Source organism: Bradyrhizobium uaiense, from assembly GCF_010811875.1.
Lineage (GTDB): Bacteria > Pseudomonadota > Alphaproteobacteria > Rhizobiales > Xanthobacteraceae > Bradyrhizobium > Bradyrhizobium uaiense.
Window position 1 is genome coordinate 57,672 of sequence record NZ_VKHP01000001.1, and the last position, 100,848, is coordinate 158,519.

The following is a 100,848-nucleotide window of genomic DNA, read 5'->3' on the forward strand; positions in this document are numbered from 1 at the left end:
TACCTTGAAACGGGCGAGCTGCGACCGGACATGCGTCATCAGCGCTTCTGCTTCGATCCGGGCGCCCGGTCGCCTGACTACATAGGCGACCGGTACTTCTTCCCAGCGCGGATGCGGTCGACCGATGACGGCGCAATCTGCAACATCCGGATGACCAACAAGCACACGTTCAACTTCGGCCGGATAGATGTTCTCTCCACCGGAAATGATCAGGTTCTTCTTGCGGTCATGCACCCAAAAATGCCCGTCGGCGTCGCGACGACCGATGTCGCCGGTGCGATACCAGCCACCGTCCAGAGCCTTGCGGGTTGTCTCTTGATCCTCCCAGTATCCGCAGAAGACGTTGGGCCCGCGTACTGCGATCTCGCCTGCGCCACCGGCCGGCAGCGTGTGCCCAGCATCATCTATGATCGCAGCTTCGCAACACAGACCTGCGAGGCCGCTCGATCCCTCGGGCACGAGACCCCCGCCGAGCTTAGTATACACTGCGATCGGGCAGGTCTCCGTCGAACCGTAAACCTGCAGGACCGGCACGCCGCGCGCGACAAAGAGCTCGACAAGATCGTGGGGCACCATAGTAGACCCGGTACAGATTGCCCTGAGCGCGGAGAGGTCGGTGCTATCCCATCGGGCATTCTCGGTCAGGGCTCGCATCATGGCTGGCACCAAAACTGCCAGAGTGGGTCGATCGCGCTCGAACGCGTCGAGAGTGGTCTCCGGTGTAAAGCGGCTGTGAATAGTAACCGTCGCGCCGTGATGCAAACTGGGGGTCGTCTGGATGTTTAGTCCACCGACGTGGAACAGTGGCAGGACAGTCAAGGCGTGATCGGCCGAGGTGAGGTCATGCATGTGCTGACTCATGACGCCGTTCCAGAGCAGCGCTTCCTGACGCAGTACGGCACCTTTCGGTCGTCCTGTCGTGCCCGAAGTGTAGACGATCAAAAGCGGGCAAGACAGGTCCGCGCCCGGATTGCGTCCGTCACCACAGTCTGCGTCCAGAAGATCGTCCAGTTTGTTTCCGCCGATAGGTGCGAAGTCTAGCCCGACAACAGAAACAGAAGGCAGTTGCGTCGCGACAATAGGCAAGACTGCGTCGAAGGACCGCTCAACTAGCAACACGTTTGCTCCTGAGTCGGACAGAATAAACAGCTGCTCGGCGGGCGCGAGGCGCCAATTTAAAGGTACGAGAATTGCGCCGAGCCGCGCGCACGCATACAGCAGCACGAGATAGTCTGGTCGGTTCAGGCTGAGGATCGCGATCCGGTCTCCTCGCTCTACCCCGAACTGGCTCTTGAGGGCGCAAGCCGCCCTCCCTATCAGGCGATCGAGGCTCGTGTAGCTTAGAGTCTGCCCCTCGAAACGGATGGCGGCTTTATCAGGAGCATACGCCGCGTTGCGTTCAACTAATGTGCAGAGGTCCAACTAAATCTCCATATGATCCAGCTCCGCGCAACGGTTCAGACAGGCCTCGCAACGCGCTCGCGAGGCCCACCACATGGTTCGGTGCCCGTTGCACAAGCGACAATCACACCCTTCGGCAGGACAAGCAGCTATTGATTGTTGTCACTGTTGCGATCAACGGATATTGCCTGGCGAATCGCTGGCGACTGATTACTCATTCTGTTCGGCTCGGCGGCGGTCGTGTGCATCTGCCGGTAGTGGTAGGCGCACCATGACGACTGTTTCTTGCCCGGTCTTTGACAGACAGGCTCGCCGCACATATAGGCAGCTCTGGTATCTCCATCCTTGAAGCCGATGACAGCCCGGCATTGGCCTTCAATATGGTCGATCAACAAGACCTTGTTGACGCCGTCAGGCTCTTTCAACTTGCTGCTCCAGGATACCGGGCAATCTCTTCGGTGCCGTTTCGGTCACGCCGAGTGACACTTGCAGCTGGGGTCCTTCGAAAGCCTCTGGAGGCTCACGGCCTGTCGCACATCTGCGCGACGAGAATGCGCCGGCAGGCCGGCATGAGCGGAGCGAAGAGCCGGTTCGGCGGACTGCTTCTGGGGCTGTGTCCCGCCAGAAGAGGGGGGCGGGTTCAATATCGGGAAGCGGCCGCGCCCTGCAGTGGCGCTGCACCGAACCCTGCATTGATCTTGTCCGACGTCACCTGCTCGCTGCAGGCCCGGCTTGCGGCAGCCACAGTGTTGCGGTTCTGCAATGCCCAACCATTTGCAACTAGCCGCGAGCCGTAAGGCTGCGGTCAAGACGCGCTGCGTCACTGTTTCGACCGAAAGGCCGTCACGGATGAAGATCATGACCAACCAGTGCGGGGTTGTTCTGACCAGCTCAGACATTCGTCAATCCTTCCAGTCGCGGCGGCGGATGAAGATGCGTGCCAACCGTAAGATCGTACAACTTAACGTTACGTCCGATTCAAGCCCTTTCTGACAACCTCGCATGAACATGCCAAAGGTATGTCGGGACGGACCTCCGGGACGGGTAGAGAGCTTCTAGCGCGCGATCTGCGTCAGAAAGTTGCGCTCCCATAAGAATGGTTCTGCGGCTGGCAGGGCCCTTGTCGAAAAGGCTCGCACGTCCAGCGATCGAGTGCTCGCTACCAGGAGCCGATTGCGCGACACCCTCCGCTTAAGTGCGCTCGCCTACCGATGCGTGGATTATCGCAGTGTCTGATACAGCCGATACAGCAGCCGCGCGCGAGGCTCGATCGATGAGATATAGAGTTGCTCATAATGCGTGTGCGCGCCCTTGCCGTCTACGCCGAGGCCATCGAGAGTTGCGGTATGCGCCGCAGTGAAATTGGCGTCGGAGCCGCCGCCGCTGAACGCGTCGAGCAGCTCGAAACCAATCTCAGCGGCAAGTTGCCTGGCGTGTTCGTAGAGCGTAGCGCCGGCCTTGCTCTTCTCATAGGGAGGACGGTTCAAGCCGCCCGATACTTTCAGGCGAACGCCATCGGTGCGCGAGGTGATTCGGAGAATTCTCGGCACCAACTCGTCTGCATGTGCCATAGTCGGCACGCGCAGGTCGACTTCCGCATGGGCCTGTTCGGCAATTACGTTCGGCTTGGTGCCGCCGCGGACGACGCCAACGTTGATGGTGATGCCGCGCGAAAGATCGTTCATCGCCTCGAGCGTCTGGATCACATTGGCTAGCTCCCGGATCGCGCTACGGCCGTCTTCGGGGCGTTCGCCGGCGTGCGCCGGCGCGCCCTTGATGAACACATCGAAGCGGCCAACACCCTTCCGCCCGGTGACGATCTTGCCGCCGTCGCGCGCTGGTTCGGTAACCAGCACATATTTTGCCTTGCGGCCCTCGGCCTCGATCAGCGCCCGCGAGGTCGGACTGCCGATCTCCTCATCCGACACGTAGAGGTGGGTGATGCCGAGCGGCGGGCGCGCGTCGTCGGCGCAGATCTGCCGAAATGCGTGATAGGCTAGATAGGCGCCGCCCTTCATGTCGTAGGTACCCGGGCCGAACGCGCTGTCACCGTTGATCTTGAACGGTAGTCGTCTTATGAATCCCATCGGATGAACCGTGTCGAGATGGCTCAACACCAGAATGCCCGGCACGCCCTGTCCCCAGGACGAGCGCGTGATCAGGTGATCGCCGCAACCTTCACGTCCCGCAATGCGCTCGATGGTAGCCGGCAGGTCGCGATAGCCGGCCGCGACGACGTCAGCCAGCTTGTTGAGCTGATCCGGCCGTTCCGTCGGGGACTCGATCTCGACCCAGCGACGGATGCCATCGAGGATCGCGGAAATTTCAAACGGGTAACTGGACATAGTTGTCGGATGCCCCTCGAATCTCGACTTTCATCACTCGCGCAAGCCCATGGTACGACCCGCTTGCTCGCTTCAGGATCGAGCATGAAGATTGTGACGCAGTGTGCCTCTAAACCATGATCCTGGCGCGACACTGATGCTACGTGCCTGCCGAGGAGAACTGAGCTACCAAAGCTGGTAGTTTACGTCGGTGCTATGCCGGTCCAGCGTGCGGTCGGATGGTTTAATCAGTCGCGAGGTACGCGCGCTTTTCAACGCGAGGTGAGGCCGTAAGAACCAAACTCGTCCACGAGTTGCCCGGATGACTGTTCGATAAGGATCGCTCCAGAACCGGTCGTCCGAGCAACGCGTATTCCAAACTAGCGGCATTCTGCGCAGAACTTGGCCAGGGGCAAGGTTCGAAGCGCGCCCTGGAAGTTGATCAATGGATTGCCATGGCCAGCCCGAGCTGCGACAATTCGTCCGATAAAGATCCTATGTGTGCCAATGATCTTGTGATCATACAAAACGCATTCGAGCGCGCAAAGTGCGTTGGACAATAGCGGCACGTCGACCACGCCCTGAGTCCAGGAAGCAGTGCCGAAGCGGTGAACACCCTTCGCTCCCTCCTGACCGCCAAAACGCCGGGCGAGGTCCTCCTGGTCACTGTGGAGAAGATTGATTGCAAAACTGCCGCTAGCGAGGATCGCGTCATGCGCTTCAGATTGGGCGTTGATGCCAACGAGCAAGCATGGCGGTTCCATGCAGATGGACGTCACAGAACTCGCCGTCAGTCCACGTCGTCCGCCGGCCGTTCCGGTCGTCACGATGGCGACACCGCTTGCCAGATATCGCATAGCCTGACGGAAATCTGCCGGCTGGATAGACGGCATGTTCCCAACCACGGGGGATGACCAGTGCGTCACGATCTGCCTTTAAAGTTATACCCCACTCTGATGCTCCGTTAGCTTGGGCAGGCTCGGATTCATCTCGCGGCCGCAATTGGGCGCGCAGTCTCGGAAAACCGCGTGTCTAGAGGGCAATGATGAGACCGAACATGACATTGATGTCCTCCGCGCGCCGACCAGAGTGCCGCCCAAGGTTAGCGCTCAATGTACGCGTAAGAGAACACGCTTTTTTGCATCTAGAAGATGCACATCGAGCGTCGCGTGCAGCGAACCCCGCAGTTCGGGCGGAATCGAGCAATCCGTGTCGATCAATTCACGAAACTTTCGAATGATGTGTTCTATCATTGCGATGGATCCGAGTGCTTCCAACTTCTGTGATGACATCATCTGACTATCTCCTTTGGAACGCAGCGCATGCCGCGGGTCTGTATCTCGGCAAAAGGGGCTGGAGCAGACTCTCGCCGATGAACAGGGATGGCTCTCGTACCGCGTCCTTAACGCGGATTGCTTTGAACGGCGCGCGCAGGCGGCACATGCTCATCGAGAGTTCGAAGGAATAGGCGCACAGTCGCAGCTGCTATTGCATAGCCGCTTGTCAGAATCGGCTCCGTCGGGACCATGTTCCAACCCCTGTTACGTGTTGGATACTGCAATCAAGCGTTTCAGTCGAACGGCTGCGCTGCCACCGTCAAGCGCATGTTGTGCAAGTGCGACGCCCTCCTGCAGCGTCTCGACGCGGCCGGCCACGATCAATGCCGCCGCCGCATTCAAAAGTGCAGCGTCGCGAAATCGACCCGGAACGCCGTCGAGCACGTTTTGCAAGGCGACGGCATTGGCCTTCGCTTCGCCGCTCTCCAGCGTCTCCTTGTCGCAGCGGGCAAGCCCGGCTTGTTCCGGCGTCACTTCGAAGGTGCGCACTGTGCCGGCCTCAAGTGCGGCAACAAAGGTCGGCCCGGTGAGGGTAACCTCGCCCAGCCCGTTAGAGCCATGAACCACCCATGCCGATTCGGCGCCGAGGTTCTTCAGCACGTAAGCCAGAGGCTGAACCCATTCGCGAGCGAATATCCCAACGATCTGCCGCTTGACCCTGGTCGGATTGGACAGGGGCCCGATGAGGTTAAGGATGGTGTGGGTCCCAAGTGCGGTGCGGATCTGGCCGACGCGCTGCATCGCCGGATAATGGGCTGACGCAAATGAGAAGCCGATTCCGGCTTCGTGCACACAGCGCGCAACGGCCTCAGGCTTGAGGTCGACGTTGACACCGAGATGCGCCAATAGGTCCGCGGTGCTAGGACCCGAAGATGTATCGCTGTTGGCATGCCTGGCAACAGGAACGTCGGCTCCGGCGACGATAAATGAGGCGCACGTCATCACGTTGGCCGAATACGCGACGGTATCGCTCGTACTAGCGATATTGATGGGATCGCATGCGACCTCGACCCGCGGCATTCTCTCGCGTACCGCGGAGGCCGCTCCGGTGACTTCTTCGATCGTTTCGCCCCTGACTCGCAAACCCATCAACAAGCCGCCGATCTGCGACGGAGTCGCATGACCCGACATCAGGCCGTCGAATGCTGACGCAGTTTCCTCGCGCGTCAGAGTGGCGCCGGTGGCAACTTTACCGATAATTGATTTCAGCGCTTCCATCGACTTTACACGTTCATTTGTCCGAATCTGAAGCGTCCCGCTTCAACGGAGGCTTTTGTTGAAGAGACGTGGCACCGGCTGTCTTGATGAAGCTGTCCAGCCCATCGGCGGCACGGCCGAACGTCGACGTTTGAGTGATCGGTTGGGTTGGGCACCGCCATTTCGGCAAGGCTACAACCTGACGCTACGTGAGGGTCAAGCTCTCCATGTCGTGATGCCGTCAAGAGATCGCCGGCCGATGAGAGCAGTGCAGTTGCTGCGCCAGCAAAGATGGCGAGGTCTACTGCCGCGCATGTGCCTTAGCGGCGGCTTCTTGATCACGAGGATTCAGCCGAAGCGCCCGGAAACTTGGAAAATCTTGCGGCTTGTCGGCACCGCTGTCCTGTCGGTTGAAGTCGCTTCTCACGTGCTTTGGGCGGAGCAGTGCTGATCTGCCTCAACAAACCACCCCGCCAGACTGCAAATCAAGGTGCATACGGCGAAACCGGAAGCATCCTACCGCAACGGAGAGCTCCCGGTCCGGCTTGCGTCAACGCCTAAGTGCTCGGTCCTGCCTTACAGTCGGAACACGCCGTACTGCGGCGCGTCGATCGGTGCGTTGAGTGAAGCACTCAACGCGATTGCAAGGGCGGTCCTGGTATCGATAGGATCAAGAATGCCATCGTCCCAGAGTTCGGACGTTGCATAATAGGCGCTTGATCGCTCGCGATATTCTTCAAGAACCGGTTCGCGAATGCCTGCCAGTTCCTGCTCAGAGAGCCGCCCTCCGGTGCGGGCCAATTGTCTCGCCTTGACGTGGGTGAGAACGCCGGCGGCCTGCTCGGCGCCCATCGCGGAAATCTGAGAGTTCGGCCAGCTGAACACAAACCGAGGATCAAACGCGCGTCCCGACATGGCGTAAGTGCCTGCGCCATGAGAGCTGTTGCAAATGATCGTAAACTTCGGGACAGACGCGCCGGACACAGTCATGATCAGCTTTGCGCCGTCCTTGGTAATCCCACGGCGCTCATATTCGCGGCCAACCATAAAGCCTGTGACGTTCTGCAGGAAGAGCAGGGGCGTTCGGTTCTTGTCGCATATTTGAATGAAATGAGCACCCTTTAGCGCACTGTCGCCGAACAAAACGCCGTTATTGGCAACGATCCCGACTTGATATCCATAGAGCCGGGCAAAGCCGCACACGAGTGATGTCGCATAACGCGGCTGGTACTCATCAAATCGACTGCCATCGACGAGACGAGCGATGATCTCCCGCATGTCGAACTGCGCTCGCGCGTCCTTTGGAATGATGCCGTAGAGTTCGGATGCATCATAGGCGGGCGGCTCGGGCGCTACGCGATCGATGCAGGTTTTCGCCGGTTGGTGGAAGCGCGCGACAACGTTGCGCGCAATCGCGATTGCGTGGAGCTCGGAAGTTGCGAAATAGTCACTGGTGCCCGACACGCTCGTGTGCATGAGGGCACCGCCGAGCTCTTGGGCGGAGACTTGTTCGCCAGTGGCAGCCTTCACGACCGGAGGGCCGCCAAGAAAAATTGCTCCCGTGCCTTCGACCACAATGTTGTATTCGCTAAGCGCCGGGACATAGGCCCCCGCCGCGGTGCAGTGGCCCATGACGATGGCGACCTGCGGTACTCCCACCTTCGAGAGTATCGACTGATTGCGCAAAATTCGACCCGCATGGTATCGATCAGCAAAGAACTCCGCCTGCAAAGGCAGAAAACCGCCGGCGCAGTCGCATAGATGAACCACCGGCAGACGGTTTTCGATGGCTATGTCCAAGGCCCGCACGATCTTCTTGACCGAGAGTGGATACCATGCGCCGCTCTTCACGCTGGAATCGTCAGCGTGAACAATCACTTCTCGACCCGCAACGATGCCGATGCCGACCACCTGCGCGGCGCCCGGAACCTCTCCGTTGTAGGCCTTGTTGGCGGCCAGGGTGGAAAGCTCCAGGAAAGGAGTTTCCGGATCCAGCAAGGCTGCGATGCGGTTGCGAACAAACAGCTTGTCCTGCCGACGCAGCCGCTCGAAGTCTTTCTCAGGTCTGTCGAACCGGGCCAAGCGTTGGCGCTCCTTCAATTCGGCAGCCAGTTGTCTGTTGTGGAGGTCGTTGCGACGAAACTCCTGCGAATCGACATCCGCCGCAGAACCGATCCGCTGCATTTCAGAACCCTTCTTTAGACAGCGTTACGAGTACGGCGTCGTGCTCGAAGCTCTCGTTCTCCTTGACGTGAATCCGCTCGACGATGCCGTCCTGGGGTGATCGTATGATCGTTTCCAGCTTCATGCTTTCAATCATCATTAGCGCCGTCCCCGCCGAGACTGAGTCACCAGGCGAAACTGTAATCGCGACAACCATCCCAGGCATTGGCGCTCGGGCTACGAGGGGACAAGTCCCGCTATTCCCAGCAGCGTGGGTCCGTAGCGGATCGATGTAGCGCAAAGTACGCGTTCTGCCGCGGATATGGAGGTGAATGAGCTCCCCGTCGATCACGAACCTGACGGGTTCGCTCTGCCCGGCAATGGTCAGGATACCGCTGCTGTCGCTGCGCTGGGTGAATGCGACGGGGGCAATTACCTCGTCTCGCAAATGAAGGCGGTAGCCATGCCGGCTGGCCGAAAGCCACAATGTATAATCTACGCCGTCAACCTCGAACGAGTGATACACTTCAGTTTCTCCAATTGCCGAGCGCTGAATGAAGCTCTGGCACGGCATCTGCCGAGTCGCGGACCGGCCTCGTCAGGAGAGCGGCGGATGCGAGGAACGCAGACATTCCGGCAGCAAAAATGCCCGATGCGAGATGCGGGTTTTGTTCAAGGTATCCGACATGGAAGTGACCGCCGAGAAATGCCTCGTCGGAAACGATCCGGGCGAGCAAGTTCGCATTGGTCTCGCATCCCAGTAAAACCAATTCGCGAACTGCACGATGGGCTTTCAGAGCAGATTCCATGCGGCTTGGTGAATGCACGATGATCTTGGCGAGCATCGGATCGAACGCCGGCGTGATGTGCTGGCCTTGAATGATGCCGCTGTCGATCCGTACGTCATTGGGATACTCGAGAAGAAGTACTTTTCCGGTGGTCGGAGCGTATCCGCATTCAGGAGCCTCCGCGTACAGCCGGAGCTCGATTGCATGGCCGTTCGAAACGATATCGGACTGGGAGAATGCAAGTTCGCGGCCCGCTGCCGCATAGATCTGTTCCGCCACCAGATCGACGCCAGTAATCATCTCGGTGACCGGATGCTCGACCTGAAGTCGTGTATTCATTTCAAGGAAGTAGAAATCGTCTCCGCTGAGGAGGAATTCGACCGTTCCTGCATTCCGGTAGTTCGCTGCACGAGCGATGCGAACCGCTGTATCGCAAATTCGAGCCCGCGATTCTTGGGATAGCGCAGGCGAGGGCGTTTCCTCGATAATCTTCTGGAAACGGCGCTGCACGGAACACTCGCGCTCGAACAGATGCACGAGGTTTCCTAAGCAATCACCGAGCACCTGTACTTCGATGTGTCGCGGGTATTCGAGATGTCGTTCGGCATAGAGTCGGGCATCTCCAAAGTAACGGCCCGCTTCACTGCGCGCCTGCTCGATGGCTGCCTCCAAGGTATTAAGGTCGCGTACAATCCGCATGCCCTTACCGCCGCCACCAGCCGATGGCTTCACGAGCAGAGGAGCTCCCATGGCCTGCGCTCTGGAGGCAAATGTCGCCGGATCATCTTCTTCGATGACGCAGGGGGCGACCGGAAAACCGTTGGACTGAACGAAATTGCGTGCGCGGATCTTGTCCCCCATCAGTTCGATAGTGTCAGGAAGAGGACCGATGAACGCAATGCCGGCGTCTGTCACGGCTCTGGCGAACTCCGCATTTTCGGAAAGCAGCCCATAACCGGGATGCAGCGCGCCGGCGCGCGCCTGGTCGGCGGCCGCGATGATCTGCCTAGTATCGAGATAACTTGCGATCGGCGTGCTGCCGCTGATCTGAATGGCCAGGTCGGCCATGGAGACGGCGGGTGTTCTCGCGTCTATTTCGTGGTAGGCAATTGCAGAACGGAGTCCAAGTTTACGTAACGTTTTGACGATGCGGGCGGCTATCTCGCCCCTGTTGGCGATCAGTACGGTATCGAAGGGCAATTGTGGCATTTGCCTATCCAAATAAGCATGAAGGGACCAAACCGTCGTGAGTGGCCGGGCTTGTTGCCTCCAGCCGACGTCGCGTGAACGTCCTGCGTGCTAGGTGGGCTATCTCGGAACGTGAGGCGGGCGAACAGGCCACCCGACCCTCTACTTCGAGATGCCGCCGTTCTTGCCCGTATCTCGCGAGGAGATCACGTAACGGCATTGCTGGCTGAGGCTGGCGTGCTTGGATCTGAGGCAAGCAAGGATAGCGACGTGGCTCGGTATGTGATTGCTGCAAAGGCGGAACACGTCCTCCATACACGCCTGTCTCTCCTCGGGAGTCGGAGCTTGATCTCGCGCGTTGACCTGCCACGGGATTACAGCAGTCACTGCGGCAGCTAGAGCGATGGCGCGGCAGGATTTGAGGAGCGAAGCCAAACCGGCCCCTTGGTCTTGAGTCATGTCATTCCTTAAGGGTGGTAGGTCTGCGATGTCTTGAGCGAAGCGCAAAATGGTCTGTCCGTCGGCCAATAGACGTGTAGCGCCAGGTGCAATGCCTGCGAGTTCCGTTTCGCCGACTCTGGTATGCCTGGATGTCCTGAAGTATTCGGCGTGGCACGTTGAGGTGTTTGAGCACAGCCCACCTCACGGCCAATAGTTGCTGCCACGGTCGGCGCGATACGGGATCGAACAAGACCTGCGGCCTGGTGCCGGCCTTATCGAGGCAGAGAGATGAGAAAAAGCCAGGTGCGCTCAAACCATAGCTGATGACGCAATTGATCCTGCGTAACGAACCCTGATGAGACGCCTCCAGGTCATCTTTAGTGTAGTCGGCCTGCGCTCCACATTAATGTGGAGACGGCGATCGGGATGAGAGCGCCTTCTGTAGAAATATCGAAGGGCTCGATCTCTTCCGCTGCTGGCCGAGGTAGCCTCGGATAACGTGTGAACAGGTACGTATCTGCAGAAGCGTATGATCCCGAGCGACTCTCGCCAGCTGAGTTTAGATGTTTGACACATTCGCTATTCTCATTGCCTGCAGGAAACGTCTGGATTGTCGGAGGCGGTCCCGACCTGTCCAGGATCGTACAATCTGACGCTGCGTGCGATTCAAGTCCCTTCTTGGATCAAATCGACCGAGTATCCTCTTACGGTGGCAAATGGCGCTTTGGTGGCCGCCAGCCCTTAGGTGATTATACGGAGCGCCGGTGTCGCATTTCTTTGATGTCCAAATTGCATGCTCACGGCATGAATCCGAAAAGTAAACTCTACCAGCCCGACCACTGGCGAAGCCGCGCGGAAGCAACGCGAAAAAAGGCGGAAGGACTCGCTTATGGTAAACCCAGAGACAGGCTTCTTAACGTTGCGATCGAGTACGATAAGCTGGCTCGGCGCGCCCAAGAGTGGCAGACGCGCAGAAGTGAGGACGAAACATGGTCAGAGCGAGAGCTGTAGGGCTTTGCCGGGCCTCGATAAGCCGCGCCTCAGCTGGACGGCCCCAGCGCCGATCGCGGAGCAAATGTCACCCGGCAATCGGCGCATCCAAGCAAGTAGCGCTGGATTTGGCGTTTTGGTCCACGATAGGCCTTGCGGCTTCGAGGCACATTGAGTGGCCTCGAAGCTGGTTCGGCATGGTATGCTGGAGGCGACTTGCTGTCTCAGTTGCGAATTCATATCCTGCTAGCCACGCGGGGGCCAAGCTTGCCTGTGAAGAAGCCACCGCTTCCAGCCGATCGTGGGCATATTCCCGCCCTACGATCGGATCGTCGAGGTCGGGAGGTGCGAGCCGCCCGACGCAGCTTTTCTTGTGATTTGTCAATTCCGCAAGCTTCTTTGTGCTCATAAGAAGACGGCTGCGACGATCCAGTAGATGCCGGCCCAGAGCAGCGCACCCAGGAGGAGTGCGGCCAGCGGCCATAGATTCCATCGCCGTTGCGCCCGCAAACAACGGCAATCGGCGTCGTAAGGCCTGACAGTCGGGTGCTTTGGTGCGCGCCAGTGAGTCATTGACCACGTGCCGCACTGGTCCGAGGAGAACGGCTGGTTTCTGGATGCGTCGTATCATTCATAAGTTTGCAGTCGTCCTTCAAGGCTCGAGTTGTCGGATTCTTGTTTGGGGCGCGAGGTGCATCCAGGTGATGGCATCTCATGCAGTGGCGGTCAGGGGAGGCGCTGCCAGAGCTGAGGGGCGCTGGCAGCGCATCACTCAGAACTAAACAAATAGCCAATGAGTGACGCCTGAACTCACTGCAGCAATCAGCATGCCACGAGCGGACAAGCGCCGGCGAAGCCTTGATGCGTGCAGCCCGCTCGGTTTGGCGACAAGAGCTCGCCGCCCCTGGTCGCAGTTGCGACCTTGGTGTCCGGAATGCGACATCGGCGTCGAAAGAAGGTCAGAGCTCGCTAGCGACATTCCGCAAACAGGGGATGGGAGTTTTGTTGTAGGGACGCGGCAAAGGGCGGCCAACGGCGGCGCGGCTGGAGTCCCTCAAGATAGGTAATGAGCTTCTCTGACTACAAGCTTACGAGTTCTCATCGACCTCTGGATGTTATCAGTGTAGGGACACGTTATGCTAACCTTCGCGGCGTGAGGCGTGCCAGTTTCGATTTTGCCCCCGCGCGAATCAATCACGGTCACATAGATGACGCATTGGCGCTGTTTCAGAGTCGGCGAGCAGAATGCTGCGAATGACCGCAGGATGCTTGGTGAGGCAGCAATATCGCCCTTGCGAAGCATCGAGCGAGGATAGGCGAAACGTGCTGTGGTATGGCGAGCGATGATGGAATGTAGATTTCGAAGGCTATTTCGGAGTGCAAGCCGGGCATCGCGATCGATCCGGCGGCGATGAGGTCGGGGCCCGCGATGACTCCGTAGAATCAAGCGCATCTCCGCGAGACGTCGACCCAACGCACGCAATGAAAATATTGTGCGTCAACTCCGAAAGCTCAACGACACATCGTGTGCTGAAGCGCGCATCGTTCGGCAATGTACGCCGGTGTCAATGAGCAAGGTGCTCCGCATGGAGCTCGCGCGGTCCTCGCGCCCGCCGAGCCTACCAGAGTGGCAATTCTAACCTATGAGCCGGGTCATTAGCGAGTGGACCTTGCACGGTTTGCATTCGGGCAATCAGGGCCCCGCAAGAATTCGCAAGCGTCCTAGCTAGGGCGTCAGCGTCTCAAAAACGACAGGAGAACAAGTGATGGACATCTGCGGCTTTCTCAGCGGGTGGTTCGCTGAAGAATGGTATTGGAGCGCCGCCCCAAGGAGGACGGAGGACGCGCCAAGTTATGATTTGCAAAACAACAACGTCATCTACGTCGACTTCAAGGCGGTCCACGAGGCAAAGGAAGAGGCGTGCGGGCGCAAATAATAGAGAAGCTGGAGGCGGGCCGTGTACAACATGGCCAGTTTGCCAGCCTTCCAGGATCAGGTCCTTGCGGCATGTTCGTTGTACAGGGGCCTTGCGGCTGTGAACTGAGGATCAGCGGATTAATTCGCCCTGGCTGGGAGCATGTCGCTGTCTCAACGCCGCGACGTTGTCCGAATTGGGAAGAGATGTGCTTCGTCAAAGACCTGTTCTGGGACGAAGAGGAATGCGTGATGCAACTTCATCCCCCACATTCGCAATATGTAAATAACAGTCGGTATTGCCTGCATCTGTGGAGGCCAATTCATCGGGACATCCCAATGCCGCCGCCGGGCTTCGTGGGCATCGTTGGGCTCGGCCCATCGGAGGCGGCAATGTGGTTAGCGCGCGTGAGTGCGACGGCATGATGCGGTAGGCTAAAGATTGTGTGCGCGTGGAGGATCAGAAGGCAGGGCTTGGGCGCTGTTGGCAGCAGCCCACACCGCAACAGAGATGCCGGTTCTTCCGCTTGCCTAACGCGCGGCCTGTCAGCTCAGCGAAGCACGAGGTGATGATAGCGCATGAGCCCGGCGAGGTCTCGTACCGAACAGTTGGCGGGACGACAAAATCGAAATCGAACCCTGGCCGCGTCAAACCTGCGTGCAGAGCTGCGCCAAACTCGGGCTCGGGGACAACAATTGCATCCCGCCGATGATGGTGCCCGACCGCGCCGTATTCCTTAAGTCATCGACCACGGCGCCGGTATTTCGATCGAGATTGGGGGAGCAAAAAAGGTGGCCATCCAGGGGGTCCATGCGACGGCTTCTCTAACTCGTTCTTGCTCGTCAGCTCGTCGTCAGCTAGCCGCAATATGATTCGCAAGCTGGGCTTGCCCACTCCGACGCGGTCCAGGCAAGCATACATTATAGAGGCAGGCGAACCGTCATGTATAATCCAGTAACTGGCCAGGCCACCAGCGCCAATCAAGCTGATGAGCTCAGTCAGTACGCGGACAACAGCAACTTCGAGCAGGCGTTTACGGATCTCGCGCACGGAGAGAGCCTTCCTGCGGAAGAGCTATCGGATAAAATGGGGCTCTGTTGCAGCAGGCCGCATACCTCGGATGCGAACGTTCACACCCCGGTCTCGTCGGACCTCGCCACCTCTTCTCTGTCTTCCGACTCAAATCCAGCGTCTCCAGCCGAGCCGAACCGGCCCTTGTTCCAATATAGGACCACTGAATTGCCTGGCGCCAATGTCGGTGGCATCTGCGTCGGCTTGGCGGCGGAGTGGCTCCTCAATCTCGGCAGCAGCCCTTCGTCCCGAATGAGCGCGCTGGTACCGGGCGCTCAAAACCATGCTTCGGCGGTAGTGCGGCAGCAACGGTATGAAGATCTCAAGGCGTTGTTACGAAGTGACAGGGCGGGAGGTTCTCACAACCTTCAGGCAAAAACCACAATGTTGCGTGAGGCGGGATTAGAACCTGCGGACGCGCAGACTCGATATAAGTTTGGGACGTCCTCCCGAATTGGCCGGATAGTGAATGAAGTCACGCACGATCCATCGGTCTATCTGATCGGTCTGCGTTTTGCCGCGGGTGGCGCACATACAATAGCTAGCTCGACATCGAATGGAATGACGACCCTCTTTGATCCAAATTATGGAGAATTTACCGTTCGGTCAGGTCAGATGGGCGGGTTGTTCAAAAGCCTCGGCGACCGTTACAGTAACGTAAACGGGCTTGATATATCGATGGTCGTCACGCAAAGAATAACGTGAGCATGTCGATGCTTCGCAGGTTGGCCCGATGTCCAGTCGCGATTTCTTTTGCTTGACAGTGGCGATCGAGATCGGAAGCCGCATTGGTTTGAGGTGCAACACTGAAGCCATCGAAGGTCAAATTTGATGCTCTCGAGCGCGCAGATTCGTGTCGGTGCTGCCCTGAAGGTGTCGCAGCTTGGGGCAGACCGGCCAGTTCTGCGGAGAAAGTGCTGTACGTTCGCGAGATGGCCTTGCTTGCTTGTGAAAAAGCGACCGCTCACGCTCGACGGAGGGCCCCCGCCTGGAAGTTCAATACCTGAATCGTCCTGCGCCCGGATTGCGCGGCTCGGGAAGGCACAATAACGGTGTCTGTTGAACGGCCTCGGTTGTATTGAGGCGACCACTCGAGTCCTTGAGGGGCGAGGCTGAAGCCGGCTAAAGTTTCCAGAAACAGGGGTTAAGCTCCTGATGTTGGCTGCACTGGCCGCGTCGACCGTGGGTGGGGCGGAATGTTCTCAGCGACGCGCGGAACTACCTACTCCGAAACGCAATCGACTGGTCGGTAAGGTGTGCTTTTCGCAGCAAGCCATTGGATCCTCTCCAATGAGAGCTCGTGCATTTGTTTCGTGCGGGGCTACTGATCGCTGCGCGCTCGTCCGCATGGGCGGTATCATCTGCAAGCTTGCGAGGCCCGGAATGGTCGCCTGGGGTTGATCGTGAGCACGCCGGCGCCCTGGCCGGGGCCGCTCATCCCACGAGTCACCGTTGCTCGTGAGGAGTGAACTAAAGAGCACCTGTGGGGACCCGTGCCGGCCCTGCCGAGCTGCCTGTCAGGTTCGTGACCAGATGTCGGTAGTCGGCCTAAATGCAGGCCGCGGCAAGAGCAAAATCAACGATTTTGAATTGGCGCGCCGCTTGCTTCTTCACGGCGTCGACTTGACCGCTCCCGGGGCGATCATTTCGATTGATCAAGCAAAGGTGGAGAGGGCCTGCGAGCTGAGGTGAACCGATACGTGAAGCGTCTAGCAGGAGACGGTCTAGAAGTGGTCAAAGAGTGTGTGACACGCTTTGAACAGCCTAGCTCGAAATCCGCAATCCGATTGGATCCATAACTTGTTGAGCCGCATGCGTATTCCCGTTGTCGTGGCGCATTGTCTGGATCACTATTCGGATGTTTCCAGGATCTGTTTCTGGATGTCATTTGTGCAGATATGAGAAGAAGCCCAATCATCGCTCCGCTAAGCGTAGCGAACACGCATCCCGCCGACATATATATCTCGCCCGTCAACTTGACGGCTAATGGCAGGGCACATCTTGGCCACGCGGCCGGGCCATTTCTCAGAATGGATGTTGTACAAAGGCACCTGAAGAGGGCAGGGCATCACGTTCGCTCAGGTCTGACGACCGACGGTTTCGAGAACCATGTTCTGGTCCGAGCGGCGCGCGAGAACATCGACCCGTCAGACTTGGCTCATGGCTTCCATGTCGGTATTGCCCATGATCTCGCTTCACTGGGGATCGTTTTCGATCATTTCGATGATCCAGCCCATGGCAAAAATCTTCAACGGTTTTCCAATGTCAGCAACGCGCTCATGGATGCGTTATGTGCAACTGGATCGCTGGAGTTTCGTGCAGCGCGGTTACCCGTCGACGATGCGGGCTCTGCTCTGACGCCAACGGAAGAGCGTTTCTGCATTGGAGGCTGGTTTGGTGCAACCTGCCCTGTATGCGAAGCATCCGCAGGGAGCTTCTTCTGCGAACAGTGTGGACATCATTTCGAACCCGATGAAGCACGAAATCCAGTGTCGAGGCGGGGGCGGATCGTAGAATGGACAGATAACATTTCTGCCTTCCTCTCAATTACTCGAAACGAGCAACTCGTCCGCGCGTGGGACGATGCGGCTATCGAACCTGGTTTTGTGGAGATCGGGAAGCGGTATGTCGCACGCAAAGGGCAGCAAATGCGGTTGACCGTTCCTGGCCTGCATGGATTGTCATGGAATTCGCAGCGGTTCAACACACGTCAGATCTTGTTTAGCTACTCCTCGTTGCTCTACGCTCATTCCCTTTATTGCGGGCATAAAGATGCGGAGGTATCCGGCACGCCAAGCGTCTTTGCACGCAATTCCGATACTTTCCTGATCGGCGCGACCGGCATCGACAATACAATCCCGATGCTCGTCGGAGTTACCGGATGCGCGTTAGGCCAGGAGTCATTTCGTCAATTTGATCGAATTTTCTTCAATCATTTCCTTCGGTTGAACGGATCGAAGTTTTCTACCAGTCGCGGCCACGTGATTTGGGCGGGTGAAATCGCTCAAGTGCCGGATATATCTATCGATATTCTCAGAGTATGTCTGTCGGAAATCTGCCCCGAAGAAGCGGAAACCGATCTGATCCCAAAACAATTGATTGGCCGCTACAATGTAATTCTCGACAAGAGCGCTGGCGTCATCAACCGTTGTACGGACATCATCAGCGCGATGCCGGCCATCGCCGCGTGTCACGTAGATGATGCAATGATGATCACGCTGGACCGGCTGTACGACCAGCAGTGCTCCGCTCTCTCGCTAGATCATCTGCGCGTATCGCACGCGTCCAGATCGGTGACCGATTGGCTCGATTGTCTTGATTCCAATCCGAACCATCAGATCGCTTACACATGGCTGATGGGCTTCAGCGTACTGGGTTGGCCGCTGATGCCCAGGATAACGGAAGCTCTGTGGCACTGGCTCGGCCATGAAGGACATCCCCTCGCAGCCCGCGCGGCGAGACCCTCATCCGAACGAAGCGGAAGCGTACCAAGAATCGATCGGCGCAGCTTGACGGCCGCAGACATAGATCGGTGCCTTCCGGGAAAAGTTGCACAATGAGCGCCGCAGCCAACATTATCGCCGCCGAGAAATTGCCCGATGAAGTGCCGCTCGAGATCTCGATTCCATTCATGCTTGGTAGCATCAACGTGGCCGCGTCGTATGGGGCGAGCTTCTTTCTCGTGGATGCTCTGCGGTCGGCTCCACAGAGCGCATCCATAGCAGGAACAGTTATTTCGACCGGTACGGTCGCGACAATACTATGTTCGCTTGTAGCTGGCCGGATCGCCGATCTGTTTGGGGTGATGCGAACGATCACCCTTGCTGCCGCGGTGATGGCAATTGCAATGATCTGCTTTGCAGCGGCGCCGGCTTTTATGTTCCTCGCTTATCTCGGCGGGCTCTCACTCGGCATTGGATGGTCAATCTTCTATATGCTGGCGCCGCTTCAAATCCTGGAACGCGTGCGGCCTGCGGCTCGTGTCAAGTATCTTACCTTGCTTTCCGGATCCCAGATGCTGGGGATCGGACTTGCTGTTCCCCTGGCGCGCACGGTCGTGGAGATTTTCGGATCATATATCGCAGCGTACTCTCTATTCGCGGCTGCATGTCTCGTTGGCGCCATGCTGCTGGAGTTGGCCGGCAGGGCACTGGCGCAGGCTCCTCAGATCAAAATGGCGGCTGTTCGACTCACGTTTGAGGGCGTGCGAGAGGCCTTCAAGTCGAATACGCGTTATCCGATCGTCATGATCGGCATCGGCGCATGCGTGTTTTCCGGTCTGTCCACGTTCCAAACGCTTTACGCTTCATCGCGGGGGCAATCCGCCGATACATTCTTTCTAGTTTTCACGTTGACAGCCGTGTTCTTGCGCTTCGCGGTGGCGCCGGTCATCGGAAAGGTCCGGCTTGAGTGGGTCGCGGCGTTCCTCGTCGTGTGCACCATGGCGGGACTATTCTTGCTTCTGATGAATGCAAGGAGTGTGGAGATCTACATCCTCGGTACGGCGATATTCGCCCTTGGATACGGACTTAGCTATTCGACTCTGAACGGTATGGTTGTCCTCATTGCAGGTATGGACGGGACATCATTGGCAGTTGCGTCTCAGGTCTTCACGCTTTCCTACTTCGTTGGCCTATTCGGATTTCCGTATATTGGCGGGCAGATCGTGAGCGCCCACAGCATCGATGATCTACTGACAAGCATGATGATGCTTGTCGGCAGCAATGGCATCGTTCTCGCAATTCAAGTGCTTTCGACCAGGCGGGAGCGTTAAGTGGCTGATCTTGCGGATAGTGTGATGTCAAAACTAGGGCGGCGGCCATCAGGTAACGGCAATCGGCGCAGGCCCAGCGAATCTGAGCCTGGCAGCGCTCGCGGCCCCGATTCCGGAAATTTCCTTACACATCCTGGAAAGATCGGAGGCGCCGAGTTGGCATCCAGGGTTGCTTCTAGATGGGGCTCTTATGCAAACCAGCCCCTTAAAGGACCTGGTAACACCAGCAGATCCGACCAGTGCATATAGCTTTCTCGCCTACCTGCACGAGAAAAGACGGCTTTATCAAGCCATTGTTCGAGGAATCGCATCGGTTGGCCGGAGCGAATTTGAAGATTATTTGAAATGGGCAACAGAAAAGCTAGCGAACGTTCAATTCGGCGAACAGGTTATTGCAGTCGAACTACGCGGTGATGCGTTCAGTATCGCTACCAATCGCCGCAATTATCAGACCCGTACGACAGTGGTCGGCGTAGGCCGGGTGCCCTCTGTTCCTGACTGGAGCAGAAATGCACCGGAGAATCAGGTGTTTCACGCGAGTACTTTTCTCCTGCGACGCCGCGAGTTCCCCAACAAGCGTGTTGTTGTGGTAGGTGGGGGGCAAAGCGGAGCAGAAATATTTCTTCATCTGCTAACCGGTGCATGCGGCGCGCTGGGAGCCTTGGCCTGGGTCACGCGCCGCGCAAGCATATTTGCCCTCGAAGATAGTCCCTTCGTCAATGAGTGGTTCTTTCCACAGTTTGGCGCATGGTTCCTTGAGCAAAGCGACGCCGCCAGAAAGCAAACCCTTGAACGGCAGGTTTTGGCGAGTGATGGCGTCAACCCAGCGACACTACGCGCGATCTACAACGCACTTTACGACCGCGAAGTTCGTCGAGGTTCGTATCCCGCTCAGGTGGAAATACGCGTCGACACAATGGCTGAGGAGCTGCGTGCCACATCTCCATTTCGCCTGGGGGTGCGTCAGCAGGCCACCGGCGTTCGCGCAGAACATGTCGCCGACATTATCGTGCTGGCCACGGGCTACCGGACCGAAATCCCTCCCTTTCTAGAGCCGGTCGCAAACCGGCTTTCGATTGTGAGTGCGCCTGGTGGCTCTCGGGAGATCGTGGTCGGCAAGGAGTTCCGGGCGCGGTTTGATGGCCCCGAAAGCTGCCGCTTATACGTCCAGAATGGCGCACGATTTCAACATGGCATCGCGGACACAAATCTGAGTTTGGTTCCTTGGCGCGCCTCAACGGTGCTCAATTCGATCATTGGTCGGGTAGCTTACGATTGCGGGCCTGCAACAGGAGCTCTCAAGTGGCATGGTGCGGTGCCTGAGAGCGCCCGCTGAGGATCGGCAATGGGCAGCATGTCGCGATCGAGCTGCATGATTGGAGATACACCGTGAAGAATGCTCAGCTGATGACTTTAGGGGACGTAACGGTCTATAGCCCCGGCGTACTGATACAGGACGTCAAAGGGATAGATGATCCGGAGATCACCGTTCCGGTCGAATTCATCGAATTCCGCCTCGATCCACTCGCGGTGTCGGCGCCTCATTCTCATCCATCCACCGAGATCTGGCGGATCACGAGCGGGCGCGGTCAGGTAGTGACCGACGATGGTGAGTTGGCCGTGAAGGCCGGCGATCTGGTGTTTCTGCGACCAAATCAGACCCATCATTTGCGGAATAGTGGCAGCGAAGTGCTGAGCGCCTTCTCCATCTCCTGGAAACAAACTCAATGACTGACAAGATCTATGACCTCGCAGTCATCGGGGCTGGCATTATGGGCCTCAGTGCTGCCTTCATCGCAGCGAGCGATGGCCCGGAAAAAAGAATAGTCATCGCCGAACGAGATATCGTCGGATCTGGTACGAGCGGGTTTGCGCCTGGGATCCAGATCAACATCTGTCGTAACCAGAAGGAAAGGAGCCTCATCGACTGTGGTTCGAAATTCTGGCGCGGGATCTATCCCGACGGACAATGGCCCAAGGGACGAGACTGTGATGTGTTTTGGTTGACGCGCAATCCCAGCGAACTCGCGAAACAGAGCAGCGCGGGCCACCTGACCCCATCAACATCCTTCGCTCTGGCCGAGAGGCTATTATCGCTGCAGCAGTTCGTGGTTCCCGGCGATGTGTCCGTCGTGTTAGATCGGGGTTCGTACTGTCAAGTCGATTCCATCATTCAGGATCTGGCTCAAAGGCTCAAGATCAAGGGGGTTTCGATAAGCGAGCGTACATCGATTACAAGAATACGGAAGGGGCCGCGCAATATTCTTCTCCAGACCTCTGATAACAGCGAACTCGCGACGAAGCGGGCCATTCTTGCAATCGGGCCCTGGTTACCAGGGTCACCGTTGCGCCGGCATCTAACAGACGAATCGGGATTGCGCGTTAAGAAGGTAGTCGCGCTCCATTTGGCCGCACGGCCCACGCCGAACTGTCCAATGATCGGGCTCTTCGATGACTACGCGTTCCTCATTCCCATGATCGAGCAAGGATACTGGCTGTTCAGCTTTACCTCGCAGGAATGGGATGTGAAGCCGGTCTCCGATGAACTGCGGCTCAGTTCGGATGATCTCGCGCGTGCCACCGCAATTCTGGCCAAGTGGTTTTCCGCCGAAGTGCCAGCAGTGGCGTCAGCACGTGTGTTCTGCGACTGCTATTCGGCGGATGGTGTCCCGTTCTCCCGTCCTGCGAAAGATATCGCAGGTTTGCATGTGATCGGCGGTGGTTCGGGTAATGGGTTTCGCTTTGGGCCAGCATGTGCGCAAGAGGCGGTACGATCCCTATACTTCTGCGGATAGACACGCCATTACGGCGACATGAGGGAAGGCATATGCCGGATGTGATTGGTCTCAATTCCAATCTCTCTGATAATCCGTCAGATGCCGGCTATGCCAACACATCGAGATCGACCATGGTTGTTGATCTCGGCGCGATAGAATCTAACTACCGGAAGTTTCGGATGCTGGCGCCCCAAAGCGCTTGCGGCGCAGTTCTCAAGGCAGACGCCTACGGCCTTGGCGCGCTGCGCATAGCGCCGTTTCTTGCGCGGCTTGGCTGCGGGCATTTCTTCGTGGCCGATGTGGAAGAAGGCGCCGCCTTGCGCAAGGTGCTGCCACTATCTGCGAAGATCTACCTGCTTCACGGAGCTATGCCCGGTTTGGAGGCGGCTATTGAGCACCATGATTTGTTGCCGATCCTGAACAGCAGGGAACAGCTGGATGCATGGCTTCGGCATTGCCGCCTTCGCAACCGGCTGTTACCCGCAGGTGTCCATGTCGATACGGGCTTGTCTCGACTGGGGTTTCCCATCGATGAGCTGCAAAAAGCCGCCGAGAATGAAAGGGTGCTGTCGGATCTGCCTGTCGTCCTGTTCATGAGCCAACTCGCCTGCGCGGAGTGGCGCGACGAAATCAGTCGGCAACAATTGGATCAGTTCCGTAAACTCACCTATCTGTTTCCCAAAGCCATCCTTTCGCTGTCGAACTCCGCGGGACTATTTGCCGGATGTGAATTTCATTTCGATCTCATACGGTCGGGTGGAGGAATCCTCGGCCTTTCCATATCCGGTGATCCCGACTTCAGGCCATCGCAAGTCGTCCGCCTGCGAACGCGAATCATTCAATGTCGCAGGGTAAAGGTCGGGGAAGCGATCGGATACCACAGGTCATACCCAGTGAAGAGACAGATGCGTGTCGCGACCGCCTCTATTGGTTATGCAGATGGGTTCCCGCGTAGCCTCGGCAATCGAGGTCATGTCTTCGTATATGGTGCTCGCGCGCCAATCGTCGGCTTCGTTTCGATGGATCTCATCAGCATCGATGTGACGGATCTGCCCGAGAGCTGGACTGTGCCGGGTACAATGGTCGACCTGATCTGCCCCGAGCAGACCGTCGCAGATGTGGCTTTAGCTGCGAATATGCTGAGCGATGAATTGACCACGGCGATCGGACGCCGATGTCGCAGACTTTATGTTTCGGCCAAACGGGATGAGATGAGGCGCCATTGAACTCCTCTGCGTTGCGATCTCGTCAAGTGAATCGAGCGATCTATCTGGGCGACGAAGGTATGCGTCTCATGCGTCCAGGCTACTTCACCGCTCGGGTGCGTCAGTTCCATGAATTTGAGCTAGCCTTCTATCTTGAACTCCTGCGTTCGACCACATACCGGTTAATTATTGAGGTAGGTTGCAGTTGCTACCGCCTTATCGGTATCAAGAACGATGACAGTGATTACCTTGGTATCGATATCAATCCACCTCATGCACGAAGATTGAAGGAGGACAACGGGGCTGTTGTCCGCTGCGAGGCCAACAAATTCTTTAAAAGGAGGCGTCTGGTCGGTGAGATCATGCGGCGATATGACGGAAGAGTGCTTTGCATTCTGCCGTTCAATTTTCTTGGCACCATGGATCGTCCAATGGAATTTCTCACGCTAATGTGCCAGACGCCCTTTGATCTCGCGTTGTCGCTCTTTTCAACCAGCGAGACAGCGACCACGGCGCGGCTAGAATATTATGATCTTTGCGGGATAAACGTTCAGGCTGTCGTGCGGACAGATGACTACGTCCGATTAGATTGCTCGAACGGCTTCCAGGCTTTTGCTTTCGATCCATCTGTTCTGACGAGCCGAATATCGGCATTTGGATTCCGCTTGAATCAGGCAAAGTACTTTGACGTCTGTAACTTCCTTCATTTCAGTAACGAGCGGGTGTGAAGGTTATTCGCGTTCGTCTTACGAGACATGCAGAAGGGGCAGCAGGGGAGCGACGCTTGCTTCGTCGTAGGCATCAACAGAAAAGATGAAATGCAAGTCGATTTTGAGCATCGATTTAGTGAAGTAGGGATTGTTACGCGGGTACGAGCCTTAGCAAGCGTATGCCGTTCAACGTCGTCTCAAATGCGGACGCCGAGAGCAAGCAACGGTCCAGAGCGAAAATGCTGCAGGAGCCACCCGATCGTTTTCAACGGAAAGGCGGGGCGGTGATGGAGCGTGCTCAAGGCTGACGCGATGCGCCATCATGAACTGGCAGCTTTGCGTGGTCGGCGGCTTGTTGTCGCCGGACAAGGTCAGGTCATGGTCGAGGTGAGACTCGGCGCATCTGCAATGCCTGTGTGGCAGATCGCCTTCGCTCCACCTTGTGGCTGGACGTTAAACATATTGTACCAATTTGAGGTAATCGTCTGTGAGAACAGGGGAGCGGATGGAGCAGGCCGCGTCTTGAAGAAAATTGGCCAGCGTCTGGCTGGCACGAGTGCGGCGTTCGACACTTAGGCGTGTCGGCGCGCGAGAACGCATAGCAGCTAGTTCGGTGCTGACCAGATCAGCCGCGGCTGTGGCGCAGTCCGAGGCAGTGAAAGTGCCAGCAGTCATGACAGCTTGTGCTAATCCCAATGTGGTGAGCCAACCTGCATAGATTAGCACGGCACCGTCTGTCTCATCGAGGCCGCGGAGCTCCTCAACGGCGTCCGCATGGACTGACGCCGCACCCAGAGAGACAAAAAGGTCGGCTATTTCGTCGCGTGTGGCTCTGGAAAGAAGACAGCGGCCAAGATGGGATAAAAGCGTCTCCGTCGGACCTTCGAAGATGCGGAGAATACGGGCGTCACGATAGATTTTAGCTAAGGGCGTCCCCTCGTCGTACCCTCGGCCACCCAACAGTTGGACGCATTGATCGGCGACAAGGCCGCACCATTCGGACGACAGTACCTTCGTTGCCGACGCAAGGTGGACATTGGGAGAGCCCTGCCCAGACACGAGTCTACAAGATGCCGTAAGCATCGCCTTCACGACTTCGCGGCGAAGTACCATCTGCCCAAACAGCTGCTCTATATAGCTGTTCTCAATCATGCGCAGCTTACCTAGGCGACGGTGATTTGCATATGAAGCCGCGACCTGGATCGCGCGCTCAAGGGCGCCAAGGCCCATCGCAGCCACACCTATTCGGCCGCGGTTCATACTGGATGCCGCTGCGCCCCAACCGTCTTGGTCGCGAGAAAGCACGTAAGCACGTGGCACCTCGACATCCTGGAACTCGAGAGTATTCTGTATAATTCCACGCAAACCGAGGGTGCGATGCTCGTGCGTGACTTTAAGGCCGGGAGCTTGCCTATCAACCAGTACACCAACGAGGCGACCTTTGGCATCATGACCGGAAGCTCGCGCAAAACAAACGATCCACCGGGCCCAGTCAGCGAGGCCAATCCAAATTTTACGACCGCAGATGCGAACCTTATCTTCATGCATGAAAGCCGAAGCTTCTATGTGCCTCGGGGCAGAACCTGCTCCAGGCTCCGTCAAAGCGAAAGCGCAAAGATCGCCGCGTGTTGCACCCCGTATGACCTGCTCTTGGTTGGGGAGATGCGGTGCCGCTTCGATACAGGGCAAGGCCAGGAAGTTATGGATGACGAGGGTAGAGGCAGCGGAGACATCGAAAGATGCAGTGGCAGAGATGAGCTCGATGGCCTTTTGCAAGGAAAGAGCCAATCCGCCGCGATCTGCCGGTATGGTGAGCCCGAACAGTCCATGCCTTGCCAGCATGCTATGTAGGGTCGGAGGGAATGCTCGACGGTCATCCGCGTCTGCGAAATTTAGCTGACTGAGGTCATCGATCAGACTGGAATATAGGCTGGAAGCACGGACTCCGGCTGAGCGTTCCGGCGCCTCCTCGAAAAGGGCGCAAACTTGAGAGGACATAGCCATGCGACCAGAATGATTGCCCCTGCGCTTTATGCCAATTATCCCTGCGGCTGGCCCGAATACACATTGGTATAGCTCGCTCGCCAGAGCCCAGAATTTGTGCGGGGGACGCTAGGCAACAGGACGCCCGCAGAATTACCGGTCAGAGCGCACTGGCTGTTCTGAGGACCCCGTTACTCCGCATTAGAACGTGGCGCCTAGCGTTGGTCCATCCGCTTATCCGATGAGCGAACGACGTGCAGCAGGCTCGTGGCATCGGTCTCTCAGCAGAGTTCTGCGAAGCGGAAGAGTCTTGATCGGACTTACGGTCTGCCACACGGCGACCCGGACCGTCCCGCCGACTGGCACCGGTGATTCCCCACATCGAGCTTTACGACGTCCGGCCCGATCGATCGGAGCGATTTCGAACCGAGACGCCGCGCCGACCTCGCGACAGAGGGGGCCCAACGTTCAGAAGCGAGTCAACCGCCGCTTTGGTGGACAGAATATTGGCGCGCATCCAGTTCAGGCGGGGTGCAAGGTCTGCTACGATCGCTTCTCGTTGGAAAGCGTGGCTGAGATTCACATATGCTGATTGCCCAGTGTGGCCCGCTCTTTATTTTCAAGCTGCCCGTCTCTTATCCGTGAGTCGGGCAAGATGGCGGCCCCAGTACCGGCCCTTGGCCCCCCCAGAGGTGCTGGGGCCGTTTTCCAGCGGACGTCAAATGGTTGGTCGGCAAGCTGCTTGTAGACCCCGTGGCCTTCCTCTCGCTTGCTACGTTGCAGGTTATTGCCGCAGCATGCTGAGTAATTTGAAGACCGACGCGGAAATTGAACTTGAGGAAAACGCCGAGGCCCCTTTTGATGTCCGCGTGCGGGAATCTCCCGGCGACTTAGTTAGTTCACGCTCGGCGCCGCATTGCCGTGGAGGCGGCGGCATGATTGTCACCCTCTCGATGAGCAAAGCGGCTCATGTGGCTTTCTCGCGACTGTGTCGTCAAAGTCACCAAACCGCTTGAGCATCGGCCTATGTTCGTCGGGAGCGAGGATCCATGTACGATATCTACGTGAACGAACGGAACGACCTTCTCGTCGTTCCTCGGGGCGATTCCATTCCGCTCCATTTCAACAGGAACTGGCGAAAAAAACGCGTCGTACGGTCGGTGAGCGAGCAAATCCGCGAAGACATCCGGACGCAAGGCTACCATCGGCGAAATGTTGCAGCCAGACCGCGTGTTCGGGGAGCTTGCGCGTCCTCTCAGCCACGCGCTGAAAACGCTAGCTGACAAGGTGGCTTGATCTACAAAAGAAGAGTTCATCCGAATCTTAGGTGCAGGCGGTCATAGGCTTCATTTGCGAACCTCGGCTCTGATGGAGAGTCGAGGCTCTCGGCCCGCCAGGTCGGCGTGGGATGAAGCCGCCGTATTCGACAAGACCTCCAGAACGCCGGCTTTACAGACGTCAAAGTCGTTGCGAGGTCGTTCGTTGTTCAGGCGAAGTCACGGGACGGCAGACCTGTCGTTATGAGCATTGGTCCGCATGGAATGTCTGTGTTTGAAGCAATGACGGGACAGAAAGCAGTGAAGGAACATCAGGGGCTGGTTCAGGTCCTGCGTCGCCAGAAGCCAAGCCAAACAATTCAATAAATCAGAAGACGGGCGCGTCAAGCAATCAGCAGTCTGGGACTCAACAAGAATGAGCTGGCCGGGTCGAGAAGTGGCTGACCGAGTGTCGCCAGCGGTCGGTGAGGGCGGTGGCTCGCCGATGCCGATCCTTCGGCTCAGCTCGGGTTGCGAGGATGAGTTGGGAGCATTGGACAACACGAGACTGCTGACCGGGCGGCCCACTTGCTTTGCTTCAAAGTCGGCCGACCTTGCGCGCATTTCCATAGCGGATTGACGTGTCCACCCACGAACTGGGTGCGCGGGGCTCGAGTTTGAGTGTTTGCCCTTGGAAACGGGAACCGATCAGCGAAATTGGAAGGTTGGGGCTATGATACCGCCGTTATAGACGTGACAATTCTCAAGAGGATTCACACCTGTTATTTTCGGACGCCAAATTTTTTCAGATCATGCTGCTATGGGCAGGTAATTTTCATTTCGTATTTTTTCAGCCCAACGTACGGCTGCTGATTTCGGCGACTAACGGTTCGGCAACCTCAATCTGGCCTCAGCGGAGATTCCCCGCTGGGGCCTCTTCATTTGGCGACGAGATGTCAGACCGAAGCCAGGAATGGTATCTGGCGCCTCGGACTGCGCATCAGAATTGTAAATGTAGGCGGAGGGTGAAAGCCGTAGCTTGGCACCAGATATGCGTCTGCTCAGATGAGGTTCTTCGAAAGACTCGAATGAACAGAGGCGGCTTCGTCAAGCCGAATGGCCCGCAAGGCAGGGATCGGTCACAAGCTGGGCTCCGTTTTTACCATGCCGAGGCGCGGAGGATACGTCAGACGAGGCTTGATCGGGCCAACCGCTGCTGGCATGGATGACCGATGCGGCTCTCGACGCCACCTGCCGATCCAGCTCAAATGGTGTCTGGATGGTTCGCCCGAAGCTGAAAAGCCCTGGCATTCCTGCCAGGGCTCCGCATGTGTCGGCGCTTTGAGAGGCGCAGTCAGAAATCCATACCGCCCATGCCGGCGCCGGGAGGAATTGCGGGACCCGCCGCGGCCTTCTTCGGCAGTTCGGCGACCATCGCTTCTGTGGTGATCAGCAGAGCTGCCACGGAGGACGCGTTCTGGACCGCGATGCGCACGACCTTTGTCGGGTCGATGATGCCCTTGGTGACGAGATTGCTGTACTCGCCCGTCTGGGCATCGAAGCCGAAAGAATATTGCTCGTTCTCGAGGACTTTGCCGACCACGATCGAGCCGTCTTCGCCAGCGTTGATCGCGATCTGGCGGGCCGGCCAGGACAGCGCCTTGCGCACGATCTCGACGCCGGTCTTCTGGTCGTCGTTCTTGGTGCGCAGGCCCTTGAGCTGCTCGGAGGCACGGAGCAGGGCGACGCCGCCGCCCGGCAGGACACCTTCCTCGACAGCCGCACGGGTCGCATGCATCGCGTCATCAACGCGATCCTTGCGCTCCTTCACCTCGACCTCGGTCGAGCCGCCGACGCGGATCACCGCGACGCCGCCCGCGAGCTTGGCGAGACGCTCCTGCAGCTTCTCACGGTCGTAGTCCGAGGTGGTCTCCTCGATCTGCGCCTTGATCTGGGCAACGCGAGCGTCGATGTCGGCCTTCTTGCCGGCGCCGTTGACGATCGTGGTGTTCTCCTTGTCGATCGTCACCTTCTTGGCGCGACCGAGCATCTGCAGCGTGACGTTCTCGAGCTTGATGCCGAGGTCTTCCGAGATGGCCTGGCCGCCGGTCAGGATCGCGATGTCCTGCAGCATGGCCTTGCGACGATCGCCGAAGCCTGGAGCCTTGACGGCCGCGACCTTCAGGCCGCCACGCAGGCGGTTGACGACGAGGGTGGCGAGGGCTTCGCCTTCGACGTCTTCAGCGACGATCACCAGCGGCTTGCCGGTCTGCACCACGGCCTCGAGCAGCGGCAGCAGCTCGTTCAGCGAGGAGAGCTTCTTCTCGTTGATCAGGATGTAGGCGTCGTCCATCTCTACGCGCATCTTGTCGGCGTTAGTGACGAAGTAGGGCGAGATGTAGCCGCGGTCGAACTGCATGCCCTCGACGACGTCGAGCTCGGTCTCGAGCGACTTGGCTTCCTCGACCGTGATCACGCCCTCGTTGCCGACCTTCTTCATGGCGTCGGCGAGGAACTTGCCGATCTCGGCATCGCCGTTGGCCGAAATGGTGCCGACCTGGGCGATCTCCTCGTTCGAGGTGACCTTCTTCGAGTTCTTCTGGAGGTCGGCCACGACGGCTTCGACCGCGAGATCGATACCGCGCTTCAGATCCATCGGGTTCATGCCGGCGGCGACCGACTTGGCGCCTTCGCGCACGATTGCGGCTGCAAGCACGGTCGCCGTGGTGGTACCGTCGCCAGCCGCGTCAGCAGCCTTGGAGGCGACTTCGCGCACCATCTGGGCGCCCATGTTCTCGAACTTCTCCTCCAGCTCGACCTCCTTGGCGACGGCGACGCCGTCCTTGGTGATGCGCGGAGCGCCGAACGACTTCTCGAGTACCACGTTGCGGCCCTTCGGACCGAGCGTGACCTGTACCGCGTTGGCGAGGATGTCCACACCACGCAGCATGCGGTCGCGCGCGTCTACTCCGAATTTGACTTCTTTGGCTGACATAAACAATTCCTTCGGTTTATTCTCTCATCCTTCGGCGCGCCGGGCAGACGCCCGTCGGGGTGAGGTGTGCGCGTAGCCGGGTCAGGCGGCCTTCTTCTTGGAAAACACGTCGGTGAGAACGCCCATGATGTCGCTTTCCTTCATGATCAACAGCTCCTGGCTGTCGACCTTGACCTCGGTGCCCGACCACTTTCCGAACAGGACACGATCGCCGACCTGGACGTCGATCGGAATCAGCTTGCCGGTCTCGTCGCGGCCGCCCGGGCCGACGGCGATGACTTCGCCTTGCGAGGGCTTTTCCTTGGCTGTGTCTGGAATGATGATGCCGCCAGCGGTCTTCTCTTCAGCGTCGATACGCTTGACCACGACGCGGTCGTGAAGCGGACGGAAATTCATACGGGCCTCCTGAGCGTTTGAACGAGTTGGCGTTTCGCCACATTGCAACAGTATCGTTGATAGCAAGAGCCAGGCCAACGATGAGGAGCGCCTTTTGCCTGCAGTTCTGCTGAAGCGCGCGCCTGGACTGCGCGTGTTAGGTCGGAAGCAGACGCCATCATGTCTAGAGACAGTCAAGCTGTTGCGAACATGACATTGCGTTTCGTCAACGCCACCATATTCCCCCCATACCCATATTTTGCAGTCTCTGGGTGCACACCGCGGGTCCTGCGACGTGAGGGGTGGCGGAACGTAGCGTGACCAGCGGTCGACGGCCCGAATTGGCGTAGCCTTCCGGAACCGAGCCGATTCGTCGGGGGCAACCAATTGGCTCTGGGCCCGACGACCCGGGATGCCGCGTGCCCCGTCGGATTGGCCGTGATCGATGCCCCTTGGGAGTTCGGGCCGCACCAATGCTGCTTTCTCCGAGCGCCCGTACAGGGATCGGCGAACGTTGCGGTGAGTTCTGCGACCATCGTTCAGTGGCGGTCAGCGTGACCTGGGGCACTGTAAGCAACGCTCGGCGTGATCGCGCTCCTTCAGGCCAAACAGCCTAAAAGTTGTGAGCCGAAGGATCGTGAGTGTGCGAATCTGGAACGCCGATTGTCAGATGGCAGGGCGACATTGGCTGGGCTGCAACTGCGATCGAGGGTGATTGGTCTTCGTTGCGCAGAAGCGGTCATTCTGTCCTCGACCGCTCCATCGAGAGCCGCCGACGGGTAATGCGCCGGCACGACGATGTTTAGACGTAGATGATCTTTAATCTAGAGGGCGAGGGACCGCACACCGGCATAGCTATCCGATTCTTGTGCACGTCTCCCGATCTACGTTCGCCCGGCTGTGGCCCTAAGACAATCGCTACGGCTCCCGCCGCGACAGACGCCCCTTTAGTATCATAGTCCAGATGGCCTTGGACAAAGGGGGACGGGCATATGAATTATATACGTTGATATGCATTGTGCGGGGGCGTCTGGCATGTGATTGCGGCTTCGAGCAGGAAATTTCAACTATTGGGGAAAGACCGGTGTCTTCTGTGGAAATACATCAGCACATTGTTTCCCTTCTTCAGAAGTCTGATCCCGTGATCCTGGATATCGGATGCAACGACGGAACCGACACGCAACACTTTCTCAACCTGTGCCCGCACGCGCAGCTCTACTGCTTCGAGCCTGACCCCAGAGCGATCGCGCGCTTCAAGAAGAAGCTGGGTCCATCTCTCCAAAAGGTGAAATTGCTTGAAATCGCGATCAGCGATCGAAACGGAATGATCGAATTCCATCCAAGCAATGCAGATGGTGATGCGAAGGAATGGGACCTTTCCGGCTCGATACGCCGCCCGAAAAATCATCTGACTGAGTATGATTGGGTTCGTTTCGACCGTCCCGTCCCGGTTCAAACGCGGCGGCTTGACGATTGGTGCAACGAAGCCGGGCTGAACAAGGTCGATTTCATCTGGATGGATGTCCAGGGAGCCGAAGCCGACGTCATCGCCGGCGGCATGCAGACCGTCAGCAACACGCGCTTCATCTACACGGAATACAGCGACCGCGAGCTCTACGAAGGGCAGCTGTCCCTCCAGGCCATTCTTGGCCTGTTGCCGTCGTTCGAAGTGGCGGCGCATTATCCGCGCGACGTGGAAGGCGATGTATTGCTTAGAAATACGCGCTTCTAGCGGCTACTTGAATACGACGCACATTCGTAGCTGGAAGATTGATTTGCGCAATTTATGCCGCCCAAAGCTGCAAAACCAGTGATCAATAGGGCGAACAAACATTAGCTGGTCGGACAGGCTTGCGAGCGTCCTTTTTGTTCGCGGCTGTTTGGTGAGAGTGTGACAATCACCGGCTTAGCGAGCCGGCACCACCAGCGAGTTTGCGGTCAGTCGCCCGAGCCGTTTCAGATGCTTGAATCAGCACTACCAGCCGGCGCTCCAAGCGTTTGAGCGTCTGAACGGCTGCTGTATGTTCTGGGCCTCTTGGAAGCTCGTGCACTCGTTCGAACAAATGCCAAAGCAATTGCATGAGTTCGCGTAGCTCCTTGAGTTCGCCGGACTTCGTCACGCACTCGGCGCCATTATTGTTGTCTCATGTCGTGAGTTGATGTCCGCCATCCCTGGGGTCTTCCTTGTTCGAATGGGTTGCATCTGCGGACAACTTGGTAGTAGCAAGTTTCATTTGAAGCTCCCTTTATCAATGCGAGCATAACTGCAGCATCCAATCATCCCGTAGGGCTCCTCGGCCGTTCTGGGACGAATTAATCTCGCGGCCGAGACTTGGCAAGGACTGTGCCATCGCCAGGCTCAGTGCAAAAACGCAGGTGAGGATGCTGTGCGCCTTTTGGTCAGTTTGAAACTTGCGGCAGCGGACGAGCGCGACTGATGAAATGAGCGTGCGCCGCCACTTCAGCGAGATAGTGATCCATCGCGGTTCGCGCGAGGGCGGTGCCGGGGTGACGGAAGTGCACATAAATCCCGTCCTGCCAGCGACTGATCCACAGGTATGTCTCGCAAGCATCAGAACTACGACTGATCATAAATCGTGTCCGCCACTGCGGCCACAGGTCTGACCCGGGCACAGTGCGATTGTCCATATAAGAGACCATGAAACGGTCGCGCAGCGCGGTGCCGAGCAGCTCCATCGCTTTCGGAAATGGCACCTGAGCGGTTTTCTTGGCTCGCTTGAGCTCGAGCCGCGCGGCGCGCAGGAGCTCCGGCAACGTGCCAGCCAGGCGGAAACGCACCGGGCCCATCCCGACATACCATCCTACCGAGCGCATCGAGGGCAGATCGTACCGCGTGTGAAAGGGGGCAACGGCGAGGAATTCTTGTTGGTCTGCCAGTGTCTTTCCGGCGAGCGCCAGACAGGCGAATAATCCCGTCGTCGCGTTTCCGCCCTGGGACCTGCAGCCGTGATCGAACTCAGATGCTTGTGCCGCGTCGAGCAACCACATTCGCCCTGTGCGTTGTAAGGTGCCCTCCGGCGCACCGAGTGGTAGCGGAAAATCCGGCAATTGACCGCCGTTTGCGGCGATCAGTTCGCGCCAGTGAGCGATAGCAGGATGATCATCGGTCAAATCGCCCAGTCGCTCTCGTTCGGATTCAGCGTGGTCGAGATAGCTCCTCACCGGTGCCAGCTCGGGCGCCACTCCGAGGATTGCGGCTGTGTACAGCTCGCGAATTTCGTATGGCACCAAAGCGATGGAGTAGGCATCGCTGACGGAGTGGTCGCAGGCCAAGAGGAGGCTTGTCGATGTCGGCCGTGTAATCGTCACGAAGACATATGCCGGCCAGGACACCGGCCTGGTCTCTGCGTCGAACAGCTCTTCCAGCAATTGAGCTATTTCATCGCGATCGGCGTAGTCACCGACCACGGTTTTTTCAAGCGCTGCCGCGCCTGGATCAATCGTGGCACGACGAATTGCCGATCCATCCTTGACCAACCGGCTGCGTAGCGCCTCGTGCCGGTCGATCCAGCCAAGGATCGATTTGGTCAGCGCAGCGCTGTTGAACTCGCCCGGCAAGTCGAAGGCGGTGCCGAGCCAGCCGGGCCGGCCATCGTGCGCAAAGCGAAGATGGTCTTCCTGCACATGGGACGGACGGCGCGGGTCGGGCCGCCAGCTGAACGGGTCCGGAACGCTGACCCGCCACTCCATCAGCCGACCCGCCTGCCGATCAGTATCGCAAAATTGCTTGATGTCCATGAAGGGCCGTCACGATGGTTACAGATGCAAGCTACGCATGCGGCGCAGCGGCGAGCGCCAGATCCAGACTATCGAGGCGGTCCCAAGCACGCTGCTCGCCAGCAACATGGTGCGCTGGCTCGTTGCAGCAGCGGCCGCGCCGCCGACCAGTGCGCCCAACGAGCCCAGCCCCCACACGATGCTGCGGATGCTCGCATTGACCCGTCCTTGCAGGTGCTGCGGGACCAACGCATATCGAATTGGAACTTGCTGCACGTGGTAGAGTCCCTGGCCGATCCACAGAATGAATTGGGAGAGCGCCACGCATGCCACTGCTGCCCACCAGGGCCCGGTGAGCAGGCCTGCAAGGCTCATGCCTGCCGCGCTCACCGCCAAACCGGTCATTAATACGGGACCAAGCCCAATTGTCCGGCCCGCCCACGGTGAGCCCGCCGCGCCCACCACACCGCCGAGAGCGCCGATACCGAGCACCATGCCGACGATTCGGCTGTCGAACTCGAGATGCCTGGTCAGATGCAGGAGAAAAGCCGCAGAATACGCGTTGTGCCAAAAGATGAATGTGCCGGTGGCTAGGGTAACGGCCCTTAAAACTGGATTGCCGAACACACTCGCCAACCCTTCTGCCATTTGGACCAGCACAGTGCTCGAGGGGGCCGCTGAGCATGAGGCGGCGCGCATCGGCACCAGCGAGAGCAACGCGGCGGCAAGCAGAAATGAGACGGAGTCGGCCAGGATTGCGGTTGGAGCGGAGAAGGCGTTGATGAGCCAGCCGGCCAGGAACGGACCTGCGGCCATCGCGGTCGCTTGGCTGAACTCCAATGAGCTCTGCGCCCGAACCAGCTGAGATCGATCCAGGACTGTGGGTATGCACGCCAGATAAGCCACGTCGGCGATCACCGCGGCTACCCCAACCAGCACGGTTGTCACGTACAGCTGAACCATTCCCAGATGTCCAAGGCTGGCGCACAACGGAATGGTGGCAAGCGTTACCGCCATCATCACATTGGCCGTCAGAAGGATTTGTCGGTGCGGGAGACGGTCGACGATGACCCCGGCGAACAGGCTCACGAAAAGGCACGGTGCCCGACCGCAGGCCAGCAAGAGCCCCGCCTGCGCCGGTCCGGCATCCAGCAGGGTAATTGCAGTCAGCGGCAGCGCCAGCATGGTTACGTTGGAGCCCAGCAAGGAAATGGTCTGGCCGACGAGCAGCGCAAGGTAGCTGCTTGGCAGCCGGTGAGGCGCATCAGATCGGCGCCGGCGGCTCACGCGTCGCCAGACGGCGTTGAGGCGGACAGATAGCCTAGTCGGGCCAGTTCACTTCCAGCGATCTCCTCGAACTCCGAAATCTGAGCTGGCGTCAAATCCTGGACGTGGCGACCGATCCGCCCCTGATGCAGCGGCTTTCCCGCAGCCTCGGCTGCCGGATGGTCGTGCGGTTGTTCGAACAACGCGTGTTCGTATTCAGCGTGACGCAGCACGGCCTCGTCCCAAGGCAAGCCGAGGTGATCCAAAATCGCCGCCAGAGTAGTGCGTGGACTGCTAACCAGGTCCTCGTAACGCACCTCGAGGTAACGGCCAGGCGGCGCGATTCTGTGCGGCCGGGACACCACTTCAAACCAACCCTGCGCGGCATCGGCAATTGTTCGGTACCCCCAGTCAGGAACTGTCCTCAGATGAGAGGCGGCAACGTCGCGGCCGTCCCGCACGATATGCACGAAATGTGCACGCGGCCACAGCCGGGCGAAGTCGTCGATCCGGGTGATCTTCCGCTGCAGTTTCAATCCCCAGCGTTGCGCTCCGCTGCGCGTCCGGCGCAACTCGCCGATCTCGTTGATGAGGTGGCATCGGTCGGCGAACGAAACAATGTCATTGCCGGTGACGACCATGACCTTGCCGACAAGTTCGCGCACATCATCGAAGTCGAGACCGAAGCGGCGGCACTGCACCACAAAATGCGTCCCATCATACCAGAACGGATCGATTGTGTTCTTGCTTGCGCCCATGAGCCGTGAATCGGCCGCAAGCAGATCGATGGCACCAAGAATGTGCGGCCCGAGATTGGGCGGTTCGAGGAAGTCGATCTCCGGCCCGGCTATCAGATCCAGATGCGAGTCGAGCACGATACTCAGCAGGGTGGTGCCCGACCGGTTGTCACCTCCGAGCAGCACCGGCGATGTGGAAAATGGATCCGGCTGCGACATGGCCCTGTTCTCTGTTCGACATGCGTGCTTGTCAGTGGACGGGCGCATTGAACCAGCGCCGAACCGCTCCCGGGGTGGCAACGAAATGATCTCTGGCGAACCGTACTGCAGCTGCGACTGGATCCGGGTCGCGAGCCGAGTTCTCCATGCGGGACAGCGCTGCCGGAAGGGCCTCTCCAGCCGCTTCGACGGCGGCCTGCACATCGGTGTCGGACACTGCCGCCGATGGCATGAAGCGCCCGCCATACTGCATCAGGAAGCCCCGACCCCACATTTCCTGGAAGAAGGCATGGCCAAGCTCGGCGTCAGCAAATACGACGTCGAACATGGTGGGCCAGGCAAACGCCCATGCCGCGACCTGCTGTTTTGTGAAGACGCCGTTGAGCCCCTTGATCAATTGCTCGCCGACCTCGCGCATCCGGGCCAGCGCGGTCCCGTCGCGCAGGGCGTGCAGGGTGCTCAATGCAGCGGCGAACGGGGTGACTTCGCGCTGGTAGGTGTTTCCCATGTATGTCTTTTCGGCCGCGGCGAGTACGTCCGCCCGGCCCGCGACTGCCGACAGCGCCATTCCGTTCGCCAGTCCCTTGCTCAGTGTAATCAAATCGGGCGTGAGGCCGACCGCGATGTGGTACCCGCCAAGGGCGTAGCGGAATCCGGTCATCACCTCGTCAAGGACAAGCAGGGCGCCGTGCCGATGCACCAGCCTCTGCAGTTCCTGATGATATTCTGGCGGGAAGAAGTTGACCTCCGGGGTGATGATCACCGCGGCGACGCGCTGGACACTTGCCAGCTCATCGAGCAAGTCGAGGTTGTAGCGGAAGTCCACGCTGTCGCGGTCCCGATTGGGCAGCCCCATCTCGGGGCGGTCCTGCAACTGCCAGTCATGCCAGCCGTGATATCCGCTGGTCAGTACATGGTTGATGCCCGTGAACGCGCGGGCAAGGCGCACGGCTGCAGTGGTAGCGCAAGATCCGGTGCGGAAAAACATTGAGCGTTCCGCGACGGGGAAGATCTCCGCCAGCCGTTCGGCCAATTCGACCCGGTGCACGGACAGCGGTCCGGGCAGAATCCCGCCGGTGCGGCGCATCTCAGCGGCTGCGTGCGCCACGACCGGCTCGTATCCGGCCCCAAGAGGTGCGGCACCGCTACAGGAAGTGAAATCGACGTATTGCTTTCCATTGATGTCCCATGCATGCGCGCCTGACGCGCGCGTCATCACGACCGGAAAACGCCTGTTGAGATCCCACTTCTGCGAAGCGGTGACGCGCAGGGCGCGTCGCAGTGCCGATCCTTGCCCGTCGGTCGCGGTCACGGCGGCAGTAGGCGTGCTGATCGACAAAACCTGTCTCCGTTGCGCTCGTTACGTCAGCTGCGTGACTATTCTTCGAGCGATCCGCAGCGCGTTCGCCTGAATGGTGAAGGTCGGGTTGACGCCTCCGGCATAGGGGAAGAAGCCGCCATCCGCGACATAGAGATTGTCGATGTCATGCACGCGGCCCCAACGATCAACCACCGATTGTGTCGGATCGAGTCCCGCTCGACAGCCGCCATGCAGGTGACCGCTGCCGAACTGATAGTTGGAATCTTGATAATCGATCTGTTTTACCCCAGCCTCGGCCAGCAAGTTCGACGCATGTCGGGATAAGTAGCCAAGTCGGCGCTTGTCGAGGGGATGGGTCCGGTAATCGAGAATGATCTTGGGCAAACCCAGCCCGTCCCGGCTGGTGGCCAGCCGGACCGCATTGTTGCGCATGGGCTGGTCGGCCGCCAAAAAATGCAGCCGTAGCCTTATCTCTCCGTCGCAATCCGTGCGTTCAGGCGAACTTGCTTCGTAGATCATTCCGCCGAGCCCCGAAGGCGCCTCGTCGTCCAGGTAGTGATCGGACACCGCAACAGTGGAGAAGGGGCGGCCCGGCTGGGGCGTGATATGCGGATTTATCGTGGTCGTACCGGACACGTAGCCGCTGATCTTAAACGAGATGCCACTGCCTACCATGCCAGATGCGTTGCCGATGCCGTTGGGCGCTGCCTGTTGCGCCGACCGTAGGAGCAGGGCGGCAGACTGCACGGCGTTGCCCGCGAGTACCACGCAGCGGGCGCGGACCCGAGCGCGTTGTCGGTTGAGAGTGTCCACCCATTCCACCGAATCGGCGCGACTGACGTTGCCGAGATCAATGCGGACGGCTTTGCTGCCGAGCGCAATCGTCAGCGCGTCCGGCGGCAGGGCGATACCTGTGAACGGCGAGCGTGCGTCGGCCCTCGCGCCGCTTGGGCACAGATGTTCGTTGCATGGTCCCTCGCAGTGACAGGCTGGCCGGCCGCCATATGGGATCGAGTTGATTGCCAACGGAGTGGGGAACGGCAGCCGGCCCAGGCGTGCCCCGGCATCGGCAATCAACTGGCCCTGCACGCTGTACTGGTGCGGTGGCAGAACGGGGGGATCGCTCGGCGGCTCGAACGGGTCCGCTCCGGCCAGGCGGGCCACTCCCACGCGCCGTTCCAGCTCATCATAGAATGGGCGTAGTTCGGTGTAGTCGATCGGCCAGCTCGGGTCGAGCGCGTCCCCGGCCACATGCGCACGTGTGTCAAAATCGATGGCGCGACAGCGGAAGGCTATTCCGGCATACAAAGTCATTCCGCCGCCGAGCGCACAGACGGTCCACGGACGCCCGAACGGCGTCAACGTCCCTGCCGCAGACGGCACCATGGCGCTATCCATGCCATTTTGGACGCTCGCCAGCGAAGCGCCGGGAGGAAGTGTTCGACCTTCCTCGAGAAGGAGTACGCGCAGTCCGCGTTGCGCGATCTCGTGAGCGACCGTCGAGCCGCTGGCGCCACTCCCGATTACGCATACATCAACAATATCGGCCGTCATTATCCCATCTTCTGGCAACAATATCGCCGATGCACAATCGCGCCGTATTCATTAGAGAGGAGGTGCCATCAAAAAGTCTCATCGCAAGTGCGATCGCCCCGGATTATCCGGTTGGCTTCGCTCGTTTGCCAAGGATCATCGCCACAAGGATCATCGCCACAAGATCGTACAATATGACGCCGCGTGCGATTCAAGCCCTTCGAAGCAGCAACTGCGTGAATATGAGCAAGCGACTTTTCCGGAATGCAATTTTTGATGGATCTAGGAGCTCTCAAAGCAAATCCGCCCACCTGCGCCTTCGGTGTGGGCACCAAACGTATGTTTTCGTGATCGAGAATGCGCTCGCAAGTGCAGCTTCGAGACGCCATGCGGGGAGCATTTTGAGGCCGCACTCGCTGGAGTGCGTCGATCGGTCGCTACTCTCATATATCATTGTACGAATTGCGCGCGGTTTGATCGCGAGAGACTTAGCCGGTCCGCGTGATGATGGACCCGCCAGCAATGCAATTTCTTTCTCAACTCTGCGCAATCATCAGACGTTGGCTAGAGCAGCCTCAATCTACGCCCTTCATAAACGGCAAAAAAAAAGCCCGGCCTGATTGATGGCCGGGCGGAAGTCAGTCTGGGGAGCGAGGCTGCTAAGCATCGCCAACTTCCGTCGACAGAGGGAGGACTGTCGGCGGTATTTGCGGCAAAGCTTTCACCGCAAATTCAAACTGCGAAAGGATCAATGTCGGACCGATCTGGTGTACGATTGTGCTCCTTTGCGTAATCTCATAGACGATGGTTGGAACAGTGGAGTTCGTCTCTGCTGTACACATGCCGACCGCATCGGCGTCATCATCTCATCATGGCAGCAACAGTAGGTCCCGTCGGGTATCCTCGTTAGCTACTCTGAGATGGTACAACGTGACGCCGCGTGCGATTCAAGCTCTTTGAGCTGACCCGCATACAATTCAAGCTGATGGGCTTTCACAAGCAGCTAAGTGGTCCGAGGAGAGCAGACGTACGCGTTGCATTCGATTTTTTGATAGTCGTGCACCACGCCGCCATCGAGGCGCGTTGCGCGTCATGTTTTCCATGTGATCTCATGCCTGTTGGCCTTTACAGAATCTGACGTGTTCTCTGTTTGGCGGCCGACAATCTTCAGCGCACCATTTGAGCGTCTTGTTAGCCAGCCGAATGACACGGTCGGCGTCGCGGAGCGCAGCTCATTTAGCGGGCATCACAGCCAAGGCCCAGAGCTGTGCTGGCAACAGGGAAATCGCTCTGTGGCCCGCGAGCTCCTCGGCGATTGACGATGCAGATTTCCTGAAGCTTGCTGGCGTTCCGCGAAATCCGATCGGCGACACCTGTTCGCTCGGCGGGATCGCGGCGGGGCGCCGGCCGGGTGGGCGGATTGCCCTGGGTTTTTGCCACGAGCAGTGCATTCGCTTCAAAGCCAATTGCAACTGGCGCTTGGTCTTGCCGGTCGAATGGCGAGCACCGCTTGAGATGTCTAGACAAAGCTGCGCAGGCAGCAACGGCCGAAGCAATTCAGCGCATCAGATAGGAGGGACGGAATTCTGCAAGCAATTCGAGCCGATCTCGCTGAAGAAGATCAACAGCATGTCCGTTCCATTCAATGAGCTTCCTGCGCCGAAGCTCCTGGATTGTCCGATTCGCGTGTACCGTCGAAAGGCCGCATGCATCGGCGATGTCTTGCTGTGTGAATGGAACATGGAAGCGACCATTGTCCAGAAGCCCGACGAGCTCAAGCCGCGCGGCGATCTCGCAAAGAAGATGAGCAAGCCGGGGCAGCGCTTCCCGGGAGCCAAGATTTTCGATCCATTCGCTATAGATCGCTGTGTGAATCAACGTCTCCCGCCAAAACGCATGGGCGAGCGCGGCGGACTTCGCGAGGATATCCCTGAGGTAGGAGTGGGGTACAAGGGCAATGATGCTCGTGCCGATGCTGCGGAGATCGCGATCCATTTCCGGAACGTGAAGGGTGTGCAGGTCGGGGATGTCCCCAGGTATATAGAAGGACGTTATCTGGGTTCGATCCGATGCCACTCTTTGGCGAGACAGAAAGCCGCCCATCACGACTGCACAGCTCACAGGCCGATCCCCCTGGCGCGCCAGGCACTCGCCAGGAGCAAACCTTTTGATGGTGTGAGGCATGCTTTCGAGCTTAGCTTGGTCTTGCTCGGACAAGCCCGTGACGCTCCGCAGACGCGCAATGAGCATTTGGTGCGGCAAGCAAACCCCGTTCTATCGCCGGGGTACGCCGATATCGACACCTATCCCCACCAGCCATGGCCGCGGCCATTCTGCACGGTTCCCCTTGATGTTCAACGTTTCTCCTACTCTCCTATTCGAGCTTTGCGCGATCTCTAGGGGAGACGCCGGATAGCCCACAAACGTACCGGACGATGACGTTCTGGCTATCCCTGAAAGCTCGACGATAAACCAATTACTTCTGGAGAACGACGAAACATGGCGCGCGATCGCGTGGACCGCCGAGCTGCGGTACCCTCCAACCGGCGTCAAGGCTCACGAGCGTGCAGCCAACGTCGGCTCGACACTGACGCCTTCCGCATCGACCGCATCGTGCCTTGGCGGCAGCCAAGAGAAGCAATTCCGGAGCCGGGGCGGCTCATCTGGCTACGCAAGAATGCATCTAGTTTGCGGTCGATCATGAGTGAGGGTGGATGGCGTCGAACGGGCGGCCGGATCTGAAGCCCCTGAAACACCATCGGCAGACCTTCTCAGCAGGAACGGCGATCGCCTCGTCAGCCTGCGATGGGTTTCGGGGGGCGGTGCGCTCTGTCGTCAACGTGACGTGCAAATCAGGCTGGCAATAGAAATCCGAAATGATTATTCGTTCCGGCTCCAAGAGGACAAAGCTCGACTTTCTGGCGCGTCATGCCAGCGAGTTTGTGTAAGTACGAAACGGACCGATCTGTAGCGCGGATAACACATTGATCGGCTCGGCGAGACAGTTGGATCGCTGCGTACAGTGTTTCGTGGCGTCGAAAGGCCGATGTTCCCGTACAATTACGGGGCGATAGGGTGTGCTTGAATTGTCGTTCGCGGTTATTTGGTCGGATAGAGGGTCAAATGAATCATGCGGTTAGGAGCCGCTATGAACTGTCGACAATGACAGATGAAGAGCGTGAGCTGGCGCGCTGCAGACAGGAGATAGCGCGTCTCAAACAGCTGGTCGTGCAGCTTTCTGAACTCGTCTTGCGCAATGTCACGCAAAATGCAGAGGGCCGAAAGTCGCAATCCGGCTGACGCGCTCGGCCGTATACTGAATGGTCAATCCGCAGATGGTGGACGTTAGACAATAGCCACTATGATCCGCAGCGCGGCGTCCCCCGGGGGAGGGGAGCGGCCCCGCCCTTGTTCTTCATGGGGCGGGGCCGCGTAATTTCCGGTCGAACCGCTTCATGGATCGATGGACATGAGTGCATATCGCACGGAAAAATGTGGGTCTGCAGGCTCTCGATCAGCCGTTTCATCTTGTCGATCGCTCGCTCATAGACCTGCGCTATGCAGGTCTAACAAGCTCCGTTGCCTCCAACCCGGTGGAGGCGTTGAACCTGGAGAGCGCGCCGTGCGTTGATCGGGTAAAGGTAAACGATCAGCGTTTGCAGGCGGTGCTGGCTTTATGCCGATGGTGATTTACGGATACCAAGCTGCTCCACGGCGAGCTTTGATATCTGGATCGCCAACCCCCTTGCGCCGATCTCGATAACCTCCTTTGCGACGATTTCGGCGATAGGGTCGTCACGATCAACCAAGCAAAGCGCATGCAGTGTCCGTGCATAGGCCAAGCTCAGACATTCAATTTCGTCCGGCCGTAGCTTACTGCCCTGGAGCAATCGATCAATCGGCATTGATCATCGCTCCGGGAGACACGCCAGCTTTGATGCGTCGGCCCAAGATGCGTCAAAACGCGCTCGGGTTGGTCTCGCTATAGCCGCCCTTGTCGTCCCACCTGTAAACGACATAGTCGATCTGCTTGATGTCACCCTTGGCATCGTATTCCAGCTTGCCGATCACCGTGTCCCAGGAGCCCGCCTTGATCACGTCCATCACCTTCCTCGGATCCGTGGTGCCGGCTTTGATTGCGGCCTGGGTCCAGACCTGCACTGCAGCGTAGGTATAGAGGGTGTACCCTTCGGGATCGACATTCTTGGCTTTGAACTTACTGACGATGGCAGCCGCCGCCGGCTTGTTGCGTGGGTCTGGCCCGAAAGTGAAAAGCGTGCCCGCTCCAGCTGCGCCGGTGACCGAGGCAAATTCCTTGTCAGCCAGCGCATCACCCGACATCAGTACGGTCTTCAGGCCCTGATCACGCATCTGGCGCAGGATGAGGCCTGCTTCCTGGTGATAGCCGCCGACATAGACGAGGTCGATATTGTCACGCTTCAGGCGCGAGACAATCGCATTAAAATCCTTGTCGCCCTTGTTATAGGACTCGTAAATCTTCTCGATGACGCCGGCCTTGTTGAGGGCCCTCTTCGTCTCGTCGGCAAGCCCCTTGCCATAGGTGGTCTTGTCGTTGAGAATGCCGATGTTCTTGCCCTTGAAATGCTTGGCGATATAATTGGCAGCAACCTGGCCTTGCTGGTCGTCGCGGCCGCAGACGCGCGCCACGTTCCATAGCTTGCGCTCGGTGAACAGGGGGTTGGTCGAGGCGGGCGTGATCTGCAGTACGTTGCCGTCCGCGTAGGCTTCCGAAGCCGGGATCGACGACGAAGAGCAAAAGTGCCCGGCAACGAATGGGATCTGGGCGGCAGCGATCTTCTCCGCGACCGATCGCGCCTGCTTGGGATCGCAGGCATCGTCCTCGATGTCGAGGGCGAGCCTCTTGCCGAGTACGCCGCCGGACGCGTTGATCTGCTCCACCGCCATCTCCGCGCCGTTCTTCATTTGCCGCCCGAAGGCGGACTCGCCCCCAGTTGTCGGTCCGGCGACGGCGATGGTGATGTCCTCTGCCAATGCCTCGGTGGACAGCGCAATAAGTGCTCCAAACGCAAAGCCGATCAGCTTGAGTGATGTCATGGATGGTCCTCACAAGGTAAATGCAGCGGCGAGTAAGTCGAGCAAAGCAAAGCGAGCCCGGCGACGGCCAGCGCCTAAAAAGCAGCCGGAGATAAAGTCACGGTCGCGCATCGAACCCCTTCGAATGCACCGCCATGATGGAGCGGCAGCCCACCTTGAGCCGGTGAAGAAACAGTTCCGTGTCGCCGAGCCATATAAAGGTTCGAGGAACGATCGGCAGGCAGCTCATCGCCCGAAAGCAGTACAAGGACATGTTCCGATGCCGTTCCAGCAGAGTGATAGGCCGGAGCGCGTGCGCAAGGGTAGAGCTAGATCAACGAGCAACGTTAACGTACAAATCGTCCCGTCTCATTCTCGCAACGCGTTGTCCATTTCATATTGCCCGCCGCTCGTTCAACGCACGGGCTGCCTTGGACGAACACTAGCGGAATCATGCAGCCAGGAAAGTGATAGCTCGGTCCGCAACGTACAGAGCCCACCCCGTCAGGAATGCGTATGCGAGAGGCGGGCTGTCCGGACGGGGGAGGGATGAGGCGATCCTGCACACCGTCCCCCATATGAAAACAATCAACATGTGTCACCGATATCGATGAAGGCGGACATAAGCGAGCGCAGAGCTGTTTTCGCTGTCCTAGCTGCTGGCACGAGGTCATCGCGATGCTCTCGGCGTTAGCCGAGCCGCGACTAGGTCAGAATCCTTGTCGGTCCTTAGAGGTCGTCGAACCCTGGATACTTGATAGCGAGGCCAGCCTTCATAAGGCGACAAGGCAACCGGCGCCCGTTTCAAATGAAAGCAAAGACGAGCAGGCTTGAGCAGAGGAGTGCGAAGCTGGTTGCGGTCAGCGCGAGAAGACTACCGGAGACAAGGTCATGATTGCGCATGAATCACCCTCGATTGAACCTATAAGGAGGCACAGAGAAGCAGTTCGCCAAGGTGAATTCTTGGCGATTCTGGTTGCATTATTCCTGCTTTCGCCGCGTGATGGTGCATATTTGCAGCGTTGTTGCGCCATAACTCGTTGAAGCGCGGCGTAACAAGAGCGGATGAAGTTCGAAGCCTGTCAGAAGTGCATCATTGATCGAGTGACGCGGCCGGCCTTGGTCATAAGATCGGATTCGCTGGCGGGCCGCTCGCACTTTGGACAAGCCGTACAGCCTGCCCGAAACTCGGCATTCTGCATATTCAAGCACATCCGTTCGCGAAGGTTCCGGGCTTTGGCAAACCGGGTTACTTCGTCGGCCGAAGCGGCCGGCTACGTGCGTTTGCCGCGCTTACTATCTCGGGCCGCATTTCCGCCCTCGCGTGCTCGGGTGTGTCGTTCTTCCAGCGTACCGAGCCGAATGGCCTTTCCAGCATGCGGCGAACACGTACCGGTGCAGGACCGATGTGGAAGTGAATGGCCCGCCGCTCCAGCGCTCGTTCCGATTGGGTCGGGCGGTTGCGCCAGCGCAAATAATCGAGCCAGGTCGGAAAGTGATAACGTTCGGTCCACAATTCGGGATCGGCGATGTCGCGCGCGATCGACCAGCCATAGGCGCCGTTGCGCTGGCGGGACAATTGCACGTCTTGCATGACGTTGTGAAACGCGCGGGCATTCTCTTGTGCAATCCGGTATTCGATCTCGACGACGAGCGGCCCGCTACGTCCAGTCAAGGCGAGCCGTACTTCGGGATCGGCGAGCAGCTCGGGCTCTTCGCCGTGCGCGCCGACCCGGGGCATGGGTAGCCAACGGCCGATGAGTGGTGAGGCGAGCATCAGCGCGGCCGACAAAAGCAGCGCGGTTTCAACGCCGGCCGCGTCCGTCAGATGGCCCCAACCCCAGCTGCCGACGGCAATCCCGCCTGAACTCGCCGCCTGATAGGCCGCGAGCGAGCGACCGGTCACCCAGCGTGGCGCCGACAGCTGAACTCCGATGTTGAACACCGCCCATGTCAGCATCCACACGGCTCCTGCCAGAACCAGCGCGGCCGCGGTCAATACCGGCTGGCGGCTCAGCGCCACGGCAGCCATCGCCGCGCCCATAGACAATGCACAGGCGCGAATCGCAGCTTCGCCGCTCATCTGCCTGCGGATCTCGGCAATGTTCAACGCGCCGACCACGGCCCCCACGCCAAAAGCACCAAGCATGATGCCGTAGGTCTGGGCGTCGCCGTGCAATAGATCCCGCACCACCAGAGGCATCAGCGCAGTAATCGCGCCGGCTCCAACGCCGGTTACAAGGGTGCGAAGCAATACGACCTTGATCGATGGCGAATTGCTGATGTAGCGCACGCCAGATACCATTGCGCGGCTCAATCTTTCAGGCGGCAGGCGTGAGGGGGCGCGGACGCGCTTCCAAAGGAACAACGCGGCCATCAGCGGGAGATAGAGCAGCGCGTTGAGCGCGAATGCGGCCACTGCACCGGCGCTAGCTACCACCACGCCGCCGATCGCTGGGCCGACGCTCCGTGCGATATTGTAGCTGATGCCATTCAGCGCAATGGCCGCAGGTAGCTGCGCTTCCAACGGCACTTGTTCGCTTACGGATGATTGCCAGGCCGGTCCCATAAGCGCCATGCCGCTGCCGACCACGAAGCAGAGTACGAGCAAGACGTTCGGTGTGGCCAGGCCAAGCCAGGCGGCCACCGTAAGGCCAGTTGCGCCGGCGAGCGCGATGCCAAGCGAAACCAGTGCCACGATGCGGCGATCGTACATATCAGCGATTGCGCCCGCTGGTATTGAAATCAGCATCACTGGCAGCAACAGCGCGGTCTGCACCAACGCCACCTTGTCAGCTGATGACGTCATCTGCGTCATCGCCCAGGCTGCACCTACACCTTGTATCAAGCTGCCGACATTGGACAGGAGACTCGCAATCCAGATGCGACGGAAGGTCGCGTGCCGCAGAGGCGCCGAGATACTTTCGGCGCTACGCGACGGGACTTTGGTTGAATCGCTCATGTTAGATCGTGATGATCTATCATGATTTGATTCTGGTGCGGATCACAAGCATGTTCCCGACCTGATATCGCAGCGGAATAAGACGCCAATCAGATGACGATGTTCCGCCGACTGCCTGTCTTCCATTCCAGTAAGCGCTGTTCATTGGTGACTTTATGCTGCATCCAGCGCATCGCTTACATGGACACGTAGAACAGATGCTGCATCGCTCGCGTGCAAAACTTTGTACGCAGCGTACAAATGGCGGAGTCGACGAGTGCGGAATCGCTTGTCGGTGGGTAGAGTGAACTGCGACCCTCTCTGCTAACAAGCCGAAGGCCCATGTCACAGCACTATCCATAGTTCACGGGCTTCGCAGCGTTTGATGGACCTTGTTGTCTCTCGGGGCGAGTGGTTGCAACCCAGAATAGGGTAGGCGGCCTCTCCTATCCCGCACGACCGAGACTGCGGCGAAGGATCTCCATCTAGAACGCAAATGGGATGCAACAGATCGAGCTATCCCGGCTCGGCCCGAGAGTTTTTACCCAATGGCTGCAAGTTTGTCGCAGCTCGGATGAATTGTGAGCTGCGACATCGGCTCCGTGAACACGCGGATTGTTCCCGTAGCCTGGTTCAAGGCTTCCCGCTTGGCAATCTAGTCGCTCGCATAAGCGTCTCACACTTCCGGACGAGTTCCCGGGCGAGCGAGCATGATGCGGGATTCGGCAATCCGTTGTTGCGGGTCGTGCGGAGGTACTCGTGGATGGCCGGTCCTCATGGAAACCCTGCCGGTGCTGAACGTCCGAGCAGGAGACGACCTGCACTTTGAAGTGTTCCTTCGTTCAAGGCTGCGTGCTGGGCAACCACGAAACTGTCGCACATCGCGCGCGCAAGATTGCTCGTCGTATAGAGTGATTGCGTTCCTGCGAGACCGCTCGCGATCTTGCAGACTTCGGCGCTCTGTCGGGCGGCGTTGGTCGCGGCAAGCCGCATCAGGGTCGTCGTAGTCGACTGGACCGTATCCTGCAACGCTTCCTTCCATAGCTCCTCGGTGGCTTCATAGAAGAAGGAGCGTGCGGAGCGCAGCATGGCTTCGGCTCTGGCGACCTCCAGCTGGATATAGCCGCGCTCTGCCATCACCGGCGCTCCAGTAATCGAGGCGCGGCCCCGGCTCATGGCAATCACCTCGTCTAGCGCGGAGCGCGCAATGCCGATGCCCACAATCGCGTGCGCCTGCGCAGCGAAAGTCACCGAAGGATAACGATGGAGGGGTCCGTCGAAAGCCGGTGGACCGCCGCGGATCAGTGTCCATTCCTCTGGTACAATAACATTGTCGACAACGATGTCATGACTGCCGGTGCCTTGCAGGCCGATGACGTCCCAATTGGGACGGATCGCTACCTTGTCGGCCGGCATCACGGCTATGCGTGCAAGTCCACTTGTTGGATCATCGTCTAAAGTGATTCCAACGCCAATTAGCTCCGCGCCCGGTGATCCGCTGGCGAAAGGCCACACGCCGTTCACAACAAACCCGTCGGCACTTCGTTGAGCGGGCTGGAGCGGGAAAACTGCACCCGCGTACACCACGTCAGGTCCATTGGCATATACGCGGCAAAGCGTGTCTTCAGGGAGAGCGGAGAGGTAGCGAGCCCCGTCGCCGAAGCTGGCGACCCAGCCGGCTGATCCGTCCGCTTCGGATATGCGCTCGATCAGGCGGCAAAAATCGGCAGGCGTTCTCTCGTCGCCGCCGAAACGTTTGGCGGCCAGAGCCCGGTAGACGCCAATGCGTTTGAATGCCTGAATAACGTCGTCTGGAACCTTCTGCGCGCGGGCGAACTCGTTTCGGCGCGCGCGGATATCGGCCAGCAGCAGCGACAGATCATCACTCGTTGTAGCCGAAACATCTGTTTCTGGTGCGATCATTCCTGGCGGAGCGTTCATGTTTGCCCTCCGTGGTGAGACACCAGCGGTGTAGCCGGTCATTGATGGAGATTGCGAGCGCATGGCAGAGCCGGCCGTATTGAGTGAGGCCGGAGAAGATCTCCCATTGCCGCAGTTGATATCGATCGTGACCAGCCTGCAGGCCCCTTCCTCTCCAAACCGCTTGCCGTACGGATTAGGTCAAAAGCACTGTCTTGAGAGGCCGGAAGGCCGAGCAAGACGTGGCCGTCGGCGCTGCCCTTGAGGTTGGACCGGTGAGCAAACGACTGCAGCGGCATCCGTCCTCATCTGTTTGATCATGACTGCGAGAGTTGACGAGTTGACGATAGCGCTTGCTTGTCATCTCTTCTCAGGCTGGGAGTTGCGAGGCCTCACGAACCTATGGATCCGTTTATCGTCTCGCCAGCAATCGATGTGCCATCAAACATGGCCTGTCAGCTGTGTTTCCGCGGAAGTAAATCGCATGGCACGAGCCGAGTCAGCGGGATGTGAGCGTCATCTGTGTCTCGTTCCAGCCACATCGTGTCATCAAGCGGACAGGGTGCGAGGTGAATGACTGACATGGACCCCGACCGCGGACGAGCCCGCCTCGGCTATTTGCCGTCACTGCGACTTGGCGATATGGCGTATCCTGCAAGGCACCCGAGATGCAGGGCAGAGCATGCAGTACTTCTCTACTTTGTACCAGGGTTGACGCGGCTCGACCGTGCCGCTTGCGCCCTGGTAAGAGGCGAGGGCAGACGCACGCCGCGTTACAAACGCAAGGGACCGGCTGCAGACGCTTCCTTCGCATTGCCAAGTCCTGCCTGGGTGCTGCGGTCCTCAGCTTATGCAAGCGGCTACAGAGAGCTTCCAGCGGCTTTTGAAGACTTTCGAGCCTGCCAGCAAGCGACCCGCTGTTCATATTCCGCCGTGTCGGACACAAAGCAGTCGCGCAGTCTCTTGGCTCGGTTCACTCTTTCGAAGGCCGCTGGCGGCTTTCTTCGACGAACTTTAACTGCCTCGGATCCTAACTAAACTATGCAGGTCATCCAGCAACAGCGTTGTCATCGTCTGCCGGTCCCTGTTGGTAAGATCAGTGCTATACGACAGCTCAAATAGCGATCGATGTTGGCGCGCGCGGGTGCCTGTATATGTCGCCGCTCCCTGTTGTAAGGAACGCTCCGGGCAAAGCTAATGTTACCGCCCAATGCCAGCACGTGCCGGCACTTGTCGCTGTTTACCCTTGGCAGCCAGCCGGAAGAACGACCTAACTCCCGTGCCTCCTCACTGCACGCGCACGGGACCTGATCAGAGCTCGCAGGTGCCCGATGGCCAATGATACCACGAGCTGGCCAGGCGAGCAGACCTTCACGCCTCACCATCGGTCAAAACCTTGTACCGTCCAAACGTCCGAACCCAGGTACCGTGCCAACCATTGCACCTGCGGCGAGCTGTTCCTTTGCGGTTTCCGGAAGCGTTATGAGTTCGGAAGGAGTGGATGAGTTCCGGATTAGCGCGACACATCGGCGGGTTAGGTCTGCCAAGTTGGATCATTCGACCTATCGCAGCGAAGCGTTGCGAGTTCCGGTCCGTCGTCGAAACTCGCTTGGACTGAACTCATTCGTGTCAGTGAACAAACCATGTCACGAATCGTGAGACATCCGAGCTCGCGACCCAAACCGGTCAGAACGCTATCGTGGCATTGGCTGCACCGCGACGCTGCTCCGGTTGAGGTGATGCGCGCCACAAGATCATCAGGGCGGCAGGCGCTAGAATCGGCAATGGCGTTGGAAACGGTTCGTGCGTATCGAACAATTATGATGCAATTAGATCGCACTCACTGCCGTGGTGCGCGTTCGTCCGGTTCGTGCCGAGGTTGCGCGCGAATGGCGAACAGTAATCTGCCAACATGACTATCCGCGAGTGAAAGAGTGCGCAGCGCAAGGCTCGTCCTCTCATCGGGCCCTCTCGGTCAAGCGTGTTTTGGGTGCAAGGGATTAGTGGCGCAGGTGTTTCCGTGCGATGTCGACGATTCAGCCGCGGCAGCAGCGCCGGAGTGGGCGAGCGTGTGGAGATCAGGCTAGGAATGCCAGTTCTACTTGACTGTTGGCGGCTGTGGCTCGCCTTGAGAGCGGTCATTTGGGAGCGCCCTTGAGACGTTCGAGCGCGCGCTGGTGGTCGTGATGGCCCAAATCGAAAGGCGCCTCAGCAACGCTTCTATTCATCGCGTCTACCGACCCGACGGAAGGTATCGCGGTGGTTTGCCGCTCTGCCCAGCATGCCGTAGAACGTCCCGCAAATGCGTCGCGCTCCAGTGGCCCGAGCCAGATTGTCGGACAAAGACTTGATCGATTGCGCGGCCGCGTGGCCAGGATAGCCGTTTGAGCGGACAAGAAGTAACTTATAGAAGCCGAAACGACGACGGCCATCTACGTGATCGAAGCGTTCCGAAATCGGGACTGACGCCTCCGATTGACTGGCTGCAGCCATGGGACGGCGCAAAGGTCGCGCGTCGCTCTGCTTGAGGGCAGACAGCTGCGTTCTAACAGGATCAAAGACTGCGCGGCGTTCCCTCGTCTTCCCTTTCGATGGCATAGGCTGGATCTAGCAATGAACTTAACCCATCCAAGCAAGCTTGAGCGCTATGCCGCGGCCGTGGAAGCTATGAGAGAAGAGGGCTGGCGGCGCGGCCTCAAGGCACGCGCAGGTGTTGATTTTGCTTCCAGCGATTATCTGGCACTGGCGAGCGCGCTACGCATGAAGGAGGCTCTGTTCGCTGCGCTCAAGGCTGGAACGCCCATCGGAGCTGGCGGGTCACGGCTCCTGCGCGGCAATTGCGAGGAACACGAAGCTCTCGAAACGGAAGCGGCGCGGTTCTTTCGGGCGGAGACAGCGCTGTTCTTCGGTAGCGGTTACATCGCAAACTTCGCCGTTCTGACAACGCTGCCGCAGCGAGGCGATCTGCTGGTTCTCGATTCGCTCGTGCATGCCAGCCTTTATGAAGGCGCGCGCGCGGGCCGAGCGGAGTTCCGGATAGCAGCCCATAATGATCCTCAATCTGTTGAAGACACGATTGGCGATTGGCGCGCCAAAGGCGGCGTAGGGCGCGTCTGGATCTTGGTCGAGAGCCTCTACAGTATGGACGGTGACTTCGCGCCACTTGCAGATCTGGTTGAAATTGCTGAACGGTACGAGGCGTTCCTGGTTGTGGATGAGGCCCATGCCACAGGCATTTACGGCGAGCAGGGGCGGGGGCTCACAGCGCCATACCAGGGACGCGAATATATTCTGGTGCTCCACACCTGCGGGAAGGCTCTAGGCGCGGCCGGTGCTCTTGTCACTGCATCCAGCGTATTGCGCGATTTCATGGTCAATCGGTGTCGTCCATTTATTTTCGCTACCGCGCCATTGCCCCTGATGGCAGTCGCAGTTCGGCAGGCGCTTTTGATTGTACAGGAGGAGCCTGAGCGGCGGCGACGCCTGATCGATCTTATCGATTTTGCACACCGTCAGCTCGCCATCTGCGGCCGCCCGACCCCTTCGAGCTCACAGATCATTCCTTACAGGGTCGGTGACAACGCCCGCACGATGCAGCTGGCCGCTGCACTGCAGGCGCGCGGTTTTGATGTCCGAGCAATACGACCGCCAGTGCCCCCGGGCAGGGCAAGATTGCGGATTTCGTTAACGCTTAATGTTGAGCAAGATGATGTATCCGAGATGATCGATGCGTTGGTCGAAGAGACCTGGGGTAAGGTACGGTGAGGTCCCACAATCATGATGCTGGTCGGCATCCGGATCGGTCAACGATCTTCCAAGGAATGGGCCGGGGCGCGCAAATCCTCCCGCCGATCGGTGATTACGACGTCCTGCGCTCATTAGTTCCGCTTTATGCTGCGCAAACATAAACTCGACATAAATTCGACGAGGCTGCTCATTGCGACACTGGCGGCCGCTTCGTTGGCTGCCGAAGGAGAAAAAGCCCGATGTCGACGCGAGTAGCACTTTTCATATCATCGGTTGGCTGGACAGCCATCTTCGTCGCAATTCTTCTGTATGTAATCTTTAGTCCTGCTTGATGGCCAAGGTCGGACGATCCGCGTCGTATGGCTTCTCAACCTGTTCGATATTGAAGGCTTACTGAACATCCATCAGCATGCCGACCGATCGGCGGATCGACCCACGCCACAGTCAACAATCAGGTTCACGAATGTCGATGGAGCAGCGTCGCTGGAAGGCCCCTGTTAAGCACAAGTCATCGGGCCGCGAAGACGGCCAAGCTCGACAGGTGACTATCATCTGACGATGGATGGGGAAAGCAACCCCGAAGGGATGGCAGGTGCCGGTCACACTCGAATTCGAATAGGCCGGTTAGACAATAGTCTCGCTGGATATTGATGTTGTCCGGAATCCGGATCGAAGCTCCCACCCGCGGGAGGGATTGTAGGAAGGTTTAGGATCACCCCCGGCGCTTTCTCGATGTCGGCTTAAAGTCGATTTGATCGTGGGTCGCTCGCTTCGACTTATCGACCTGAGCTCGAGCCCGGACCGAGACATCACCTTTCCTGTGAACCACGACCGCCGCGTCTGCCGATGCGCTCGTCTCCCCGAAACTCGTCAGCTTCTCGAAAGCCAAGCCTCTTAGCATAGACCTCCTCTCTCGATGACCGAACCGGCGGCCGTAACGGCGGTGCGGATCTGCAAGAGACTAAAACAGAAGGAGAGCTGTATGGATTTCAATGAGATCAACAGCGGCGGATCTCCAGGAGAGTACGCCTGGACACAAGAAGATCATGATCTATTTAGTCGGATCATCAATGAACCCGGTCCATCGTCATCCGCCGTGCCTGAGACGGCTTTCGATGTCTCATTCGCCGTTCCGCACAAGTTTTCCCACGGTACCCAATCCGCCCCCGGGCAAATGGTCGAGAGACTGAACCACTTGGGTCTCCTGCCTGACGCCGACCAGCCGAGTATGACCTATGAGATCAAAGGGCATCGCTATACGGCCGCGCTGGACCCCTCTAGCGGCGTGCGTCTCATTCATAATTCACCGGAGGACCAAAATATTGGAGCTGGGCCAGCGGGGCTACCAGATTTCGGAGCATTCATTTTCGAGACGTCGCGTAGAGGTTTCCCGCTTCCGGAGCAGTGGGCGCCCCCAGCCCTCATCGAGAAGCTGCAGGAAACGGGCTTCATGCCTAGTCCAAACAACACAACAACCATTGCCCTCAATGGCCGAACTTACAATGCGGAATTAATGCAGGGAGGGTTCGTCAGGCTCAGGAGGGCTGGGTGAAAGGCGCCGAGATAGGACCAGTAGAGCTGGCCGCTACAGTCTTGCGGTCATTCGGTTCCAACTATCTCGGCTGTTCATAGCTCAGCAACGGACCGTTGCTTGCGCCAGCGGCTGGACAGCATCGGCCCCTGGCGGATCGCGGATTCAGCAAGCCGCCGAAGCGCCCGCGTGAATCGGTTTCGTGAAATCGCCGTCGGCATCGTCTTCGAACGCACCATAAGGCCACAAAACAACTACGTGAAGGAGAGCCTCTCCACGGGTGATGGCAGCGGGTGAATCCGGGTGGCCGTCTCAACGCTGCTGAAGACTACGGTAATGAACATCATCGGCCGCGATATCGAGAGTCCTGATGCTGGGCCGCGCGTTGCCAACATACGTCCGAAGAATAAGACCAGTATCAGGAGACCACGCGAACATTATCCCGAAGCTATGACAATCGTGAAGCGGATCCACGTTCCGGTGTACTTGATGCAGCCCAATGGATCCGCGAATGTTGTGTCAGTTGATTGAGGGGGCGAGGGCACACCGGCTGGGCGATCGCGCGAAGGCATCTGCGTCAGCCCAATACGTCGACCCTGCCGGTTTCGAGCCGATATAGACCGCCGACGATCTTGAGTGTTTTTTGCTCAACAGCCGGGTTCAGGATCGGGCTGGCGGATTTGAGTTTATTGACGTTATCGATCACATTCTGCCGGATCACATCGGCGGAGCTGTCACCTGGTTGGTGGCCGGACCCTCTTACGGCAGGCGCAAGCGCGCTGACGAGGGAGCGGATATGTCCCGGTGCCGGCTTGCCTTCGTCAAGCGAGTTGATGGTGGCCTCTATCGCGCCGCAGTGATCGTGACCGAGTACCAGGATCAACGGCGTGTTCAGTACGGCGACCGCGTACTCCAGGCTAGCTAGCGTGTCATCGTTGACGAAGTTACCGGCGAGGCGGCATATGAACAAATCACCAAGTCCGCTGTCGAAGGCAAGCTCGGGCGCTACCCGCGAATCGGCGCAGCTCAGAACCGCCGCATATGGATTCTGACCATCGACTAAAAGTCGGCGCTCGCGTTCCAGATCGCGCCCTCGCGACACGCTCTGCACATAACGATCGTTACCCTCCATCAGCCGCTTCAGTGCAGCATCGGGCGAGAGCTGATTATCCGGCTTCGGCGGCGCTGTTGCTTGCTTCGCGTCGACAATGTTGCCGGCAAACGGCACGACAAATGCCGAAAGAGCGAACAGTAACAGCGAGCGGCGGGAAGGAGGGACCTCGGTCGGATAGGGAGTGCCCTGTGGATAGTTTGCATGCATGGATAGGACCTCTATCGTGCGGCTCTATGCCAACCCATGGCTTCGGCCTCGTTTTCGCTGCAGAACCAGCGTTCAGCCGGTTTCTTCGTCATGTCGATTTGTTCATAACTGAGTTGCCCCGGAGAGTGATACGTGCGTTCGCCGTCACCGTCGACCGTGCCCTTTATCAGGCAGTCGGGCGAGGGTGGGTCGGATTGCAGAGCGGATCCGAGCAGGAGTTCCTGGGCCTTGTTCGGCACCGAGCTCGCGCCGACAATAATCGTGCTCTTGTTGCGACGGCGCCAGTCCCAGGGGGTGATGAATGCCCCCGACCACAGGCCGGCAAAGGCGTTGCTCGCCACCACCTCATTGATAACGTAAACATGGGTGGATGGATCGGATGACAGTGCCCAACCGGAGCTTACCATCCAGGCGTTCACGTCCTGGCCCTCGATGAAGCAACTGCCGAGAGACCTGCCGTACTTGTCTGCTCCTGCGGTGTGACAATCCCATATTCGTCCATTCGAGTAATTGATAAGGGCGTTCCGAGCAGCTACCCCGCAGGCCCATTTCCGACCATGAGCATCCAGGCAAATCTGATCGGTCTCGGGGGCCTCGATACCCGAGAGCCGAATTCGGATTTGCTCGATCTCTATCATGTTGGCGTCGAGGATTTGGGGAGTACCGCTCAGTTTCGCCGCGCAAACAGGAGACGCGATGATAGCGAGCAATGCTGCCATCATTACGCGGTACTTCATCCTGATATCCTTTCGCTCTTGGTTCATCGGCTCACAACATCGCAGCGATCCGGTGTCGTCACAGCCGACTGCTGACCGCACAGGTCGTCGTCTGGTCGGCATCTTTCGACAATGCTTTTGGAAGCGCTTTTGTGGAAGCTTGCTTATATTTTCAGCCTACGACCTGACGCTGGGTGAGATTCAAGAGATTTCTTCGGGGGCATTTTCCGATGCGGCTCTGGCATCCGAAGCTCGCTCCCTCTCTCCCGGACATATTCCCGCATGTTTTCAGCGCTGGACTCGCGACCCGGGAAGGGCGCTTGGCACGCTATTTCTCCAAGGGCTCGGAAGAAGCAGGCGAGTGCTAGTCTTCGCCGCCGAGCGGAAGAAGCCGCATTGCTAAGTCTCTATCGTTCGACAGGACTGCATGCGGTTGATGGTAAGGAAAGTGGAGGCCTGGCAAGGCACGATAAGAGTGATTGCGCAAAAGAGATCGGCCTCTCGCTTGGTCCCACGGCACAAAGCAACCATGCTTCACTCACACGGTGGGCCGCATCCGCGACCGTCATTGCCCTGAAACGCTGCGCGCGAAATGACTTCCATAAGCCTGGCCGGCCGTCGATGCTCGTCGAACGGAAGAAAGCACGGTTCGGCGTAAGGGCGAGCGTGCGGAATGATGTGGGACGGCTTTTACGGGTGCGGTGCAAGGGCGTCCTCGCACTATTGCGAGTGGCGATCTGGTCGCGATTTCAGAGCGATGAATTAATCCACAACACGTGTCTGCAGTAAGGCATTGCGGCATTCGCGCTGGCGGGACCTGGGCGACTCACGCTAGTCATCATGTTCAACCGCCTCGCCGCACAATGGAATTGAAATGGTTATGGCCACCCCCGAATTGCCGGTCTCTGGTTACGCGCTAGAAGTGGACGGCCGGCTCAAGGCCGAATTCGCAACCAGAGACGGTGCCCGGGCTGGGGGAGCAGAACTAAAGAAGCGTTTTCCCACGCTTCAAATCAAGATCTATGACGCGCAGACGAATGCGCGCGACGAAATTTAGATTAAGCTCAGTTCGATCTTTGATCCTCGCAGCAAGGCTGCGGAGCTCCTCGCCGGGGGCACTCGGGAAAGGGTCCCGCCGCCATTGAGGATGCCGGCGTCGCTATCACTGCCCCGTTCCCGGGGGCCCTCTTAAACCGGTCTCGTCGCTGCACTCGCTCCCGCGGGTGCTTGTTGGTCGCGCGATGCGCTGCGCGCACGCCGGGTCGGGCTTGGCCTCAGCATCGCCTAGCTTGGTCCGTGAAGGATGACACGTGTCGCGCTGGCGAGAGCGGATGTGTCTTTTTGTACTGGTTCCGCCGCGCCTACTCGTCCGAAGAGGCAAGAGCCATCTTGATGCCTGGCTTTCTCGATTGGGGGCTTGCAGGCCGGAGAAAAGGTTTGCCTGCTGCTGGCATAGCTGGACGCGTCACTATTTCAGCGCATGGGTCTTGCTGTTGGCCCGACCCGCCCGGTGCTCAAGGAGTAGCGCTGCCGTCCTGATTATTTGTCGAGGCCTTTCGTACCCCCTCCAACGCGTCCCGTTCGTTTGGCTCTATGTGATGGAACCAGGAGCCGGGAGGAGAGGTCGCAATCCTCTTGGCAAGGAAAGATTGCGGCTCCCAATCGTGCCCCTCGCGCTTCTCGAAGGTGATGACGCCATTCTCCGTATAATAACGCGGGCCTGGTATGTTGCAGTTCACCAACAGCAGAACGCGCCACCGGTCCGCTTTCTCGGTCGGCTTGTCATTCGCCGCCGTCACGTAATCCACGACAACAGGTTCGATGATATGACAGCGGCCGCGCCGGAGAAGGTTTCCGAGCTTGCCCTGCGCGGTCGTCACAAAGTTGAAATTGACCGGATCATGTAGAAAACGAAGGTTTGCGTCTTTTTCGGCGTCAGTGACTTCACTGGCGATGAGTGAAAGCGCCATGGCGCGCCAGCCGAGTTCGATGGGCTTTGCATAGGGAGACGCAACTTCAATCTTTCCGTCGGTCCCGACCTTCCAGGTAATAACGTAATGTTCGTCTGATCTGTTATCCTGATGTCTGGTCCAGGAAAGATAAACATACTCAGTGTGGTCAATGCCTTCGGCGATTCCCCAGTTTCGAGGGACGAAGTGCGCCACTTTCGAGACTTTGGAGACAATGTGCTCGATTGTTTCACCGTCTCGTGCTCGCCAGGTTGATTTGACTCGTTCGACGAGCGCATTTTCGCCGGCTCGCGCACTGTTGCCCGTCGCAACCAGCCCAGCAAGGAAAATCAGCAATTGACAGAGGCAAAGCACGCCTCTTGCAGACATTCTCTTCATAACGGCCGGACCATCGGTTTTGCATCCACACGTCAAAGCGGGCAGCCTCAATGCTATCCTCGATTGGAAGAAGTTAGCGGCAACGTGACGCGGGCGCCTGCCGATGTCCCGCGCGAGCAGGCGCTGTCCCCTAAATGTCACGCGCCGCTAACTTCAGTGGGCCAGCTACAGCCTCAATTTGCTGTGCTGGACCTGCCCAGGGGGAGAAGCCTGGGCACCTTGAGCCTGCATCCTTCGTGCCAGGAAATACCCGGTAAATCGTGCCGGATTCGTGCAGCGTTTGTCCGCTTTCCGACCTGCGCTCGTTTCAATGTTTCCATTCAGCCGATCCGCGCGGGCTTGCTCAGCTTTTGTCGCGCCGATCTTCGAGGCGCAAGCGAAGGCGCTGCCAGTTTACGGATGAGAAATCGGGAAGCATTTTTAAAAGTTGTCGAACCGTCCGGTCGGTGTGGTCACCCGAACGCCCGCGACCTCTACCGGCCCGCAAATGATAATAAGCAAAAACGCTCATCATCGCCGAGCGTGTGGAATCGTTCGGAAGCGAGTCGTCAGGCAGGCAATGATACGGTGCGCGTTTCTGCCTACGCGCACGGTCAGTCGTCCAGCTGCCTCGGCTACGCATTCATGGTTGGATGAGCCGCTGTTTCCAGTCGCGCCGGCCGGGTAAGCGAAAAACGATCAAGTCGCGCTAGCTTCCTCTCAAGTTGCTCAACATTCTCGAAAGCGTCTGACTGACGGATTGATTCATGAACGCTGTCAGCAGCCTCCCGAACAGGCTGACCGCAAAGACGGTGACAGCAAAGACGCCGACGGCGCTCCAAACAGCCATTTTCATTGCGGGCCTCCCAGTGTTCGTTGAGGCGAATCGATATGCGTGCCCGAGTATTATCGGCATCAGAGACCGCAAGTCGGCTATCAGGATTGGTGGGCTCATAGGTCAACATGCGCGCCGGGTATGCTGATGAATGGTTGCGCAGATGTTTTGCCCCTGGCGGCGATTCTCGACTGTCGAGAGACAGGATGCTGGCGCGTTGGAAGCGCCGCGAATTGCGCCTTCGACAATTCTTTCGACACATGTATCGGAGAGAGCTTCCAATCGTGGTCAACTTTCGACGTTAAATGGCCATTTGAGTCACCGATGGCGGCATTGAAGTGAGAGAGTCATCTGAGAGGTTGACGGAAGCGGTCTGTTGCCGATAATCCAAATCGTAGAGGTTCTCCGGTCCCGCTGGATCCGGAGCTAAGAGGGAAGCCGGTGAACAAGCCGGCGCTGCCCCCGCAACTGTAAGCGGCGAGCCGCTGTCCAACAAAGTCACTGAAGCCTGTGCGGCTTCGGGAAGGCCGGACAGCAGCGATGACCCGCGAGCCAGGAGACCTGCCTCGACCACATATACGTCCACGGGCGGGGTGTCCCGGTGGTGCGCCAAGCAACCGCCCCTCGGGCGATTGTGCTTGCGTCCGCCATGGCCTTTGCCCCCAACTACGGGGTTAGCGCTATGTCTCTTCTCTCCCTTCCGGTTGCCACGCTTGGAACGCCTCGGATCGGTCCCAGGCGCGAGCTCAAACGCGCGCTTGAAAGTTACTGGGCCGGCGCAATCAGCGAACAGCAATTGCTCGAGGACGCAGCTGGCCTGCGTGCTGCGAACTGGGCCCGCCAAAAATCCCTCGGTGTCACCGTCATTCCGTCCAACGATTTCTCGTTGTACGACCAGGTGCTCGACACCTCTGTCATGGTTGGTGCCATCCCGGAAGTCTACGCCTCGAAAACCGGACCGGTTTCGCTCAAGACGTACTTTGAGATGGCCCGTGGTTCACAGTGGAGCCGAGAGACTGCGAGTAGCAGCCACGGATCGGGCGGATATGGCGCGCCCGCACAGGAGATGACCAAGTGGTTCGACACCAACTACCACTACATGGTCCCTGAATTTCATCGGGGACAGACGTTCCGCCTGTCCTCGCGAAAACCAATCGAGGAGTACGAGGAAGCTAAGGCCCTCGGGTTCCAGACCCGCCCTGTGCTGATCGGGCCGGTCACATTCCTAAAGCTTGGCAAGAGTGCTGATCCTGCGTTCCTGCCGCTGTCGCTCCTGGATGAGCTGATACCGGTCTATGTCGAGGTTCTGCAGGAACTAGCCAAACGGGGAGCAAACTGGGTTCAATGCGACGAGCCCTGCCTGGTTCTTGATCTGGAGGAGGGGGCGCGAAGGTCTTTGCTACACGTCTACGATCGGCTCGCCAGGGAAGTACCGGACGTCAAGATCATGGTCGCGAGCTATTTCGGCGATCTCGGCGATAATCTGGACACAGCTTTGAACATGCCAGTCGCCGGACTGCACGTGGATTTGGTTCGCGCGCCGAACCTGTTGGGCCGGATCATTGCTGCCCGCCGAAGTGACCTCGTCATGTCCCTCGGCGTCATCGACGGACGAAATGTATGGCGGTCGAACCTGTCGACGCTCCGCCAGCAACTGGATCCCGTGATTGCGAAGCTAGGCAGAGATCATGTCCAGATTGCTCCGTCCTGCTCGCTGCTTCATGTGCCCGTCGATGTTGAACTCGAGACCGGACTTGCACCCGATCTCAAGAGCTGGCTTGCCTTTTCGGTACAGAAGATGCGTGAGCTTGCGATCCTGGCGCGGGCACTCGCGGGCGATCAGAATGTCGCTGAAAGTCTTGCTGAATCGCAGTCGGCCGTGACGTTCCGCCGGACTTCACCAAAAATCCGCGATGCCGATCTCGCGGTGCGGATGCGAGCGATCGACCAGGCCATGTGCCGGCGCGCCAGCCCATTTGTCCGTCGAGCCGACATCCAGCGCAAGCGCTTTGGACTACCGGCCTTTCCCACCACGACGATCGGATCCTTCCCGCAAACCCCAGAGGTCCGTAATGCGCGCGCAGCACATGCGCAAGGCGGCATAAGCGACGAGCAATACGACAAGTTCCTCAAGGAGGAGACCGCGCGCGCTCTGCGTTGGCAAGAGGACATTGGTCTGGACGTCCTTGTGCACGGCGAGTTCGAGCGTAACGACATGGTGCAGTACTTCGGCGAGCAACTCGCCGGATTCGCATTTACCAGGAATGGTTGGGTACAATCCTATGGCTCGCGCTGTGTCAGGCCACCGATCCTGTTCGGCGATGTTTTGCGGCCAAAACCGATCACGGTGGATTGGTGGCTCTACGCGCAATCATTGACCAGCAAGCCGGTGAAGGCGATGTTGACCGGACCAGTAACAATCTTGAACTGGTCGTTTGTTCGCGATGATATTCCAAGAGGCGAGGTCTGCCGGCAGATCGCACTGGCGATCCGCGACGAAGTCCGCGATCTCGAGATAGCCGGTGCGAGCATGATCCAGATCGACGAAGCTGCCCTCCGCGAAGGGTTGCCATTGCGCCGATCGGAGTGGGCGGCCTACCTTCAATGGGCCGTCGATAGCTTCCGCATTTGCTCATCAGGCGTTGCAGATCAAACCCAGATTCATACGCATATGTGCTATTCGGAGTTTAATGACATCATCGACGCCATTGCTGCGATGGATGCGGATGTCATCTCGATCGAGACGTCGCGCTCGAAGATGGAGCTGCTCGACGCGTTCAGGAACTACAAATATCCCAATCAAATCGGGCCGGGCGTATATGACATCCATTCTCCCCGCATCCCCGAGGCGGGGGAAATGAAGGAGCTGATAGCACTGGCTCGGCAGCGGCTGCAGGATTCGCAGCTCTGGGTAAATCCGGACTGTGGTCTGAAGACGCGCAAATGGGAGGAGGTTCGCCCGGCGCTGATCAACATGGTCGCCGCCGCCCGGCAACTGCGCGCGGCGTCTGATCGGACAAGTCGTTGATCTTAGTCTCTCCTCCCGGACGCTGACCCGCTCATAGCGCGTTTGCGCTCTGGATCATCTCGACCGAGCTCGGACAAAAGAAGCCCGGCCGCGCTTAGCGGGCCGGGCGAAAGTTAAGTCTGAGAGGAGCGATGCTGACACATCGCCGACTTCCATCGGCGGAGGGAGGACAGCCGATGGTTCGATTTCCGGCGAGGACATCCGCCGTAAATCTGACCCCAAGTTGAAGCACGGATCAGCATAGCTCAATCATGCTGTGGTATGCGACCGATGTCGTCGAGTATTGGAACACTAGACTAAGGTTTGTCTGGAGCACCCGGTCATAAGAATTCCTACGGCGTGGGCCGCCTTGTCTGACGTGACGTGACGGTGAAGACATAGGCGTATGACCAGTCATACGCCTATGTTGAAAGTCGCGCGTCTCGACGTAATTTCGTCGGGTGCGCGGCGCCGTTGGACGCTGGACGAGAAGCAACGGATCGTGGCGGAGAGTTACGCCGAGCCGCGGCAGGTGTCGGCGACAGCGCGGAGGAACGGGCTGTCTGCGAGCCAGCTGTTTACATGGCGCCGGCTGGCCCGGGCTGGTCGGCTTGCGGAAGCGGACGGGGGAACGACATTTGCACCGATAGTTATATCGCCGGAACAGCCTGAAGCTGCGGATCGGGACCTGCCACCTCAGGCATGTGTGCCGGCGGTGCCGGGTCGGATCGAGATCGTGCTGATGCGCGGACATCGGGTGATCGTCGACAATGGCGTCGATGCGGCCGTGCTGGCGCGGGTTGTGGCGGTACTGGAGCGGCGATGATTCCGGTGCCGAGCAATGTTAGGGTGTGGCTGGCAACCGGGCACACCGATATGCGCAAGGGATTTGCGAGCCTCTCGCTGCAAGTGCAGGAAGTGCTGCGGCGCGATCCGCTGGGTGGGCACCTGTTCTGCTTCCGCGGACGCAGCGGCAATCTTCTGAAAGTGATCTGGCATGACGGCCAAGGGGCATGCCTGTTCACCAAGCGGCTGGAGCGCGGGCGGTTTTTGTGGCCGAGCCCAGCCGACGGCGCAATCACGATCTCACCGGCACAGCTTGGTTACCTGCTGTCCGGTATTGACTGGCGCAATCCTCAGGAAACCTGGCGTCCGACGTCGGTCGGCTGACAGTTTTGGCTTGCGGATCGCGGCGGATGTGATTCCATCGTCTAGTGAAAGACGCAGCTGAATCGCTTCCATCCGATCTCGCCGCCGCTCACGCGATGATCCTTAAGGAGCGCGCTGCGCGTGTGGAAGCCGAGGCGGTTGCAGCCCGCGCCCAGGCTGTGAACGCGAACACGGAAGCGCTGATTGCCCATCTCAAACTCGAGATCGAGAAGCTGCGGCGCGAGCTTTACGGCAGCAGCTCTGAACGCAAGGCGCGGCTGCTCGAGCAGATGGAATTGCAGCTGGAGGACCTGGAAGCAGCCGCGACCGAAGATGAGATGGCGGCCGAACAGGCCGCGGCCGGTGCACAGACGGTGCGCTCATTCCAGCGCAAGCGGCCTTCGCGCAAGCCCTTCCCCGAGCATCTGCCGCGTGAGCGCGTGGTGATTGCTGCGCCCGAGAATTGTCCCTGTTGCGGCTCGGCGAAGCTGTCGAAGCTCGGCGAGGACGTCACCGAAACGCTGGAGGTCATCCCCAGGTCCTGGAAGGTGATCCAGACGGTGCGCGAGAAGTTCTCGTGCCGGGAATGCGAGACGATTACCCAGCCGCCGGCGCCCTTCCATGTTACCCCGCGCGGCTTCGCTGGGCCGAATTTGCTGGCGATGATCCTGTTCGAGAAGTTCGGCCAGCACCAGCCGCTGAACCGCCAGAGCGAGCGATACCGGCGCGAAGGCATTGATCTCAGCCTCTCGACGCTGGCCGACCAGGTGGGGGCCTGCACCACGGTGCTGCAGCCGCTGCATGCGCTGATCGAGGCCCACGTTCTGGCCGCCGAACGGTTGCATGGCGACGACAGTGTGCTGCAGAAGCACACAGAAAGGATGATCGAAATGATCTGAAAATCTGTGTGCACAAGCTGTGGCAGCGATGAGGGTAGGCCCCTCGGGATCGACTTTCAGGAGTAGGTCTCAAATCACTTCAAGCGGCTTCGCTTAAGAGGCGCGGTCGTGAGCGTTGAAGCTAACGGTCGGGAGAGACCCGAACGGATACGCGTCCGAGAGACGAATGAAAATGAACCCACCGATGAACCGTCGTAACGTGGAAATCGTCGTCAAAACCAGAGGTGTGTCGTCCCTCTGGGATGAGCCCGCCGGAAGCCTGATGACCGGGCGGGCGGCGACCGGCGTTGAGGGGGCGTGAATCGGATGCAGGCGCTGTCGTGGAACTGCAGGAACCAGTCGCTCCGATGGAAAGGGAGAAGCACAAGCGGAGAAGACCGCGAGGCGAGATTACCGACGCGGAGCACTGGGACGGACCGATCCGTATTAGCGACGAAGGCTCGTAATGGGGGAGCGAAGGGATCGGATCAGGTGGGCTGGCCATCGTCGCAACTGGCAACAGGAGGACGTCGATGAACCAGCCGAGCAAGCCGTTCAACATCGACAAGAGAGAGGTGTACGAAGCATATCTGCAGGTGCGATCCAATGGTGGCGCAGCCGGTGTCGACGGAGTGACGATTGAGCAGTTCGAGTCTGACTTGAAGGGAAATCTCTACAAGATTTGGAATCGAATGAGCTCAGGCGCTTACTTCCCGTCGCCTGTTCGCGCCGTGTCCATTCCGAAGAAGAGTGGAGGCCAAAGGATCCTCGGGGTACCCACTGTGGCAGACCGCGTGGCACAGACGGTTGTCAAACAACTTATTGAGCCGGCTCTCGACGCAATCTTTCTGGCGGATTCTTACGGCTACCGACCCGGTAAATCGGCTCTCGATGCCGTAGGCGTGACGCGACAGCGGTGCTGGAAGTATGATTGGGTTCTAGAGTTCGACATCAGAGGATTGTTCGACAATATCGACCACGAGCTCTTGCTACGGGCGATCCGGAAACATGTGACGTGCGCATGGGCGCTGCTCTACATCGAACGATGGCTGACGGCGCCGATGGTGCAAGAGGATGGAACGATAGTCGAGCGAAGCCGCGGCACCCCACAAGGGGGTGTGGTGAGCCCGATCCTCGCCAACCTCTTCATGCACTATGCATTTGATCTCTGGATGGCGCGGACGTTCCCCACCCTGAGGTGGTGTCGGTATGCTGATGACGGGTTGGTACACTGTCGGAATGAGATGGAGGCGCAAAGCGTTCGCGAAGCGCTCCAGGCTCGGCTGGCGGAGTGCCGCCTGGAATTGCATCCTACGAAGACGAGGATCGTCTACTGCAAGGATGATCGACGCCGAGGTAAGAGCGAGACAGTCATGTTTGACTTTCTCGGCTATTGCTTCCGGCCACGATCGGTCCTGGGGCCGCATTCGCAGAGGATGTTCTGTGGGTTCACCCCAGCGGTCAGCAAACCAGCGTTGAACGCCATGCGGGCGACGGTCCGAGGCTTGAAACTTCGCAGGCGAACCGAGGTGACGCTGGACGATATTGCTCGCGAGCTAAACCCGATGGTTAGGGGGTGGATCGCTTATTATGGGCAATACACCCGCTCAGCGCTTTATCCGCTGGCGCGCTACATCAACCAGACGTTAGCTATTTGGTTGAAGCGAAAGTACAAGCGCTTCCATCACCGTTTAGGACGCGCGCGTCTCTTCCTGGAGAAGATCGCGCGTGAGAACCGCAGGCTCTTCGTGCATTGGCAACTCGGCGATGGCGGCAAGCTTGCCTGATGGGAGCCGGGTGAGGCGAGAGTCTCACGCCCGGTTCTGCGAGAGGCTGGAGGTGAAATCCCTCCGGCCTACTCACCCCACGGTGCCGATCCTGGCAAAGGGCAAGACGGTAAAGGGGCACATCTGGACCTATGTCCGCGACGACCGGCCGTTTGGCGGACGTGCACCGCCGGCGGCGCTGTATTACGCCTCTCGGGACCGACGCCATGAACATCCCGTCCGGCATCTTCGAGACTTCGCCGGCATTCTGCAGGCCGATGCCTATGACGGGTACAACGAACTTTACAAGCCGTCCCGCTTGCCGGGACCGGTTACGTCGGCCCTGTGTTGGGCGCACGCAAGGCGGCAGTTCTTCGAGTTAGCGGATATTGCCGCCAATGCCCGGCGCGGCAAGAACGCAGCGGCGATCTCGCCTGTCGCGCTGGAGGCGGTCAGGCGCATCGACGTGCTGTTCGATATCGAGCGCGGCATCAATGGCCTAGACGCCGAAGAGCGGCTGCGGGTGCGACATGAACAAAGCGCGCCTCATTTGACGGTCCTGGAAGCCTGGCTGCGCGATGAGCGTGCCCGCCTGTCGCGCTCTGCCTCCGTCGCCGAACCGATCGACTACATGCTCAAACGTTGGGACCGTTTTGCGCGATTCATCGACGACGGCAGGATCTGCCTCACTAACAACGCGGCCGAGCGCGCGCTGCGCGGCTTTGCGCTGGGTCGCAAATCGTGGCTCTTTGCCGGTTCCGAACGCGGGGCCGACCGGGCCGCGGTCATGGCCACGCTGATCATGACGGCCAAGCTTAACGACGTCGATCCCCTGGCCTGGCTCGCTGACGTGCTCGCCCGCATCGCCGGCATTCGGCAAGGTCGGCTTCACGAGCTACTGCCTTGGGCATGGAAGTGCGCGGCGTCCGCTATCGCTCAGGCGGCCTGATCACTATCACGCCGGTCAGAACGATCATCGACGGGCTGCGCGAGCTTCTGGCGTGCAATTGGAGAGCTGTACGCGAGCGGGCCAGGATGCGCGTCATCGCAGGCTGGCCGGTTCGACCGTCGTCTCGGCGTCAGCAGTATCGGCGTGGATAGCCTCCCGGATCAGCCGCTCTGTGGTCTGCTCGAAATACAGCCAGAGGTCCGTGTGCAGGTCGGAAAACTGCCGCCACACCACGGTGTCGAAAAAGCGGCGCGGCGCCCTGACCATGATCGTCGTCGCGCGCTGCCGCGGATATCGGAACGGCCGAATGCCATAACGCCGGCACAAGGCAATGAACAGCCGGACCGACCATTGGTCTGGCAGGCTGAACTTCATCTCGATCGGGGGATCGCGACGACTGACCTCCTCGAGCTTGGCCTTCAGCCGCTCTGCTGCGGCTTCAGCGGCGTCGCGTTCTCCCGCCGTGGCCGCGCCGAAATACAGCGCCTCCACCTTCTTCAGCCGATCGCGAAGCTGGTCTTCGATCCGCATGCCCTCGCTCCTTGAAGCAACGAAGCCATCGCACGAACCGGCCGTCAACCGCGGAAAACAAGCCGTCCACACATCATGGCACCGGAGCTACGCTCCGCGGCCCTGGGCGAATGCTTACGGTCATAATGGTTTGTCGAGGCGAGCAAAGACTGCGGCTGGCGACATCCGACCGGCTTGGTACCGACCAAGGCGAAATGCAATTAGCGGCGCTTTCTTGCCCGGATCAGCGCGACCATGCGAGCAAACGCGACCGCAAGAAGTACTCAAGCAACCGATGCATGATCTTGTTGATCTGGCTGCGCAGGCAATCTGTCCGGTTCCACTGTAGCGAAGGTTTGGGACCCTTTTTGGAATGGATGGGCGGATCGATACGCGCGACCATGAAAGTGGTGGACAAATAGGATGATCCACGATCACGAGATCGGCCCGCACCGGGCATAAGCCAGTTCACTGGTGACTGAAGTGCGGACTGCTAGAGTGGCGAGCCCGCCGCTCACACGATTAGACCGCCGCGCTGTGCATAGCCCCGCACCGAGCGAGGTGAGCGTCGAACGCGGAGGCGACGCTCCGGACCAGAAACCGGGCGCCGTCGACTACGGAAAGCCGGCCATTGTCAACCACTACGACGCCATCTGCGATAAGGCTGTCGAGTCTGGGCCGATCGACAACGGCCAACTCCGGATCCCTGCCGTGACGGCGAGACGTCTCGGACAGATCGATTGTCATGTCGCACATAATCCGCTCGATGATCTCCGCCCGGTAGCGATCATCATCCGTCAGTAAATAGCCCTTCGCCGTCGCGAGCCGATCCTCGGTGATGCGGGCGAGGTAATCCCTGGTCGAGACGGCATTCGCGACGAACCCCTGTTGCAGGCGGCCGATGGCGCTGGCACCGAAGCCAATGAGCGCGTCTGCGCAATCGTTAGTGTACCCCTGAAAATTGCGGCGCAACTTACCTTGCTTCGCCGCCACAGCGAGATTGTCATGCGGCAGGGCGAAGTGATCGAGGCCTACGCGTACGTATCCAGCGTCAACCAAAGTGTGAGCTACCATTTCGGATTGGAGATAGCGCTCGACGCTGTCGGGCAGAGTGGATTCGTCGATCTTGCGTTGATGCTTCTTGAAGGTCGGAACGTGCGCGTAACCAAAGGCCGAAAGCCGGTCCGGATGCAATTCGAGGCATTTGTCGACGGTATCCAGGCATGAATCGACCGTCTGTCTGGGCAGCCCATACAGCAGGTCGAAATTGATCCGGCAAATGCCGGCGTGGCGTAGCCGCTCGACCGAAATTGCGGTCTGTTCGAAGCTCTGCGGGCGGTTGATGGCCTGCTGGACGACCGGGTCGAAGCTCTGCACGCCAAGGCTTGCCCGGTTGACCCCGCTATAGCCCAGGGCTTCGGCCATCGGATTGCTCAACATCCGGGGATCGATTTCCACGGCGATCTCGGCATCAGGCAGGAGGGCGAACGAATAACGCAACGAGCCGACCAAATCGGCGAATGCTTCAGGTGTCAGGATCGTCGGCGTGCCACCGCCGAAGTGGATATGAGAGATTGGCAGTCGTTGGCCAACGGCTTCTGCAACGAGGTAGGCTTCAGTGCGCAATCCAGCTGTATAGATCGCGATCGGATCGTCGCGTTTCGTGACGGATGTATGGCAGCCGCAGTACCAACACATGCTTCGGCAAAATGGCACGTGCACGTAGATAGAGGCGGACTGCTGGCCGTCGAGAGACTTGAGCCAAGCTTGATAGTCGAACTCCCGAACTGATGCTGAGAAATGAGGGGCGCTCGGATAGCTGGTGTAGCGCGGTAGTCGGTGCTGCCCGTAGGATTGTGCTAGGTCCGGTCGCATTGCGATGCCTCTCTCGCTCTTTGGGAGCCCGATTATCGGACAGGTGCATGGTAAGCTTTGCGCTGCCTCAAATATCGCGGTTACTGATGGGCTGGCCGGTAGGTCATGCCAGCGGCGCATACATCATGCTTTGAATTGTGTGAAGCGGTCGCACGGCAGGAATGAGCCTTCTTGGCAATGCACCTCCCATGAGCGAGAACGAGACGAAACGAAGCAGCAAACGGATCTTTATCGAAATTGACATCCGACAGCTCTGCTGTGCAGAGCGAACGTCCCGGGATCTGCGGTATCCGATTATGTTTGAATCAGACCGTTTAAACGTTCGGCCATGCCGCTTGCGCCGCCAGTTGAAGCAAACGACCGTCAGGCGGAGAAGCCTATCTCCCGTGCGTAACCTGGGGACAGGCGAGGCGATCTTCTTTTCGAGTCCCATGAAATGATGTCCAATTTCCTGGCGAAAGCGGCAGCGATCAATGTGGTCCATCTCTCTCCGCATTGTGTCGCGGGTTGCCGGCCAACGCGCTCGAAAACGCAAGTGCGCTCCGTTCGGCCTCAGCTTCTTGTTCCAATTGTAGAATATGCGCTCTTAGCGCGTCGGAAGCCGCTTCAGCTGTCTCGCTGAATAGCGGATCTCCGTGATCGGTGAGGGCGGAAGCGACTTCGGCCCAATCCTCAGCCGATAAAGCCGCAACGGCGGCTGGGAAGAAGTCTCGTTCTTCCCACATCATGTGGTGCCGCTCGCGTACTATAAAGTCGCGTACGATCTTGCCGACGTCTTGCCGAAGGATTTCACGATCTGCCAGGACGCCATCAATGGCGCGAGCGAAGTGGTGCAAGCGGTCGATGACTTCCTGATGCTCATGCGCGAGATCGCCGACCATTGCGGCCGCGTCCGGATCGCACCTCTTGAGCTTGGAAAAGATCAAGTCTTCTTGAGGATGATGATATACCTCAGGGTAAACCTCGAAATAGCTGATAATCGCGCGGATCACCTCATAGTCCGGACGATGTCCTTGCTCAAAAATCTCTAATTCGCGTTGAAGGGCGACCAAAAGCAGATCAATATTGCGATGCTCTCGAAGCAAGCGACCGATGATCATTGCAGTGCTCCATGGAGGAAAATGTAAACTGGCGGCGATTTATGCCCGGTTCCCCAAGCCGCAGTTGGATGTCCTTCGCTGTATTTTCCAGCACGGCTCGGCGCACAGCGGCGTGCGCCGCCCAGCCTGGAGCTGGCGCAAATCACGTTAGCCAAAGTTCTGCGCAAAGCGGTTGGACAATGTGTCCTTGCGGAGCTCGACTCGGCGCGTGGTCGGCAGGGCGATCGCGCCATTCTGCTCAAGCTGAGTGAAAGTGCGCGACACCGTCTCGATGGTCAAGCCAAGGTAATCTGCAACATCCTGCCGTGACATGGGCAGATCGATGGCCGCGCTCTTCGTAGTGCGCCGAGATATGTCGAGCAGGAACGCGATGACCCGATCTTCTGCGCTGCTGATCAGGAGCATCGAATGCGCCTGGAAACGGCGGAGCTCAAGCGCCATCGCGTCCCAGAGTTGCCTTGCGAGTTCCCTCTCGTGGCTGGCGCGAAAGATGACAGCGGTGCGCTTCACCATCAGCAGGTGCGTCTCGCAGATCGCCTCGGCCGAAGAGATATGGCTTTCTTCGGCCTCAAAGCCAAAGATGTCACCGGGCAAATAAAACGCGCCGATCTGACGACGTCCGTCTTCCAGAATCTTGTAGGTTCGCACAGCACCCGATACCACCTGATAAAGGTATTCCGCTGCTTCGTCCTCTCCGTAAATCTCGCTATTGCGTGTGAACCGCATCGGTGTCGCAATCATACCAAGCGGTCCACGATTGTCAGATTGCCCACGCAAGACGTTGGGTGGATGGCGGTTGGTCTCAGTAAGGATGGCGGCCCGGGCGTGCATGGCGAACTTTGCTTGCGAACGTCGATGAGACGCAGATTGGCCGCTCCTGACAAACTGTGAAATCTAGATGTTTTACCTAAGTAGAAGCCACTAGGTATTTACACGTAAGTTCATGATCAGTTCCTCTTGAACGACGCGCGATGCGGGTCCCCCGTTACTCGAACATGCTCAAATCAAATTGGGCCAGCTTTGAATCGGAAGCTGTATGCTGGCCGGCCGCCGCGGAAACAATCGAACGGGCACGGCCGCACCGGTGGAGGGTTCCAAGAGCTGTCTCGACCTTCACTTTCAGCCCGCCGTAGGAAGTCGCCTTCGCAAATCATGACTCTGATCCTGGTCAGCCGTGGCTCATCGACGTGGACGACGGCCCGGTCGTCACTTCATGTGGTCCGAGTTGGAAACTGAATCATAGAGCTAGGCTCGCGCGACATATTGACCTGGCTCAACAGCCGCTCTGCCGCACTCCCGCAATCGTAGGAACCGAAGGACAATCGTGATCTAGCCTGATGTTGAGCTCGGGCATCGTCGGATGCGCCGATCGCGACATCATTTTGATGGCATGTTCGCGGATCCGGCGACGTGCCGCCCGTACCGTCTCACTGTGACATCAGGACCGGGATGTTGATCCCGCGGAGCATATGGCTGGCGGTGCCGAGCAGCCTCTCCTGCAGCTGAGAGCAACCGTAGCCTCCCATCACCAGCAGGTCGAGGCTCTCGTCGGTCGCAAGCGACAGGAGAGCGCGCCGCGCTGCCCGGGATGCCGGAAGTGACACGATCCTCGCAGGAAGTCCTGATTTTGCGAGATACTCTCCCAGATGCGCGGTGGAACTCTCTGCCGGGACTTTGTCCGGGGCGGTGGTCGCGATGATGGTGAGGGTATCGGCTTTACACAAAAGTGGCGTTGCGTCGTGCAACGCACGCGCCGCACGGCGGCTGCCGTCCCAACAAATCCCTACTCGTCTGATCGAGAAGGCGCCGTCGAAGGTTGGTGGCAGATACAGAACTGGCCCGCCAGCCTGGGAAAGGATCCCCCTGAGTATCAGATTGTCGCAACTATCGTAGCCGCCCTGAGGCTGGGTAACGATGGTCATGTCGTGGACTCGCGCGCTCGCGCAGATGATCCGGCGCGCGTCGGTTGGAAGCGCGCTCAGCGCGCGACTCGTATAGGAAATGCCGGTATTCCGTGCCTGTAGATCGAAGGCATGAAGTGCTGCTTCGGCCCGCTCCAACGCACGCGCCTGCTCAACCTCGAAAACAGAAGTAACCGCCGTTACGCCAATTGCAAGAAGCGGAATAATTGTTCTCTCGTAGCCGATGGCTACAACGTCAAGATGCGCGCCGGTACTCTGTGCGAAGGAAATCGACCCGTTGATTGCAGCCCGCACCGGGAGCTCCGTTGGAAGGTGGACCAGTATGTTCCCGAGCATTGTCGTTCTCCGAAGTCAAAGACCTGCTGCCTCGGAAGAATCCGAGCCCTCAAATGATCCGCATCATATGCCGCCGCTGAATGTTCTTGAGCACGAACAAACTGGCAAGGAGCGGGCCTCATAATAGTCCACGGCCAGGAATAGTACTCGCCTGTGTTGCACGATTTACGCCCTGCAAAGAATCCGCGTGCGATTTAAAGCTCCACCGCATCAGCAACATGACCTTCTCGGCGCGATCTGCTCAGTTGAAACAGACAGCTGGATACTTGAATAGGGCATTCCGTCGCTTGCGATGTTGCTAGAGCCCGGCGGCGATAGCTATTCGCATCAACTCGGACATGCTGCGAACATTGGTCTTTGCCATGACGTTCGCCCGGTAAACCTCGACCGTTCTCGGGCTGATACCAAGATCATGGGCGATCACCTTGTTGATCTTGCCGGCCAGTAGTCCCTGCAGGACATCACGCTCGCGCGATGAGAGGTCTGCCAGGCGGGCTTCGGCCTGCAGTTTCGCCGTATCGTCCGCTGGCTTGGTTGGCCTTGCTTTCAAGGCGCTATTGATCGCACGCAATAGCACCTCGTCTTCGAAGGGCTTCTCGATGAAGTCGACCGCACCCGCTTTCATCGCTTCGACTGCCAGCGTTACGTCGCCATGACCAGTTATCAGGATGACGGGACAGTCGACGCGATCGGCCTTCAGCTTGCGGACCAGTTCCAGGCCGCTCATGCCCGGCATGCGGATGTCCGACACAATGCAGTCAACCGGACCGCTCGCGGCGTCACCGAGAAAGCCGCTCGCCGTCTCATAGGTTGCCACGCAGAAGCCTTTAACATCAAGCAGAAACGCGAGCGAGTCCCGCATCGCGGCGTCATCGTCGATCACAAGAACGCGCCGCATGGTCATGCTTCTTCATTAGCCTCCGCAAATGGCAGGGTAAACTGAAAGACCGTGCCGCCGCCCGGATTGGCTTCCACAGCGATGTGGCCGCCATGGGACTCGATGATCGTCCGGCAGATTGATAGTCCCACACCCATGCCATGCTCTTTGGTCGTGACAAAGGGCTCGAACAGGCGGTCGGCGATATCAGGGCTGATACCAGAGCCTGTATCGGCAACGGTAAACCTGGCGAGGCCGTCGACTTTGGCAACTCCGACGGTCAATTCGCGACGCGGGCTGGAAGCCATCGCCTCGATCGCGTTTCGTATCAGGTTCAGCGCGACCTGCTGGATCTGGATCTTGTCCACGATCATCGATGGCAGATTGCGATCGCTGCGGATCGTCACCCGCACGCCTTGCTCCTTGGCGCCGAGCAAGGCCAGAGCGACCGCCTCTTCAAGCAGGGTGAGCGGATTCTCCATTGTGTGCTCCGTCTCGCCTTTGGCAACGAATTCCCGCAGGCGCTTGATGATATCGCCGGCACGCAGAGCTTGCTGGGCGGCATGTTCGATGGCATCACCAATACGGTTGGCGTCCGGCTTGTCTGACGCCAGCAGTGTCTTGGCGCCGCGCATGTAGTTTGTGATTGCGGAGAGCGGTTGGTTGATCTCGTGGGCAATAGACGAGGCCATCTCACCCATGGCGGTCAATCGCGAGACGTGCACGAGCTCAGATTGCAGTTCCTGCAATCGGCGTTCCTGCGCTCGCCGTTCGGTGAGGTCTCGGATGAAACCGGTAAAGAATCGTTCGCCGCGCACTTTGGCCTCACCGACGGCAAGCTCCATCGGAAAGGTCGAGCCGTCGCTTCGCTCGCCGACCACGATACGGCCGAGGCCGATAATGCGCCGCTCTCCGGTAGTCAGATAGCGTTCAATGTAGCGGTCGTGCTCGGCGCGGTAGGGCTGCGGCATCAACCTGGATACATTCGCTCCGACCACTTCGTCCGGAGACCAACCGAATAAACGCACTGCCGCGGCGCTGAACGAGCGAATGAGTCCCTTCTCGTCAATCACGATCATGGCTTCCGGCACGGTGTCCAGGATCGACTGCAGATGGGCTTGTCGGTACCGCGCCTGCTCTGATTCTCGCCGCAGCCGATCGCCCATGAAGCCGAGCAGGGGGCCAAGTACCGCGAGTCCGGCTATATCGATCATGTTTGCGGAATCGGAGATGAGGTTGTTCCCAAGACATGCCGCGCTGATGATAAGGCAGAGCAGCGTAGCGAAGATGGCCGGTTCGCGGCCGCCAGCGAAAGCGGCAAAAACGATGACTGGAAGGTAGATGATCGTGAACGTGCGGTCCTGAAGATACGGATCCAGCGCCGCACGAAGCACGAGCGCCAGCGCGGCGGCCGCCGCGGCTGTGCCATAGCGGTACCAGATGTGGGCGACATGTTTCTCGGCAACCCCTCTCATTCGATCGACTGTACATAGTTTGTCTATGTGAGGCGACCGGATGCAGCCGCGTTTCGTTGCGCTACCTATTGTGTGCAGGGCGGCGGCCGCTATCTCGGCCAGATGCGCCAGTGCGTGGGCTGCACCGCGACGTGCTCTCCGGTCATGGCCTTGATCCAGCCGCCGAAGATCCGGCGGCAAGGAAAGACCAACCGGTGAATGGTATTACCCTCGATCACCGCGATCTCCAGCTCCCGGTCAAAGGGCGCCGTTTCAATGCGCTCCCAGGTCAAGTTGCCAATAGATCCTGGACGGTGTTCATCGCCGCTGACTGACAAAATCAGGCAACCTTCCGAATACTACGGGCGAGATCCCTCGGCCGCTGCGACAACAGGCTCAGCCTGATCTCGTCCAAGCGGCGCATGGTCTCAATCGCGCCAGTTGCGGTCCGGATGCTTTGGGGCGTATCGTCGCCGATCCCGTCGTGCTGGGACGTGATCCGATCGCCGACCGAAGTATCAGGGCTGCGAAGCAGTTCCCGGGATCCGGTCGAGTCGAACCGGACCAGTTCAAGCCGCCGGTTGGTATTGATTACTGTTGTACAGCAGCTGGAGTGGACTGCCGTTCCCGCAAGCGTGCCCGCGGCGGGACAATTGTCGCCGTGGTCTGTCATGTCGAACATCCTTTGTCGGTCGGAAGTCTCCCCCTCCCACGAAGTCAGCGTGGGGCGTGGAGTCTTGATGCCCTCGAGCGCGCTCTTGCGAGTCTGGCGGCGTGTCCGTGCGGGAACGGTATGACGCCGGAATTCGCTTGATGGCATTCGGATGGGCCAGCTGCGCTCGGCCCGAACACCGCGCCGATCCGCGGGTCGATGAAGTGGCTAGCATCACACGCGGCGCAGGTGACCGGGTGCAGCTCGCTCGGTTGCGTCCGGCAGCAGTCCTTGAGCCCACTCGCCGGTACTTGGGTACGAAAAGATGATCGGGCGCCAAGGCTTTCTATCTGCCATGTGTCTGAGCTTGACTGGAAGGTCGTTTCTATCCGCAAGCCGCCACCGCTGTATTGATGCAGGTCAAAAAGAAGCTGATGCGCGTTTAGAAACGGGGCGAGGGCGAGCGGCCACTGCCAGTGCGTTGCCGGTAGTTAGCAAGCACTAAATCGAGTCATTCGGCAGAGCCGCGCATCGATCCACACAATCGCCAGCGTGTAGCGGGTTTGATGGAAATCAAAATGCAGGACGCGCAATATGCAAATGTTGAGGCTGCGCAGCGCACGGGCATTGCACCATGACAACACGTGTCATTGAGCTGCGAGAGTCGCGAAGGAGATGGTAAGTTGATTGCTCGCCTTACATTGTCGTTGGTCTTGCCTGCGCTGATCGCAGCGATCGGCTACGGCGCCGAAGTCTTTAACCTTGGGCTTATCGAAACCTTGGCTGCGGCTAGCCTGATCATCGGCTTTGCCGTTGCGGCGGCAGGGTGGACCATCACGAGCGAGATGAGGCCGGTTCGCCTCATTTGCTCACGTGCGGACAGTTCTCGTCGCCGGTAGTCCTCGGCCGCCGGCGCTGGTCAGAAATGCCATTGCCCGCTGCCTGGCAGGCAGCCAGAGCTGTCGGGAATGCTTTGTGAGACTGCCAAGCACCGTGCAAGGTTCGCGGCGTAACAAGCTTCCACATTGCCGTCGATTGAAGTTGGAATTGATCGATGATCGCCATCGCAGGCGTAATGGTCCATTCTGCTCCCAACCGTCTCTTGAGAATTCTCTGGATCAGCGCCTCAACTCTGCCGGCCCAAGGCGTGAGAAGACGAGAAGCTGCTGTTCCTGAGCCACATCAACCAGATGTGATCCGCCAAACCTAGACGCTTGGTGATTTGCAGCTTCTTCGGGACGAAAGAGCACTCGCATCAGCTGCCCAAGTCTCGACCTTATCTCGATGGAGCGAGAATCTTTTTAGGTGCTGCTTGAGACAAATCAAACACTCGCCTGGCGCGGCTGGCAGAATGCAAGATAAGCAAACGCACAGGAATAGGTATCATGCCTTCATTTAACGTTCGGTTCATCAAGACCGTTTGTGACGATACCGGCCACGAGCATCGTGCCTGTCAGGCGACGTTCCGGGTGCATGCAGCCTCGCTGAGTGCTGCTGCACAGCAGGCAGAAACCGATTTCTGCAGGCAAAAAGGTGTCCGTGATTGGACCATCTTCGCCGATGCGATGGAGCTTCGAACCCCGCCTGCATTGCCCCCGGGCATGGGGTGGTTAGCCTGAGCTTGGCAAGGGAAGTCTACGAATTTTGATCGTAGAGACACTCCGCGAATCCAGGCACCAGACTTACAAAACGTCTTCCCGAGCGTCGATCGAGAGAACAGCTCGCGATGCTGCCGCCAATTGAGCTGGCGGCCCTCTTGTCCGCGACACCGGAGGAGACCTCGCCCGACATTTGGCGGTCTGCGGTTCTGCGGGCTCGCAGCGCATCGTCGTCCGGCAGGGGCGATCCGGATCGACGATTTTCTCGCACAGACGGGCCGTATTTGATGAATGTCAAAAACAAGTCTGCCGCCGGCAGCTATGGCTGCTATGAGGGGTATGACTCATGGTTAGCCAATCTGGATATGTCGGTCGCCCTTGGGGGTTCAAGAATCTGCTCACCCGGTTACGAGCGAAGCTGTCCCGGACAGCCGAATTGGCCTATTTGAGCGCGCAGGACATCGACGCGATCGCACGTGAACTTAATCTGTCCACGTCCGACTTTCGAAAGATGGCGCAAAGTCCCGGCTCTCCTGAACTCTTAAGCAAGCGCCTCGCACTTGCCGGCTTTTCCGAGCATGTGCTGGCCGCCTGCCATGGAGACGTGTTGCGCGATTTGCAGCGGGTGTGCGGCCTGTGTCAGACCAAGATCCGCTGCGCGGCCGACCTCGAGCGGTGTAAGTCCGTAAATCCCCTCAAAGGCTGTCCCAACGAACATACTCTGCGCGCGCTCGCGCGTGAGATCGGCAGCGCTCCGCAGCGTTTTGGCGATTGATCGCGCTCGATCGTCCCGTCCCCGGAAAATGTGATCTCCTGGCAAGCCCGCTTTCAAAGAGGCCAAGACATGACAAGCCCATCCATCGCCTCGAAATCCATGACCATGGGTGAAGCAGGCCTGATGTCGGTATTCGCCGTTTCTGCCTATGTTTGTTTTTTCGCGGGAGCAATGGGGCACGATTCCGCATTTAGTTTCCATGCATTGCTCGCTTCCGCTGCCAGCCTGGCCGCCGCAAGCGTTATCCTCAATCGCTACTATGAACGCCCAGCGCAATTGCCGCCGGCGCAGATCAAGGGCCGGCCGAATTACAATCTCGCTCCGATCAAATTCGCGTCAGTGATGGCGATGTTCTGGGGTATCGCAGGCTTTTCAGTCGGCGTTTTTATCGCCTCGCAACTTGCCTGGCCCGCACTGAATTTTGATCTGCCTTGGACGAGCTTCGGCCGACTCCGCCCGCTGCATACGTCGGCCGTGATCTTTGCGTTCGGCGGAAACGTTCTTATCGCGACCTCCTTCTACGTCGTGCAGAAGACCTGCCGCACGCGCCTTGCCGGCGATCTTGCGCCGTGGTTCGTGGTAGTTGGCTATAATTTCTTCATCCTGATCGCGGGCACCGGCTATCTGCTCGGCGCCACCCAGTCAAAGGAATACGCCGAGCCCGAATGGTACGCCGATCTCTGGCTCACCGTCGTCTGGGTCACTTATCTCATTGTGTTCCTGGCGACATTGGTAAAAAGGAAAGAACCGCACATTTTCGTCGCCAACTGGTTCTATCTCGCTTTTATCGTCACCATTGCGGTGCTCCACCTCGGCAACAATCCCGCATTACCGGTCTCCGTGTTCGGTTCGAAATCCTACATCGCCTGGGGCGGTGTGCAGGACGCCATGTTTCAGTGGTGGTACGGTCACAACGCGGTCGGTTTCTTCCTGACCGCCGGCTTTCTGGCGATCATGTACTACTTCATTCCGAAGAGAGCCGAGCGCCCGGTCTATTCCTACCGCCTCTCGATCATTCACTTCTGGGCGCTGATCTTCCTCTACATCTGGGCGGGCCCTCACCATCTACATTACACCGCGCTGCCGGATTGGACACAGACTCTGGGCATGACGTTCTCGATCATGCTGTGGATGCCTTCATGGGGCGGCATGATCAACGGCCTAATGACGCTCTCGGGGGCGTGGGACAAGCTGCGCACAGACCCGGTGCTCCGCATGCTCGTGGTCTCGGTGGCCTTTTATGGCATGTCGACGTTTGAGGGCCCGACCATGGCAATCAAGGTCGTCAATTCGCTCAGCCATTACACCGACTGGACCGTCGGCCACGTGCATTCCGGCGCGTTGGGTTGGGTCGGATTTGTATCGTTCGGTGCGCTCTATTGCCTGATTCCCTGGCTTTGGAAGCGCGAGCTGTACAGCCTCAAGCTCGTCAACTGGCACTTCTGGATCGCCTCGATCGGGATCGTGCTCTACATCTCGGCGATGTGGGTGTCTGGTGTCCTGCAAGGCCTGATGTGGCGCGCCTATACCTCGCTAGGTTTCCTCGAATACTCCTTCATCGAGTCGGTCGAGGCTATGCATCCCTTCTACATCATTCGCGCCGCGGGCGGCGCAATGTTTCTGATTGGTGCGCTGATCATGGCCGCCAATCTCTGGATGACCGTGAATGCAAAGCAGACCGATCAAATCAAGGACACTGGAGCGCTCCAAGTCGCGGAATAGGCCATCGCATGTCTCTTTGGAACCGACACAAGATCTTTGAGAAGAACTCGATCATCCTGATCGCAGGCATCCTTGCCATGATCGCGATTGGGGGACTGGTCGAGATCACGCCGCTGTTCTACCTCAAGAGTACGATCGAGGTCGTGGAGGGCGTACGACCATATACCCCGCTTGAGCTTGCAGGCCGCAACATCTACGTGCGCGAAGGCTGCTATGTTTGTCACTCGCAGATGATCCGGCCATTGCGTGACGAGGTCGAGCGCTACGGACATTACTCGCTGGCCGCCGAGAGCATGTATGATCACCCGTTTCAATGGGGCTCGAAGCGTACCGGCCCGGACCTCGCCCGCGTCGGCGCGAAATATTCCGATGAATGGCACGTCACGCATCTGACCAATCCGCGGGCCATCGTCCCGCGGTCGGTCATGCCCGGATACCCGAGGCTGGCGCACACCGAGCTCGACCTGACCGACATGGCCGCACATCTGCGCACCAACCGGGCGGTCGGTGTGCCCTATACCGAAGATCAGATCAAGAACGCGGTCACTGACTTGAAGACCCAGCTCGATCCTGACAGCGCGGACCTCGCGTTGTTCCAGAAGCGCTATCCGAAGGCAGCTGTGCGCAATTTCGACGGAAGCGTTGGTAATCCGACCGAACTCGATGCGCTCATCGCCTACCTGCAGATGCTCGGAACGCTGATCGATTTAAAGCTCTACGACGAAAAAGCCAATCTGCGCTGAAGGATCTTGTGATGAAAGCCGTCATTTCCATCGAGAACCTAGCGTCAAGCTTCGTCGTGAGCCTCTGGACGCCTTTGTTTGTCGGCATCTTCATGGCCGTTGTTGTTTATGCGCTGTGGCCCGCCAACAAGCTGCGTTTTGACTCTGCGGCGCGCATGCCGCTGTGCCGGGATTGACAGGCCATGACTGACCGCGACTTCGATCGGATCTCCGGCCGCTCCACGACGGGGCACGAATGGGATGGCATAAAAGAGCTCAACACGCCGCTGCCGCGCTGGTGGATCTCGACCTTCTACGCCACTATTCTTTGGGCGATCGCCTATTGGGTCGTCTATCCGGCCTGGCCGCTTCTCTCTAGCTACACGACCGGCGTATTTCATTATTCGGCCCGCGCGAGCGTCGCCAACGATCTTGCCGGGCTCGAGAAGCTGCGGGGCGAGAAGATGGCGGTTCTCGGCAAAGTGTCTCTGACAGAGATCGAGACGGACCCGGCCCTGCTGGCACTGGGCCGTGCCCGGGGCAAGACGGTGTTCGCAGACAACTGCGCGCCATGCCATGGCAGCGGCGGCGCAGGTGCCAAGGGTTATCCCAATCTCAACGACGATGACTGGTTGTGGGGCGGATCGCTCGATCAGATCCAGCAGACCATCCAGTTCGGCGCACGGTCCGGCCATGCCCAGGCCCATGAGGGGCAAATGCTGGCCTTCGGCCGCGACGGCATCCTCAGGAAAGATGAGATCGCCACGGTAGCGAATTACGTCCGATCGCTGTCTGGCCTGTCAACAGTCGCCAATTTCGATGCCGCGGCCGGCGCAAGGATCTTTGCCGACAATTGTGCGGCCTGCCATGGCGAGAACGCCAAAGGCAACCAGGAGCTCGGCGCGCCGAATCTGACGGACCACATTTGGTTGTACGGCTCGGACGAGGAGACGCTGATCGAGACGATCAGTTATGGCCGCGCGGGCATCATGCCGGCCTGGAGCGGGCGGTTCGATCCCATCACGATCAAGGCGCTTGCGGTCTATGTGCACTCGCTCGGTGGTGGACAATAGGTGAGATGAGCCGACAAGCCACCGGCCCATCGACGAGGCTCTAAGTCAGTCACCCGTGCCAGATGTAAGGTCGGCCATGAAGCTAGCCCTGAACAAGACTGGTCCGCGCGATGACCCGCCGATCGGCGAAGATGGACCTCTCTATACAGCTCATAGGAAGGTCCATCCGCAGAGCGTCTGCGGCACTTTCCGCACGATCAAATGGCGGCTGATGGTGGTGTGTCTGGGCATCTACTATTTGCTGCCGTTCGTGCGTTGGCGTCGTGGCTTAGGCGCTCCTGGCCAGGCGGTGTTGCTCGATTTCCCGAACCGGCGGTTCTACTTTTTCTTCATCGAGTTGTGGCCGCAGGAGCTTTACTACTTCACCGGGCTGCTCGTGCTTGCCGCGCTGGCACTATTCTTGATGAACGCGCTGGGCGGACGTATTTGGTGCGGCTATCTCTGTCCGCAAACGGCATGGACCGATCTGTTCTATGCGGTAGAGCGTTGGGTCGAGGGCGATCGTCGCGACCGACTGAGGGCCGCCGCACGCCCGATGACAGTGGGGCGGGCGGCAAAGCGCGTGCTAAAGCACGCGGTCTGGTTGATGATCGCCTGGTGGACCGGTGGTGCCTGGGTGCTCTACTTCGCCGACGCGCATACATTGGTGCGCGATCTGGCGACATTCCAGGCGCCCGCGATCGCCTATATCTGGATCGGGATCCTGACCGTTACGACATACTTGTTGGCCGGCTACATGCGCGAACAGGTTTGCGTGTATATGTGCCCTTGGCCGCGCATCCAGGCCGCGCTCACCGACGAGTGGGCACTCAATGTCACCTACAAATACGATCGCGGCGAACAGCGCTGCTCATTGAAGAAGTCATTCGATCTGCGTGCGCGGGGCGAAAAGATCGGAGACTGCATCGACTGCAATCAATGCGTGGCGGTCTGCCCGACCGGCGTCGATATTCGCAACGGCGCCCAGCTCGGCTGCATCCAGTGCGGGCTATGCATTGACGCCTGCGATGCCGTCATGAAGAAGATCGGGCGCAAAAGTCGCCTGATTGGTTACGACAACGACATCAATATCAGGCGCCGCATGGAAGGCAAGTCGGAGCTCTTCAAGCCGGTACGGCCACGGACGATCGTATATGCGTCTTTGATCTCGGTCGTCTGTGCGACGATGCTTTATGGATTGTTGTCCAGAACACTGCTCGACGTCAACGTGCTGCACGATCGTAGTCCGATGGCGGTCAGGCTGAGCGATGGTTCGATTCGCAACGGCTACACGGTACGCGTGCTTAACAAGCTCGCCTTCGACCGCGTCATCGCGATCGACATCGATGGGCCACCTCAAACGTCCGTGCACGTCGTCGGCGTAGATTCTGTGACCGTGGAACGACCGACGATTGTCTTGGCTCGCGATACTACGACAGAATTGCGTTTATTGGTGACCGCGCCGGCCGACGACACGTCGGAACGGTCGATGCCGGTCACATTTCGGGTCACCGACATTGGCCTCGGTGAGGTCGCCGCCGCAACGGACCACTTCGTCTTCCCCTAAGATTACCGACGGGATCTTACCAATGACCGCATCAATTCCAGTCGCGCGGCCCATCACCGGACGCTTTGTCCTGATCGCCATGCTCGCTTTCTTTTCGGTCGTGATCGGCGCCAATTTGATCATGATGCGCTTTGCCATCACGACGTTGCCGGGAACCGAGGTTGACAGCGCCTACAGCGCGAGCCTCGCCTATCAGCGTGAGATCCTGGCGGCGCGGGATCAGAACGAGCGAAGCTGGCAGGTGCAGGTACATGTCCAACGGCAGTCCGATGGCCGGGCGGTGCTTGCGATCGATGCGCGCGACCGCGCAGGCGCGCCTCTCGTAGGAATGAATTTCGCGGCCCGGCTCGAGCGACCGGTGGACCGCCGGGCCGATCGCGCGATCAATGTGGCGGAGGGCAGTGCTGGAACCTACCGAGGGAACGCCGAGGGGGTCGCTGGCGGGCGGTGGGATCTCGTGATCGAAGGCGGCGCTGACGGCCGCCGCATGTTTTTGTCGAAAAATCGCATCGTCTTGGACTAAGGGCATATGAGCATGCAGGATGACGTCGACTTTTCGCACTATTTAAAGAGGACAGGAACGGGCTTCATCCAACTCGACCTCGCGGTAGAAGGGATCAATTGCGCGGGCTGCATGGGCAAGATCGAGCGCAATCTATCGAGCATTCCGGACGTGATCTCGGCGCGCGTGAATCTCACCGACAACCGACTGGCGCTGGAATGGAAAGCAGGCGCGCTCGATCCAGCGCTGTTCATCAAGCGGCTCGCTGAACTGGGCTATCGGGCATATCCCTTTCAGCGGGACGACGCGGAGACACTGGAATCGGAGCGGGCGCGGGACTTGCTGCGACGGCTGGGCGTGGCTGCTTTTGCCGCGATGAACGTGATGATGCTCTCGATCCCGGTATGGTCCGGCAATGTCTCGGACATGCTGCCCGAGCAGCGCGACTTCTTTCACTGGCTCTCCGCGCTGATCGTGCTGCCGGCCGCGGCTTATTCGGCGCAGCCGTTCCTCTCCTCAGCCTTTACCGCGCTACGGGCTCGCCGGGCCAATATGGACGTGCCGATCAGCATCGGCATCTTGCTCGCGTTGGCGACTTCGCTGATCGAGACCGTCGCTCATGCCGAGCATGCATATTTTGACGCGGCGATCATGTTGATCGCCTTCCTGCTCGCAGGCCGCTATCTCGACCAGAACATGAGACGGCGCACCCGCGCCTTCGCCGGCAATCTTGCCGCGCTCAAGGCGGAGACCGCCGCGAAGTTCATAGGCCCGACGGAGATCAGAACAGTTCCGGCATCAACGATCAAACCGGGGGACGTCGTGCTGGTGCGACCCGGCGAATGCTGTACCGTCGATGGCGACGTGATCGAGGGCCGCTCCGAGGTCGATCAAAGCCTCATTACGGGTGAGACCTTGCCCGCGCTCGTGGCGCCCGGCAGCGCAGTGTTCGCCGGTACATTGGTGCGATCGGGCACCTTGCGCGTCCGCGCGGTGGCGGCCTCGGAGGACACGCTGCTCGCCGAGATTTCTCGGCTACTTGATCATGCCCTGCAAGCGCGCTCGCGCTATCTGCGCCTAGCCGAGCGCGCCTCGCGGCTCTACGCACCGATCGTCCATGCAACTGCCCTCCTGACGATGCTCGGTTGGCTTGCCTCTGGCGCAACCTTCCATGATGCGATCGTCACGGCGATCGCGGTCTTGATCATCACCTGCCCTTGCGCGCTGGGTCTGGCTATACCGGCGGTGCAGACCGTGGCGTCCGGCGTGCTGTTCCGGTCCGGGGTGCTGCTCAACGCCGGGGATGCGATCGAGCGCATGGCCGAAGTGAACCGGGTGGTCTTCGACAAGACCGGAACGCTGACGTTGCCGGAGCTCGATGTCGCCAATCTCGCCAGCATTCCCGACGATGTCCTCAAATTGGCGGGCCGGCTTGCATTGTCGAGCCGCCATCCGGTCGCCGCAGCCGTCGCGCGAGCTGCCGGCGCAAGCGAGCCGCTGGCCGATATCGAAGAGGAGCTGGGGCAGGGCGTTAGGGGTTACTATCAAGGGTCGGAGGTCCGGCTCGGCCGAACGTCCTTCTGCGGCGCTGAGAGCCTCGCTGAGGAGACTCTTTGCCGTGATCCAGAGGCTTCTATCGTCGCCTTTAGCCGCGGCGACAGCAAGCACGTCTTCGCCGTCCGCCAACGCATGCGGCCAGACGCGCCCGAGGTTGTCGCGGGCCTCGTGAGCCTTGGGGTCGCGGTAGAGATCGTGTCGGGAGATCGCGAGCCAGCAGTTCAGCGCACGGCCGCGACGCTCGGTATTCAAAATTGGCGCGCCGGCGTCTCGCCGACGGATAAGGTCGCCAGGGTCAAAAGCCTGACGGGCGAGGGATACAAGGTGCTGATGGTCGGCGATGGTTTGAACGATGCGCCCGCGCTGGCAACGGCTCATGCCTCGATGTCGCCTGTTACGGCCACTCATATGAGCCAGGCGGTCGCTGATGCGGTGTTCCTCGGTGAGCGTCTTCGGCCCGTGATGACAGCGGTTATGACCTCGCGCAAGGCGCTGCGGCTGATGCGGCAGAACCTTTGGCTCGCTGTCGTCTACAATATCCTGGCGGTGCCGGTTGCGATCGCCGGCCTGGTGACGCCGCTGATTGCCGCCGCCGCGATGTCAGGTTCGTCCGTGCTGGTCATGCTCAATGCGCTGCGGGCGCGAAGGGGCGAGGTAGTCTGATGGAGGTTCTGCTCTATCTAGTTCCACTCGCTCTTGCACTGGGCTTCGTTGGGCTGCTCGGCTTTCTGTGGTCGCTGAACAGCGGTCAGTATGACGATCTCGATGGCGCGGCCTGGCGCGCCCTCGCCGATGACGAGCCCGACGAGGCGCCGGTCCAAATAGTGCAGATGGGCCAGCGTGATTGCGACGGTCTCCGCTCTGAGGAGAGTGCTATCTTGGCCGTTCCGGTGGTCCGCAGCGCAGCTGAGAGACGCGCGGTTGCAAAGACATGCAGCGACAACTTGTTGATCAGGGCAATTCGTGCAGACGCGATGCGGGAAGATTGGCGATACGGGCGAGGATGTCGGCGAGCCAGGCCTTGGGATCGACGTCGTTGAGGCGACAGGTCGTGATCATCGTCAGCATGATGGCGGCACGGTCGGCGCCACGCTGGCTGCCGGCGAAGGTCCAGTTGCGCCTTCCCAAGGCGATGCCTCTCAATGCGCGCTCAGCACAATTGTTAAAGGGCATGATGTTTTCAGCGCTCAAACCCGGTGGAGATGACTGATCGTCCGGATTAGTCTGTCGAAGCCGGGATAGGGGCGCTGGAGCACGAAACGGTGGCAGGCCGCCATGACCATGAGCTGTGAGCTCGCTTTGTTACTTGGCCGCCCCCTACGACTTGCCCGGCTGCGCTGCGAGCGCGGATCCGTAGATGTCGTGCAAGCCACTGGCTCCTAAGACAAAGGAGAACCAAGCATGCAAATCGTTGGCATGGACATCCATCGATCGTTCGCCCAGGTGGCGATCCTGGAGGACGGAACAATAATCCGACAGCTCCGCGTAGATCTTATCCACGATCGGCTTGTCGCCTTCGCCAAGACACTCAGCCTCGAAGATGAGGTGGTCATCGAGGTGACGGGCAACAGCGCGGCGGTCGAACGTCTTCTGCGCCCGCACGTTAAGCGCGTGGCGGTCGCCAATCCGAGGCTCGTTCGGGCGATCGCCTATGCGCGGGTCAAAACGGACAAGGTCGATGCTGCGACCCTGGCAAAGTTGCATGCTGCCGGCTTCTTGCCGGAGGTCTGGGTTGCTGACGAGGGCACCTACAGCCGCCGGCGCCAGATGGCCGAGCGCGCTGGCGTCCTGGCGCAGATCATCCGGATTAAAGGACGCATGAAGGCTATCCTGCATGCCAACCTCATTCCGCCCTACAAGGGCTATCTCTTCGGCAAGCGCGGACAGCATTGGCTGGACAGTCTGCCTCTTCCACCGGAGGAGCGTGTAATGCTCCGGCGTCTGATCGCGGAACTCGAACGCGTGACGAAGCAACTGGCGGAGGTCGACAAAGTCGTGGCCCAGCAGGCTCTGGACGACCCACGGGCCCTCAAGCTGATGACGATCCCCGGCGTGAGTTCGGTTGTCGCATCGAGTGTACTGGCCTCCATCGGCGACATCGCACGCTTCCCGTCGCCGGATAAGCTCAGCAGCTATTTCGGGTTGACTCCGCGGGTTCGGCAGTCAGGTGAGCACCCGGCACGGCATGGCCGGATCTCGAAGCAGGGCAACCGTGACGCCCGCAAGATGCTGGTTGAGGCGGCGTGGTCAGCCAAGACGGCGCCGGGTCCGTTGCGAGCATTCTTTAACCGCACGCAGAAAAAGCACGGGGCCGGGGTCGCAGCCGTCGCGACGGCGCGCAAGCTCGCAGTCATGATCTGGCACGTCCTGACGACCGAGAAGGACTACGCTTACGCGCGGCCAGCGTTCACCGCGATGAAACTTCGGAAGGTGGCTCTGAAGGCTGGGGCTCCCCGTGCCTACGGCAAGGCTGGCCCGGGCCGGGACTATTGGATCAAAGAAATCCGCGAACGGGAAGCTGGTTACGTCGCACGCGTCGAGCAGGCCTACGAACGCATGGTGGCTGCCTGGAAGGAAAAACCAAAAAAGTTGCCACGAACTGAAGGTAAGGACTTCTCAACACCATCCGTGGTCAAGCAGATCCTGCCATCGTCGAGGAAGCGGGCGAAATCGTGCCAGCGCCTGAGCATGTAATTCAGAGGTGTCACGACCTCGAAGGGCAGTGCGCTCTCCAACAATCGCTCAGCCGCATGCCAATCCTCTTTCGCTTTCTTGTCTTCGCTCAATCCCTGCACTTCGTATGCCGCTTTGCAACCAGTGCAATGACGAGTCCTCGGCTCCCATGCCGCCGGAAGCTTTATTGGCCGCGAGAAAGGTAGGTCCTGAAACCCATGAAGCCTGCGACGATTGAGAACTGCGGGGGGATTTTCACTCTGCGGGTGTGGCGATGCATAGTTCCACACGCGACGGCCTCGTCAGCTTCTGGAAAGCCTATCCAGATAGGATCAGCTCAATTGATTTCTTGGACGTGAGGCTGGCGTGGACCCGTATAATTCCGATCCATCCAATGTAACAGCTTGGTCCCAGGTGCAGCACGCCGTCTTGGAAGAGCATCAGGGCGGCCGTGCCGGGCAAGCGGGCTTTGAGCAGCGCTTGGCCGAGGCGCGCCCACCCGATCCGTGTCCTGTCTCTGGTGGCGGCCGCAACTACCATCCCCATCTCTCTGCAGAACATCGGGACATCATCGATAAAGCGATTGCCCAATATGCGGATCAGAAAAAGCCAAACCTGAAGACGGTTAAGCGCTATACTCAGGCGCTTCGCCGACTTGGAAATCATCTTGGCGCTCATCGCCTAACGATTGTTCTGGGGGACCACGAGTCCTTGGTCCGTCACGTCAAGACTTACTTCCCAAAGGACGAAGACATGAAGAAGGGGGTGAATATCCTTCGTTCGTATCATGATCCGAGCTATGTAGCTTCTGGCGGGCGGCCGCGAACGATCCCCTCAGCGGAAGACGCGCCCCTCTCAGAGCAGCTTAATGCCAGCGGCATGACGTCGGGCAGCGCTGCTCGCCATGATCGTAGTCTTCGCAGATTTTCTAACGCCCTTAAACCTGCGGGCTACTCGATATCCGGGTTGGACCACGCTGCGCGCATTGAATTTGGTCAGAAGTTGTTCCCGAAGGACGAGCATCTATTGTTCGCGTTAGGCAAGGTCGGCGATGCCGAGCACGTTTCCGGAGCGGGGGCGTCTCGGAAACCCGGCGGTCATGCTGTCCCGTCCCCCACATTGCATCTTTATCCCGATGACGCCCGCATCATTGATAGCCTGGAAAGGGCAGAGCTGAGCATGCTCAAACCCGAGGATACTAGCCGGAGAAAAGTTGTTCAAGACCTGGCCGGCAACCAACGAAGATTCGGTGCTTGGCTCCAAAGGAATGGGCGAGGGAGCATAGTGAGCCGGCTCACCGGCACCAGTGAGCAGCAAAAGTCGTTGAACGAAGATCACACGGACTTTAAAAAAGCCAGTCGAAACGCTGACATGGGCTTCGATCGTCTTCGGAGCTACCTATGGCTCGTCGAGGCGAACGCAGCGCTGGGCGTCTCCCCTGAGCAGGCGGGTGGGGAGCCGCGGCGTGAGGAGTCGAGCTCAACGTGGTCGCCGCGCCTGCCGCACGATTTTGAGTGGCCGACGCCAGAAGCGGTACCAGAGGGGTCGTCGGCGATCTACCGAGGCCTCGACTCTTTCGTTGACCTGCCGTACACGGCGCCGGAAGTGAGAGACGATGCTCAGTCAGCGCCGGTGGGTGGGGCTGCCGCCAGACCGCCGCTCTTCACCGGACCATCGGACGCGCCGGCTCAGTCGGCAGACACCTTCCGCGGTCTTCAGTCTTTCGTTGATCTGCCGTACACGCCGCAGCAGATGCGCGACGATGCTCAGTCAGCACCGGTGGGTGGGGCTGTCGCCAGACCGCCGCTCTTCGCCGGACCATCGGACGCGCCAGCTCAGTCGGCAGACACCTTCCGCGGTCTTCAGTCTTTCGTTGATCTGCCGTACACGCCGCAGCAGATGCTTGACGATGCTCAGTCTGCGCCGGCGGGCGTGGCTGCCGCCAAACCGCCGCTCTTCACCGGACCATTGGACGCGCCAGCTCAGTCGGCAGACACCTTCCGCGGTCTTCGGTCTTTCGTTGATCTGCCGTACACGCCGCAGCAGATGCTTGACGATGCTCAGTCAGCGCCGGCGGGCGGGGCTGCCGCCAGACCGCCGCTCTTCACCAAACCATCGGACGCGCCAGCTCAGTCGGCAGACACCTTCCGCGGACTTCAGTCTTTCGTTGATCTGCCGTACACGCCGCAGCAGATGCGCGACGATGCTCAGTCCGCGCCGGTGGGTGGGACTGCCGCCAAACCGCCGCTCTTCACCGGACCATCGGACGCGCCAGCTCAGTCGCCAGACATTTTCCGCGGTCTTCAGTCTTTCGTTGATCTGCCGTACACGCCGCAGCAGATGCTTGACGATGCTCAGTCAGCGCCGGTGGGCGGGACTGTCGCCAAACTGCCGCTCTCCACCGGAGCGTCGGACGTGCCAGCTCAGTCGCCAGACATTTTCCGCGGTCTTCAGTCTTTCGTTGATCTGCCCTACACGCCGCAGCAGATGCGTGACGATGCTCAGTCAGCGGCGGTGCTCAGCCCTGCCGGTAAACCCGCGTTCTTCGTCGGGCGGTCGGGCGTACGTCAGGCGCTTGAGGACATCGGATACCGAGTCGACGCGGATTGGCAGGATGGCCGCCAGCCGGTGCCGGATTTCTTACGCAATGTCCTGGATAACATTGGGGTCCTGCCGACCCAGTTCAGCGGCCCAACCCAGGTCTCCGTCAATGGTGAGGCCCGCTCGATCCCATTGGGGCCGCGAGGAAGCCCCGGTGCGCAGTTCATCCATCATCCTCGCCCGTCTCCTGTCTCGGGTGCTCAGATCGGCCCCTCGGCTACCGTTGCCTCTTCCGGCCAGCGTAGCGAAGCCGTGCTGGGCCCCGCGCAGTGGCTGGGTGACGAGCATATCCAGCGGGACTATGAGCTCCTGGCGCAGGAGTTGCTGCAGAACAATCCGGATCTCGCCGCCCGGACGCGGTTCGTGGATCCCCTGATAGCCCAAATGTTGCGATCCCCCTCCAAGGAGGTAGCCGAACGAGCATTAGGGTGGGTTCGTCATGATACTGCCGACTTCCTGTTTCTGCCGATAAGCGATGCCAGCAATACGGATAGACATCAGCGCGGCAGTCACTGGTCGCTGCTGTTGGTTGACCGCCGCAATTGGGGCGGACCGGCCGCCTATCACTATGACTCCACCCAGGGATACAATGACAGGCCGGCAGCGGAACTCGCAGGACGGCTCGACGCTAACCTGCAACAGGCCCCGATAAGACAGCAGCAGAACGGTTATGACTGCGGCGTCTTTGTCGTGGACGGCACCCGGGAACTTGTAAGACGATTGGCAGCAAGACGGCCGGACCTGAACCTCAACAATCTTGTCATCAGTCGACCGGCACTGCGGGACCGACTAGGCACTGGTGTCGGCTTCAGCTGAATAGGGCGCGCGCCCGAGTGAAATGCGCTTCTCGCCGATCGAAGATCCGCAATCGGTGTGTTCGCAAAGCATCATAGTGTCTCACGTGAAGAACTGAGTACGCATACGACGAGACCACCTGATCGACGCATGCGCGCGGGCACGGCGAACTCCATGGATGGCATTGCGTGAAGGTCAGGCGACTTGCTGATCGGCGGGCTTGTCGGCTCGGCGCAGGAGCTTCCATTCAGCAATGCGCCATGATCAGCAACAAATGCTCGGCAGCACGTCGGGCTACCGAGACACCGCGAGGTCGCATTATCCGGCAAGCTTGAGCCCGGCCTCGCGGCGAGGAAAAAGTCGATCGATAACGCCGGTCAGCTTTGGATCGGTCAGGCTAAGCCATCTTATCGCGCCTTGGCCCAATAAGGCGGCCGCATTTTTCGCGGCGCAACAGCACGGATCGCGGACCATCAGGCGTCGGCTTCGTCTTTCTTTCTCGCCAAATATGCATACATCACATCAAAAGAAAATTGGAGGAAGATTGTGCCATCAAGGCTGAAGCGGTAGCCGCTCATCTTAACGTCAGCCGAAGCCTCTCTATGAGAGATCATCGCGGGCGGTTAATCGCGGCGTTTGCCGTTCTCGGCCCGCGTCAAGAGATGTGAAAGCTGCCTGTTCATAAGAACACACTTGTCCCTCCAACCTTGAGCCGAGACCGGACGACGGGTACGAAGAGGAGATTCGATCTGGTGTTCTCGCCAGCGCAAGGAGCCTCTGACAGTCTAGACAGCGCAGCGCGCCAAGCGTAGTAGGGCGACCGTGGTAGAGATTGCTACGATCTCATAGTCCTCGAGCATTGAGCCTCCCCGCCTAATACAAATCACGAACATGCCTGATTCGGAGTTTGTTCAAGCTTACCACACCCTGCTTGCTCACTTCCTTCCAGCAACGTGTTAGTCTGCGGACTTAGCTTCGAATAACCAAGCGAAGCCTCTCAAGACGGCATCTTTACAATAGTCGAGGTACCTTGTCTTCTGAAGACATATCATGGCGCGAGTTCCCATGATTGCCTCTTTTTTTTACGGTCGTCGCTCCTAAAAAACTATGTTACAAGCCGCTCCTCTCAAAAGGAGCATTCACTGTGAAAAAAGCAACCAAGAAACGCGTTAAGCGGCGCGAGTGGACCAAGGCAGATATCAAAGAGCTCAAAGTCCATTCGAAGGCTCGGACTCCCGTCATAAAAATTGCAAAAATGACCAAACGCAGCGTCGGTGCGTTGCGCCAGAAGGCGTTAAATCTCGGAATAGGACTCGGACATCAGCGGTAGCTTAGTTAGCTGCGCTGGTAGCCGGCACAGTAGGGCGGCTCGCAGGCCGCCCTTTACGGCCGTTGAAATTGTTTTGCAGGGCCTGCCAATTGCTGTGGATAGAGCTTTTCACGCGCTTGCTTTGTCACTCCAGTGCTTCGTCATCTTCGAGGTTAAAGGAGTACGACCGCGAAGGCCGCTTTGCTCTTCACGATCGAGAGCGAAGACAATCTGACGACCGGTCCTGCTTCGAATGTTTCCAGGCTGGAAAGGTTTCGATGGTCGCTCGTTCCCATTAAGGGTTCGAAGAATGTGAGGGATCGCTGTTAAGGGCCACGATTGTCCTCGGTGACGGCGAGAAGGGGAGCTCCAACTAGCAAGCCGCATCGTTGCAAGTCTTGACACCTGCGCCGCCGCTGTCGAAGCTCATGCTAGGCTAAAGCTTTGGCGTAAGCGGTGGCCGCGGACCTTGTTGATGAACTTGAGCTGCCAAGCGATAAGGTGCGCTCAGCAGCAACTGAAAAAGCGCTCTGTTGGCTTGATAGACGGCGGTGGAGCGATTGCGTGCTGAGCCCATCATCACCTGCACGCCTTCTGCGGTGTGAAGGGACCATAACCACCTTCGACCGCGCCGCCTCACGAAATATTCGAAGGCCGGGAGAGTCGGATGGTTAACCAGCTTCATTTTTGACGATTGCTCGTTTTGCTCTTCCGGATGCCAGAGCGGGCCTTCTCCAAGCGGTGCCTCACTGCAGCCAGCCCGGTAATGAACTCGCTTGATCCGTCAGGGCCGAATTCGTCAAAAGCCTGCACATCCTGCGCTTCCCCTCGAGGCATCAAGCTTGCGAGATGCTTGCGCGTTTTGGCGGTCAGCGACATCTGAACTACACGCGCATCGGCTGCGGAGGGTTTGCGCCGTAGGAAACCCTTTTTCTCCAGCAATTTTGAGTGGGTCGTGACAAAGGAAGGATCGACGTGCATCAACCGTGACACCAGGTTGACGGACACACCTTTTTCTCTGCCCAGATAGTCCACTGCCATCAGGATCATCCACTGTGGTCCAGTGATGCCAAGCACATTGGCACGGAATTTGGCGAGTTCTTCGAGGCAGGCACTGATCGATCTGATCTCCCACACGAACGTCCGAAATATCTCCTGTCCGTCAGTGGAGATGCGATAAGGCGCGGTTGGTGGACTAGGTAAATCCGGCGGCATCGTGGGCCAGGGTTCGATCCTTTACAGACGTCCATTAGCGTGGATTAGAAATCGGAACAATGCCGCAAGGGCAAGCAACTCAGATACTTGGTACAGTTCGGACGGATGTGGGACTTGCGACAGCAAGGCGGTTAGAGGTGCTACACGCTCATTGTGTTGACCGGCCAGCGGCAGGCCGTTGCGGTGGGGTCGATATGGCGCGCTGAAAAGATCTGATCAGCCTGGCATTTCAGATGTCCGCCCGTGTATTTCCTTGACCCTCTCGCCGAGCTTTCCGTTCTTCGCCGAACTTTTCCGGCCTATGCCGAGCACCAGGGAGGTGCATGTTGCATTTTCGTCTTCAATGGGCTGGCAAGCAGAATTGCGTCGACTGTATTTGATATCGCCCCATGCCCGGCGGTCGTTGCCCTGTAAACTTCCGTATAGTTCATTCCATCTTTCCCATATGCGCAGCAAATATTCGTTCAGTTGGGTGGTCCTTGTTTTCGCCTCAACTGTCGAGCAATCGGGGCGATCGCAGTTGTCAAACGCTTCTGCGATTCCCACCCAACCGATTGAACTTAACGGCTCTCAAATCATGAGTGGCAGACGAAATCCTCGTAGCAGTAACGCTTGGTATGCGAGCGGTCGCCTCAACTGAGGCTACGGCCGGCTTTATTTCGGTCAATCGAACGCGGCTCGCTTTTCAAGAGGGACCTGAATTATGAGTTGCGCTTTTGGCCGCTCGCCTGCGGTCTGCTTTCTCCTCGGACTTCCACGAGCCGGGACGACACTCCTGGCGCACCTGCTCCAATGCCATCCAGACGTCCTGGCTCCGCCTGAACCCTGGTTGATGTTGGCACTTGAAGCCTTTGGAAGGGTGGATCAACGCCACCCGGCAGGACCCTCGTTGATTGAGGTCGCAACCTCCGAATTCCTGGGGCGCATCGATCGGACGATTGCCCTCCGGGCTTTTGCCGATGCAGCATACGGTCAGTACCTGACAGCAGCGGGCAAGCGGATCATCATAGACAAAACGCCACGCTATTGGACGGCGCTCGAATTCCTTGAACGTGTCTATCCAGAAGCGTCACACATCCTTTTGCTACGCAATCCTTATGCCATCGCGGCTTCACTGAAATCCACGTGGGGCATCCCGCTTCGGGCCGAGAGCTCCTATTCGGTCAGCGTCTCCAGCCTCGCCGATCTCATGCTCCGGCTGCCCGATGTCATCATATCTTCACTCGCCGATTTGGTTCTGGGCTTTCCCAGGCTGGCAGCGCACCGCACGCGCGCGCAGACACAGCTGGTGCGATATGAACTCCTGGTGGCGCATCCGGACCAAGAGATTCGGCGCCTGCTATTGGGGCTCGGCTGTGATCCGGCGGCCGCCGCATATGCGAGCATGGGACAAGTAGATTATCTTCGATCCAGCAGCTTCGGAGATCGAAAGATCCTGGAACGAAACGCGGTCGATCAAAGCTCTATCAAGACATGGCAATCCCAACTAAGCGTCGAAGAGATGCAAACTGTGACCGATCTGGTCGGCACCACGCTTTTGACAGAACTCGGCTATGAGGGGGAACTGCTGCTTGCACAGCAAGCCGGAGTTGTCGATAGGGGACCTCATCTAACTGAACTCTATCGACAGATATTCCGAACCTGGTGGGATTTGCGAGCTGGCAAGGCGGCAGCATCGTCCGGGCCATCTCAATCCGAGCAAGTCCACACTGCTCGGCAGCTTCCAGAGAACTTTCGTGCCACGTGCGACATGTCCGTGGTGCAGGCGCAAGATCTGTCCGCCCCCAGCTTTGCCGAAAATTTGCTGCTGGCCGATCCAATGAAAGCGCAGCTGCAACAGGCACTGTTGGCGTCAGAAGCTGATCGAGCTGCAGGGCTCGATGCTATTCGGACTCGCGACGCGGCTATCGAGATATTGCGAGGCGAGGTCGCGCGGCTTGAGCAGATCGTCAATATGGCTTAGGGTGATGGATGCTTGCGATCAAAACACGCTGGCTGATTTAGCCAGACTTCCTACCACTCAACGAGTTGATCTGCGCCAATCACGTGTGAGGCAGACGCCAGCGGCACCACGGTGGAATGCGACATGCCCCGAGAGTGTCAGTCAGTCCGCTGCGCAGCCGGCATTTGATCGCTTGGATAGCGACGCGCACCGGCGAGCTCGCACCCGACATTCCTCCTCTGGGCCGGGGCTGCAGAACCGAGATCCTGCATCGAAAAGAACACATATGCTGCCAAAACATCTGCGCCGTCTTGAAGCTGAATCGATCGAAATCATGCGTGAGGTGGCTGCCGAGTTCAAAAGGCCGGTCATGCTTTACTCGATCGGAAAAGACTCGAGCGTTTTGCTGCACATCGCAATCAAGGCGTTCTATCCGGCAAAATTGCCTTTCCCCCTGCTTCACGTCGACACGACCTGGAAGTTCCGCGAGATGATCAGCTTCCGGGACGCGACGGCCAAGCGGCTAGGCGTCGAGCTGATCGTCCATGTAAATGAGGAGGGTATTGCGCGCGGCATCAATCCGATCGACTCCGGCTCGGCGCTTCATACCCAGGTGATGAAGACCGACGCCCTGAAGCGGGCGCTCGAGCTTTACGGATTTGATGCCGCGCTTGGCGGAGCCAGGCGTGACGAGGAAAAGAGCCGCGCCAAGGAACGGATACTGTCCTTCCGTTCGGCCGGACACGTATGGGATCCCCGCAACCAGCGGCCCGAGCTCTGGGGCCTGTTCAACACGCGGATACGGCAGGGCGAAAGCATGCGCGTGTTTGCGATGTCAAACTGGACCGAGCTCGACGTATGGGAATATATCATGCTCGAAAAAATCCCGGTCGTCCCGCTCTACTTCGCAAAGCAAAGACCGACGGTGCGCCGAAACGGCGCGACGATCATGGTCGACGACAATCGATTGCCGCTCAACTGCGATGAGACGCCGCAAATGCGCATGATCCGCTTTCGCACGCTGGGATGTTATCCCTTAAGCGGGGCCATTGAATCCGATGCGACGACGATCGAAGACGTCGTCGCAGAAATGCAGTCTGCGACGGTATCGGAGCGTCAGGGACGCCTGATTGACACCGATGAAGCCGCTTCGATGGAGAGGAAGAAGCGGGAAGGTTACTTCTGATGACTTCCATAGCAATATCGAAACCTGTCCACCCTAGTGCAAGGGACCAGCTGCGATTCATAACTTGCGGCTCGGTGGACGATGGGAAATCGACCCTAATCGGCCGGTTGCTGCACGACAGCAAGATGATCTACCAAGATCAGCTTGCGGCAGTGAAACGCGACAGCATCAGGCACGGCAGCGCCGACATCGACTTCGCGCTGGTCGTGGATGGGCTGGAGGCCGAACGGGAGCAGGGCATCACGATCGACGTCGCCTACCGCTTCTTCACGACGCCGCGGCGCTCTTTCATGGTGGCTGACACTCCCGGTCACGAGCAGTACACCCGCAACATGGCAACCGGCGCCTCCAATGCGCAGCTCGCAATCATCCTGATCGATGCCCGCAAGGGTGTGCTGGTTCAGACCCGCCGCCACTCCTTCATCTGTTCGCTGCTTGGCATTCGCCATGTCGTGCTGGCACTGAACAAGATCGACCTCGTCGCATACAGCAAGTCTGCTTTCGATCGGATTGTCGCCAGCTATCTGGCTTTTGCCACCGGCCTTGGCTTTAGCTCCATTGTTCCGATCCCGATCTCTGCCCGCCACGGCGACAACGTCGTTGACCGGTCGGCTCATACCAAGTGGTATCATGGTCCATGCCTGATGGAGCATTTGGAGAGCATCGATATCCAGTCCGACACCGCAAGCCAGGCTTTCCGCTTTCCGGTCCAATGGGTGAACCGGCCCGACCCGGATTTTCGCGGCTACGCCGGATCGGTGGCTTCCGGTACGATCTCGGCAGGCGACGAGATCGTTGTCGCCGCATCGGGACGGACCACCCGCATCAAGCGGATCGTGACCCATGATGGCGACCTTGCCGACGCCGAAGCCGGCGATGCCGTCACCATTACGCTGGAAGACGAGATCGATATCGGCCGTGGCGATCTTCTGTCACGGCCAACCGAACGACCCAGCGTCGCCGACCAATTCGCCGCTTATCTGATCTGGATGGACAACGAGTCGCTCGCTCCCGGAAGAAATTACATCCTGCGAATTGGCTCGCAGACGGTTGCCGGCAGCGTTACCGCAATCAGGTATCGGATCGATGTCAACACGTGTGAACACCTGGCGGCCGAGACGCTTTCTCTCAATGAGATCGCGTTCTGCAATGTTGCGACCGCACTGCCCGCCGCATTCGATCCTTACGACGTCAACCGGAAAACCGGATCATTCATCGTCATTGATCGTTTCACCAATCGTACGGTCGGCGCCGGCATGATCGCGTTTCCGCTGCGGCGGGCCACCAATGTTTCCTGGCAGGCGCCTTCGGTGGGCAGGAGTGAACGCGCCGCGCTCAAGCATCAGAAGCCTTGCGTCGTCTGGTTCACTGGCCTGTCTGGCGCGGGAAAGTCGACAATCGCAAATTTGGTTGATCAGAAGCTGCTCGCGATGTCGCGGCATGCCATGCTGCTGGATGGTGACGACCTCCGGAACGGATTGAACGCGGACCTGGGCTTCTCGAAAGCTGAGCGGGTGGAGAACATTAGGCGCGCCGGACAGGTTGCAAAGTTGATGCTGGACAGCGGCTTGATCGTGATCTGCTCGTTCATCTCCCCCTACAGGTCCGAACGAGACATGGTTCGCAGCCTGATTGGCAAGGACGAGTTCGTCGAAGTCTTTGTCGATACGCCGATCGAGGAATGCGCAAGGCGGGATCCAAAAGGTCTTTACTCGAAGGCAAAAGCCGGTGAGATCAAGAACATCACAGGCATCGATGCGTCCTACGAAGCGCCGACAAGGCCGGAAATTCATCTCAGGACGATGGAGCAGGCCCCAGAGCAAGCAGCGGAAGTCGTCGTCGATGCCGTGATGGCGCGCGCACTCCTCCGCGATGAGCGGCGATAAACCGGCTTCGTCGTCGCGGATGCCGCTCACTAGCCTACTGGTCTGGCGATGGCGACTCGGGTTAAGTGGGAGCATCGATCGGATTCGTCGATGCTAAAGGATTAAGATGGTTGCATCCACTCGTCGATTGCCCGCTTTCGGTTATGTGCTCGAAGTCGACGGTCAATTGAAGACCGAATTCGCGACAAGGGACCGCGCCTGGGCAGGAGCGCAGGAGCTCAAGAAGCGCCGCCCCATGCTCCAGGTTAGAGTCTATGACGCCATGACGAAGGACAGAGAGGAAGTCAGCCTTCCAGTCGCCTGAGTGTTTTTCTGCGTGCGCGGCTAGCGCCGCGCTAGGTTCTCGTGCAGCGGAGCCGCAGTGTCCTGGCGCCTCGATCTCGTCCGCAATCCGGGATTGAGAGGCAAAGCTACCTCTTTTTCCTGAGCCACTGTGTCTCACGATCTTCGCCAACGAGTCGCGCGACGCCGGCTGACGGCGGGATAGAAGCCGCACTAAGCGGCCCAGCACGTTAGCCCAGCAGAGCGGCACAAAACCTGCATCGCGAGGGGGCACCAGCCCTGAGAAGTAGGAAATGCCACTCAACTCCACTGCCGTTGCGACCAGCTCGATTGTCCATTTCGTGCTGCGAATGGTCATGATCATCGGATGCTGTATCCGTCGGTTCGTCTTCAGCCTGAACGAACCGGCTTTGACGCGCGCGGCACTTATGACGCGAGGGACGTTCGTGGTCGAACTCATCCTTGGATGCGCTGCCGAGGCAAGATCATGTTCGCATATCTAAAGCTTGCCATAGACGACGCATCGGTTGCCTCGCGTAGTCGAATCATCTCGCTCTATGCCTTCTTGTTGGCCATCAATTGCTTCGCTTGGACTTGGGCCATCGTGGCGCTGTCAGAGTGGCCGGCGCTGCTGGCGACAGCGTTGCTGGCCTATGTGCTCGGCCTTCGGCACGCCGTCGATGCCGATCATATCGCGACCATCGACAATGTCGTTCGCAAGCTGATGCAGGATGGCAGACACCCCCTCGCGGTCGGACTTTTCTTCGCCCTTGGTCATTCCTTGTCGGTCGCAGTGGCGGTCGCCGCGATCGCAGCTGCGGCGCTCGCGCTGCAAAGCGGCTTCCTGGTGTGCCGTGCGGGTGGCAGCATCATCGCCACCGGTGCCTCGGC

The 100,848-nt window shown here is 58.9% G+C and carries 73 protein-coding genes, 6 pseudogenes and 1 riboswitch (1 of these 80 cut by a window edge); of the genes and pseudogenes, 42 read left to right on the top strand and 37 right to left on the bottom strand.

Annotation, left to right across the window (positions count from 1 at the left end; translation table 11 throughout):
- The 8 genes from FNJ47_RS00195 to FNJ47_RS00230 all read right to left on the bottom strand — a co-directional run.
- Positions 1-1,422 carry the 5' portion of a class I adenylate-forming enzyme family protein gene (locus FNJ47_RS00195; RefSeq protein ID WP_163149275.1) on the bottom strand. It extends 114 nt beyond the left edge of the window, so the window shows 1,422 of its 1,536 coding nt (coding positions 1-1,422); its start codon is at positions 1,420-1,422; its stop codon lies beyond the left edge, outside the window.
- Positions 1,423-1,550: 128 nt separating this feature from the next.
- Positions 1,551-1,826 carry a hypothetical protein gene (locus tag FNJ47_RS00200; RefSeq protein WP_163149277.1) on the bottom strand — a complete coding sequence of 92 codons (276 nt, stop codon included), beginning with the start codon at positions 1,824-1,826 and terminating at the stop codon, positions 1,551-1,553.
- 795 nt (positions 1,827-2,621) lie between these two features.
- Positions 2,622-3,746 carry a M20 family metallopeptidase gene (locus tag FNJ47_RS00205; protein WP_163149279.1) on the bottom strand — a complete coding sequence of 375 codons (1,125 nt, stop codon included), beginning with the start codon at positions 3,744-3,746 and terminating at the stop codon, positions 2,622-2,624.
- 359 nt (positions 3,747-4,105) lie between these two features.
- Positions 4,106-4,618 (bottom strand): flavin reductase family protein, encoded by a 513-nt coding sequence (locus tag FNJ47_RS00210; protein WP_163149281.1) that lies wholly within the window; start codon positions 4,616-4,618, stop codon positions 4,106-4,108.
- Positions 4,619-5,266: 648 nt separating this feature from the next.
- On the bottom strand, positions 5,267-6,280 hold the full coding sequence (trpD, locus tag FNJ47_RS00215) for an anthranilate phosphoribosyltransferase (RefSeq protein WP_163149283.1): 1,014 nt from the start codon (positions 6,278-6,280) through the stop codon (positions 5,267-5,269).
- A gap of 555 nt (positions 6,281-6,835) precedes the next feature.
- Positions 6,836-8,443: an acyl-CoA carboxylase subunit beta gene (locus FNJ47_RS00220; protein WP_163149285.1), complete on the bottom strand. Its 1,608-nt coding sequence runs from the start codon at positions 8,441-8,443 to the stop codon at positions 6,836-6,838.
- 1 nt (position 8,444) lies between these two features.
- Positions 8,445-8,948 (bottom strand): biotin/lipoyl-containing protein, encoded by a 504-nt coding sequence (locus tag FNJ47_RS53820; RefSeq protein ID WP_163149287.1) that lies wholly within the window; start codon positions 8,946-8,948, stop codon positions 8,445-8,447.
- A 1-nt stretch (position 8,949) separates the two neighbouring features.
- On the bottom strand, positions 8,950-10,419 hold the full coding sequence (locus FNJ47_RS00230) for an acetyl-CoA carboxylase biotin carboxylase subunit (RefSeq protein WP_163149288.1): 1,470 nt from the start codon (positions 10,417-10,419) through the stop codon (positions 8,950-8,952).
- A 3,176-nt stretch (positions 10,420-13,595) separates the two neighbouring features.
- On the opposite strand from FNJ47_RS00230, the gene FNJ47_RS00235 reads away from it, so the two are divergent.
- From FNJ47_RS00235 to FNJ47_RS00275, 10 genes and pseudogenes are all read left to right on the top strand, one after another.
- Complete coding sequence (locus FNJ47_RS00235) at positions 13,596-13,766, top strand: hypothetical protein (protein WP_163149226.1); 171 nt, start codon at positions 13,596-13,598, stop codon at positions 13,764-13,766.
- A gap of 71 nt (positions 13,767-13,837) precedes the next feature.
- Positions 13,838-14,170, top strand: coding sequence for a DUF7694 domain-containing protein (locus tag FNJ47_RS54580; RefSeq protein WP_430649336.1), 333 nt, complete (start codon positions 13,838-13,840; stop codon positions 14,168-14,170).
- A gap of 517 nt (positions 14,171-14,687) precedes the next feature.
- The gene (locus FNJ47_RS00240) at positions 14,688-15,521 is read left to right on the top strand and encodes a YopT-type cysteine protease domain-containing protein (RefSeq protein WP_163149290.1); all 834 of its coding nucleotides are present in this window, start codon (positions 14,688-14,690) and stop codon (positions 15,519-15,521) included.
- 1,193 nt (positions 15,522-16,714) lie between these two features.
- Positions 16,715-18,376 (top strand): class I tRNA ligase family protein, encoded by a 1,662-nt coding sequence (locus FNJ47_RS00245; RefSeq protein ID WP_283811169.1) that lies wholly within the window; start codon positions 16,715-16,717, stop codon positions 18,374-18,376.
- Positions 18,373-19,590 (top strand): MFS transporter, encoded by a 1,218-nt coding sequence (locus tag FNJ47_RS00250; protein WP_163149294.1) that lies wholly within the window; start codon positions 18,373-18,375, stop codon positions 19,588-19,590. The genes FNJ47_RS00245 and FNJ47_RS00250 overlap by 4 nt, the downstream gene beginning before the upstream one ends.
- 58 nt (positions 19,591-19,648) lie before the next feature.
- Positions 19,649-20,926, top strand: a pseudogene (locus FNJ47_RS00255) (SidA/IucD/PvdA family monooxygenase); the annotation flags it as partial.
- A gap of 53 nt (positions 20,927-20,979) precedes the next feature.
- Positions 20,980-21,321 carry a cupin domain-containing protein gene (locus FNJ47_RS00260; RefSeq protein WP_163149296.1) on the top strand — a complete coding sequence of 114 codons (342 nt, stop codon included), beginning with the start codon at positions 20,980-20,982 and terminating at the stop codon, positions 21,319-21,321.
- Positions 21,318-22,385 carry an NAD(P)/FAD-dependent oxidoreductase gene (locus tag FNJ47_RS00265; RefSeq protein WP_163149298.1) on the top strand — a complete coding sequence of 356 codons (1,068 nt, stop codon included), beginning with the start codon at positions 21,318-21,320 and terminating at the stop codon, positions 22,383-22,385. Before FNJ47_RS00260 ends, FNJ47_RS00265 begins: the two co-directional genes overlap by 4 nt.
- A 32-nt stretch (positions 22,386-22,417) precedes the next feature.
- A complete protein-coding gene (gene alr, locus FNJ47_RS00270) occupies positions 22,418-23,593 on the top strand; it encodes an alanine racemase (protein WP_163149300.1) in 1,176 nt (391 codons plus the stop codon).
- Positions 23,590-24,300, top strand: a complete 711-nt coding sequence (locus tag FNJ47_RS00275) for a hypothetical protein (RefSeq protein ID WP_235999235.1) — start codon at positions 23,590-23,592, stop codon at positions 24,298-24,300. Before alr ends, FNJ47_RS00275 begins: the two co-directional genes overlap by 4 nt.
- 435 nt (positions 24,301-24,735) lie before the next feature.
- Here the strand turns inward: FNJ47_RS00275 and FNJ47_RS00280 are convergent, their stop codons facing one another.
- From FNJ47_RS00280 to FNJ47_RS00290, 3 genes are all read right to left on the bottom strand, one after another.
- The gene (locus FNJ47_RS00280; protein WP_347341587.1) at positions 24,736-26,286 is read right to left on the bottom strand and encodes an acyl-CoA dehydrogenase family protein; all 1,551 of its coding nucleotides are present in this window, start codon (positions 26,284-26,286) and stop codon (positions 24,736-24,738) included.
- A gap of 2,589 nt (positions 26,287-28,875) precedes the next feature.
- Positions 28,876-30,516 carry a chaperonin GroEL gene (gene groL, locus FNJ47_RS00285; RefSeq protein ID WP_163149304.1) on the bottom strand — a complete coding sequence of 547 codons (1,641 nt, stop codon included), beginning with the start codon at positions 30,514-30,516 and terminating at the stop codon, positions 28,876-28,878.
- 81 nt (positions 30,517-30,597) lie between these two features.
- On the bottom strand, positions 30,598-30,912 hold the full coding sequence (locus FNJ47_RS00290) for a co-chaperone GroES (RefSeq protein WP_163149306.1): 315 nt from the start codon (positions 30,910-30,912) through the stop codon (positions 30,598-30,600).
- Positions 30,913-31,975: 1,063 nt separating this feature from the next.
- Between FNJ47_RS00290 and FNJ47_RS00295 the strand changes: the two genes are divergently transcribed.
- Positions 31,976-32,623, top strand: coding sequence for an FkbM family methyltransferase (locus FNJ47_RS00295; RefSeq protein ID WP_163149308.1), 648 nt, complete (start codon positions 31,976-31,978; stop codon positions 32,621-32,623).
- 668 nt (positions 32,624-33,291) lie between these two features.
- Here the strand turns inward: FNJ47_RS00295 and FNJ47_RS00300 are convergent.
- From FNJ47_RS00300 to FNJ47_RS53825, 6 genes are all read right to left on the bottom strand, one after another.
- Positions 33,292-34,650, bottom strand: a complete 1,359-nt coding sequence (locus tag FNJ47_RS00300) for a condensation domain-containing protein (RefSeq protein ID WP_163149310.1) — start codon at positions 34,648-34,650, stop codon at positions 33,292-33,294.
- A gap of 18 nt (positions 34,651-34,668) precedes the next feature.
- Complete coding sequence (locus tag FNJ47_RS00305) at positions 34,669-35,916, bottom strand: MFS transporter (protein WP_347341588.1); 1,248 nt, start codon at positions 35,914-35,916, stop codon at positions 34,669-34,671.
- Positions 35,913-36,851: a sulfotransferase family protein gene (locus tag FNJ47_RS00310; protein ID WP_163149312.1), complete on the bottom strand. Its 939-nt coding sequence runs from the start codon at positions 36,849-36,851 to the stop codon at positions 35,913-35,915. The genes FNJ47_RS00305 and FNJ47_RS00310 overlap by 4 nt, the downstream gene beginning before the upstream one ends.
- Before the next feature lie 31 nt (positions 36,852-36,882).
- Entirely contained in the window at positions 36,883-38,190 is a 1,308-nt protein-coding gene (locus FNJ47_RS00315; protein WP_163149314.1) for an aminotransferase class III-fold pyridoxal phosphate-dependent enzyme, read from the bottom strand.
- 21 nt (positions 38,191-38,211) lie between these two features.
- The gene (locus FNJ47_RS00320) at positions 38,212-39,726 is read right to left on the bottom strand and encodes an FAD-dependent oxidoreductase (protein ID WP_163149316.1); all 1,515 of its coding nucleotides are present in this window, start codon (positions 39,724-39,726) and stop codon (positions 38,212-38,214) included.
- 1,536 nt (positions 39,727-41,262) lie between these two features.
- Complete coding sequence (locus FNJ47_RS53825; protein ID WP_347341589.1) at positions 41,263-41,955, bottom strand: Crp/Fnr family transcriptional regulator; 693 nt, start codon at positions 41,953-41,955, stop codon at positions 41,263-41,265.
- An 873-nt stretch (positions 41,956-42,828) separates the two neighbouring features.
- On the opposite strand from FNJ47_RS53825, the gene FNJ47_RS00330 reads away from it, so the two are divergent.
- Entirely contained in the window at positions 42,829-43,005 is a 177-nt protein-coding gene (locus FNJ47_RS00330) for a hypothetical protein (RefSeq protein WP_165445456.1), read from the top strand.
- Positions 43,006-43,379: 374 nt separating this feature from the next.
- On the opposite strand, the gene FNJ47_RS00335 is transcribed toward FNJ47_RS00330, so the two are convergent.
- From FNJ47_RS00335 to FNJ47_RS00350, 4 genes are all read right to left on the bottom strand, one after another.
- Complete coding sequence (locus FNJ47_RS00335) at positions 43,380-43,610, bottom strand: hypothetical protein (protein ID WP_163149228.1); 231 nt, start codon at positions 43,608-43,610, stop codon at positions 43,380-43,382.
- A gap of 52 nt (positions 43,611-43,662) precedes the next feature.
- Positions 43,663-44,781: a branched-chain amino acid ABC transporter substrate-binding protein gene (locus FNJ47_RS00340; RefSeq protein WP_163149320.1), complete on the bottom strand. Its 1,119-nt coding sequence runs from the start codon at positions 44,779-44,781 to the stop codon at positions 43,663-43,665.
- A gap of 1,228 nt (positions 44,782-46,009) precedes the next feature.
- Positions 46,010-47,722, bottom strand: a complete 1,713-nt coding sequence (locus FNJ47_RS00345; RefSeq protein ID WP_163149322.1) for an MFS transporter — start codon at positions 47,720-47,722, stop codon at positions 46,010-46,012.
- A gap of 753 nt (positions 47,723-48,475) precedes the next feature.
- Positions 48,476-49,642: an acyl-CoA dehydrogenase family protein gene (locus FNJ47_RS00350; RefSeq protein WP_163149324.1), complete on the bottom strand. Its 1,167-nt coding sequence runs from the start codon at positions 49,640-49,642 to the stop codon at positions 48,476-48,478.
- 2,592 nt (positions 49,643-52,234) lie between these two features.
- Between FNJ47_RS00350 and FNJ47_RS00355 the strand changes: the two genes are divergently transcribed.
- From FNJ47_RS00355 to FNJ47_RS00365, 3 genes are all read left to right on the top strand, one after another.
- Positions 52,235-53,386 (top strand): 8-amino-7-oxononanoate synthase, encoded by a 1,152-nt coding sequence (locus FNJ47_RS00355; protein ID WP_163149325.1) that lies wholly within the window; start codon positions 52,235-52,237, stop codon positions 53,384-53,386.
- A 964-nt stretch (positions 53,387-54,350) separates the two neighbouring features.
- A complete protein-coding gene (locus FNJ47_RS00360; protein WP_163149327.1) occupies positions 54,351-54,920 on the top strand; it encodes a hypothetical protein in 570 nt (189 codons plus the stop codon).
- 99 nt (positions 54,921-55,019) lie between these two features.
- On the top strand, positions 55,020-55,196 hold the full coding sequence (locus tag FNJ47_RS00365; protein ID WP_163149329.1) for a hypothetical protein: 177 nt from the start codon (positions 55,020-55,022) through the stop codon (positions 55,194-55,196).
- Between the two features lie 280 nt (positions 55,197-55,476).
- On the opposite strand, the gene FNJ47_RS00370 is transcribed toward FNJ47_RS00365, so the two are convergent.
- Both FNJ47_RS00370 and FNJ47_RS00375 read right to left on the bottom strand, forming a co-directional pair.
- Entirely contained in the window at positions 55,477-56,220 is a 744-nt protein-coding gene (locus tag FNJ47_RS00370; RefSeq protein WP_163149331.1) for a carbonic anhydrase, read from the bottom strand.
- Positions 56,221-56,231: 11 nt separating this feature from the next.
- Positions 56,232-56,957, bottom strand: coding sequence for a thermonuclease family protein (locus FNJ47_RS00375; RefSeq protein WP_163149332.1), 726 nt, complete (start codon positions 56,955-56,957; stop codon positions 56,232-56,234).
- Positions 56,958-57,816: 859 nt separating this feature from the next.
- On the opposite strand from FNJ47_RS00375, the gene FNJ47_RS00380 reads away from it, so the two are divergent.
- On the top strand, positions 57,817-57,993 hold the full coding sequence (locus FNJ47_RS00380; RefSeq protein WP_235999242.1) for a hypothetical protein: 177 nt from the start codon (positions 57,817-57,819) through the stop codon (positions 57,991-57,993).
- A gap of 457 nt (positions 57,994-58,450) precedes the next feature.
- Here FNJ47_RS00380 and FNJ47_RS00385 read toward each other — a convergent pair whose 3' ends face one another.
- Entirely contained in the window at positions 58,451-59,275 is an 825-nt protein-coding gene (locus tag FNJ47_RS00385; RefSeq protein ID WP_235999245.1) for a nodulate formation efficiency C protein, read from the bottom strand.
- 228 nt (positions 59,276-59,503) lie between these two features.
- On the opposite strand from FNJ47_RS00385, the gene FNJ47_RS00390 reads away from it, so the two are divergent.
- On the top strand, positions 59,504-59,920 hold the full coding sequence (locus FNJ47_RS00390) for a hypothetical protein (RefSeq protein ID WP_163149338.1): 417 nt from the start codon (positions 59,504-59,506) through the stop codon (positions 59,918-59,920).
- 52 nt (positions 59,921-59,972) lie between these two features.
- On the opposite strand, the gene FNJ47_RS00395 is transcribed toward FNJ47_RS00390, so the two are convergent.
- The gene (locus tag FNJ47_RS00395; RefSeq protein WP_163149340.1) at positions 59,973-60,119 is read right to left on the bottom strand and encodes a hypothetical protein; all 147 of its coding nucleotides are present in this window, start codon (positions 60,117-60,119) and stop codon (positions 59,973-59,975) included.
- Between the two features lie 360 nt (positions 60,120-60,479).
- Positions 60,480-60,681: riboswitch (cobalamin riboswitch) on the top strand.
- 99 nt (positions 60,682-60,780) lie between these two features.
- Between FNJ47_RS00395 and metE the strand changes: the two genes are divergently transcribed.
- The 7 genes and pseudogenes from metE to tnpC (FNJ47_RS00425) form a co-directional block, all read left to right on the top strand.
- Positions 60,781-63,126, top strand: coding sequence for a 5-methyltetrahydropteroyltriglutamate--homocysteine S-methyltransferase (metE, locus tag FNJ47_RS00400; protein ID WP_163149342.1), 2,346 nt, complete (start codon positions 60,781-60,783; stop codon positions 63,124-63,126).
- A 403-nt stretch (positions 63,127-63,529) separates the two neighbouring features.
- Complete coding sequence (gene tnpA / locus FNJ47_RS54585; protein ID WP_163149406.1) at positions 63,530-63,931, top strand: IS66-like element accessory protein TnpA; 402 nt, start codon at positions 63,530-63,532, stop codon at positions 63,929-63,931.
- On the top strand, positions 63,928-64,275 hold the full coding sequence (gene tnpB / locus FNJ47_RS00410) for an IS66 family insertion sequence element accessory protein TnpB (RefSeq protein WP_050421752.1): 348 nt from the start codon (positions 63,928-63,930) through the stop codon (positions 64,273-64,275). The genes tnpA and tnpB overlap by 4 nt, the downstream gene beginning before the upstream one ends.
- A 95-nt stretch (positions 64,276-64,370) precedes the next feature.
- Positions 64,371-65,117, top strand: a pseudogene (tnpC, locus tag FNJ47_RS00415) (IS66 family transposase); the annotation flags it as partial.
- Between the two features lie 202 nt (positions 65,118-65,319).
- A complete protein-coding gene (locus FNJ47_RS53125; RefSeq protein ID WP_256436599.1) occupies positions 65,320-65,454 on the top strand; it encodes a hypothetical protein in 135 nt (44 codons plus the stop codon).
- Positions 65,455-65,665: 211 nt separating this feature from the next.
- A complete protein-coding gene (gene ltrA / locus FNJ47_RS00420) occupies positions 65,666-66,919 on the top strand; it encodes a group II intron reverse transcriptase/maturase (protein WP_175068334.1) in 1,254 nt (417 codons plus the stop codon).
- Positions 66,920-66,965: 46 nt separating this feature from the next.
- Positions 66,966-67,847 (top strand): annotated as a pseudogene (gene tnpC, locus FNJ47_RS00425) (IS66 family transposase); the annotation flags it as partial.
- Between the two features lie 93 nt (positions 67,848-67,940).
- Here the strand turns inward: tnpC (FNJ47_RS00425) and FNJ47_RS00430 are convergent.
- The 9 genes from FNJ47_RS00430 to FNJ47_RS00470 form a co-directional block, all read right to left on the bottom strand.
- Entirely contained in the window at positions 67,941-68,378 is a 438-nt protein-coding gene (locus FNJ47_RS00430) for a hypothetical protein (protein ID WP_050421751.1), read from the bottom strand.
- Positions 68,379-68,879: 501 nt separating this feature from the next.
- On the bottom strand, positions 68,880-70,232 hold the full coding sequence (gene hemN / locus FNJ47_RS00435) for an oxygen-independent coproporphyrinogen III oxidase (protein ID WP_163149344.1): 1,353 nt from the start codon (positions 70,230-70,232) through the stop codon (positions 68,880-68,882).
- A 470-nt stretch (positions 70,233-70,702) separates the two neighbouring features.
- Complete coding sequence (locus FNJ47_RS00440) at positions 70,703-71,332, bottom strand: hemerythrin domain-containing protein (protein WP_163149346.1); 630 nt, start codon at positions 71,330-71,332, stop codon at positions 70,703-70,705.
- Between the two features lie 147 nt (positions 71,333-71,479).
- A complete protein-coding gene (locus FNJ47_RS00445; protein ID WP_163149348.1) occupies positions 71,480-72,073 on the bottom strand; it encodes a helix-turn-helix domain-containing protein in 594 nt (197 codons plus the stop codon).
- A gap of 686 nt (positions 72,074-72,759) precedes the next feature.
- Positions 72,760-73,548: a universal stress protein gene (locus FNJ47_RS00450; RefSeq protein WP_347341590.1), complete on the bottom strand. Its 789-nt coding sequence runs from the start codon at positions 73,546-73,548 to the stop codon at positions 72,760-72,762.
- 340 nt (positions 73,549-73,888) lie between these two features.
- Entirely contained in the window at positions 73,889-74,494 is a 606-nt protein-coding gene (gene fixJ / locus FNJ47_RS00455) for a response regulator FixJ (RefSeq protein ID WP_163149352.1), read from the bottom strand.
- Positions 74,491-75,942: a PAS domain S-box protein gene (locus FNJ47_RS00460; RefSeq protein ID WP_163149354.1), complete on the bottom strand. Its 1,452-nt coding sequence runs from the start codon at positions 75,940-75,942 to the stop codon at positions 74,491-74,493. Before FNJ47_RS00460 ends, fixJ begins: the two co-directional genes overlap by 4 nt.
- Before the next feature lie 89 nt (positions 75,943-76,031).
- Complete coding sequence (locus FNJ47_RS00465) at positions 76,032-76,214, bottom strand: hypothetical protein (protein ID WP_050421514.1); 183 nt, start codon at positions 76,212-76,214, stop codon at positions 76,032-76,034.
- Positions 76,215-76,261: 47 nt separating this feature from the next.
- A complete protein-coding gene (locus FNJ47_RS00470; RefSeq protein ID WP_163149356.1) occupies positions 76,262-76,594 on the bottom strand; it encodes a hypothetical protein in 333 nt (110 codons plus the stop codon).
- A 662-nt stretch (positions 76,595-77,256) separates the two neighbouring features.
- Between FNJ47_RS00470 and FNJ47_RS00475 the strand changes: the two genes are divergently transcribed.
- From FNJ47_RS00475 to ccoS, 11 genes and pseudogenes are all read left to right on the top strand, one after another.
- A complete protein-coding gene (locus FNJ47_RS00475) occupies positions 77,257-77,472 on the top strand; it encodes a hypothetical protein (RefSeq protein WP_128970840.1) in 216 nt (71 codons plus the stop codon).
- A gap of 486 nt (positions 77,473-77,958) precedes the next feature.
- Positions 77,959-78,192, top strand: coding sequence for a hypothetical protein (locus FNJ47_RS00480; protein ID WP_163149358.1), 234 nt, complete (start codon positions 77,959-77,961; stop codon positions 78,190-78,192).
- 415 nt (positions 78,193-78,607) lie between these two features.
- Entirely contained in the window at positions 78,608-78,946 is a 339-nt protein-coding gene (locus tag FNJ47_RS00485; protein ID WP_163149360.1) for a hypothetical protein, read from the top strand.
- A 69-nt stretch (positions 78,947-79,015) separates the two neighbouring features.
- Positions 79,016-80,668, top strand: a complete 1,653-nt coding sequence (gene ccoN, locus FNJ47_RS00490; protein WP_163149362.1) for a cytochrome-c oxidase, cbb3-type subunit I — start codon at positions 79,016-79,018, stop codon at positions 80,666-80,668.
- Between the two features lie 8 nt (positions 80,669-80,676).
- Positions 80,677-81,411 carry a cytochrome-c oxidase, cbb3-type subunit II gene (ccoO, locus tag FNJ47_RS00495; RefSeq protein ID WP_163149368.1) on the top strand — a complete coding sequence of 245 codons (735 nt, stop codon included), beginning with the start codon at positions 80,677-80,679 and terminating at the stop codon, positions 81,409-81,411.
- A gap of 11 nt (positions 81,412-81,422) precedes the next feature.
- The gene (locus FNJ47_RS00500) at positions 81,423-81,587 is read left to right on the top strand and encodes a cbb3-type cytochrome c oxidase subunit 3 (protein ID WP_163149370.1); all 165 of its coding nucleotides are present in this window, start codon (positions 81,423-81,425) and stop codon (positions 81,585-81,587) included.
- A 6-nt stretch (positions 81,588-81,593) separates the two neighbouring features.
- Positions 81,594-82,463, top strand: coding sequence for a cytochrome-c oxidase, cbb3-type subunit III (gene ccoP, locus FNJ47_RS00505; RefSeq protein WP_163149372.1), 870 nt, complete (start codon positions 81,594-81,596; stop codon positions 82,461-82,463).
- Positions 82,464-82,539: 76 nt separating this feature from the next.
- On the top strand, positions 82,540-84,009 hold the full coding sequence (ccoG, locus tag FNJ47_RS00510) for a cytochrome c oxidase accessory protein CcoG (protein ID WP_163149375.1): 1,470 nt from the start codon (positions 82,540-82,542) through the stop codon (positions 84,007-84,009).
- Between the two features lie 22 nt (positions 84,010-84,031).
- The gene (locus FNJ47_RS00515) at positions 84,032-84,532 is read left to right on the top strand and encodes a FixH family protein (RefSeq protein ID WP_163149407.1); all 501 of its coding nucleotides are present in this window, start codon (positions 84,032-84,034) and stop codon (positions 84,530-84,532) included.
- Positions 84,533-84,544: 12 nt separating this feature from the next.
- Complete coding sequence (locus tag FNJ47_RS00520; protein ID WP_163149408.1) at positions 84,545-86,731, top strand: heavy metal translocating P-type ATPase; 2,187 nt, start codon at positions 84,545-84,547, stop codon at positions 86,729-86,731.
- Positions 86,731-86,889: pseudogene (gene ccoS / locus FNJ47_RS50380) on the top strand (cbb3-type cytochrome oxidase assembly protein CcoS); the annotation flags it as partial. The gene FNJ47_RS00520 and the pseudogene ccoS, both read left to right, overlap by 1 nt.
- A 130-nt stretch (positions 86,890-87,019) precedes the next feature.
- On the opposite strand, the pseudogene FNJ47_RS00530 reads toward ccoS, so the two are convergent.
- Positions 87,020-87,232 (bottom strand): annotated as a pseudogene (locus tag FNJ47_RS00530) (transposase domain-containing protein); the annotation flags it as partial.
- A 252-nt stretch (positions 87,233-87,484) separates the two neighbouring features.
- On the opposite strand from FNJ47_RS00530, the pseudogene FNJ47_RS00535 reads away from it, so the two are divergent.
- From FNJ47_RS00535 to FNJ47_RS00545, 3 genes and pseudogenes are all read left to right on the top strand, one after another.
- Positions 87,485-88,657, top strand: a pseudogene (locus FNJ47_RS00535) (IS110 family RNA-guided transposase); the annotation flags it as partial.
- 513 nt (positions 88,658-89,170) lie between these two features.
- Positions 89,171-92,158, top strand: coding sequence for a Ulp1 family isopeptidase (locus FNJ47_RS00540; RefSeq protein ID WP_235999246.1), 2,988 nt, complete (start codon positions 89,171-89,173; stop codon positions 92,156-92,158).
- A 1,123-nt stretch (positions 92,159-93,281) separates the two neighbouring features.
- Positions 93,282-93,467, top strand: a complete 186-nt coding sequence (locus FNJ47_RS00545) for a hypothetical protein (RefSeq protein WP_076829490.1) — start codon at positions 93,282-93,284, stop codon at positions 93,465-93,467.
- A 660-nt stretch (positions 93,468-94,127) separates the two neighbouring features.
- On the opposite strand, the gene FNJ47_RS00550 is transcribed toward FNJ47_RS00545, so the two are convergent.
- Entirely contained in the window at positions 94,128-94,583 is a 456-nt protein-coding gene (locus FNJ47_RS00550) for a MarR family winged helix-turn-helix transcriptional regulator (RefSeq protein WP_347341592.1), read from the bottom strand.
- Positions 94,584-95,364: 781 nt separating this feature from the next.
- Between FNJ47_RS00550 and noeE the strand changes: the two genes are divergently transcribed.
- From noeE to cysN, 3 genes are all read left to right on the top strand, one after another.
- The gene (gene noeE, locus FNJ47_RS00555) at positions 95,365-96,624 is read left to right on the top strand and encodes a nodulation protein NoeE (RefSeq protein WP_163149378.1); all 1,260 of its coding nucleotides are present in this window, start codon (positions 95,365-95,367) and stop codon (positions 96,622-96,624) included.
- A 265-nt stretch (positions 96,625-96,889) separates the two neighbouring features.
- Positions 96,890-97,789: a sulfate adenylyltransferase subunit CysD gene (cysD, locus tag FNJ47_RS00560; RefSeq protein ID WP_163149380.1), complete on the top strand. Its 900-nt coding sequence runs from the start codon at positions 96,890-96,892 to the stop codon at positions 97,787-97,789.
- On the top strand, positions 97,789-99,675 hold the full coding sequence (cysN, locus tag FNJ47_RS00565; protein ID WP_163149382.1) for a sulfate adenylyltransferase subunit CysN: 1,887 nt from the start codon (positions 97,789-97,791) through the stop codon (positions 99,673-99,675). Before cysD ends, cysN begins: the two co-directional genes overlap by 1 nt.
- 61 nt (positions 99,676-99,736) lie before the next feature.
- Here the strand turns inward: cysN and FNJ47_RS50140 are convergent, their stop codons facing one another.
- Complete coding sequence (locus FNJ47_RS50140; RefSeq protein WP_163149383.1) at positions 99,737-100,321, bottom strand: hypothetical protein; 585 nt, start codon at positions 100,319-100,321, stop codon at positions 99,737-99,739.
- A 123-nt stretch (positions 100,322-100,444) separates the two neighbouring features.
- On the opposite strand from FNJ47_RS50140, the gene FNJ47_RS00575 reads away from it, so the two are divergent.
- Positions 100,445-100,848: HoxN/HupN/NixA family nickel/cobalt transporter (locus FNJ47_RS00575; protein ID WP_488226082.1), on the top strand; the 404-nt coding region annotated here is incomplete at its 3' end.

Bases quoted from the DNA above. Each gene is read 5' to 3' on its own strand.
- FNJ47_RS00340 (WP_163149320.1), bottom strand. From the start codon at position 44,781: ATGACATCACTCAAGCTGATCGGCTTTGCGTTTGGAGCACTTATTGCG.
- metE (WP_163149342.1), top strand. From the start codon at position 60,781: ATGTCTCTTCTCTCCCTTCCGGTTGCCACGCTTGGAACGCCTCGGATC.
- FNJ47_RS00330 (WP_165445456.1), top strand. From the start codon at position 42,829: ATGAATCATGCGGTTAGGAGCCGCTATGAACTGTCGACAATGACAGAT.
- FNJ47_RS00515 (WP_163149407.1), top strand. From the start codon at position 84,032: ATGACCGCATCAATTCCAGTCGCGCGGCCCATCACCGGACGCTTTGTC.
- FNJ47_RS00385 (WP_235999245.1), bottom strand. From the start codon at position 59,275: ATGTCTGCAAGAGGCGTGCTTTGCCTCTGTCAATTGCTGATTTTCCTT.
- FNJ47_RS00395 (WP_163149340.1), bottom strand. From the start codon at position 60,119: ATGAAAATGGCTGTTTGGAGCGCCGTCGGCGTCTTTGCTGTCACCGTC.
- FNJ47_RS00440 (WP_163149346.1), bottom strand. From the start codon at position 71,332: ATGATCATCGGTCGCTTGCTTCGAGAGCATCGCAATATTGATCTGCTT.
- FNJ47_RS00205 (WP_163149279.1), bottom strand. From the start codon at position 3,746: ATGTCCAGTTACCCGTTTGAAATTTCCGCGATCCTCGATGGCATCCGT.
- FNJ47_RS00235 (WP_163149226.1), top strand. From the start codon at position 13,596: ATGGACATCTGCGGCTTTCTCAGCGGGTGGTTCGCTGAAGAATGGTAT.
- FNJ47_RS00520 (WP_163149408.1), top strand. From the start codon at position 84,545: ATGCAGGATGACGTCGACTTTTCGCACTATTTAAAGAGGACAGGAACG.
- ltrA (WP_175068334.1), top strand. From the start codon at position 65,666: ATGAACCAGCCGAGCAAGCCGTTCAACATCGACAAGAGAGAGGTGTAC.
- FNJ47_RS00370 (WP_163149331.1), bottom strand. From the start codon at position 56,220: ATGCATGCAAACTATCCACAGGGCACTCCCTATCCGACCGAGGTCCCT.
- ccoN (WP_163149362.1), top strand. From the start codon at position 79,016: ATGACAAGCCCATCCATCGCCTCGAAATCCATGACCATGGGTGAAGCA.
- FNJ47_RS00250 (WP_163149294.1), top strand. From the start codon at position 18,373: ATGAGCGCCGCAGCCAACATTATCGCCGCCGAGAAATTGCCCGATGAA.
- cysD (WP_163149380.1), top strand. From the start codon at position 96,890: ATGCTGCCAAAACATCTGCGCCGTCTTGAAGCTGAATCGATCGAAATC.
- groL (WP_163149304.1), bottom strand. From the start codon at position 30,516: ATGTCAGCCAAAGAAGTCAAATTCGGAGTAGACGCGCGCGACCGCATG.
- FNJ47_RS00240 (WP_163149290.1), top strand. From the start codon at position 14,688: ATGTATAATCCAGTAACTGGCCAGGCCACCAGCGCCAATCAAGCTGAT.
- FNJ47_RS00500 (WP_163149370.1), top strand. From the start codon at position 81,423: ATGAAAGCCGTCATTTCCATCGAGAACCTAGCGTCAAGCTTCGTCGTG.
- FNJ47_RS54580 (WP_430649336.1), top strand. From the start codon at position 13,838: ATGTTCGTTGTACAGGGGCCTTGCGGCTGTGAACTGAGGATCAGCGGA.
- hemN (WP_163149344.1), bottom strand. From the start codon at position 70,232: ATGCGACCGGACCTAGCACAATCCTACGGGCAGCACCGACTACCGCGC.
- noeE (WP_163149378.1), top strand. From the start codon at position 95,365: ATGAGTTGCGCTTTTGGCCGCTCGCCTGCGGTCTGCTTTCTCCTCGGA.
- FNJ47_RS00310 (WP_163149312.1), bottom strand. From the start codon at position 36,851: ATGTCGCAGCCGGATCCATTTTCCACATCGCCGGTGCTGCTCGGAGGT.
- trpD (WP_163149283.1), bottom strand. From the start codon at position 6,280: ATGGAAGCGCTGAAATCAATTATCGGTAAAGTTGCCACCGGCGCCACT.
- FNJ47_RS00430 (WP_050421751.1), bottom strand. From the start codon at position 68,378: ATGCGGATCGAAGACCAGCTTCGCGATCGGCTGAAGAAGGTGGAGGCG.
- FNJ47_RS00210 (WP_163149281.1), bottom strand. From the start codon at position 4,618: ATGCCGTCTATCCAGCCGGCAGATTTCCGTCAGGCTATGCGATATCTG.
- cysN (WP_163149382.1), top strand. From the start codon at position 97,789: ATGACTTCCATAGCAATATCGAAACCTGTCCACCCTAGTGCAAGGGAC.
- FNJ47_RS50140 (WP_163149383.1), bottom strand. From the start codon at position 100,321: ATGATCATGACCATTCGCAGCACGAAATGGACAATCGAGCTGGTCGCA.
- FNJ47_RS00470 (WP_163149356.1), bottom strand. From the start codon at position 76,594: ATGACAGACCACGGCGACAATTGTCCCGCCGCGGGCACGCTTGCGGGA.
- FNJ47_RS00350 (WP_163149324.1), bottom strand. From the start codon at position 49,642: ATGAACGCTCCGCCAGGAATGATCGCACCAGAAACAGATGTTTCGGCT.
- FNJ47_RS00345 (WP_163149322.1), bottom strand. From the start codon at position 47,722: ATGAGCGATTCAACCAAAGTCCCGTCGCGTAGCGCCGAAAGTATCTCG.
- FNJ47_RS00290 (WP_163149306.1), bottom strand. From the start codon at position 30,912: ATGAATTTCCGTCCGCTTCACGACCGCGTCGTGGTCAAGCGTATCGAC.
- FNJ47_RS00445 (WP_163149348.1), bottom strand. From the start codon at position 72,073: ATGATTGCGACACCGATGCGGTTCACACGCAATAGCGAGATTTACGGA.
- FNJ47_RS53125 (WP_256436599.1), top strand. From the start codon at position 65,320: ATGAAAATGAACCCACCGATGAACCGTCGTAACGTGGAAATCGTCGTC.
- FNJ47_RS00380 (WP_235999242.1), top strand. From the start codon at position 57,817: ATGGCCACCCCCGAATTGCCGGTCTCTGGTTACGCGCTAGAAGTGGAC.
- FNJ47_RS00360 (WP_163149327.1), top strand. From the start codon at position 54,351: ATGGATTTCAATGAGATCAACAGCGGCGGATCTCCAGGAGAGTACGCC.
- FNJ47_RS00335 (WP_163149228.1), bottom strand. From the start codon at position 43,610: ATGCCGATTGATCGATTGCTCCAGGGCAGTAAGCTACGGCCGGACGAA.
- ccoP (WP_163149372.1), top strand. From the start codon at position 81,594: ATGACTGACCGCGACTTCGATCGGATCTCCGGCCGCTCCACGACGGGG.
- FNJ47_RS00300 (WP_163149310.1), bottom strand. From the start codon at position 34,650: ATGGACATCAAGCAATTTTGCGATACTGATCGGCAGGCGGGTCGGCTG.
- FNJ47_RS00320 (WP_163149316.1), bottom strand. From the start codon at position 39,726: ATGACGGCCGATATTGTTGATGTATGCGTAATCGGGAGTGGCGCCAGC.
- FNJ47_RS00460 (WP_163149354.1), bottom strand. From the start codon at position 75,942: ATGAGAGGGGTTGCCGAGAAACATGTCGCCCACATCTGGTACCGCTAT.
- ccoG (WP_163149375.1), top strand. From the start codon at position 82,540: ATGAAGCTAGCCCTGAACAAGACTGGTCCGCGCGATGACCCGCCGATC.
- tnpA (WP_163149406.1), top strand. From the start codon at position 63,530: ATGTTGAAAGTCGCGCGTCTCGACGTAATTTCGTCGGGTGCGCGGCGC.
- FNJ47_RS00220 (WP_163149285.1), bottom strand. From the start codon at position 8,443: ATGCAGCGGATCGGTTCTGCGGCGGATGTCGATTCGCAGGAGTTTCGT.
- FNJ47_RS00245 (WP_283811169.1), top strand. From the start codon at position 16,715: ATGAGAAGAAGCCCAATCATCGCTCCGCTAAGCGTAGCGAACACGCAT.
- FNJ47_RS00280 (WP_347341587.1), bottom strand. From the start codon at position 26,286: ATGGCTATGTCCTCTCAAGTTTGCGCCCTTTTCGAGGAGGCGCCGGAA.
- FNJ47_RS00375 (WP_163149332.1), bottom strand. From the start codon at position 56,957: ATGAAGTACCGCGTAATGATGGCAGCATTGCTCGCTATCATCGCGTCT.
- FNJ47_RS53825 (WP_347341589.1), bottom strand. From the start codon at position 41,955: ATGCTCATTGCGCGTCTGCGGAGCGTCACGGGCTTGTCCGAGCAAGAC.
- ccoO (WP_163149368.1), top strand. From the start codon at position 80,677: ATGTCTCTTTGGAACCGACACAAGATCTTTGAGAAGAACTCGATCATC.
- FNJ47_RS00230 (WP_163149288.1), bottom strand. From the start codon at position 10,419: ATGCCACAATTGCCCTTCGATACCGTACTGATCGCCAACAGGGGCGAG.
- alr (WP_163149300.1), top strand. From the start codon at position 22,418: ATGCCGGATGTGATTGGTCTCAATTCCAATCTCTCTGATAATCCGTCA.
- fixJ (WP_163149352.1), bottom strand. From the start codon at position 74,494: ATGACCATGCGGCGCGTTCTTGTGATCGACGATGACGCCGCGATGCGG.
- tnpB (WP_050421752.1), top strand. From the start codon at position 63,928: ATGATTCCGGTGCCGAGCAATGTTAGGGTGTGGCTGGCAACCGGGCAC.
- FNJ47_RS00355 (WP_163149325.1), top strand. From the start codon at position 52,235: ATGAACTTAACCCATCCAAGCAAGCTTGAGCGCTATGCCGCGGCCGTG.
- FNJ47_RS00265 (WP_163149298.1), top strand. From the start codon at position 21,318: ATGACTGACAAGATCTATGACCTCGCAGTCATCGGGGCTGGCATTATG.
- FNJ47_RS00480 (WP_163149358.1), top strand. From the start codon at position 77,959: ATGCCTTCATTTAACGTTCGGTTCATCAAGACCGTTTGTGACGATACC.